The 113,991-nt window shown below is 61.4% G+C and carries 99 protein-coding genes and 3 tRNA genes (1 of these 102 only partly in view); 63 read left to right on the top strand and 39 right to left on the bottom strand.

What is annotated here, in order from left to right; all coding sequences use genetic code 11:
* Window positions 1-497, bottom strand: partial view of a valine--tRNA ligase gene (locus ABMC88_RS13355; RefSeq protein WP_349577397.1) — the start only. Its footprint begins 2,593 nt before the window's first position; only the first 497 of its 3,090 coding nucleotides appear in the window; the start codon lies at window positions 495-497; its stop codon lies off the left edge, out of view.
* A 202-nt stretch (window positions 498-699) separates the two neighbouring features.
* Between ABMC88_RS13355 and ABMC88_RS13360 the strand changes: the two genes are divergently transcribed.
* The 3 genes from ABMC88_RS13360 to ABMC88_RS13370 are packed head-to-tail and all read left to right on the top strand — an operon-like array spanning window position 700 to window position 4,486.
* Window positions 700-2,997: a xanthine dehydrogenase family protein molybdopterin-binding subunit gene (locus ABMC88_RS13360; RefSeq protein ID WP_349577398.1), complete on the top strand. Its 2,298-nt coding sequence runs from the start codon at window positions 700-702 to the stop codon at window positions 2,995-2,997.
* Window positions 2,998-3,022: 25 nt separating this feature from the next.
* Entirely contained in the window at window positions 3,023-4,054 is a 1,032-nt protein-coding gene (locus ABMC88_RS13365) for a T6SS phospholipase effector Tle1-like catalytic domain-containing protein (protein WP_439655607.1), read from the top strand.
* Between the two features lie 57 nt (window positions 4,055-4,111).
* Window positions 4,112-4,486 (top strand): hypothetical protein, encoded by a 375-nt coding sequence (locus ABMC88_RS13370; RefSeq protein ID WP_349577400.1) that lies wholly within the window; start codon window positions 4,112-4,114, stop codon window positions 4,484-4,486.
* Window positions 4,487-4,552: 66 nt separating this feature from the next.
* Here ABMC88_RS13370 and ABMC88_RS13375 read toward each other — a convergent pair whose 3' ends face one another.
* Together ABMC88_RS13375 and metF are read right to left on the bottom strand one after the other, a co-directional pair.
* Window positions 4,553-5,035, bottom strand: coding sequence for a PaaI family thioesterase (locus ABMC88_RS13375; RefSeq protein ID WP_349577401.1), 483 nt, complete (start codon window positions 5,033-5,035; stop codon window positions 4,553-4,555).
* Window positions 5,036-5,101: 66 nt separating this feature from the next.
* Entirely contained in the window at window positions 5,102-5,968 is an 867-nt protein-coding gene (metF, locus tag ABMC88_RS13380; RefSeq protein WP_349577402.1) for a methylenetetrahydrofolate reductase [NAD(P)H], read from the bottom strand.
* A 110-nt stretch (window positions 5,969-6,078) separates the two neighbouring features.
* Here metF and ABMC88_RS13385 point away from each other — a divergent pair, with 110 nt between their 5' ends.
* Entirely contained in the window at window positions 6,079-6,984 is a 906-nt protein-coding gene (locus ABMC88_RS13385) for a LysR family transcriptional regulator (protein WP_349577403.1), read from the top strand.
* Between the two features lie 60 nt (window positions 6,985-7,044).
* Here ABMC88_RS13385 and ABMC88_RS13390 read toward each other — a convergent pair whose 3' ends face one another.
* Complete coding sequence (locus ABMC88_RS13390; RefSeq protein ID WP_349577404.1) at window positions 7,045-7,908, bottom strand: LysR family transcriptional regulator; 864 nt, start codon at window positions 7,906-7,908, stop codon at window positions 7,045-7,047.
* Window positions 7,909-8,032: 124 nt separating this feature from the next.
* Here ABMC88_RS13390 and ABMC88_RS13395 point away from each other — a divergent pair, with 124 nt between their 5' ends.
* Window positions 8,033-9,028 carry a GNAT family N-acetyltransferase gene (locus tag ABMC88_RS13395; protein WP_349577405.1) on the top strand — a complete coding sequence of 332 codons (996 nt, stop codon included), beginning with the start codon at window positions 8,033-8,035 and terminating at the stop codon, window positions 9,026-9,028.
* Between the two features lie 126 nt (window positions 9,029-9,154).
* Here ABMC88_RS13395 and curA read toward each other — a convergent pair whose 3' ends face one another.
* Window positions 9,155-10,195 (bottom strand): NADPH-dependent curcumin/dihydrocurcumin reductase, encoded by a 1,041-nt coding sequence (gene curA / locus ABMC88_RS13400; protein WP_349577406.1) that lies wholly within the window; start codon window positions 10,193-10,195, stop codon window positions 9,155-9,157.
* 140 nt (window positions 10,196-10,335) lie between these two features.
* Here curA and ABMC88_RS13405 point away from each other — a divergent pair, with 140 nt between their 5' ends.
* Window positions 10,336-11,121: an inositol monophosphatase family protein gene (locus ABMC88_RS13405; protein WP_349577407.1), complete on the top strand. Its 786-nt coding sequence runs from the start codon at window positions 10,336-10,338 to the stop codon at window positions 11,119-11,121.
* 4 nt (window positions 11,122-11,125) lie between these two features.
* Here the strand turns inward: ABMC88_RS13405 and ABMC88_RS13410 are convergent, their stop codons facing one another.
* The 3 genes from ABMC88_RS13410 to putA all read right to left on the bottom strand — a co-directional run bounded on the left by ABMC88_RS13410 (window position 11,126) and on the right by putA (window position 15,789).
* Complete coding sequence (locus ABMC88_RS13410) at window positions 11,126-11,497, bottom strand: GFA family protein (protein WP_349577409.1); 372 nt, start codon at window positions 11,495-11,497, stop codon at window positions 11,126-11,128.
* Window positions 11,494-12,210 carry a rhomboid family intramembrane serine protease gene (locus ABMC88_RS13415; RefSeq protein ID WP_349577410.1) on the bottom strand — a complete coding sequence of 239 codons (717 nt, stop codon included), beginning with the start codon at window positions 12,208-12,210 and terminating at the stop codon, window positions 11,494-11,496. The genes ABMC88_RS13410 and ABMC88_RS13415 overlap by 4 nt, the downstream gene beginning before the upstream one ends.
* Window positions 12,211-12,375: 165 nt before the next feature.
* The gene (gene putA / locus ABMC88_RS13420; RefSeq protein ID WP_349577411.1) at window positions 12,376-15,789 is read right to left on the bottom strand and encodes a bifunctional proline dehydrogenase/L-glutamate gamma-semialdehyde dehydrogenase PutA; all 3,414 of its coding nucleotides are present in this window, start codon (window positions 15,787-15,789) and stop codon (window positions 12,376-12,378) included.
* A gap of 109 nt (window positions 15,790-15,898) precedes the next feature.
* Here putA and ABMC88_RS13425 point away from each other — a divergent pair, with 109 nt between their 5' ends.
* Together ABMC88_RS13425 and ABMC88_RS13430 are read left to right on the top strand one after the other, a co-directional pair.
* Window positions 15,899-16,375 carry an Lrp/AsnC family transcriptional regulator gene (locus ABMC88_RS13425; RefSeq protein ID WP_349577412.1) on the top strand — a complete coding sequence of 159 codons (477 nt, stop codon included), beginning with the start codon at window positions 15,899-15,901 and terminating at the stop codon, window positions 16,373-16,375.
* 182 nt (window positions 16,376-16,557) lie between these two features.
* Window positions 16,558-16,644 (top strand) — tRNA-Leu (locus tag ABMC88_RS13430).
* A gap of 201 nt (window positions 16,645-16,845) precedes the next feature.
* Here ABMC88_RS13430 and ABMC88_RS13435 read toward each other — a convergent pair.
* The gene (locus tag ABMC88_RS13435) at window positions 16,846-18,024 is read right to left on the bottom strand and encodes a Hint domain-containing protein (RefSeq protein WP_349577413.1); all 1,179 of its coding nucleotides are present in this window, start codon (window positions 18,022-18,024) and stop codon (window positions 16,846-16,848) included.
* A 252-nt stretch (window positions 18,025-18,276) separates the two neighbouring features.
* On the opposite strand from ABMC88_RS13435, the gene ABMC88_RS13440 reads away from it, so the two are divergent.
* Complete coding sequence (locus ABMC88_RS13440) at window positions 18,277-20,796, top strand: calcium-binding protein (protein WP_349577414.1); 2,520 nt, start codon at window positions 18,277-18,279, stop codon at window positions 20,794-20,796.
* Between the two features lie 121 nt (window positions 20,797-20,917).
* Here ABMC88_RS13440 and ABMC88_RS13445 read toward each other — a convergent pair whose 3' ends face one another.
* The 3 genes from ABMC88_RS13445 to ABMC88_RS13455 form a co-directional block, all read right to left on the bottom strand.
* Window positions 20,918-21,235 (bottom strand): DUF6280 family protein, encoded by a 318-nt coding sequence (locus tag ABMC88_RS13445; RefSeq protein ID WP_349577415.1) that lies wholly within the window; start codon window positions 21,233-21,235, stop codon window positions 20,918-20,920.
* 157 nt (window positions 21,236-21,392) lie between these two features.
* A complete protein-coding gene (gene metG, locus ABMC88_RS13450; RefSeq protein WP_349577416.1) occupies window positions 21,393-23,105 on the bottom strand; it encodes a methionine--tRNA ligase in 1,713 nt (570 codons plus the stop codon).
* A 65-nt stretch (window positions 23,106-23,170) separates the two neighbouring features.
* Window positions 23,171-24,403, bottom strand: a complete 1,233-nt coding sequence (locus ABMC88_RS13455; RefSeq protein ID WP_349577417.1) for an MFS transporter — start codon at window positions 24,401-24,403, stop codon at window positions 23,171-23,173.
* Between the two features lie 169 nt (window positions 24,404-24,572).
* On the opposite strand from ABMC88_RS13455, the gene ABMC88_RS13460 reads away from it, so the two are divergent.
* The 5 genes from ABMC88_RS13460 (at window position 24,573) to ABMC88_RS13480 (ending at window position 29,771) form a co-directional block, all read left to right on the top strand.
* Window positions 24,573-25,616: an aldo/keto reductase gene (locus tag ABMC88_RS13460; RefSeq protein WP_349577418.1), complete on the top strand. Its 1,044-nt coding sequence runs from the start codon at window positions 24,573-24,575 to the stop codon at window positions 25,614-25,616.
* 87 nt (window positions 25,617-25,703) lie between these two features.
* Entirely contained in the window at window positions 25,704-26,615 is a 912-nt protein-coding gene (gene bcoG / locus ABMC88_RS13465) for a 3-dehydrocarnitine:acetyl-CoA trimethylamine transferase BcoG (protein ID WP_349577419.1), read from the top strand.
* Window positions 26,612-27,160, top strand: a complete 549-nt coding sequence (locus ABMC88_RS13470) for a lipocalin family protein (protein WP_349577420.1) — start codon at window positions 26,612-26,614, stop codon at window positions 27,158-27,160. The genes bcoG and ABMC88_RS13470 overlap by 4 nt, the downstream gene beginning before the upstream one ends.
* A complete protein-coding gene (locus ABMC88_RS13475; protein ID WP_349577421.1) occupies window positions 27,157-28,623 on the top strand; it encodes a carnitine 3-dehydrogenase in 1,467 nt (488 codons plus the stop codon). Before ABMC88_RS13470 ends, ABMC88_RS13475 begins: the two co-directional genes overlap by 4 nt.
* Window positions 28,624-28,865: 242 nt before the next feature.
* Complete coding sequence (locus tag ABMC88_RS13480) at window positions 28,866-29,771, top strand: EamA family transporter (RefSeq protein ID WP_439655608.1); 906 nt, start codon at window positions 28,866-28,868, stop codon at window positions 29,769-29,771.
* On the opposite strand, the gene ABMC88_RS13485 is transcribed toward ABMC88_RS13480, so the two are convergent.
* On the bottom strand, window positions 29,768-30,478 hold the full coding sequence (locus ABMC88_RS13485; protein ID WP_349577423.1) for an NUDIX hydrolase: 711 nt from the start codon (window positions 30,476-30,478) through the stop codon (window positions 29,768-29,770). The genes ABMC88_RS13480 and ABMC88_RS13485 overlap by 4 nt on opposite strands.
* Window positions 30,479-30,501: 23 nt before the next feature.
* Entirely contained in the window at window positions 30,502-30,918 is a 417-nt protein-coding gene (locus ABMC88_RS13490) for a DUF983 domain-containing protein (RefSeq protein ID WP_439655602.1), read from the bottom strand.
* A 194-nt stretch (window positions 30,919-31,112) separates the two neighbouring features.
* Here ABMC88_RS13490 and ABMC88_RS13495 point away from each other — a divergent pair, with 194 nt between their 5' ends.
* The 4 genes from ABMC88_RS13495 to ABMC88_RS13510 are packed head-to-tail and all read left to right on the top strand — an operon-like array spanning window position 31,113 to window position 33,079.
* The gene (locus tag ABMC88_RS13495) at window positions 31,113-31,643 is read left to right on the top strand and encodes an EF-hand domain-containing protein (RefSeq protein WP_349577424.1); all 531 of its coding nucleotides are present in this window, start codon (window positions 31,113-31,115) and stop codon (window positions 31,641-31,643) included.
* A 59-nt stretch (window positions 31,644-31,702) separates the two neighbouring features.
* Entirely contained in the window at window positions 31,703-32,287 is a 585-nt protein-coding gene (locus ABMC88_RS13500) for an RNA polymerase sigma factor (RefSeq protein ID WP_349577425.1), read from the top strand.
* Window positions 32,284-32,622 (top strand): hypothetical protein, encoded by a 339-nt coding sequence (locus ABMC88_RS13505; RefSeq protein WP_349577426.1) that lies wholly within the window; start codon window positions 32,284-32,286, stop codon window positions 32,620-32,622. The genes ABMC88_RS13500 and ABMC88_RS13505 overlap by 4 nt, the downstream gene beginning before the upstream one ends.
* Window positions 32,623-32,626: 4 nt before the next feature.
* Window positions 32,627-33,079, top strand: coding sequence for a periplasmic heavy metal sensor (locus tag ABMC88_RS13510; protein WP_349577427.1), 453 nt, complete (start codon window positions 32,627-32,629; stop codon window positions 33,077-33,079).
* A gap of 104 nt (window positions 33,080-33,183) precedes the next feature.
* Here ABMC88_RS13510 and ABMC88_RS13515 read toward each other — a convergent pair whose 3' ends face one another.
* Entirely contained in the window at window positions 33,184-34,599 is a 1,416-nt protein-coding gene (locus ABMC88_RS13515; RefSeq protein ID WP_349577428.1) for a diguanylate cyclase, read from the bottom strand.
* Window positions 34,600-34,697: 98 nt separating this feature from the next.
* Between ABMC88_RS13515 and ABMC88_RS13520 the strand changes: the two genes are divergently transcribed.
* From ABMC88_RS13520 to ABMC88_RS13550, 7 genes are all read left to right on the top strand, one after another.
* On the top strand, window positions 34,698-34,982 hold the full coding sequence (locus ABMC88_RS13520) for a DUF3572 domain-containing protein (RefSeq protein WP_349577429.1): 285 nt from the start codon (window positions 34,698-34,700) through the stop codon (window positions 34,980-34,982).
* On the top strand, window positions 34,979-35,683 hold the full coding sequence (locus tag ABMC88_RS13525) for an HAD family hydrolase (protein WP_349577430.1): 705 nt from the start codon (window positions 34,979-34,981) through the stop codon (window positions 35,681-35,683). Before ABMC88_RS13520 ends, ABMC88_RS13525 begins: the two co-directional genes overlap by 4 nt.
* 99 nt (window positions 35,684-35,782) lie before the next feature.
* Window positions 35,783-37,342 carry a trimethylamine methyltransferase family protein gene (locus tag ABMC88_RS13530; protein ID WP_349577431.1) on the top strand — a complete coding sequence of 520 codons (1,560 nt, stop codon included), beginning with the start codon at window positions 35,783-35,785 and terminating at the stop codon, window positions 37,340-37,342.
* Window positions 37,343-37,427: 85 nt separating this feature from the next.
* Window positions 37,428-38,015 carry a heme NO-binding domain-containing protein gene (locus ABMC88_RS13535; protein ID WP_349577432.1) on the top strand — a complete coding sequence of 196 codons (588 nt, stop codon included), beginning with the start codon at window positions 37,428-37,430 and terminating at the stop codon, window positions 38,013-38,015.
* Window positions 38,012-39,040 (top strand): diguanylate cyclase domain-containing protein, encoded by a 1,029-nt coding sequence (locus ABMC88_RS13540; RefSeq protein ID WP_349577433.1) that lies wholly within the window; start codon window positions 38,012-38,014, stop codon window positions 39,038-39,040. The genes ABMC88_RS13535 and ABMC88_RS13540 overlap by 4 nt, the downstream gene beginning before the upstream one ends.
* A 112-nt stretch (window positions 39,041-39,152) precedes the next feature.
* Window positions 39,153-40,181, top strand: coding sequence for a glycosyltransferase family 2 protein (locus ABMC88_RS13545; protein ID WP_349577434.1), 1,029 nt, complete (start codon window positions 39,153-39,155; stop codon window positions 40,179-40,181).
* Window positions 40,178-41,119 carry a glycosyltransferase family 2 protein gene (locus ABMC88_RS13550; RefSeq protein ID WP_349577435.1) on the top strand — a complete coding sequence of 314 codons (942 nt, stop codon included), beginning with the start codon at window positions 40,178-40,180 and terminating at the stop codon, window positions 41,117-41,119. Before ABMC88_RS13545 ends, ABMC88_RS13550 begins: the two co-directional genes overlap by 4 nt.
* A 1-nt stretch (window position 41,120) precedes the next feature.
* On the opposite strand, the gene ABMC88_RS13555 is transcribed toward ABMC88_RS13550, so the two are convergent.
* Entirely contained in the window at window positions 41,121-41,867 is a 747-nt protein-coding gene (locus ABMC88_RS13555) for a WecB/TagA/CpsF family glycosyltransferase (protein WP_349577436.1), read from the bottom strand.
* Window positions 41,868-42,065: 198 nt separating this feature from the next.
* Here ABMC88_RS13555 and ABMC88_RS13560 point away from each other — a divergent pair, with 198 nt between their 5' ends.
* The 8 genes from ABMC88_RS13560 to ABMC88_RS13595 all read left to right on the top strand — a co-directional run bounded on the left by ABMC88_RS13560 (window position 42,066) and on the right by ABMC88_RS13595 (window position 60,716).
* Window positions 42,066-43,523, top strand: a complete 1,458-nt coding sequence (locus tag ABMC88_RS13560) for a hypothetical protein (RefSeq protein WP_349577437.1) — start codon at window positions 42,066-42,068, stop codon at window positions 43,521-43,523.
* 292 nt (window positions 43,524-43,815) lie between these two features.
* Entirely contained in the window at window positions 43,816-50,223 is a 6,408-nt protein-coding gene (locus ABMC88_RS13565) for a type I polyketide synthase (protein WP_349577438.1), read from the top strand.
* A 4-nt stretch (window positions 50,224-50,227) separates the two neighbouring features.
* Complete coding sequence (locus ABMC88_RS13570) at window positions 50,228-51,202, top strand: glycosyltransferase family 2 protein (protein ID WP_349577439.1); 975 nt, start codon at window positions 50,228-50,230, stop codon at window positions 51,200-51,202.
* Window positions 51,199-55,677, top strand: a complete 4,479-nt coding sequence (locus ABMC88_RS13575) for a MupA/Atu3671 family FMN-dependent luciferase-like monooxygenase (RefSeq protein WP_349577440.1) — start codon at window positions 51,199-51,201, stop codon at window positions 55,675-55,677. The genes ABMC88_RS13570 and ABMC88_RS13575 overlap by 4 nt, the downstream gene beginning before the upstream one ends.
* Window positions 55,674-56,390 (top strand): 4'-phosphopantetheinyl transferase family protein, encoded by a 717-nt coding sequence (locus ABMC88_RS13580; protein WP_349577441.1) that lies wholly within the window; start codon window positions 55,674-55,676, stop codon window positions 56,388-56,390. Before ABMC88_RS13575 ends, ABMC88_RS13580 begins: the two co-directional genes overlap by 4 nt.
* A 2-nt stretch (window positions 56,391-56,392) precedes the next feature.
* Window positions 56,393-57,346: a hypothetical protein gene (locus ABMC88_RS13585; RefSeq protein ID WP_349577442.1), complete on the top strand. Its 954-nt coding sequence runs from the start codon at window positions 56,393-56,395 to the stop codon at window positions 57,344-57,346.
* Window positions 57,343-59,883 (top strand): hypothetical protein, encoded by a 2,541-nt coding sequence (locus ABMC88_RS13590; RefSeq protein ID WP_349577443.1) that lies wholly within the window; start codon window positions 57,343-57,345, stop codon window positions 59,881-59,883. Before ABMC88_RS13585 ends, ABMC88_RS13590 begins: the two co-directional genes overlap by 4 nt.
* A complete protein-coding gene (locus tag ABMC88_RS13595; RefSeq protein WP_349577444.1) occupies window positions 59,880-60,716 on the top strand; it encodes a glycosyltransferase family 2 protein in 837 nt (278 codons plus the stop codon). The genes ABMC88_RS13590 and ABMC88_RS13595 overlap by 4 nt, the downstream gene beginning before the upstream one ends.
* On the opposite strand, the gene ABMC88_RS13600 is transcribed toward ABMC88_RS13595, so the two are convergent.
* Window positions 60,713-61,909: a glycosyltransferase gene (locus ABMC88_RS13600; protein WP_349577445.1), complete on the bottom strand. Its 1,197-nt coding sequence runs from the start codon at window positions 61,907-61,909 to the stop codon at window positions 60,713-60,715. The two genes, ABMC88_RS13595 and ABMC88_RS13600, sit on opposite strands and share 4 nt — an antisense overlap.
* A 112-nt stretch (window positions 61,910-62,021) precedes the next feature.
* Between ABMC88_RS13600 and ABMC88_RS13605 the strand changes: the two genes are divergently transcribed.
* Complete coding sequence (locus ABMC88_RS13605; protein ID WP_349577446.1) at window positions 62,022-63,368, top strand: oligosaccharide flippase family protein; 1,347 nt, start codon at window positions 62,022-62,024, stop codon at window positions 63,366-63,368.
* On the opposite strand, the gene ABMC88_RS13610 is transcribed toward ABMC88_RS13605, so the two are convergent.
* The 7 genes from ABMC88_RS13610 to ABMC88_RS13640 all read right to left on the bottom strand — a co-directional run bounded on the left by ABMC88_RS13610 (window position 63,365) and on the right by ABMC88_RS13640 (window position 70,443).
* The gene (locus tag ABMC88_RS13610) at window positions 63,365-64,660 is read right to left on the bottom strand and encodes a GumC domain-containing protein (RefSeq protein ID WP_349577447.1); all 1,296 of its coding nucleotides are present in this window, start codon (window positions 64,658-64,660) and stop codon (window positions 63,365-63,367) included. The genes ABMC88_RS13605 and ABMC88_RS13610 overlap by 4 nt on opposite strands.
* A 128-nt stretch (window positions 64,661-64,788) precedes the next feature.
* A complete protein-coding gene (locus ABMC88_RS13615; RefSeq protein WP_349577448.1) occupies window positions 64,789-65,703 on the bottom strand; it encodes a CpsD/CapB family tyrosine-protein kinase in 915 nt (304 codons plus the stop codon).
* A gap of 81 nt (window positions 65,704-65,784) precedes the next feature.
* Window positions 65,785-66,531 carry a sugar transferase gene (locus ABMC88_RS13620; protein WP_349577449.1) on the bottom strand — a complete coding sequence of 249 codons (747 nt, stop codon included), beginning with the start codon at window positions 66,529-66,531 and terminating at the stop codon, window positions 65,785-65,787.
* Window positions 66,532-66,877: 346 nt separating this feature from the next.
* Window positions 66,878-66,952 (bottom strand) — tRNA-Glu (locus ABMC88_RS13625).
* Between the two features lie 78 nt (window positions 66,953-67,030).
* Window positions 67,031-68,782: a single-stranded-DNA-specific exonuclease RecJ gene (gene recJ / locus ABMC88_RS13630; protein ID WP_349577450.1), complete on the bottom strand. Its 1,752-nt coding sequence runs from the start codon at window positions 68,780-68,782 to the stop codon at window positions 67,031-67,033.
* Window positions 68,779-70,065 carry a homoserine dehydrogenase gene (locus tag ABMC88_RS13635; protein WP_349577451.1) on the bottom strand — a complete coding sequence of 429 codons (1,287 nt, stop codon included), beginning with the start codon at window positions 70,063-70,065 and terminating at the stop codon, window positions 68,779-68,781. Before ABMC88_RS13635 ends, recJ begins: the two co-directional genes overlap by 4 nt.
* 87 nt (window positions 70,066-70,152) lie before the next feature.
* Window positions 70,153-70,443 (bottom strand): hypothetical protein, encoded by a 291-nt coding sequence (locus tag ABMC88_RS13640; protein WP_349577452.1) that lies wholly within the window; start codon window positions 70,441-70,443, stop codon window positions 70,153-70,155.
* 89 nt (window positions 70,444-70,532) lie between these two features.
* Between ABMC88_RS13640 and ABMC88_RS13645 the strand changes: the two genes are divergently transcribed.
* A complete protein-coding gene (locus ABMC88_RS13645; protein WP_349577453.1) occupies window positions 70,533-71,114 on the top strand; it encodes a TetR/AcrR family transcriptional regulator in 582 nt (193 codons plus the stop codon).
* A gap of 3 nt (window positions 71,115-71,117) precedes the next feature.
* On the opposite strand, the gene ABMC88_RS13650 is transcribed toward ABMC88_RS13645, so the two are convergent.
* A complete protein-coding gene (locus tag ABMC88_RS13650) occupies window positions 71,118-72,029 on the bottom strand; it encodes a pirin family protein (RefSeq protein ID WP_349577454.1) in 912 nt (303 codons plus the stop codon).
* A gap of 89 nt (window positions 72,030-72,118) precedes the next feature.
* On the bottom strand, window positions 72,119-73,273 hold the full coding sequence (locus ABMC88_RS13655; protein WP_349577455.1) for a 4Fe-4S double cluster binding domain-containing protein: 1,155 nt from the start codon (window positions 73,271-73,273) through the stop codon (window positions 72,119-72,121).
* A 105-nt stretch (window positions 73,274-73,378) separates the two neighbouring features.
* Between ABMC88_RS13655 and ABMC88_RS13660 the strand changes: the two genes are divergently transcribed.
* Window positions 73,379-74,329 carry an NAD(P)-dependent oxidoreductase gene (locus ABMC88_RS13660; RefSeq protein ID WP_349577456.1) on the top strand — a complete coding sequence of 317 codons (951 nt, stop codon included), beginning with the start codon at window positions 73,379-73,381 and terminating at the stop codon, window positions 74,327-74,329.
* 154 nt (window positions 74,330-74,483) lie between these two features.
* The gene (locus tag ABMC88_RS13665; protein WP_349577457.1) at window positions 74,484-74,996 is read left to right on the top strand and encodes a hypothetical protein; all 513 of its coding nucleotides are present in this window, start codon (window positions 74,484-74,486) and stop codon (window positions 74,994-74,996) included.
* A gap of 101 nt (window positions 74,997-75,097) precedes the next feature.
* Here ABMC88_RS13665 and ABMC88_RS13670 read toward each other — a convergent pair whose 3' ends face one another.
* From ABMC88_RS13670 to ABMC88_RS13685, 4 genes are all read right to left on the bottom strand, one after another.
* Window positions 75,098-75,658, bottom strand: a complete 561-nt coding sequence (locus tag ABMC88_RS13670) for a TadE/TadG family type IV pilus assembly protein (protein WP_349577458.1) — start codon at window positions 75,656-75,658, stop codon at window positions 75,098-75,100.
* The gene (locus ABMC88_RS13675) at window positions 75,658-76,185 is read right to left on the bottom strand and encodes a TadE/TadG family type IV pilus assembly protein (protein WP_349577459.1); all 528 of its coding nucleotides are present in this window, start codon (window positions 76,183-76,185) and stop codon (window positions 75,658-75,660) included. The genes ABMC88_RS13670 and ABMC88_RS13675 overlap by 1 nt, the downstream gene beginning before the upstream one ends.
* Before the next feature lie 8 nt (window positions 76,186-76,193).
* Complete coding sequence (locus tag ABMC88_RS13680; protein ID WP_349577460.1) at window positions 76,194-77,618, bottom strand: pilus assembly protein TadG-related protein; 1,425 nt, start codon at window positions 77,616-77,618, stop codon at window positions 76,194-76,196.
* 284 nt (window positions 77,619-77,902) lie between these two features.
* The gene (locus ABMC88_RS13685; RefSeq protein ID WP_349577461.1) at window positions 77,903-78,370 is read right to left on the bottom strand and encodes a YbaK/EbsC family protein; all 468 of its coding nucleotides are present in this window, start codon (window positions 78,368-78,370) and stop codon (window positions 77,903-77,905) included.
* Window positions 78,371-78,587: 217 nt separating this feature from the next.
* Between ABMC88_RS13685 and ABMC88_RS13690 the strand changes: the two genes are divergently transcribed.
* From ABMC88_RS13690 to ribD, 12 genes are all read left to right on the top strand, one after another.
* The gene (locus ABMC88_RS13690) at window positions 78,588-80,021 is read left to right on the top strand and encodes a Glu/Leu/Phe/Val family dehydrogenase (protein WP_349577462.1); all 1,434 of its coding nucleotides are present in this window, start codon (window positions 78,588-78,590) and stop codon (window positions 80,019-80,021) included.
* 1 nt (window position 80,022) lies between these two features.
* Window positions 80,023-80,415, top strand: a complete 393-nt coding sequence (locus ABMC88_RS13695; RefSeq protein WP_349577463.1) for an SH3 domain-containing protein — start codon at window positions 80,023-80,025, stop codon at window positions 80,413-80,415.
* Between the two features lie 129 nt (window positions 80,416-80,544).
* On the top strand, window positions 80,545-81,798 hold the full coding sequence (locus ABMC88_RS13700; RefSeq protein ID WP_349577464.1) for a sarcosine oxidase subunit beta family protein: 1,254 nt from the start codon (window positions 80,545-80,547) through the stop codon (window positions 81,796-81,798).
* A 108-nt stretch (window positions 81,799-81,906) separates the two neighbouring features.
* Window positions 81,907-82,179: a sarcosine oxidase subunit delta gene (locus ABMC88_RS13705; RefSeq protein WP_349577465.1), complete on the top strand. Its 273-nt coding sequence runs from the start codon at window positions 81,907-81,909 to the stop codon at window positions 82,177-82,179.
* Window positions 82,176-85,100, top strand: a complete 2,925-nt coding sequence (locus tag ABMC88_RS13710) for a sarcosine oxidase subunit alpha family protein (protein WP_349577466.1) — start codon at window positions 82,176-82,178, stop codon at window positions 85,098-85,100. The genes ABMC88_RS13705 and ABMC88_RS13710 overlap by 4 nt, the downstream gene beginning before the upstream one ends.
* A complete protein-coding gene (locus ABMC88_RS13715; protein WP_349577467.1) occupies window positions 85,093-85,629 on the top strand; it encodes a sarcosine oxidase subunit gamma in 537 nt (178 codons plus the stop codon). Before ABMC88_RS13710 ends, ABMC88_RS13715 begins: the two co-directional genes overlap by 8 nt.
* Before the next feature lie 37 nt (window positions 85,630-85,666).
* Window positions 85,667-85,969 carry a hypothetical protein gene (locus ABMC88_RS13720; protein WP_349577468.1) on the top strand — a complete coding sequence of 101 codons (303 nt, stop codon included), beginning with the start codon at window positions 85,667-85,669 and terminating at the stop codon, window positions 85,967-85,969.
* A gap of 77 nt (window positions 85,970-86,046) precedes the next feature.
* A complete protein-coding gene (gene dnaG / locus ABMC88_RS13725; protein WP_349577469.1) occupies window positions 86,047-88,041 on the top strand; it encodes a DNA primase in 1,995 nt (664 codons plus the stop codon).
* A gap of 167 nt (window positions 88,042-88,208) precedes the next feature.
* Window positions 88,209-90,194, top strand: a complete 1,986-nt coding sequence (rpoD, locus tag ABMC88_RS13730; protein ID WP_349577470.1) for an RNA polymerase sigma factor RpoD — start codon at window positions 88,209-88,211, stop codon at window positions 90,192-90,194.
* A gap of 162 nt (window positions 90,195-90,356) precedes the next feature.
* Window positions 90,357-90,770: a hypothetical protein gene (locus ABMC88_RS13735; RefSeq protein WP_349577471.1), complete on the top strand. Its 414-nt coding sequence runs from the start codon at window positions 90,357-90,359 to the stop codon at window positions 90,768-90,770.
* A gap of 130 nt (window positions 90,771-90,900) precedes the next feature.
* On the top strand, window positions 90,901-91,368 hold the full coding sequence (gene nrdR / locus ABMC88_RS13740; protein WP_349577472.1) for a transcriptional regulator NrdR: 468 nt from the start codon (window positions 90,901-90,903) through the stop codon (window positions 91,366-91,368).
* Between the two features lie 14 nt (window positions 91,369-91,382).
* Window positions 91,383-92,453 carry a bifunctional diaminohydroxyphosphoribosylaminopyrimidine deaminase/5-amino-6-(5-phosphoribosylamino)uracil reductase RibD gene (ribD, locus tag ABMC88_RS13745; RefSeq protein WP_349577520.1) on the top strand — a complete coding sequence of 357 codons (1,071 nt, stop codon included), beginning with the start codon at window positions 91,383-91,385 and terminating at the stop codon, window positions 92,451-92,453.
* Between the two features lie 3 nt (window positions 92,454-92,456).
* On the opposite strand, the gene ABMC88_RS13750 is transcribed toward ribD, so the two are convergent.
* The 3 genes from ABMC88_RS13750 to ABMC88_RS13760 all read right to left on the bottom strand — a co-directional run bounded on the left by ABMC88_RS13750 (window position 92,457) and on the right by ABMC88_RS13760 (window position 97,097).
* Entirely contained in the window at window positions 92,457-94,478 is a 2,022-nt protein-coding gene (locus ABMC88_RS13750; RefSeq protein ID WP_349577473.1) for a capsule polysaccharide biogenesis protein, read from the bottom strand.
* Window positions 94,479-94,482: 4 nt separating this feature from the next.
* Window positions 94,483-95,613 (bottom strand): polysaccharide biosynthesis/export family protein, encoded by a 1,131-nt coding sequence (locus ABMC88_RS13755; protein WP_349577474.1) that lies wholly within the window; start codon window positions 95,611-95,613, stop codon window positions 94,483-94,485.
* Window positions 95,614-95,804: 191 nt separating this feature from the next.
* A complete protein-coding gene (locus ABMC88_RS13760; RefSeq protein ID WP_349577475.1) occupies window positions 95,805-97,097 on the bottom strand; it encodes a capsule polysaccharide biogenesis protein in 1,293 nt (430 codons plus the stop codon).
* 101 nt (window positions 97,098-97,198) lie between these two features.
* Here ABMC88_RS13760 and ABMC88_RS13765 point away from each other — a divergent pair, with 101 nt between their 5' ends.
* From ABMC88_RS13765 to ABMC88_RS13790, 6 genes are all read left to right on the top strand, one after another.
* Window positions 97,199-97,789: a riboflavin synthase gene (locus ABMC88_RS13765; protein ID WP_349577476.1), complete on the top strand. Its 591-nt coding sequence runs from the start codon at window positions 97,199-97,201 to the stop codon at window positions 97,787-97,789.
* Window positions 97,790-97,864: 75 nt separating this feature from the next.
* Complete coding sequence (gene ribB, locus ABMC88_RS13770; RefSeq protein ID WP_349577477.1) at window positions 97,865-98,992, top strand: 3,4-dihydroxy-2-butanone-4-phosphate synthase; 1,128 nt, start codon at window positions 97,865-97,867, stop codon at window positions 98,990-98,992.
* A gap of 5 nt (window positions 98,993-98,997) precedes the next feature.
* Complete coding sequence (locus tag ABMC88_RS13775; protein ID WP_349577478.1) at window positions 98,998-99,549, top strand: 6,7-dimethyl-8-ribityllumazine synthase; 552 nt, start codon at window positions 98,998-99,000, stop codon at window positions 99,547-99,549.
* Window positions 99,550-99,581: 32 nt separating this feature from the next.
* Complete coding sequence (gene nusB, locus ABMC88_RS13780; RefSeq protein WP_439655603.1) at window positions 99,582-100,031, top strand: transcription antitermination factor NusB; 450 nt, start codon at window positions 99,582-99,584, stop codon at window positions 100,029-100,031.
* 701 nt (window positions 100,032-100,732) lie between these two features.
* Window positions 100,733-100,960, top strand: coding sequence for a hypothetical protein (locus tag ABMC88_RS13785; protein ID WP_349577480.1), 228 nt, complete (start codon window positions 100,733-100,735; stop codon window positions 100,958-100,960).
* 328 nt (window positions 100,961-101,288) lie between these two features.
* Window positions 101,289-101,741 carry an MmcB family DNA repair protein gene (locus ABMC88_RS13790; RefSeq protein ID WP_349577481.1) on the top strand — a complete coding sequence of 151 codons (453 nt, stop codon included), beginning with the start codon at window positions 101,289-101,291 and terminating at the stop codon, window positions 101,739-101,741.
* A 9-nt stretch (window positions 101,742-101,750) separates the two neighbouring features.
* On the opposite strand, the gene ABMC88_RS13795 is transcribed toward ABMC88_RS13790, so the two are convergent.
* The gene (locus ABMC88_RS13795; RefSeq protein ID WP_349577482.1) at window positions 101,751-101,951 is read right to left on the bottom strand and encodes a DUF6324 family protein; all 201 of its coding nucleotides are present in this window, start codon (window positions 101,949-101,951) and stop codon (window positions 101,751-101,753) included.
* Window positions 101,952-102,036: 85 nt separating this feature from the next.
* Here ABMC88_RS13795 and ABMC88_RS13800 point away from each other — a divergent pair, with 85 nt between their 5' ends.
* Entirely contained in the window at window positions 102,037-102,528 is a 492-nt protein-coding gene (locus tag ABMC88_RS13800) for a GNAT family N-acetyltransferase (RefSeq protein WP_349577483.1), read from the top strand.
* Between the two features lie 149 nt (window positions 102,529-102,677).
* Window positions 102,678-102,754, top strand: a tRNA-His gene (locus tag ABMC88_RS13805).
* Window positions 102,755-102,947: 193 nt separating this feature from the next.
* Here the strand turns inward: ABMC88_RS13805 and ABMC88_RS13810 are convergent.
* Window positions 102,948-103,235, bottom strand: a complete 288-nt coding sequence (locus ABMC88_RS13810) for a DUF6476 family protein (RefSeq protein ID WP_349577484.1) — start codon at window positions 103,233-103,235, stop codon at window positions 102,948-102,950.
* On the opposite strand from ABMC88_RS13810, the gene ABMC88_RS13815 reads away from it, so the two are divergent.
* Together ABMC88_RS13815 and rpoH are read left to right on the top strand one after the other, a co-directional pair.
* Window positions 103,234-104,271 carry an RluA family pseudouridine synthase gene (locus ABMC88_RS13815; RefSeq protein WP_349577485.1) on the top strand — a complete coding sequence of 346 codons (1,038 nt, stop codon included), beginning with the start codon at window positions 103,234-103,236 and terminating at the stop codon, window positions 104,269-104,271. The genes ABMC88_RS13810 and ABMC88_RS13815 overlap by 2 nt on opposite strands.
* Window positions 104,272-104,421: 150 nt before the next feature.
* Window positions 104,422-105,318, top strand: coding sequence for an RNA polymerase sigma factor RpoH (rpoH, locus tag ABMC88_RS13820; protein ID WP_349577486.1), 897 nt, complete (start codon window positions 104,422-104,424; stop codon window positions 105,316-105,318).
* Between the two features lie 242 nt (window positions 105,319-105,560).
* On the opposite strand, the gene ABMC88_RS13825 is transcribed toward rpoH, so the two are convergent.
* From ABMC88_RS13825 to ABMC88_RS13840, 4 genes are all read right to left on the bottom strand, one after another.
* Window positions 105,561-106,019 (bottom strand): hypothetical protein, encoded by a 459-nt coding sequence (locus ABMC88_RS13825; protein WP_349577487.1) that lies wholly within the window; start codon window positions 106,017-106,019, stop codon window positions 105,561-105,563.
* 166 nt (window positions 106,020-106,185) lie between these two features.
* A complete protein-coding gene (locus ABMC88_RS13830; protein WP_349577488.1) occupies window positions 106,186-108,006 on the bottom strand; it encodes a M3 family oligoendopeptidase in 1,821 nt (606 codons plus the stop codon).
* Between the two features lie 235 nt (window positions 108,007-108,241).
* On the bottom strand, window positions 108,242-109,189 hold the full coding sequence (locus ABMC88_RS13835; protein WP_349577489.1) for an alpha/beta fold hydrolase: 948 nt from the start codon (window positions 109,187-109,189) through the stop codon (window positions 108,242-108,244).
* A gap of 15 nt (window positions 109,190-109,204) precedes the next feature.
* Window positions 109,205-109,495 (bottom strand): SCP2 sterol-binding domain-containing protein, encoded by a 291-nt coding sequence (locus ABMC88_RS13840; RefSeq protein WP_349577490.1) that lies wholly within the window; start codon window positions 109,493-109,495, stop codon window positions 109,205-109,207.
* A 77-nt stretch (window positions 109,496-109,572) separates the two neighbouring features.
* Here ABMC88_RS13840 and ABMC88_RS13845 point away from each other — a divergent pair, with 77 nt between their 5' ends.
* The 4 genes from ABMC88_RS13845 to fdxA all read left to right on the top strand — a co-directional run bounded on the left by ABMC88_RS13845 (window position 109,573) and on the right by fdxA (window position 113,825).
* Complete coding sequence (locus ABMC88_RS13845) at window positions 109,573-110,136, top strand: tetratricopeptide repeat protein (RefSeq protein WP_349577491.1); 564 nt, start codon at window positions 109,573-109,575, stop codon at window positions 110,134-110,136.
* A gap of 26 nt (window positions 110,137-110,162) precedes the next feature.
* The gene (locus ABMC88_RS13850; protein ID WP_349577492.1) at window positions 110,163-112,970 is read left to right on the top strand and encodes a helicase-related protein; all 2,808 of its coding nucleotides are present in this window, start codon (window positions 110,163-110,165) and stop codon (window positions 112,968-112,970) included.
* Between the two features lie 78 nt (window positions 112,971-113,048).
* Window positions 113,049-113,435, top strand: a complete 387-nt coding sequence (locus ABMC88_RS13855; protein WP_349577493.1) for an RNA-binding S4 domain-containing protein — start codon at window positions 113,049-113,051, stop codon at window positions 113,433-113,435.
* Window positions 113,436-113,489: 54 nt separating this feature from the next.
* Entirely contained in the window at window positions 113,490-113,825 is a 336-nt protein-coding gene (gene fdxA / locus ABMC88_RS13860) for a ferredoxin FdxA (RefSeq protein WP_349577494.1), read from the top strand.
* Window positions 113,826-113,991: the final 166 nt, after the last annotated feature.

A 113,991-nucleotide genomic window follows, 5' to 3' on the forward strand; every position in this document is an offset into this window, starting at 1 on the left:
TCGTGGAAGTTGGGGGAATTCTCGTGACCCACGCGGGTGTCCCCCGGTGCGCCGGACATGGTGAAGGCGTTGCGCTCCCAATCGCACGAATTGCCCAGACGCTTCATCTGGCCGATAATCGTGCCTGCGGTTTTCTCTTTGTAGGCCCACGCATGGCTCAGGAATTCTTCGCGGCTCAGGTCTGTGCGTTTGATATTGCTCTCGGCCAGTTCGTTCTCAACGGCGAGTTGCAGGGCGATGCCCGCGTGGTCCTGACCGGGCTGCCACAGCGTGTCAAAGCCGCGCATGCGGTGCCAGCGCACCAGAATATCCTGAAGCACGTGGTTGAACGCGTGACCGATATGCAGCGAGCCGTTGACGTTGGGCGGCGGGATCATGACGCTGTATGTCTCGGCGCGGGTCGCGTTCGCGCCTGCGGTAAAGCAGCCCGCCTCTTCCCAAGCGGCGTAAAGCCTGCTTTCGGCTGTTTTTGCGTCGAAGTTTTTGTCGAGTGCCATGATCGCAGCTTTCTTTGGTGTCTTTCGGGGGTGATGTAGCGCAGCGCGGGGCCTGAGGGAAGGGTGTGCAGCGATCCGCAGCCGCCAACCACTGCCAATGGTGCGATTTGTCGGTGCAAGGCTCTGCCATCTCTGGACACTTCGGGCGGGTCGTCTAAGTTCGGGGGTGAAAAAGATTTGCGCCTTTGAAGGGATTACTGCGATGGAAAAGTTCGGGAAAAGCCAGCCTATATCACGGGTGGAGGATTTGCGGTTTTTGACCGGTGAGGGGCGCTATGTCGATGACATCGCACCTGACGGGGCGCTGGCTACCTATATCTTCCGCTCGCCCATCGGGCACGGCGTGATTTCCGAACTGGACGTGAGCGAAGCCATCGCCGCCGAGGGCGTGCATCTGGTGGTGACCTGCGCCGATCTGGAGGCCGCTGGCGTGAACATCGCCATGGCGGGGGCCACGGTCAAGAACCGCGACGGCACCCAAGGCGCGGCCCCCCTGCGTCCCATCCTTGCCAAGGACAAGGTCCGCTATGTGGGCGAGCCTGTGGCGATGGTGGTCGCCGACACCTATGACCAAGCCCGCGATGCCGCAGAGCTGATCATGTTCGACGCGGACGAGCTGCCCGCCAAAACCTCTGTTGAACGGGGCGGCGAGACGCTGCACGCCGAAGCGCCCGACAACTGCGCCTTTGACTGGGGCATGGGCGACGAGGCCGCAACCGAGGCCGCGTTCAAAGCGGCGGCCAAGACCGTGTCGCTTGAGGTGGATGACAACCGCATCATCGTAAACTCGATCGAGCCGCGGGGCTGTTTTGCGGAATGGGACGGCACGCGCCTGCATCTGGCCAACAACGGCCAAGGCGTCTGGGTGCCGAAGGGCAATCTGGTCAAAGCCTTCGCGCTGGACGAGGCAAACGTGCGCGTGACCAACCCCGACACAGGCGGGGCCTTTGGCATGAAGTCGATGGCCTATCCCGAATACTACCTTGTCTGCCACGCCGCTCGCGTGCTGGACCGCCCCGTGCATTGGATGTCCGAGCGGACCGAAGCCATGCTGAGCGATAATGGCGGGCGTGATCTGGTCTCGACCGCCGAGCTGGCGTTTGACGAGAACAACAAGATTACCGCCTACCGTGTGCGCACCAAGTGCAATCTGGGCGCGTACAACAGCCAGTTTGGCCAGCCGATCCAGACGACGCTGTTCAGCCGTGTGCTGATGGGCGTCTACGATGTGCAAACGACGTATTTGCAGGTCGAGGGCTACTATACCAACACCGTACAGGTCGATGCCTATCGCGGCGCGGGCCGCCCCGAGGCGATCTATGTGCTGGAGCGTGTCATGGACCGCGCCGCCCGCGAACTGAACGTGGACCCGTGGGAGCTGCGCCGCATCAACTTTATCAAGCCCGACCAGTTCCCCTATGCCGCCGCCACAGGCGAGACATATGACGTGGGCGATTTCGACAAGGTGCTGACACGCGGCGCGCTGGAGGCGGATGCCGCAGGCTTTGCCGCGCGGCGCGATGCGGATGCCAAACGCGGCCTGCTGCGCGGCACGGGGCTGTGTTACTATATCGAAAGCATTCTGGGCGATCCCAGTGAAGGGGCCAAGGTCAACTTCCTTGAGGATGGCACGGTCGAGATTTTGGTCGGCACGCAATCGGGCGGGCAGGGGCATGAGACAGTCTATGCCAAGTTCCTGAGCGACCAGACAGGCATTCCGATGGAGGCGATCCGCGTGATCCAAGGCGACAGTGACCTGATCGCCAAGGGTGGCGGCACGGGCGGCTCACGCTCGGTCACGACGCAGAACAACGCGACGCTGGCGACCGTGGCGGTGATTACCGACGCGTTCACCGCCTTTCTGGCGGACGAGATGGGCGTGCCCGCCTCCGAGATCAGCTTTGACGACGAGCGGTTCCGCGCAGATGGGTCAAACCTGACGCCCACCATGCTGGAGGTGGCGGATATGGCCCGCGCCAAGGGCCGCGACGATCTGGCCACGCATCATGCGCGGGCCACGCTGGAGGCGCGCAGCTTCCCCAACGGGGTGCATATCTGCGAGGTCGTGATCGACCCTGAAACAGGCATCGTGACCACCGACCGCTATACTGTGGTTGATGATTTCGGCAACCTGATCAACCCGTTGCTGGCGATTGGTCAGGTGCATGGCGGTGTTGTGCAAGGCATCGGGCAGGCGCTGCAGGAACGTGTTGTCTATGACGAGGACGGCCAATTGCTGACCGCGTCCTTCATGGACTACGCCATGCCCCGCGCCATCGACATCCCGAATATCGATTTCACAAGCGAGCCTGTCCCCTCGACTGCCAATGTCATGGGCATGAAGGGCTGCGGCGAGGCAGGCACCGTGGGCGCGTTGGCGGCAGTGGCCAATGCGGTACAGGACGCGCTGTGGGACCACGGCGTGCGGCAGGCGGATATGCCGTTCACGCCGCATAAAGTGTGGGAGCTGTTGCAAGGTGACGCAATCGCCGCAGAATAACACGGGCTTTGCGCGGCTCAGGCGGCTGTTCGGCCGCCTGTGGACGCGGCCGGACAGTGACTTTGGCCCCGTGCGCGGGCCGCAGACCCATCTGGTGATCCTTGATGGCACTATGTCCTCGCTCAATCGGGGATACGAGACGAACGCGGGGCTGACCTATCTGTTGGCGCAAGAGATGGGATCGCAGATCTCGATCTATTATGAGCCGGGTTTGCAGTGGAACGACTGGCGCTCGTTTCACGCTGTGGCGTCGGGGCGGGGGATCAACCGACAGATCAAGCGGGCGTATGGCTATCTTGCCTCGCGCTACCGTCAGGGCGACAGGATCTATCTGATCGGCTATTCCCGCGGGGCTTACGCCGTGCGCTCGCTTGCGGGGATCATCGACCGCGTTGGCCTGCTGGCCCGCGCGGACGCGACAGAACGGAACATCCGCCAAGCCTACCGTCTGTATGAGAAAGCCAGCAGCGGGCCTGCGGTGCAGGCGTTCAAGGCGCGGCACTGCCGTGGCGAGGTCCCGATCGAGATGATCGGCGTCTGGGATACGGTCAAATCACTGGGCATCAACGCTCCGATCTTCTGGCGGCTGAGCGTGGCACGCTATGCGTTTCACAATCATGAGCTTGGCAAGGGCGTAAAGCGGGGCTGCCACGCGCTGGCGCTGGACGAGACGCGGGTGATGTACCGCCCCGTGCTGTGGACCAGTGATCCTGCGCGGCCTGAACAAATCTCGCAGATGTGGTTCAGGGGCAGCCATGGTGATGTGGGCGGTCAGCTGGGCGGGCGCCACTTTGCGCGGCCTTTGTCCAACGTGCCGCTGGTGTGGATGTTAGAGCAGGCGCAGGCCGCAGGATTGCCCTTGCCCCAAGGGTGGCAGGCGCGCTTCCCTCAGGACGCAACCGCCCCCTCCATCGGGATGTGGGCCGGCTGGGCGCGGCTGGCGGTGACCCGACGCAAGCGCGTCGTGGGGGCCGACCCGTCCGAGCAGGTGCACCCGTCGGTGCAAACGCCAACAGCAGACACGCCACCGCCCGCAATCGCCACGATCCGGTCATAGAGCTGCCCTGCTTGCGCGGTATCCCCTCGCGGATACGCGTAAGCAAGGAGTCCGCCCATGCGACGAAGCCTATTGATAGCATTGCCGCTGTTGGCGGGGTTTGCAACACCTGTTCATGCACAGCCGATCAGTTGGGGCATGGCCCAATGCAGCGCATTGATGGAGGTGATGGAAAGCCATGTCTCGCGCCAGCCGCACAAAGGGTATTTGGCCGATGCTGCTGATCTGATGTATCAGGCGGCCCTGGAAAAGGGCCAAAGCGAGGGGCAGGATGCCACGCAGCTGGGCCGCGTCTATCAAAGCAAACAGGATGAATGGGTGTCGATGGGGTACTCCATGGCGTTCAAGACCGAGTTTCGCGACTGGGTCGACTATTGCAAAGCTTTGGCGCGTGGCTACGACATCGCACTCGATACAAGCATGTTGCACTAGGGATGCGGCCGGGGGGCGGAATTTTCGAAAATTCCGACCGGAAAATTCAAATTTTCCGCGCCCGCATCAGGCGACTTTCATCACGATGCAGGTGGTTGAGCCTGTGGCATAGAGCTTGCCATCCTCCACGCCTCGGATTTCGCCATGTGCCACGCCTGTTGAGCGACCGACATGATCGGTTTGCCCGACACAGTCGATCTGCATACCCAGCGGGATAGATCGCAAGATATTAATCTTATATTCCAACGTCGTATAGACAGAGCCCTTCGGCACCCCTGTCATCACGGCGCAGGCCATCGCACTGTCCAGTAGCGTGCCGTACCAGCCGCCATGCACCGTGCCCATCGGGTTGGTCACGTTGAACTGCGGCGCGCCGCGAAACACGCAGCGACCTTTCTCTACGCTATGCAGGATATAGCCCATCGTCGCCCCAATCGGCGGGCCCGGATTTGTGCCGTCCAGAATGGATTGCATGTATTCCAGACCCGACAGCTTCAGTGCCTCTTGCGGGCTAAGCAGGTCATCGGGCGAAGTGGCAAGGCGCGGCATGGGCAGGCTCCGTTTCGGGGGGTGGTTCCCCGACATTAGGTCCGCCACCCGCGCAAGTTCAAGCTGTTACGCCACGTTCGACAGGGCGGTCTGCGGTGTCACACCCAAGGCGCGGCAGATGTCGCGGGTCAGATCGGCACGGTTGAGCGTGTAGAAGTGCAGCGCATCGACGCCCTCATCCATCAGCGTGCTGCACAGCTCGGTGCACAGGGCGGTAGACAACAGCGCCGTGCGGTCGTCGCGCTGGGCTGCGCGGTAGGCTTCTTCCATCCACTCGGGGATTTTCGCGCCGCAGCGGGCCGCAAAGGCGCGGGCCGAGGTCCAGTTGGTGATCGGCAGGATGCCGGGCACGATGGGTTTGTCGATGCCCGCTGCCGCACATTGGTCGCGAAAGCGCAGGAAATCTTCTGCCTCGAAAAAGAACTGGGTGATCGCCTCATCGGCGCCCGCGTCGAATTTGCGTTTGAGGTATTGGATGTTGGCGTGCTGGCTCACCGCGTCCGGGTGGCTTTGCGGATAGGCACCGACGCGGATGGTGAATTTATCCATCAGGGCCAACGCTTCGATCAACTCGACCGAGTTGGCAAACCCCTCGGGGTGCGGGGTAAAACGTTCGGCCCCGTCTGCGGGATCGCCGCGCAGGGCGACGATGTCGGTTACGCCTGCCGCGTGGAATTTCTCGGCTGTTTCAATCGTCTCGGCGGCTGTGGCCCCGACACATGTCAGATGCGCGGAAACGGGCAGGCCGGACGTGCGGTGCAGCACATGCGCCGCATCGTGCGTCAGATCCCGCGTACTGCCGCCCGCGCCATAGGTGACCGAGAAAAAGCGTGGCGCCAGTGGGGCCAACGACTGCGCCGTGTCCCACAGCCGAAACGCCGCATCGACGGATTTGGGCGGGAAAACTTCGAACGAAACGGCGGGAGAGGTCATAGCGGCAGTCCTTTTATAACTGCGCCCTTTTTCGCACGTCACGGGTTGTGAAGCAAATTCATATCATTCACAAACAACATGAGGACAACACCATATAGAAAGCCCGCCCCATGCACATCGAATTCCGCCATCTGCGCACAATCCAAGCCATCCACGAGGCGGGCGGGCTGGCGCGGGCCGCCGAAATGATGAACATCACGCAAAGCGCGCTGAGCCATCAGGTAAAAGGGTTGGAGGATCAGGCGGGGGTCGAATTGTTTGTGCGCCGCTCCAAACCGCTGAAACTGTCGCCAGCGGGCCAACGCCTGTTGAAACTGGCGCATCAGGTCTTGCCCCAAGTGGCGGCCTTGCAGGATGAATTCAGCGGCTTGCGCGACGGCAGCACGGGGCGGATGCATATCGCCATTGAATGTCACGCCTGTTTCGAATGGTTGTTCCCCGTGCTCGAACAATTCCGCCGCAGCTTTGGCGAAGTGGACGTCGACATCCGCCCCGGTCTGGCGTTTGACGCGCTGCCCGCGCTGCTGCGCCAAGAGGTCGATCTGGTGATCTCCTCCGATCCCGAAGAGATTGCGGGCGTCGAGTTTATCGAACTCTTTGACTATAATGCGGTATTCGTGGCTTCGGCCGCGCATCCGCTGGCGCAAAAAACTTTTGTCGAGGCCGAGGACTTTCGCGGCGAGACGCTGATTACCTATCCGGTTGAGCGCACGCGGCTGGATGTGTTCAGCCAGCTTTTGATCCCCGCCAAGGTAGAGCCCGCGGCGATCCGGCAAGTGGAACTGACGGCGGTAATCTTGCTGCTGGTTGCCTCCAACCGTGGCGTCTCGGTTCTGCCCGATTGGGTGGTGCGGGAGGTGAAATATTCCTCCGACTACGTCACGCGGCCTTTGACGGCGCAGGGTGTCACCCGCAGGCTTTATGCGGCGATCCGCAGTGAAGACCGCGAAAAGCCGTTTATGCAAGAGTTGCTGGGGCTGGCGGGGATTGAGGCGCGCAAGCTGCAGGCGGTGTGAGGGGAAGGGCGGCTTTGCGGGACTTTGCCGCCGTTCGCCTTTTTGAACCAAAGGTCCGCCTCACTTGAACTCTGAAGCGATCCATTCAACGATCCGTTTCATGCGCGTCTGACCCGAGTGGCCCTTTGCCCATGAGATGTAGAGCCCATCGTCTGAGGGTTCGGGATCGACCCAAATCTCTACCAGTTTCTTTGACCGCAGATCGTTCTCCACCATGTAGGTCGGCGCGATAGCAATCCCGTGACCACCAATAGCAGCATCAAGAGCCAAGGCAGATCGGTCGAAGTTGAGCAACTTGTGCATGTTTCCATATCCGGTTTCACGGATCAGCTTCTCCCACCGTCGGTGCGCATCCTGAAGCAGCGGCATCGTCAGCAGCGTCTCCAGCCCTATCGGCCAGTCTGGTCGCAGAAAGTCAGGGCTGCACACGGCAACAAGGCGAATGTCGGCAAGGCGGCGCGATCCGTGAGCTGTATTCGTGTCGGGCGCTTTGCCTGGCCAGATCGCGATCTCATTCCGGCCCAGACTGCGTGCCAGAATTTGCTCATGAACCTGTGTGGTGAGGGATACTTTTGGAAACCTGGCAGTGAAAGCGTCCATCCGGGGCATCAGCCATTTCGTCGCTGTGGAAGACCCAAGGTGTAGCGTGACACGATCACCGTCCTCGCCGATGCTCACCAAGGCAGTGTCGAGTATCGCCAAAGCGTCTTCCATCGCCGCATGACAGCGCTCACCCTCCGGTGTTAACGAGACACCGCGTGCGCCACGCACGAGAAGAACCACCCCCAGCTCGATCTCGAGCTGCTTGATCCGCTGCGAGATCGCACCACGCGATAGGTTCAACTCTTCAGCCGCGCGTTGCAAATTCCCGTGCGATGCGACGATAGAGAAAACCCGTAGCGCGTTCAGGTTCACATTCTTCATTCAATTCCCCAGAGGCGATAGATTTTCTAAACGCTGATGGAATTATCCTGCTTTGTCAATTTGGTCGATGCGGCCGATAAAAGCGGGCAAGCAGCACCCTACAATAGGTAGATAGGACAAGGCGATGACCCAGACAATCCGACCAGTGACAGCTGACGACATACCTCGCTTGATCGAGCTCCTCATGCTGGATGCAAAGGAACGCCATGCACAGGATGGCATCCTCTGGAAGATGGCAGACGACGCGCCCGCGCAGATCAAGAAAGCACTGACATTTGCGCTGACGGCCGAGCAACAACCCTTTCAACAGTTTTGGCATGTCGCAGAGGATGGGGGTCGGATCATGGGTGTGATTCATGCGATGATGCTGCCTGTCCCCCCGATCTATGCAGGCTCGTTCGGCGCGCCGGGACTGATCCTGCCCGACTCTTTTATTGCCACCAATGCGCGAAGCGGCACGTTAGAGAGCCTGTTGACCGTAGCCGAGGAAGCCCTGCACGAAGCCGGTGCCCGGATTAAACTGGCATCCTACGTGGCGGGCGAAGTTTGGCGAAGCGCATTTGAAGTAAGCGGTTATGAGCCTCTGACGCTTTATCTATCGCGCAGTGACCTTGGCGATCACGGTACGCCCGCGGGTGTGCGACAAGCGACGGAAGCCGATATTCCGGGTATCGTCGCACGCAGCGCCGAAAACCGGCAGGTTTTGTTTGACATCGACCCTTTCTGGGAAATTCACCCGGAAGCTGACCCACGTTTTTCGGCTTGGATGACGAGGAGCCTAACGCTCCGCGATAGGGATATGATGGTTCAGGGCGAGTCAGAGGATTTGCAGGGCTATATCATCGCACAGCCCGCCTCACGGCTGCATTTCCCCCCGGCCCATGACATCACGGGCACAGGTGTGATTGATGACTACTATCACCCCGAACTGGCCAACCCGTCGGCTCTTGACCGAGGGTGCGAGGCTTCCAAGTCGTTGTTGCGCGCGGCCGAAATGGCCTTTGCCAACCGTGGTATAGGAGCCGCCTTCGTCGTCTGTCCAGCGGGATGGACTTCCAAGGTTGAGTTGCTGGAATCTGCTGGTTACGAGACCGCGATGGTATGGTCTATCAAGCGATAACAATTCGCAAAGCAGCCTTTGGGTTTTACGCAACATCGGTCAAGTTGGGCTCGAACTCGCCATTCGCTGCATCTCCGCAAGGAACTGCCCCGCGCCACCCAAAACAGGCGGCGCGGGAGGGGTGCCTTAGATCACCTTGACGATGGCCTTGCCGACATTGCCGCCTGTCAGCAACTTGATGAAGGCGTCGGGGGCGTTTTCCAGGCCCTCGGTGATGTCTTCCTGGACCTTGACCTCGCCGCTGGCGATCATCGGGCCGACCGCTTTGTGGAAGTCGCCCATGCGGTCCCAGTGGTTGGAGATGATAAAGCCGTTCACGCTCAGGAAATTCACCAAAATCGTGCGCCACAGCTTCGGCGCCGAGAGGGATTTCTCGATCGCATCTGCGCCAAGGCCGCCTTCGTTATACCATGCGATCATGCCGCAGATCGGGATGCGGCCGTGCGGGTTCATCAGGGGCAGGACAGCATCAAGGACCTTGCCGCCAACGTTTTCAAAGTAGATGTCGACGCCTTTAGGGGCCGCTTCCTTGATGGCTTTGCGCAATTCGGAGGCGGTTTCATAGGCGCGGTGGTCAAGGCAGACGTCAAAGCCGAAATGCTCGACAGCGGTTTTGCATTTGTCCGCGCCGCCTGCGATGCCCACGGTGCGCAGGCCCATGGATTTGGCGATTTGCCCGACCATTGATCCCACGGGACCGGTGGCCGCGGCGACAACCAGAGTCTCGCCTGCTTTTGGTTTGCCCAGTTCGGTCAACCCGTACCAGCCCGTCAGACCCGGCATGCCCAGCACACCAAGCGCATAGGTGAGGGGGGCGGTGTTGGGGTCAATCTTGGCCAGCCCCGCGGCAGGTGCGACCGAATGTGTGGCCCAGCCAAAGCCGCCCATCACAAACTCGCCTACTTCAAAACCCTCGGCGTTGGAGGCGATGATCTCTCCGACCGAGCCACCCTCCATCTTGCCATCTACGGGAATGTTGGCGGCATAGGATTTTGCGTCATCCATGCGGCCGCGCATATAGGGGTCGAGGGACATGTAGTGGACGCGCACCAGCACTTCGCCGTCGCCCGGTGTGGGGATCGGCAGCTCTTCGAGGCGGAAGTTTTCGGGCGTTGGCGCGCCGTCAGGGCGGCTGGCCAGCGCGATTTGTTTCATCATCTCGGACATTGGTATTCTCCTTTGAGTTTTGTGCACGGTATCGTAGTACAAACTGCATACAAGTCGCACGCTGCGTCACAGGCTATTGGCATTCGCAGGGGGACGTCCTATGAGGGCGCTGATCCCCATTAGAAAAAGGCCCGTGTGACATGGTTGGCAGTGCAAATCTTAACATCATGATCAAAGCTGCGCGCAGCGCTGGCCGCTCTTTGGTCAAGGACTTTCGCGAAGTCGAGCAGTTGCAAGTTTCGATGAAAGGGGCGGGTGATTTTGTCAGCCGTGCCGATCTGAACGCCGAAAAGCTGCTCAAGGACGAGCTGCGCGGCGCGCGGCCCACCTATGGCTGGATCGCGGAAGAGGGCGGCGAGGAAGAGGGCGAAGACCCCACACGCCGCTGGATCGTCGATCCGCTGGACGGGACCACGAATTTCCTGCACGGGTTGCCCCATTGGGCTGTGTCCATAGCGCTTGAGCATAAGGGCCAGATCGTAGCGGGCGTTGTGTTCGATGCCGCCAAGGACGAGATGTTTTATGCCGAAAAAGGCTCTGGCGCGTGGCTGAACGAGAGCCGCTTGCGGGTGTCGGGCCGTCACAGGATGATTGAATCAATCTTTGCGACGGGCATTCCTTTCGGGGGCCGTGGCGACCTGCCGCATACATTGCAGGATCTGGCGCGTCTTGCCCCCGCCTGTGCGGGTGTGCGGCGCTGGGGGGCGGCAGCGCTTGACCTCGCTTATGTGGCGGCGGGCCGGTATGACGGCTTTTGGGAGCGGCGTTTGAACGTCTGGGATCTGGCCGCAGGCGTGATTATCGCGAAAGAGGCGGGCGGCTTGGTCGAGCCGATCAACCCGCGTGGTGATGTGCTGCAAGACGGAGAGATCATCGCGGCGAACGAGGCGATCTTTAGCAGCTTTGCCAAAGTCGTACGCGGCTAAGGTATCAGGTGCGGTCCGACGGGTGATTGATCCCGTCGCGCCACGCGATCGGCTCATGTTCAAGCGGGTGTGTCGCGTCGATACAGCCCAGATTAACGCCACAGATCAACGGGTTGGACCGCGTTTGGTGATGTGTGTATATGCCGCATGTTTTGCAGAAATAGTGCTGCGCGGTATGGGTGCCAAAGCTGTAGAGCCCAAGGTTCTCCGCGCCCTTTGTGACTTTTAGCGTGGCTGATGTCACCTCGATATTGGCGGCCTGTCTGCGTTTGCAAAACGAACAATTGCACCGCGCTGCATCATCATAGCCGTTTGGCGCATGGCCGATAAGCTCGACCGCGCCGCAGTGACAGGTGGCCGTGATCGAAAGGCTCATTTACGTTTGACCTTTGGCATCTCGTAACGGGCAGGGGGATGTGGCGGGTGGCCGTCCGTGGCCTGCCAGAACCGCGGCCCGCCGCGTTTCAGCCATAGCGGCAAGGCCAGCAGCAAGCCCGCGACAAAGCCACCTGCATGCGCCCAATAGGCCACGCCGCCTGTGCCCGCTGCGGTGCCGATGCCGCCAATGAACTGCATGCCGAACCAGAGCATCAGCATGATCCACGCAGGGATGGCAAAAATCTTGATAAAGAACAGCACGTCCACCCGTGCTTTGGGGAAAAGCAGCAGATACGCGCCCATGACCCCTGCAATAGCCCCAGATGCGCCGACTGTCGGCACAAACGAAGTAGGGTCGGACAGCACGTGTGCATAGCCGGACAGCGCACCTGCGATCAGGTAAAAACCCAGATAGGGCCCATGGCCCATCTCGTCCTCGATGTTGTCGCCGAAGATCCACAGAAACAGCATATTTCCCGCGATATGGCCCCATCCTGCGTGCAGAAACTGCGAGCTGATCAGTGCGCCGTAGCCGTCACCCTCCATGATGCGGCGGGGCAGCAAGGCGTAGTCGTAGTAGAGCTGCGCCAAGGCGCGCTCGTCCCCTGCGGTGGGCAACATGCTGAGAAAGATGCCGATGTTGGCGGCCATCAGCGCGTAGGTCACGTAAGGCACACGGCCCGAGGGGTTATGATCACGGATGGGAAACATTTCAGCGCAAGGTGGGTGATTGCGCTGGGGGCGTCAAGGGGGCGTCCGGTTTGTGGGCGGATGCGCGGGGGCGAGTACGGGATTGAGTTTAAGGGCAAAATAAAGAAATACGGGTTGAGAGGGGGCCGCACATCAGCTTTCGTGTGATGTGCGGCCTCTGTTGGCTTAGGCGGAGGCGCCCAGCAGGGCTGCGTTGCCGCCCGAGGCTGTGGTGTCGACGCAGACGTGGCGCTCCTGACGCACGCGGGCAGTGTCGGGCAGGCCGCGCAGCAGGGGGATGATCGCGCCTGTGCGTTTGGCAAGCGCTTGGTCGTAGGCGCGGGCTGTGTCGGCGTCGCCCCACCACAGGACGCCGCCGAAGTCGGGGCCTGTGGTGAGGGCGTCGGGTGCGATTTTGCCTGTTGCCATGACCGCAATGCCGCCCAATGCCTCGACCGCTTGTTTCTGGGCGCGTGCGGTGTCGACACCGGGACCTGCGCACAAAAGGGCCGTGCGCGGCAGGGTAGAGAGGCGGTTGCTTTCGCCTGTGGGGCCCGGCAGCGACATTGTGTCGAGGATGTGGCGATGGGCGTCGGGCAGGGCGGGCAGGTCTGCGTCTTTGTCCCATGAAGGGGCCACAGGTGCCAGATCGGGGGCCGAGAAGCGGGGCAGGTAGTTGGGGCCGCCTGCTTTTGGGCCTGTGCCCGAGAGGCCTTCGCCGCCGAAGGGCTGGCTGCCCACAATGGCGCCGATCTGGTTGCGGTTGATGTAGATGTTGCCCGCCTCGATCCGCTCCGAGACGTGTTGCACGCGGTCGTCGATGCGGGTGTGCAGGCCGAAGGTCAGGCCGTAGCCTGTGGCATTGATGGCGTCGATCACATCGTCCAGTTCCTCGGCCTTGAAGGTTGCCATATGCAGGACGGGTCCGAAGATTTCACGCTCCAGCGTGTGGATGCCCGCGACTTTGATCAGGGTTGGGGCGATATAGGTGCCTGTGTCCGGCGTGGGCAGTTCGGCGAGGATGCGACCGTCGGCGCGAGCCGCGTCGATGTGGGCTGCGATGCCTGCGCGGGCGGTCTCGTCGATGACGGGGCCGACATCTGTGCTGAGCAGCCACGGGTTGCCGATGCGCAGCGCTTCCATCGCGCCGATGAGCATCTTTTGGAACGGCTCGGCGATGTCTTCCTGAACATAGAGGCAGCGCAGGGCGGAACACCGCTGGCCTGCGGATTGAAAGGCGCTCTCGATGATGGCTTGGACTGCTTGTTCGGGCAGGGCGGTGCTGTCGACGATCATGGCGTTTAGGCCGCCTGTCTCGGCGATCAGGGGCGTGCCGGGGGCGCAATTGTCGGCCATGGCGGCGCGGATGCGCTGGGCTGTGGCGGTGGAGCCGGTGAAGGCCACGCCACCGATGCGGGCGTCGGAGGTGAGTGCCGCACCCACAGCGCCGTCGCCTGGCAACAGTTGCAGGGCAGTGACTGGTACGCCGGCTTCGTGCAGGACCTCGATGGCCAGATGGGCGATCAGCGGGGTTTGTTCAGCGGGTTTTGCAAGCACCGCGTTGCCTGCGGCCAGCGCCGCGCTGATCTGGCCCAGGAAGATGGCAAAGGGGAAGTTCCACGGCGAGATGCAGGTGAACAGGCCTGCGGCGGGCGTGTTGGTCGCTTGCGCGGCATAGTAGCGCAAGAAGTCCACGCCTTCGCGCAATTCGGCCACGCAGTCGGGCAGTCCTTTGCCTGCCTCGCGGGTCAGCAGGGCGAAAATCTCGCCATAGCGTTCCTCGTAGATGTCGGCGGCGCGCCGCAGGGCGCAGCGGCGTTCGTCCAATGACGCGTCCCACGGGGTTGCGGCGTCCAGTGCTGCGGCGACATCCGCAGGCGTGGCGGGGTGGACCACGCCGGGGGAGGTGCCGCCGGTGGGGTCCTGGACATCTTGGGCATCGCCCCCTTTCGTTCCGCCCGCGATCAGCGGCTTGGCTGTCCATGTGGCTGCGGCAAAGGGCGTGCGGGCGCGCTCGATCGCGGTCAATGTGGGGGTGTGGGCGAGGTCAAAACCGATGGCATTTGCGCGCAGGGGGCGGAAAATTTCGGGGCCTGTAGGGATGGTCGGCACGCTGTCTTCGAGCTTGGCGAACGGGTCGGCGGCGACCTCTTCGGGGGCCACGTCCTCGTCCACGATCTGGTTGACGAAGCTGGAGTTGGCCCCGTTTTCCAGCAAGCGCCGCACCAGATAGGCGAGCAGGTCTTTGTGCGCGCCCACGGGCGCATAGATGCGACAGCGTGCCCCGTGTTTCTGGAGTGTGATGTTATGCAGCGTTTCGCCCATGCCGTGCAAGCGCTGGAATTCATAGACTTCTTTGTCTTGCCCCATGTGCAGTACGGCGGCGACAGTATGGGCGTTATGGGTGGCGAATTGCGGATAGATCCGGTCGGTCATGCCCAGCAGCTTGCGGGCATTGGCGATGTAGCTGACGTCAGTGGCCGCTTTGCGTGTGAACACCGGAAAGCCGTCCACGCCCTCGACCTGAGCCAACTTGATTTCTGTATCCCAATAGGCGCCTTTGACCAGACGCACCATGATGCGGCGGTCGTGGGTTTGCGCCATGTTATACAGCGCGTCGATCACGTGGCCTGCACGCGGGCCGTAGGCTTGTACGACGATGCCGAACCCCTCCCATCCTGCCAGCGCGGGCTCGGACATCACGGCGTTAATTACGTCGAGCGAGAGGCCAAGGCGGTCGGCCTCTTCCGCGTCGACATTCAGGCCCATGCCCGCAGATTTGGCCAGCAGGCACAGCGCACGCAACCGCGGGACCAGATCGGTCATCACCGCCTCTTCCTGCGCTACCTCATAGCGCGGGTGCAGCGCCGACAGCTTGACCGAGATACCGGGGTTTTTGCGGATGTCGTCCTCGGTGCAGCCCCGCGCAATCGACGAGATCGCGTCGGAATAGCTCAGGTGGTAGCGGCGGGCGTCGGCCTCGGTGCGGGCGGCTTCGCCGAGCATGTCGTAGGAATAGGTAAAGCCTTTGGCCTCCATCCCTGCGGCGCGTTTCATCGCGCCTTTGATGTCTTCGCCCAGCACAAACTGGCGGCCCATTTCGCGCATGGCGCGGGCCACGGCGGTGCGGATCACCGGCTCGCCCATGCGTTTGATCGCGGCGCGCAGGTGGCGCACGGGGCCGGGTTGTTCATCGTCCAGCACACGGCCCGTCAGCATCAAAGCCCACGTCGAGGCGTTCACCATGGTCGAGGTCGAATGACCCAAGTGGCGGCCCCAGTCGGAGGGCGCGATTTTGTCTTCGATCAATGCATCCATCGTCTCGGCGTCGGGCACGCGCAGCAGCGCCTCGGCCAGACACATCAGGGCCACACCTTCGTCGGTGGACAGACCGTATTCAGCCAGAAACACCTCCATCATGCCGGGTGCTGTGGTGCCGCGAATGTCGCGCACCAGATCGGCGGCAGCGGCGCAGATCGCCGCGCGGTCCTGCGCTGTCAGCGCGGCGGTATTAATCAAGGAGGCCAAAACGCTGTTCACGTCGGCATAGGTTGCTGTATCAATCGTTGTGCGCAGGGAAGGGGATGTGTCACGGGCCATTTGATCTCTCCACAAGGTGTGATTTTTCCTAGTATATCGGTTGATTTGCAGGCATGTTCACTTTTGATGTAGCTATTCACAGACGATATCACCGATGTTGGGGGGATGTATGATGCAAAACACTTCTGATCTGGACCGGTTCGATCAGGCGATTCTGGCGCGGTTGGCCGAGGACGGGCGCATCAGCATTACCGAGCTTGCCAAACGCATCGGCCTGTCGAAATCCCCGACGCAGGCGCGGCTGCGCAGGCTAGAGGAAAACGGTGTCATTCTGGGCTACCGTGCGATGTTGAACCCGATCCGTCTTGGCCTTGACCACGTCGCCTTTGTCGAGGTGCGCCTGAGTGACACGCGCGAAGCTGCTTTGCGGTCTTTTAACGCGGCGGTTGCCCGCGTGCCGCAGATTGAACAAGCCCATATGATCGCAGGCAATTTCGACTACCTGCTAAAGGTGCGCACGCGGGACATGGCCAGCTACCGCGCCTTTCTGGGCGATACGATTTCCATCCTGCCCCATGTGGCCTCTACCTCGACCTATGTTGCAATGGAGGCGGTGAAGGAAGTGATGCTGTCAGAGGGGACCTGAGGGGCGGTGCCACATCCGACAGAATATGACCACACAATCGCGGACCCACGTGCAAGAGGCAGTGGCAAACAACTCGCGGCTGCCAAAGGCCGTGCTGTCGGCCCAAGGTGCCGCGCTGGGACGGCGGGCGAAGGCATTTGAGATGTTTACACCGCGCTGTGGCTTTGTATGGTGCGCTGGCTGCGGGCGTGATGGAATGGTAGACATACCAGACTTAAAATCTGTTGGGCCTTGTGCCCGTGTGGGTTCGAGTCCCACCGCCCGCACCACATCCTATGGTTTCAAAATACAAGTCGATGCAACACTGGCCTGAAGTCCCGCTGCCACATCATCAGGTGCCGATCACGGCGGTGCGCAGCGGTGCGAAAATTCTCAGGTCCGTCTCATCTGGAAATCGCACGGACCGCAACGCAAAGCCATGCTGATCGGAGACGCCCTGAAACCTTCACACCTCTTAAAAGATCACCCCGTCACGCAGCGCTGAGGTCTTGTATGATTTGGGGGAATTCACCCTCCACCGCGCCATCACAAATTGCGATGCCGAAACGTGTGCGGATATGCGGTGGCAGCAGCCGTCTGGCCGAAATGCGCCTGTGCGTCATTTCCGGAATCATCCGCTCATAGCCATATAGATCGACATACTCCTGATAGTTGTCAAAGCTCTGCCGCCCGACATAGTCAATGAAGGTTTCTGTCGGTGCGCCATTCGCAAGGATCACGTCGTGCTGCGCGGTCTCGATATGGTAGTAGGTCATGCGGGGTGGCAATTCGGCGGCAGGCACCCATTCGATGGTCGGGCCGTTCACAAGGCTTCCCGCGTTAATGATCATGTCATCAATGACCATGCCGTGATCGGCCGTCACAATCAGATCACTGTGCGGCAGGCCACCGCCCAAGGCCCCCTTGCGCAAACGGACTGGTTCCAACGCGGCGGGCACGGCGCTATGGCCGGGTTGCACGGTCTGTCGGCCAAGCCACAAAACCTCACAAACCTGACCAGAGGCCGTCAGGATTTGCTGCCCGATTTCAAGGGTTTCTACAGCGACTTCCCCGTCCGGCCCTTGGATGAGCGTGCCTGGCGCAAAACAAAGCAAGCCGGGCGTCGCGTCGTCAGCAACGATATTGTCATCCCCGCTCGGCGCCCGTTGGATTGATTGACCATCAGGGGTGAGCGCGACATCGTCCGTCCCGATCAGATTGGTCCCGGGGAAGGAGGGGGAGCTTGCGGCCTGATCCCCGCCCACGGCATCCCCGTAATTGAGCGCAACATAATCGCCCGACGCCGTGTCGACCAATGCAAGCCCGTCACCTGAGTTCGCAAGCGACATTGTTCCACTCGCCAACACGATTGTCGCGGTGGGGTTTGCGGCCTGCGCTGCCGCGAGGTCTGCAGTATTGTCCAAAACCACCAACACTTCGCCCGCGCCCAAAGTCCCGCCCGCGAAACTGTGCACCAGCTGGTCTTCCCAGATTTGCACATTGGCAAGCGATATGGGCGCGCCCGATACATTGATGATTTCGATAAATTCATCCGAGAACGCGCTGATGGTGCCGCTGCCATCTGCGTCAAAACCCGGTGTACCAGTGGGGTCCCCGCCGACTTCGTTAAAGGCAAGGCCGCCATTGATCACATTTGTCGTTGTTGCCACGATACATTCTCCAATGGAGTTTACAGATAGGACACGCAAAATCTGTCGGAAATTGACACGGGCTTCGTTTCAGGAAAAGGCGCTTAGGTTAACTAATACTTAACAATGCTGTGTGTCGCGCTCAGCGTGTGTGAGTCGATCCGCCGTGTCAGAGGCCAAATAGCTGTCGCTTTCCAAGGGCCACGCCAAAGGTTAGCGTGACGCCATCGCCCCTTTTGTATTTTCGGGCGGATTATTTTGGAGAGACATACCATGGCGACGTTTGACTTTACTGCGGCCAATGTGCCGTTGGACCTTTCCGCGAGTATTTTCAACTACGGCTTTGCCGAAACCGTTGAAAATGGCGGCATGTTTTCGTTCTTGAACGGCGGCAGCATTACCAGCGATGACATCGAGATTTCGGGCATAGGCCTCGGCTTTGTGGGCGGGGCGAACCCCTATACGGGGACCATTACCACGCTGGAGATTGCAGCGGACAACACGGATGAGATCAATCCCGATCTGGTCATAACGGGCGTCTCTATTGACGCCAGCCTGATTGGCAGCGTGCCTGACGCGGTGGCCCACCGTGCGGTCTATGCGGCGGCGGCGATTGGCAGTGACAGCTTTTTGTTCGGGGCCACAAACGGGGTCATGCAGGTATTCGGCGATCTTGTGGCCGTTGAGGCAGGCGCCACGGTCATCAGCCTGAATGATACGATGACAGGCGGCGGCGGTGATCAGCAACGCTTGGTCGGCGATGCGGGGCAGGTGCTTGGCAGTGCGACACTGGTCGCGGGGGATGATACGTTCGTTGGCGGCTTTCGCTTTGTCTGGGGGGATGCGGGGGATGTTTTCGCGGGGGCGACCTTTACCGGAGGCGACGATGAATACACCGAGACATTGTTTGTCGGCGTGCCCGCATCCGTAGATTTTGTAGGCGATGTCGGCGTGATCAACGGGGCGGCGGCCTCCACGGGGGGCGCGGATGTGTTCACGGGGGCCGCAGGCTCTTTGCATGGCTATACGGTATCGGGGGATGCTAATTTCATCGACAATACGAGCTTTGCGGGCGGGGCTGATACTGTCCTTTTGACGGCAGGCGGCGCCACCGCGATCTATGGCGATGCTTCTGTTGCGGGGGGCAGTGGCGCGTTTAACGCGGGCAACGATTTGTTGACCACGACCAGCGCCGCAACAGGCGACAGCCGATATTTCGGCGATGCCGATATTGCGCAAAACACGATCGCCTTTAGTGGCGGCGCGGACCGCATCTATACAGGCAGCGGAAGCGACCTTTTGGTCGGTGATATCAACCGGTTGTGGACCGGTGGTGCCACATCAATGGGCGATGACACGCTGAGCGGGCGGTCGGGCGAGGACAGCATTTACGGCGATGTGAACGAGACGAACCGCAATTTCTCAGGCGGCGATGACCGTTTGTTTGGCGGGGCGGACAACGACATTGTCGTGGGGGACCTGCACATGCTGACCTCTTTCGCCGCTGTAATCGGTGGCGCGGATGTTCTGTATGGGGATGGTGGCGACGATCTGCTGGTCGGAGACATTCTCAGCAGCACAGGCAACCTGACGGGCGGTAGTGATACGCTGTATGGCGGAGCAGGCGCGGATACGTTGTATGGCGACGCGCAAACGGGATTTGTCGGTGTCGTCGGCGATGACGTGCTGTTCGGCGGTGCGGGCGATGACGTGCTTTATGGCGATGCGCTGACGGGCAGCATGAATGGCGGCAATGATGCGCTCAGCGGCGGTGACGGGGCCGATACGCTCTACGGTAGTCTGGGCAATGACACGCTAGATGGGCAAAGCGGGGCCGACCGCCTTTTGGGCGGCGACGGGGCCGATCTGTTGCGGGGCGGGACGGCCAATGATTATCTGAACGGCGGCTTTGACGATGACACGCTGATGGGCGGCACGGGGAATGATACGCTCAACGGGCGCGGCGATAACGACATGTTGTCGGGCAATGCGGGGTCGGACATGCTGATCGGGTTCTACGGCGAAGATACGCTGACGGGCAACGGCGGTTCCGACAGCCTGTTCGGGCAAGGCAACGCCGACATGCTGTACGGCGGCAATGGCACAGACAGCCTGTCAGGCGGTGCGGCAAATGACTTGCTGGACGGGGGCGCGGATAACGACATCCTTGATGGGGGCACGGGCAGCGATACGCTGATGGGCGGTGCGGGCAACAACACGCTGCGCGGAGTTTCGGGCGTTGATTTCATCAATGGCGGTGCGGGCGATGACAGCATCGCAGGCGGCGACGGTTTCGACTTTATCTCGGGCGGGGTCGGGAATGATACGATCGACGGCGGATCGGGGATTGACCAGATTGACGGTGACGCGGGCTGCGACCTGATCACGGGCGCCATCGGCAGCGATACCATCGACGGCGGCACGGGCAACGACACGCTGATGGGGCAGGGCGGAAACGACATGCTGGAGGGCGGCGCAGGGGATGACATGCTCTCGGGGAGCGTGGGCGAAGATACGCTGCAAGGCGGTGCGGGCAATGACACGCTCTCGGGCGGGAGCGGGCCCGACATCTTTGTCTTTGCCGACGGTTTCGTCACGGATCAGGTGACCGATTGGAACGGCGTTGTCGATATGCTGGACGTCAGCAGCCTTGGCGCCGTCAACAGCTTTGCGGATTGGAGCGCCAATGCGGCCGTGGTTGGGGCGGATGTCGTGCTGACCGACGGGGCGAACAGCATCACATTCGCAGGAACTGCGTTGGCTGATTTCACCGCCGGCGATTTTATCTTCTAAGGTCATGCGCCCTTTGGACGCCTTGCGGGATCCAAAGGGCGCGTTGTTTGATCTGATCGTCAATTGAAATCCCTCGGTGGCCTGAGGCAAATCACTGTTGTTGGTGGATGCGCCTTATGCGTCAGGCGTTTTGGGCGGCGCGCCCGGCGCTGCCCTTGATCTCATCCGTCACGTTTTTAACGCGTGTCAGGGCTGCGGATGTCTTGATGCCTTTGCGCACAAACGCCTGTAGCCCCTCGATCGAGCGGGCGCAGGGTTCGATCCCCGCGCAGCGCAGCACGGTGTGGCCGTCCCGCGATTGCGCCCAACTGGTGATGCTTGCCACCCCGTTACCACGCGTCTTTTCATCTATAATCGCGTCGTCCAGTGCGGCCAGCACGACAGATGCGAACAGTTGTTGGTAGGACTGCATGGATGTGAGTGTTTGATCATGACGCATAAAGGGAACCTCTTTTACTAAAACTGTAGGGAGAGCGTGTTCTCCCGACTGCAACTGAGGGTAGTCATGCGCGGAGGACTGGGAATTTCTGGGTAGATTTTGTGACGATTTCGGGGCGCTTGGTTCGATTTTTCAAGCACCCCGATTTGGTCTGGCGTCAGTCGCGTTTGCCTGCAAACCGTTCGGCCCATTCGTCGCGCTGGTCGTCGGTGATTTTTGCAAACAGAACTTCGGGCACTTCGAAGACATGGCCTGCGGGCAGCTGGGCCACAGCTGCGGGTACATCGTCGGGCCACCCTGCATCCGCGATCTTCATGCCCGCCAACATCTTGGCCGCCGCATCGGGGATGAAAGGCGCCGCAAGACTGGCGTACAGCGGGATCAGGTTGAGCGCGAGGCGCGTCTGCGCGGCGGCGCGGTCGGGGTCGGTTTTAAAGGTCGTCCACGGTGCGCAGGCTTGCAGGTATTCGTTGCCCGCCGCCCAAATGGCACGCAGCTCTGCCGCGGATTTGCGGACCTCCATCGCGTCCATATGCTCGGCGTAGCGGGCAACGCGTGTGGTGAGGTCTGCGATCAGCGCGTTCTCGGCCTCGCCGTATTCGCCCGCCTCAGGGACCGCTTCGCCGAATTTGGAGCGGCAGAACTTGGTGATCCGGCTGACAAAGTTACCCAGCACATCGGCAAGGTCCTTGTTGGCCGAGGCTTGGAAGTTCTCCCACGTGAATTCCGCATCCGATGTCTCTGGCGCATGGGACAACAGCCACCAGCGCCAGTAGTCCGCGGGCAGGATTTCCAACGCCTGATCCATGAACACACCGCGCCCGCGCGAGGTGCTGAACTGCCCGCCGTCGTAGTTAAGGTAGTTGAAAGACTTGATGTAATCGACCAGCTTCCAGGGCTCGTTACTGCCCATGATGGTGGCGGGAAAGCTCAGCGTGTGGAAGGGCACGTTGTCCTTGCCCATAAACTGGGTATAGCGCACCTCGTCGGCACCTTTGTCCGTGCGCCACCAGCGCTCCCAATCCGATCCCTTGCCCGCATCCACCCATTCCTGCGCACAGGCGATGTATTCGATGGGCGCGTCGAACCAGACATAGAAAACCTTGCCCTCCATGCCGGGCCATTCCGCGTCCCCGCGTTTCACCGGCACGCCCCATTTCAGGTCACGGGTGATGCCGCGGTCTTGTAGCCCGTCGCCGTCGTGCAGCCATTTCTTCGCAATGGAGGTGGTCAGCACGGGCCAGTCGGTCTTGCTCTCGATCCAGTCGTTCAGGCGGTCTTTCATCTGGGACTGGCGCAGGAACAAATGCTTCGTGGCGCGCATCTCCAGATCGGTGGCACCCGACACGGTCGAGCGCGGGTTGATCAGGTCTTCGGGGTCCAGCTGTTTGGTGCAGTTGTCGCATTGATCGCCGCGTGCGTCCTCGAACCCGCAGTTGGGGCAGGTGCCTTCGACATAACGGTCGGGCAGGAAACGGCCGTCGGTCTCGGAGTAGATCTGGGACTGGTCGACTTCCTCGATCAGGCCTTCATCCGCCAGTGCGCCTGCGAAATGCTGGGTCAGGCGTTTGTTCTGATCCGAAGATGAGCGGCCGAAGTGGTCAAACGAGAGGCCGAATTTTTCGGCGATGCCGCGCTGCACGGCGTACATCTCGGCGCAGTAGTCCTCGACCGGTTTGCCGGCCTTTGCGGCGGCCAGTTCGGCGGGGGTGCCGTGTTCGTCCGTGGCACAGAGAAACAACACTTCGTTGCCGCGCTGGCGCAGATAGCGGGCATACAGGTCGGCAGGCAGCTGGCTGCCCACAAGATTGCCGAGATGTTTGATGCCGTTGATATAGGGAATGGCAGAAGTGATGAGGTGACGGGTCATGGAATACGCCTTTGGCTGATGTTGCCCGCAGCTTTAGCAGGGGCAGGCGGCAGCTTCCAGCGTGTTCACTCGGACGGTGGTTTGTCGCGGAAGCGTCCCGTCAGGCGGCCCACCACAAAGCTGGTGCGCGGGGCGTTGATATAGGCGGTGCGCTTGCGCAAGGCACGGCCCGTCCGCATCCGCGAGACGCTAAAGACGATCAGCGTGGCGTGGCCCGCAGCCAGCATCACAAACATCGCCTTGGGGCCGAAGTTCTCGATCAGGACCGAAGCGGCGTAGGGCGTGGCAATTGCACCCATGGCGAACCAGAACATCAAGGCTGCCGACAGCTCGACCCGTTCCTCGGCGGTGGCAAAGTCATGGGCATGCGCCGCAGAGACCGAGAAGATGGGAAAGGTCGTAAGGCCAAACAGCCCCGAGGCCAGCAGGATGCCCATCGGTCCAAAGCTGGCGGCATACATGCTGACCACACAGCTGCCGATAGAGGCCACGGACAGCCAGATCAGCACGCGGCGGCGGTCGAATTTATCGGCGATCCAGCCGACAGGGATTTGCGACAGCGCCCCCCCGATCACAAAGGCCAGCAGAAACCACGCGATCTGGCCCGCCGACAGGCCGACCTCTTGCCCGTAGATCGGCCCCACCATCCGAAACGCGGCCGAACTGAGCGCCGCCACAAGCACCCCCGCCACCGCCAGCGGCGAGCGCGTATAAGCCAGCGCAGGCCGCAAGCGCGGTGAATTGGGCGTCGCGGGCTGGGTCGCCTTGGTCAGTGTGATGGGCAACAGCGCGGCACAGCACAATATTGCAAGGATGTTGTAGGAGATGTAATCGGCAGGGGCCAAAATCCCGATCATGCCCTGGGCGCACATGCTGCCTGTCATATCGACCATACGGTAGCTGCCCATCGCGCGGCCGCGAGTCTCGTTCGTGACTTTTGCCTGCAACCATGCTTCGACCACGGTATAGCATCCCGCCACGCACAGCCCCGACGCCACCCGCATCAGCGCCCATGCATAGGGGTTGATGACCATCATATGCGCAATCAATCCGATGCTGCCCGCCGCCGTAAAGGCGGCAAAGGCGCGGGAGTGGCCGACAGACCCCAACAGGCGCGGCGCAAACCAGCAGCCGATGAAGAACCCCACGAAGTGTGCAGACCCCAGCATCCCGATCTCTTGCCGCGTGAACCCCAGCGCCGTGCCCGACAGCACATCCAGCGGCCCCACGCCGCCCGACGACAGCTGCAACAACACAACCGAGAAAAACAGCGCCGCAAAAGAGATCATCATCCGCATGGCCCTTGCATGCGCCTGCGCGCCGCAAAAATACAGAGAAATCCGACAAGACTGTCCTGTTTACGCCAATCTCCCCTGCTGATTTTGCAAAGCCGCCATGAATATCGGTTGCGACCGCGCCCGCACCGATTACTGTGCGGACAACTCAGGACAAATAACGGAGAGTACCATGCAGATGACCAAACTGGGCCGCACGAATATCGAGGTGTCCAAATACTGTCTGGGCTCGATGCTTTGGGGCACCAAGAACACGATGGCCGAGGGCCATGCCCAGATCGACGCGGCGCTGGACGCAGGCATCAACTTTGTCGACACAGCCGAGATGTATCCCGTCCCGCCCACGGCTGACACGGTCGGCGGATCAGAGACGGTCATCGGCGAATGGTTTGCCAAAACAGGGCGGCGCAAGGCTATGGTGCTGGCCACCAAACACTCGGGCGAGGGGCTGGGCCATATCAGGGACGGGGCACCGATTACGGCGCAAACGATCCCGCAGACAGTCGAGGGATCGCTCAAGCGGTTGCAGACCGACTATATCGACCTTTACCAATTCCACTGGCCCAATCGCGGCAGCTATATGTTCCGCAAGAACTGGACCTATGACCCGACAGGCCAAGACCGCGCCGAGACAATCCAGAACATCGAAGACTGTCTGGGTGCGCTGCAAAAAGAGGTCGACGCGGGCCGCATCCGCGCCTTCGGGATGAGCAACGACAGCGCATGGGGCCTGACCCAATGGGCCAACGCGGCCGAGCGCGGGCACGGCCCCCGCGTGTGTACCGTGCAAAACGAATACTCCCTGCTGTGCCGTCTGGCCGATACCGATCTGGCCGAGGCGCTGCACCACGAGGACATCGGCATGCTGTCGTTTTCACCATTGGCCGCAGGGTTGCTGACGGGCAAGTATCAAGACGGGGCCGCCCCTGCGGATAGCCGTCTGGTTGAAGGGGGATCAAAACTGGGCGGGCGGATGACCGACCGCGCCCCGATCGCGACCCAAGCCTATCTGGACGTCGCCGCCAAACACGGGCTGGACCCTGTGCATATGGCGCTGGCATGGGCGCGGGACCGCCCGTTCATGGCCAGCGTGATCTTCGGGGCCAGCGATATGACCCAGCTGGAGCATATTCTGGCAGGCACTGATCTGGTGCTGTCCGAGGATGTCTTGGCCGATATCGACACGGCCCACCGCGCCCATCCGATGCCATACTAGGACGAACACGACATCTGACGCCGCAAACGGTCGGCAGTCCCGCGTGATCTGCTTGCACTGTGACGTCTGAACAAAAGGAAATCCCCCATGCCCCTCGCCATGAACCGCGAAGTTTTCATCACCTGTGCCGTCACAGGATCGGGTGCCACTCAAGACCGCAGCCACCATGTGCCGCGCTCGCCCGAGCAAATCGCCGACAGCGCGATTGCCGCCGCAAAGGCGGGGGCCGCCGTGGTCCATTGCCACGTGCGTGATCCCGAAACGGGCGCACCCAGCCGCGATGTGGGCATGTTCCGCGAAGTGACCGAGCGTATCCGCGACAGCGACACCGATGTCGTACTGAACCTCACGGCGGGGATGGGCGGCGATATTGTCTTTGGCGATGTGGAAAACCCCATGGACCTGAATGCCGAAGCCACAGACATGGCAGGCGCGTCCGAGCGGATGGCCCATATCAAAGAGTGCCTGCCCGAAATTTGCACGCTGGATTGCGGCACGATGAATTTCGCCGAGGCCGACTATGTGATGACAAACACCCCCGGTATGCTGGTGGCGATGGGGCAGATGATGACCGATCTGGGCGTAAAGCCCGAGATTGAGGCGTTCGACACGGGCCACCTTTGGTACGCCAAAGAGCTGGTGGCCCAAGGGGTGCTGGACAGCCCCGCATTGGTGCAGCTTTGCATGGGGGTGAAATGGGGCGCGCCCGATGATCTGAATACCTTCATGGCGATGGCGAATAACGTGCCCGATGACTGGACGTTCTCGGCCTTCGGGTTGGGGCGCAACCAGATGGCCTATGTCGCGGCTTCCGTTCTCGCGGGCGGCCACGTGCGCGTGGGGCTGGAGGATAACCTATGGCTCGACAAAGGCGTGCTGGCGGAAAACCATGAGCTGGTCACCCGCGCCCGCGGCATCATCGAAGGCATGGGGGCCAAGCTCATCGGCCCTGAACAGGTGCGCGAAAAGCTGGGCCTGCAAAAGCGAAGCCCCGTATGAAGGCCAGCGTAAAGGCGCATATTGCGGGGATGCTGCTGCTGGCGCTGGGCGCTTGTGCAGCGACGCCTCTGCCTGATCTGGTGCCTCAGGGGCCCAGCTACCGTGACAAGGACGCGCTGATCGGGGTGACGTCGCGCTTTGACGAGGCCAAGTTCGGCGGCGTCTGGTATGTGCGGGCGGGGTTTGATCCCGCACTGGGCAAAATGGCGTTCAACTACATAGACGGGCCAAAGGGTAAGGTCATGCGCCTTGGTGTCTTTGTCTGCGACGGGGCAGGGGTCTGTGGTGATTATGCCGAAGACTTGCCCGTCACGCGTTTGGGCAAAGGACGGTTCTCGGTCACGCTGCCCAACGGGAAGACCCGCGAATTCTGGGTGCTGTGGGTGGACGAAGGCTTTCGCACGGCGGTGCTGGGCAATAAAGCGGGTGACTTTGGCTGGATCGTGGACCGCAGCACCAAGGGCGGCGCGGACCGCCTGCGTGCAGCCCGCGAAATACTGGATTTCAACGGCTACGATGTGCGCCAACTGAAAGAGATACGATGACAAAGACAGCAGCGATAATTGGGGGTGGCGTGATTGGCGGCGGCTGGGCCGCGCGGTTTGTGCTGAACGGCTGGGACGTGCAGATTTTTGACCCCGACCCGCAGGCCGAGCGGAAGATTGCGGAAGTCATGGACAACGCCCGCCGCTCTTTGCCCGGTCTGACAGATGTGGCGCTGCCGCCTGAAGGGACGATCACCTTTTGCGCCACCATTGCCGAGGCCGTGACAGGGGCCGCATGGATCCAAGAAAGCGTGCCCGAGCGGATCGAGATCAAACACACGACCTTTGCCGAGATACAGGCGGCCTGTGCTGCGGACGCGGTGATCGGCTCGTCCACTTCGGGGTTCAAGCCGTCGGAATTGCAGCAAGGGGCGGCGCGGCCCGAACAGATCATGGTCGCCCACCCGTTCAACCCTGTATACCTGTTGCCGCTGATCGAATTGGTCACCACCAATGCCGATGCGACACTGGTCGAGACCGCCAAAAAGCTGCTGACATCGCTTGGGATGCACCCGCTGCACCTGAAAAAAGAGATCGACGCCCATGTGGCCGACCGTTTCCTTGAGGCCGTCTGGCGCGAGGCGCTGTGGCTGGTCAAGGACGGCATCGCCACGACTGAAGAGATCGACGACGCGATCCGCTATGGCTTTGGCATCCGCTGGGCGCAGATGGGCCTGTTCGAGACCTACCGCGTGGCGGGCGGCGAGGCGGGGATGAAGCATTTCATGGCCCAATTCGGCCCCTGCCTCACCGCGCCGTGGACCAAGCTGATGGATGTACCCGACTTCACCGAAGAGCTGGTGGACCTGATCGCGGGCCAGTCCGACGCGCAATCGGGCCACCACTCCATCCGTGAGTTGGAGCGCATTCGCGACAACAATCTTGTCACCATGATGCGCGGGCTGAAGGCGCAGGATTGGGGGGCGGGCGCGTTGCTGAACGCCCAAGAAGCGCAGATGCGCAAAGGCACGGTGCATGGCGCTGTGGCGGCTGATCTGCCTGCGGATGCGCTGGTTGAGACAGCGCACCGGACGGTCCCGCTCGATTGGACGGACTATAACGGGCACATGACGGAATCGCGTTATTTGCAGGCCTTTGCCGATGCGACTGATCGCTTTATGCAGATCATCGGCTGCGATGCAGAGTATATTAAATCGGGCGGCAGCTACTTTACCGCCGAGACGCATATCCGCCATCTGGACGAGGTCCACGCAGGGGCCACCATCACCATACGCACCCGTGTGGTCATGGGCGCGGGCAAGAAGATGCACCTCTTCCACGAGATGCAGGAAGGCGAGCGGATGCTGGCCACGGGCGAGCATTTCTTGCTGCACGTCAGCCTTAAAACCCGCAAACCCACGCCACCCGCCGCGCATATCGAAGAGGCATTGACCCGCTTTGCGACAGGGCACGCAGGCTTGCCCGTGCCGAAAGGGATCGGACGCGCCATCGGCACAAAGTAGCCCGTGTATCGGGCCTCCTCCGCTCGGGCCTGTCTGCTGTCGCGCTAAGGCGCATTGCAGCTGTTAGGTATTCGCGCCTTCTCAAAGCACCGCGCCCATATGCATACCGCCGCTCGTAAGGGCGGCTTTTCCTTTCGCCCTCATGCGCAGATTTTCCGCGTGTACCTGCAGCTGTGCCAAGACGAGATCGCGCATCCGCTCTGGCAGGTGCGGCACAAATCGGGCATGAACGCCCTATGAATATGCCCGATTTATGGATCATCGCCACTCTGATGGCCGCCGCGTTCCAGACGGTCCGCTTTATGCTGCAAAAGGTGCTGGCGACTGCAACGCTCAGCCCTGCTGGGGCGACGTTTTCGCGGTTTGTCTATTCCGCGCCCTTCATCGCAGTCCTGCTGTGGTGGTATATGGCGCAAACGGGCGCAGCACTGCCCGCGCTTGAGTGGCGCTTTTGGGCCTTTGGCCTGCTGGGCGGGGTCACGCAAATCCTCGCCACGATCTGTGTGGTCGCCCTGTTCAAAGAGCGTAACTTCTCGGTCGGGATTACTTTCAAAAAGACCGAAGTGATCCAGACCGTGCTGGTTGGCCTGCTGTTGTTGGGCGAGCGGGTGACATGGGGCGGGTTGGGCGCGATTTTGCTGGGGCTGTTGGGCGTGTTGCTGCTTTCGGGCGGCAAGGATGCCGTGGGGCTGCGTCTGTCTGATCTGCGCAACCGCGCTGTGGGGTTGGGGCTGATGTCGGGGCTGCTGTTCGGCTTTTCCGGCGTGAGCTATCGCGGGGCCTCACTGAGCTTGGCGGTGGATGATCCGCTGTTGCGGGCGGGTGTCACGCTGTTGGCGGTGGTGCTGATGCAAACGCTGATCATGGTGGTCTGGCTGTTCTGGCGCGACCGCGCCGAGGTCGGACGCGTGTGGCGGGCGCGGCGTGTGGCGGTATGGATCGGGCTGACGTCCATGGCGGGGTCGATGTGCTGGTTCACGGCGTTCACCTTGCAAACGGCCGCCTACGTCAACGCCTTGGGGCAGGTCGAGCTGATCTTTAGCCTGTTCGCCACCACTTTGTTCTTCCGCGAAAAGATCAGCGGGCGCGAAGCCTTGGGGATGGGCGTGCTGATCCTGTCGATCCTGCTGTTGATACTGGTGGTTTAATCCACATCGGGGGCGGGCACGGGGATGCCGCGCAGACGCAAAAACGCGCTTTCTTCGTCGCTGTTGCGGAAATAGGGGACAGACTCGGGCGGCGACAGATCGCGCGCGCGGGCTTCGACCTCAGCCAGAACGACCTCGGTGATGAAGGGCATGTCAAAACTGCGGGCGTCTTTCAGGTCAACCCATTGCAGGTGCGAAAGCTCGTCGCTGGCGGCGTCGAAATCATCCAGATCACTGGCGATGGCATCGGCATCCAGCAAGAAGAACCGCGCATCAAAGCGACGCGGTCGGCCCGGAGGGGTCAGGGCACGAAACACAAATTGCAGCGCCTGTGCGTGTGGCACATGGCCCGTCGCGGCAAAGGTTTGCCAGTCCTCGGGGGCATCAATCGCCCAATCGCCCTTGGTGCCAAGGATCAGGCCCGTCTCTTCCCACAGCTCGCGGATCGCGGCGACTGGAATGGCATGGGCAAGATCGGGCGTCACGTCATCCCCGATGCGGGCAGCGCATTGAGGGGGTAGGCCATTGGCCAGCGGAATATGTGCGTCGCCTGCGTCAACCGCCCCGCCGGGAAAGACGAATTTGTTCGGCATGAACACGGCCTTGGCCCCACGCTGGCCCATCAAAACCCGCGGCGCCGTCATCCGGTCACGGATCACGATCACGGTCGCGGCGTTGCGGATGGCGGTTTTATCAATGGCGGTCATGCGTGCCCTCTTGCTCGGGGCTGTCAGGAGGTGCGTGCGAAGCCGCCCATTTCCTTGGCCCATTGAAAGCCGATCATGGCCCCCTTCAATCTGGGTAGAAGGTAGAGCGACAATCCCACGGTGCCAACCGCAAAGAGTGTGAACAGCACAATCGGTTCGGGGCGGAATTTCACAAAGACGATGTGCAACAGCGGCGCCATCAGGTGCCCGACCAGCAGCAAGGTCAAATAGGCAGGCCCGTCATCGGCGCGGTGGTGGTGCAGCTCTTGGGCGCAAACGGCGCATTCGTCATGCACCTTCAGATAGCTGTACATCAGCGGTCCGGCCCCGCAGTTAGGGCATTTGCCACGCCAACCGCGCACCATTGCTGGCAGGCGCGGACGCTCATCTGCGTCTGCGTCAGATTGGTCACTAAGAGAGTTTGCGGGCGAATTGGTCATGCCACGCTCCTTTGTGTTGCTTGGGGGATAGATGCGCCAGATAAGGAAGAATGGAAAGGTGGCGATTTGTCTCAAGGTTAAGGCCGCTGAATTTTTTTGCCGTTTTTTGCGACGGAAGCGGTGCGCTGCTGCGTATGACCCCCAACTGCACGGCAACAAGGCCATATGTGCAGATCATAAAAACGGAGAACACCATGTTTAAAGCAACCCTGACAGCAGCAGCCATTATCGCAGGTCTTGTGGCGACCACTGCCACCGCAGGCAAAGACGACGGCCACCGCGCCGCGCATTTTGCGCAGATCGACACAAATAGCGATGGCGAAATCACCGCCGCCGAGCTGTCGGCACAAGCAGCTGCGCGGTTCGCCGCGGCGGATGTTAACGGCGACGGCGCGTTGACCCCTGCGGAAATGGCTGCGACGGCGACCGGCAAGCGTAAAGAAAAGATGCTTGAGCGGTTTGACGCAGATAAAAACGGCAGCCTGAGCGAGGCCGAGATCGCCACCGCGCTGGAAGGCCGGATGGGCAAACGCATCGCAAAGCGCTTTGAGAAGGCGGATGCCGACAAAAGCGGCAGCCTGACGATTGAGGAAATGCAATCGCGCCGCGATCCTGCAAAAATGATTGCCAAGCTGGACAAAGACAGCAGCGGCGGCCTGAGCCTTGAGGAGTTTTCAAAAGGTGGCGGCCATGGCAAAGACAAAAAGAAACGTAAAGCTGACTAACGCTTGACGGATCGGACAGGGCGGCCCCCGCCGGGGCCGTCCGGTTTTGAAGGGACGCTGTGAAAGACACGAGCGATCATAGTGAGGCACGCGCAGAGGATGCGCGGTTGATCGCGGCCTATGCGGCGGGCGATTTAGCGGCGGCACGGCTGCTGTCCCAACGGTTGTCGCCGCGTGCTTATGCCCATGCATACCGTGTTCTGGGTGACAGCGCCGAGGCACAGGATGTGACCCAAGACGCGCTGCTGCGGCTTTGGAAACAGGCGCCCGATTGGGACGCGGGCCGCGCACAGGCGTCAACGTGGATCTACCGCGTGGTGGCAAATTTGTGCACCGACCGCTTGCGCCGCAAGCGCGAAGAAGGGATGGAGGAGGGGTTCGAGCCAGCCGATCCAAGCCTGAGCGCTGAAGCGCGTTTGTTAGAGCTGGCGCGACACGATGCGTTGCAATCGGCGCTTCTGCGCCTGCCAGAGCGGCAGCGGCAGGCGGTTGTATTGCGGCATCTTGAAGGGTTGGCGAACCCAGAAATCGCAGAAATACTTGACGTGGGTGTCGAGGCCGTAGAGAGCCTCACCGCTCGCGGGAAACGGGCGCTTGCGGCGGATATGGCTGCTATGCGCGATGCATTGGGATATGAGACATGACCGACCCTGACAGCTTTGATCTGGAAGCGGCATTCGAGGCCGCCCGCGCCGCGCCACCCGTGATGCCGGATGGGTTGGCCGCGCGCATCGTGGCGGATGCAGCGGCACAAATGCCGCGCGCGCCTTGGTGGCAGCGGATGATGGCCTCGGTCGGGGGGCCTGCGGGGGTGGGCGGTTTGGTGACGGCGACGGTTGTCGGCTTCTGGGTGGGGGTGGCGCCGCCCGATACCTCTGTTGACCCGCTGGCGCTGATGGGTATCGAGACGGCATTGGACGATACAAGCGATGACTTGCCCGCGTTTGGCGGGTTCGTTTGGGATAGCGAAGAAGGATAGTGCGATGACAGATACCCTCTCAAAACGGCGATGGATGCCGGTTGTTCTGGCGCTGTCTTTGGCGCTTAATCTGGCTGTGGTCGCGGCTGTTGCGGGTGCTGCATGGCGGCACAAGGGCGGCGGCGGCCCGACTGGGGGCAAGGGTGGCGGACCCATCTACCTTCAGGCTTTGCCGCCAGAGGCCCGCCGTGCGGTGCGCGGCGAAATGCGCCAGCAGCCGCGGGTGAAACTGGACAGCGCCGTGATGGTAACTGCATTGCGCCAAGAGCCGTTTGACCCCGAAGCCGCAGGCCGTGCCCTCGACGCGCAACGCGACAGCGGTTTGACCCGCTTTGCAGCAGGGCGTGCCGTTTTGTTGGACTATATCAGCAGCATGAGCGCGCAGGACCGTGCCGCCTATGCCGACCGGATCGAGGAAATTGCGCAAAAGCGCAAAGACCGCAAACAGCGTAAATAGCAGTGGAACGGCGGCTTGGGGCGGGGTGGTTTCGGTCTGTGCGCCCAAGACTGCTATGGCCCGCATTTTAGCTTTGGAATTGATCAGCCGCCTGTCCCAAAGGCTCAGGCGGCGGGCCGCGAGTGAGGCATACTGAGCGTGACGCGGTTGCGGCCTTGCATTTTTGCCCGGTAAAGCGCTTTGTCCGCACGGTTCAAAAGCGTATCCACCGTCTCCAATCGGTCGCGTTCCATATGCATCGGAGGCGACCGCATCGCGAGCCCGAGACTCACCGTGATCGACACAGGGCGGGCTGCCCCCGGAATCTTGAACGGGACATTGCCAATCGCGTGGCAGAGCCTGTCGGCGATGCTGCGGGCTGTTGCAATGTCGGCGCCTGGCATGGTGATTAGGAATTCCTCGCCCCCCATGCGGGCGATCATATCAGAGTCCCGCACAGCGCGGCGAAAGCGGCGTGCGGTTTCGACCAGCACAGCATCACCCGAGGCATGGCCATATTTGTCGTTGATCTGCTTGAAGTGATCCATATCCGCAAGGATGACGCCAAAGCTGGTGTTTGTGTCCGCGCTCTGTTCGATCATCTGGGCGGTGTGAGGCATTGCGTAGCGGCGGTTATACAGCCCTGTCAGCGGGTCGTGCATCACCTCGCGCAGGCCAGTGCGTACATTGTTCAAGATATGCGCCACCTGCCGTTTGCGGTGCAACAGCACCTGCAACCGCAAGGCCACTTCGGGCCCGTCAAAGCCAGCCGTCATCACATCATCGGCCCCCATATCAAGGGCAAGCGTGGCGCGGGCGGGATCGGCTGTGTTCTGGATGACCAGCAACGCGATATCGCGCGTGTTCGCACTGGCCCGCATGGCCGAGATCAGCCGCAAACAGTCGTCGGTTTCGGCGGCGGTATGGGGCAGGGCCAGCACCACCGCGTCAGAGGGGCTGCCCTTGTGCAACCCCGCAATCGCGTCCCGCAGCATGGTCACGCTGTACCGCGCCCGCAGGTGGGGTTGTAGCCTGCGCACCCAGCCTTGCAAAGGCGAGGCATCGGTCCCGATCAGGGAAACCGAGCTGGGGCGTACAAATTCGGCGGGTGCCTCGGCGAGGCCCAGCGCACAGGTGGTGTCCTCGCGCATTTGCCAGTCGGCGTATTGATGCTGTGCACGGATCATGTTGCGCACACGACCCAGTAAAAGCGTTTCGTTAACGGGTTTGGCCATGACATCTATCGCGCCTGCACGCAGGGTGTCGATACGAGCATCCCTGTTATCGGTGTTGGCAACGGCAAGCACGGGCAACATTGCTGTCGCACGGGTGCTGCGCAGCTTTGTGCACAACATCGCGGCCGTCCCGTCGGGCAGGTTCATGGCCGTCAAGACCAGATCAGGCGCTGATGCCTCAATCAGCGCGATCGCTTCGGCAAGCGTGCCTGCCTGTTCAACCTGATAAAAAGCTGCAGCCAGTTTCACTTTTAAAACGATGCGGTTCGTGGAAATACCGTCAACAATGAGGATTCTACCCTGCATATCCGACCCTTCCCTGCCGCTTACGTTTCAACTAGGCTTAGTATTCTGACCAATTGGTTAACAAACCGTTGAGATTGTGATTCAAATGGACCCATATAATGAGCCTTACGCAACAATCCGCTGAAACGATCGCATTGCAGTCGCTGGCTTGGCTGATCGGCAACGAAGATGTTTTGCCTGTTTTCCTTGGAGCGACAGGCGTTTCCGAGGCTGATCTGCGCAATTCCACACAAGACCCCGATTTTCTGGGCTCGGTGCTGGATTTCATCTTGATGGACGATGCGTGGGTGATTGCGTGTTGTGATCTGCAATCCATCCCTTACGAGCGGCTGATGGAGGCGCGACAATCCTTGCCCGGTGGTGGTCAGGTGCATTGGACATGAGTGCGGCGGCGATCAAGGCGCTTTGTTTCGACAAAGACGGAACGCTTTTCGATTTCGCCGCCACATGGGAGGCATGGGCAGAGGCGGTTTTGCTGCGGGCTGCTCGGGGCGATACAGAGCACGCCACGCGGGCAGGGGCTGCGATCGGGTTTGATCTGGCGCGGGGCATGTTCGCGCCCGACAGCATCGTGATTGCGGGCACACCGGACGAGGTTGCCGAGGTGCTTTCGCCCCATTTCCCGGATATTTCCGAACCAGATTTCCTTGCGATGCTGAATGAGGAAGCCGCCCGCGCCCCGCAAGCGCCTGCCGTGCCCTTGCGCCCGCTTTTGGAGGCGCTTCGCACGCGTGGGTTAAAACTGGGCGTGGCCACCAATGACAGCGAGGCCCCCGCGCGGGCGCATCTGGGGCAGGCGGGTGTGACCGAGATGTTCGATTTCATCTCGGGATACGACAGCGGTTTTGGCGGCAAGCCTGCGCCGGGGCAGCTGTTGGCCTTTGCGCAGGCGGTTGGCATCGAGGCGGGCCAGATCGCGATGGTGGGCGACAGCACCCATGACCTGCACGCGGGCCGTGCGGCGGGCATGCAGACGATTGCTGTGCTGACAGGGGCGGCAGGTGCCGATGTTCTGGCTCCTTTTGCGGATGTGGTCCTGCGCGACATCGGTGAAATTCCCGCGTGGCTGGATCGTCAGTCCTAGGCGCTTTGGGTTCAAAAGCGACATAACCTGTCGTCAATGGATAGGCCGCTTGGGTTTCGGTCGGGCTTTCTGGACCTGACCCAACCGCAGGAGACCGCCATGACAGATGCCCCCAAACGCAGAACCCGAGGCGGTGGCCGCGCAGGTGCCAAGACGCGGCGCGGCACCTCCGTGATTGAACAGATGCCATGGAAGCCCCCCGTCAACATCGATCGCCCGACAGAGCCGCTGGGCCCTGAAGGGGTCGAGGCGGTGCATGACGGTGCGATGCGCATCCTAGAGGAGATCGGGATCGAGATCCTGAATGCGGAGGCCTTGGAGATTTTCCGCAAAGCGGGCTGTACCATCGACGGCGAAAACGTCCGCATGGGCCGCGAGATGGTCATGGAATACGTCAAGATGGCCCCATCGGAGTTTACGATCACGCCGCGCAACCCGGACCGTAAAATCACCATCGGCGGCAAAAATCTGGTCTTTGGCAATGTCTCGTCGCCGCCGAACTATTGGGACATGGCGCTGGGACGAAAGGTCCCCGGCACCCGCGAGATGTGCCGCGATCTGCTGAAACTCACCCAGTATTTCAATTGCATCCACTTCGCGGGCGGCTATCCGGTGGAGCCTGTGGATATTCACGCCAGCGTGCGCCATCTGGACGTGCTTTATGACAAGCTAACGCTGACGGATAAGGCGATGCACGCCTACAGCCTTGGCAAAGAGCGGGTCGAGGACGTGATGGAGATGGTGCGCATCTCGGGCGGGTGGAGCGATGCCGAGTTCGAGGCCAGCCCGAAGATGTACACCAACATCAACTCGACCTCTCCGCTGAAACACGACCACCCGATGCTGGACGGCTGGATGCGGATTGCGCGGCGCAATCAGGGGCTTGTGGTGACACCCTTCACACTGGCGGGGGCGATGGCGCCAGTGACCATGTCGGGGGCGGTGGCGCAATCGCTGGCAGAGGCGCTGATCGCGGTGGTTTTGGCACAGATCATCCGCCCGGGCGCGTCGGTGGCGATTGGCACGTTCACCTCGAACGTGGATATGAAGACAGGCGCGCCCGCCTTCGGCACGCCCGAATACATGCGCGCCACGCAGATGACGGGGCAGTTGTGCCGCTATTACGGGCTGCCGATGCGCAGCTCTGGCGTCTGTGCCGCCAATGTGCCTGACGGCCAAGCCATGTGGGAGACGTCCAATTCGCTTTGGGCTGCTGTGCAATCGGGCACCAACATGGTCTATCACGCCGCAGGCTGGCTAGAGGGCGGGCTTATCGCCTCGCCCGAGAAGTTCATCATGGATTGCGAGATTTTGCAGCAAATTCAACGCTATATGGAGCCTGAAATTTCCGCTACAGGTCCCGACGAGATTGCGCTGGATGCGATTAAATCTGTCGGCAATCAGGGCCATTTCTTTGGCATCCAACACACGCAAGACCGCTATACCACCGCCTTCTACCAACCTTTCCTGAGCGATTGGACCAACTATGAAGGCTGGGAGATCGCGGGCGGCATCTGGACCCAAGAGCGCGCGCACCACATGTTCAAAGAGATCGTCGGCAGCTTTGAGGCACCACCGATGGATGTGGCGATCCGCGACGAGCTGGCAGCCTTTGTCGCGCGGCGCAAAGCGGAAGGCGGCGCGCCAACGGACTTTTAACCAATCTTCCACTTAACCCCCCTGCGTTATCCTGTTGTTAACCTGACTACGCCCAAATGCCGGCGGGACAGGAGTGAGATGTATCATGCACGGGCTGATAAACCGCAGTATCCAGAACTATATGATCGACAACCACGGGGTCGAGGCATGGCGTACCGTAGCGGCCCGCATCCGATTGTCCCCGCCCGAATTCGAGGCGATGCTGAGCTATCCAGATGCGATCACAGGCGCGGTTCTGGATGCAATAGCCGACTATCTGCACCGTCCGCGCATAGATGTGATGGAGGATGTCGGCGCCTATCTCGTCTCGCATCCCAAAACCGAAGCGGTGCGCCGCCTGCTGCGCTTTGGTGGCGTGAATTTCGAGGATTTTCTGCATTCGCTGGATGATCTGCCCGATCGTGCCCGCATGGCCGTGGCCGAACTGCACATCCCCGCGATTGAGCTGCACCCCCACGCCGAGGGGCGCTTTAGCCTTGTGTGTCATAGCCCGATGGAAGGGTTCGGGCATTTTATGATGGGGGTCTTGCGGGTGATGGCAGATGACTATGGCGCGCTGGCGCTGCTGGAACTCGAAAGTTGCGAGCGGAACTACGAGACAGTGCGCATCCAGCTGATCGAGACTGATTTCACGGACGGGCGCGCGTTCGAGCTGGGCGTGCAGGCATCATGAGCAGGATAACGACACCAGAGGTTCTGGATATTCTGTGCCCCATGCATGTGGTGCTGAACTCGGACGGCGTGATTACCCATGTTGGTCCCACAACCAAAAAGCTGCGGCCCGATGCGCCATTTGTCGGTGAGGCATTTCTGGATACGTTTCGCCTGATGCGCCCAAGGGGCATCACCACGCTGGAGCAATTGTGGGCGGCCAAACACGTCAAACTTCACCTGCAAATGAATGGTACCATGCCTGCGCGGTTAAAGGGGGTGTTGGTGTGCAATCCCGATGGCAGCGCAGTCGTGAACCTGTCGTTCGGCATTTCGATCATTAACGGGGTGCGCGACTATGCGCTGACCAACGCCGATTTTGCGGCCACGGATCTGGCCATCGAAATGCTCTATCTGGTTGAGGCAAAGTCCGCCGCGATGGAGGCGTCGCGCAAGTTGAACCTGCGCCTACAAGGGGCCAAGGACATGGCCGAGGAGCAGGCCTATACCGATACGCTGACGGGATTGCGCAACCGCCGTGCGCTGGACCGCATGTTGGAGCAGTTGCTGGAAGCGAATATGCAGTTCGCTGTCATGCACATCGACCTTGATTACTTTAAAGCCGTGAATGACACCTTGGGCCATGCGGCGGGCGATCATGTGCTACAAGTCGTGGCGCAGGCCATGCTGGAAGAGACGCGGACCTCGGACACGGTGGCCCGTGTGGGCGGGGATGAATTCACCGTCCTGTTGCCCCAAGTCTCTGATCTGGAGGTGCTGGAACGGGTCGGCCGCCGCATTATCGACCGGATTGAGGTGCCGATCCCGTTTGCCGGCAATCTGTGCAACATCTCGGCCAGCATCGGCACTGTCTGGATCCAAAGTAGCAAGGTAGCCACCCGCGAAACCGTGATGGAGGATGCGGACATCGCGCTCTACGCCTCTAAAAACAAGGGCCGCGCCCGTCAGACGTTGTATACGCCCGACCTGCGCGAAGGCGCGAATTTCACAACACCCCCGAAAGGGCGCGGCAACGAGAAGTCCTGACAGGTGGCGCCATGCGGTAATATGGGGCCAATTTGCACTGCACCGCAGGAAACAGTTTGTCCGCATCCTGCATCTGTAGACCGTTTTGCGAAACATGCGTAAAGACGGGGGCATGACACACCGCCGCTCGCTCTTTACCCGTATCCGCAACCGCCTGTCGCAGGCGCTGCGCCGCCGCCGCTTTGCCCGTACGGTCGAGCATGTGCATGGCGCGGGATTTGACGTGCCCAAAGGCGCTGTGCTGGCGATTGTTCTGGTGCGCGATGGTGGCTACTACCTTGATGCGTTCTTTGACTATTACCGCCGCCTTGGCATCACGCATTTTGCCTTCATCGACAACGGCTCGACCGATGATACCATCGAACGGATTAAAGCGCAGGACGGTTGTGTGATCGACCGCGCCGTGCTGCCGCTGGCGCAATACGAGGACCTGATGCGCGCCTATCCTGCCCAGACCTACGGGCGCGACCGCTGGTGTCTCTACGTCGATATGGACGAACAGTTTGATTTCGTGGGCCGCGATGCCCACGGCCTGCCTGCCTTGCTGCGGTATCTGGAGGGGCAGGGCCACACTGCGCTGATGGCCCAAATGCTCGAGATGTTTCCAAACGCGCCTTTGGACGCGGTAAAAGACCTGTCCTTTGCCGCGGCGCTGAAGGCGTTCCAGCACTACGACATCAGCACCGTGGACAGCTACGATTACCACTCGGACCAGATCGAGTTTTCGGCGCTGCTGGCTGGCAACAGGCTTGCGTCGGACGCGCTCAAGTTCAAATTCGGCGGTGTGCGCGGCAAGGTCTTTGGCGAGGCGTGCTGCCTGAGTAAACATCCGCTGATTTTCAACGGCGCAGGGGTGATCCCCGCGCCACATCCACATCTGTCGCAAAACGTGGTGGTCAGCGATATGTCCGCCGTCATTCGCCACTATAAATTCGCCGGCAATATCGCCGCCCGCGATGCCGCCACGGCCGCCAGCGGTGACTTGGCCCATGGCGAAGACGCGGCGCGGTTGCAGGTGATGGGGGCGGGCGCGCCGCTGTCGCTCTATTCTGACGCGGCGCAGACGTGGCACGGGCTGGCACCGCTGCAAAAGGCGGAGTTTCTTGTGCGGTCGGAAGCCTATGAGGCGACCCTCACATGAGGATCGCCGCCGTTGTCATTGGCCGGAACGAAGGGGCGCGGCTGATCGCCTGCCTTGATGCGCTGGCGGATGTGTCGCCTGTGATCTACGTCGACAGCGGCTCTACCGACGGGTCCGTGGCGGCGGCGCAGGCGCGGGGCGCGCAAGTGGTGAGCCTTGATATGACGCAGCCGTTCACAGCAGCGCGGGCGCGCAACGCGGGTCTGGCGCAGGTGCCAGCGGATGTGGCGCTGGTGCAGCTTCTGGATGGCGATTGTGTCGTGCAGGCGGGATGGATTGCGGCTGCGACAGCGTTTCTGGAGGACCACGCGGATGTGGCCGTGGTCTGCGGACGCCGCCGCGAGATGTATCCGCAGGCCTCCGTCTATAACGCGCTGATTGATACGGAATGGGACACGCCCGTGGGCGAGGCGCTGGCCTGTGGCGGAGACGCCTTGATGCGGGTTGAGGCTTTGCGTGCTGTGGATGGCTACAACCCTCACCTCATTGCGGGGGAGGAGCCCGAGATGTGCGTGCGCCTGCGCCAAGCGGGCTGGCGCATCTGGCGTCTGGACGCCGAGATGACAGCCCATGACGCGCAAATCACGCGGTTTTCGCAATGGTGGCAGCGTAGCAAACGCGCGGGCCACGCCTTCGCCGAAGGGGCCGCCCTGCATGGCGCGGCACCCGAGCGGCACTGGGTGGCCGAGACGCGCCGTGCGCTGTTGTGGGGCGCGGCAGGGCCGCTGCTGATTGTGCTGCTAACGGTGCTGTTCGGGCCCATCGGGCTGTTTGCTGCCCTTGTCTATCCGTTGCAAATGCTGCGCCTTGCCCGCAGGGGCGGGACCGCATGGGGCGTGTTCAATGTTCTTGGCAAATTCGCCGAGGCGCAAGGCGCGTTGGGGTACTATCTGGGCCGTTTGACAGGCCGCAAGAAAGCATTGATCGAATATAAGTAGCCTAGCGTTTGCGCCATGCCTCTGCCGCCAGTCCGGGCAGGATGGCAAAGCACTTGGCATAGCGTGGCACCATGCGCACAGGGCTTTGCAGTGCGCGCCACAACCATTCAAGCGCTAGCGCCCGCATGATCTTGGGCGCACGCACCTGATGGCCCGACAGGAAATCCAACCCCGCCCCGATAGAGGCAAACCCCACAGCGGGCGCCTTGTCCCGCGCAAAGGCGGCGAACAGCTCTTGCTTGGGCGCGCCAAGGGCGATGAAGCACAGCCGCGCACCGCTGGCATTCAGCATTTCGCAAATTTCCTTGGCGGCGGCACCCGTGGGGTCGAACCCATAGGGCGGGGCATGGGCCAGCACGATGTTCACGCTCGGCACGCGGGCCTCCAGCGCGGCCTTGGCCCCTGCCAGCGCGGCGTCAGAGCTGCCCATCAGGGCCACTGGCATGGCCATCTCCGCCGCCAGTTCGGTCAACGGGATCACCAGATCAGAGCCGGGCATCAGCTCTAGCGGTTGGCGGGCAATCTGTGACAACCAGATGATCGGCCGCCCGTCCGCAACCACCAGATCCTGCGCACGGTAGGCACTGGCAAAGGCGGGCTCATGCGGTAATTTGGTCAGATGATCGAGGTTCAGCGTCGCCAGCGCGAATCCGCGGCCTTGTGCAAAACGCTCCCGCACCGCCTGAAACAATGCGCCGCGTGTGGGCATATTGACTTCGACCTCGGCATTATTCTTGCCAAATTTCATGCAGCACCTGTGCAGCAAGGCCACATGCCGTGGCGCGATCTAAGGGGGGAATTTTCCAAATTATATCTTCACTTCAACGGGTTGCGCGGTATGCGCATCGGGCGTCATATCGCTTTGCCGCAAACTACCGTGATGACATGGCGCGGCCAAGAGTGTATTTACCCGCATCCACGACCCTGTGGTCCTAAAGAGAGCGTGATGCCCAACTCGATTGCCTATCTGATGTTGCTGATCTGGCCGTTCGTCTGCCTTGTGCTGTTTCGCACTCAGAAGGTTGAGCGGGCGGTGGTCTGGTCCATCCTTGGTGGCTATTTGCTGCTGCCGCCTCTGGCCGAATTCAACCTGCCGCTGGTGCCGTCGATGGACAAGGTCTCGATCCCGAATGTGAGCGTGCTGGCGATCTTGCTGTTTGCCACTGCCCAGAAGGTGCGCCTGTGGCCCGAGGGGCGGTTGGCGCAAATTCTGGTGGTGCTTTTGGTCTTTTCGGCCATTCCTACCGTGCTGACCAACCGCGAACCGATCCTGTTCGAAGTCTTGCGCGATGCCGACCCGATCCTGTTTTTGGTTGACGCCCTTCCGGGCCAATCGGTGCGCGACATCGGCTCGGTTCTGATCGGGCAGGTGTTGACGATTGTGCCCTTCCTCGTGGCCCGCCAATTCCTCAGCTCCGAGGAAGGCCTGCGCGAAATCCTGTTGGGGCTGATGGTGGGGGCGCTGGTCTATTCGGTGCCGTCATTTACGGAAATACGTGTGTCGCCACAGATGAACATCTGGGTTTACGGGTTTTTCCAGCATAGTTTTGAGCAGACCATCAGGGCAGGCGGCTACCGCCCTATCGTGTTCTTGCCGCATGGTTTGTGGTTGGCGCTGTTTGTCTGCACGGCCGCGATGGCGGCGGCGGCACTGGCGCGTGTCACACCTCGGCTTGACCGATGGAAGGCGGTGCTGTGGACGCTGTATCTGGTGGTGTTTTTGTTGGCATGTAAAAGTGCGGCGTCAATTGTCTATGGCTTGCTGCTGGTGCCGTTCATCTACTTTGCCCCGCGCCGCTGGCTGGTACTGCTTGCCACGTTGTTCGCGCTGATTGCTGTGACCTATCCGATGCTGCGCAACCTCAATCTGGTGCCGACGGATGCGATTGTCGCCAAAGTGGCCGAGGTCAATCCCCACCGCGCCCAATCGCTTGGGTATCGGTTCAATAACGAGGCGCAATTACTTGAACGCGCGGCAGAAAAACCCGCATTCGGGTGGAGCGGGTGGGGCCGCAGCCTTGTGCGCGACAGCGAAGACGGAGAGATTTTGACCATCCCAGACGGGCGCTGGATCATCGTGTTCGGCAGCGTTGGCTGGCTGGGATATATCGCAGAATTCGGGCTGTTGGCTTTGCCGCTTTTGTTGATGGGGGCCTATGTGATCCGCAACAAACAGGTCGAGCTGTCGCCCTATATTGGGGCGGTGACGCTGATCTTGGGGATTACGCTGATAGACATGCTCTTGAACGCGACGCTGACCCCGTTTACCTGGCTCACGGCGGGCGCGGTCCTGGGCTATGCCGAGCGTTTGAACCCGCGAAAAGCGCATGTGCCCCGCCACGCGTTGCGGCAAAAACCGGTCATGGCGGGCACCACAGCCGAAGGCAAACGCACGGTTTTGTAGCGCTCCCGCCCCCGTGCCAAAGCATGCGCGACGGCGGAAATACCTGTTGTATTGTCCACATCTGCGAAACAATCATAATAAATACGGTGTTTTAAATCGTTTTTTGGGGGGGTAAACTTGTGCTATTCTCCCCTCGGTTGTGCGCTTGAAAAGCACGCGTTTTGCCATGAAATAGACAATATCGAAGGCTAGCTTATTTCCGTGGGGGCAATTGTGTCTCGGCAACGGGTCAGTTTTAGATAATTTATTCGGGCAGGCCAGCGCGGTCCCGCAGGCCAAAAGGTGAGACGGTATGACACTTCAAAGCGGCAAGATTTCAGTCGGCTCTGACGACATTGCAATCGTGGGCATGGCCGTTAACGTGCCGGGTGCTGATACGGTTGCCGCGTTCTGGGATAACCTGCGCGATGGTGTCTCCTCGATCCGCAAGCTGACCGAGGAAGAACTGCTGGCCGCAGGCGAGACGCCCGAGAACATCGCCCGCAAGAATTACGTCCGCGCCGCTGCCGACCTTCAGGGGTTCGAGACGTTCGATGCCGAGTTCTTCGGCTTTTCGCCCAAAGACGCCGCAATCCTTGACCCGCAGCACCGCAAGTTTCTTGAGGTCGCGTGGGAAGCGATGGAGCAGGCGGGTCATGTGCCTGAAACTGTCGCAGGCCCCATCGGCGTCTATGCAGGCTGCGGTATGGGCAGCTATTTCTATTTCAACATCTGCTCGAACCCCGATCTGGTGGATGACGTAGGCATGTTCCTGCTGCGCCACACGGGCAATGACAAGGATTTCCTGTCGACCCGCGTGAGCCATGTGTTCGACCTGAAAGGCCCGTCGATCAACCTGCAAACGGCCTGCTCGACCTCGCTGGTCGCGATCCACTATGCCGCCGCCGCCTTGCGCAGCGGTGAGGTGGACATGGCGCTGGCGGGTGGTGTCACGATCGAGCTGCCGCAGGGCCGCGGCTATGTCTTCAAGGAAAACGAGATCCTCTCGCCCGACGGCGAATGCCACGCGTTCGACCACCGCGCCCAAGGGACCGTGTTTGGCTCTGGCGCGGGGTGTGTCGCGCTCAAACGGCTTGCGGATGCGCAGGCGGACGGGGACCACATCTGGGCAGTGATTAAAGGCTCCGCCATCAACAACGATGGCGCGGCCAAGGCGGGCTACCTTGCGCCCTCGGTCGAGGGGCAGGCGCAGGCGATTGGCAAAGCGCTGGACGCATCGGGTGTGGCGGCGGACCAGATCGAGCTGGTCGAATGTCACGGCACCGGCACCTATCTCGGCGACCCGATCGAGGTCGCAGCCCTTACCGAAGCCTACCGCGCCCAGACCGACAAGGTCGACTACGCGCGCCTAGGCTCGGTCAAAACCAATATCGGCCATCTGGACACCGCTGCGGGTGTGGCGGGTCTGGTCAAGGCCACGCTGGCGCTGCATCACGAGGCGATGCCGCCCTCGCTGGGCTATGAAGCGCCCAATCCCGCTATCGGGTTTGAAGGCTCGCCGTTTTCGGTGAACGCGGCGCTGACGCCGTGGCCCCGCCGCGCAACGCCGCGCCATGCGGCGATCAACGCGCTGGGGGTGGGGGGCACCAACGCCCACGCCATTCTGGCCGAAGCGCCGCAGCGCCCCGCCTCCGAGGAAAGCGATTTTCCGTTCCATCCTTTGTGCATCTCGGCGCGGTCCAAATCCGCGCTGGAGGCAAACACCGCCGCACTCGCCGCGCACTTGCGCAGCAACCCTGACCTTGATCTGGCAGATGTGGCCCATACCCTCAAAAACGGGCGACGCGGGTTTGAACGCCGCCGCGTGGTTGTGGCCGAAACTGCGACCGAGGCCGCCGATCTGCTGGAGGCGGGCGACACCCGCCGCGTCTTCACGCATGAGGTGCTTGGCACCGCCCCCGAGGTTGTCTTCATGTTCCCCGGTGGCGGCGCGCAATACCCCACCATGGCCCGCGATTTATACGAGACAGAGCCGGCGTTTGCGGAAGCCATGGACCGCGGCCTTGATCACCTCGCGCCGCAGCTCGACTATGACATCCGCGCCTTGTGGTTGCCCGAAGGCGATGCGCAAGCCGCCGCAGAGGCGTTCAAAAAGCCGTCCGTGCAGCTGCCGCTGATTGCCATTGTCGAATACGCGCTGGCGCAATTGTGGATGAGCTGGGGCGTGAAGCCTGCCGCCATGGTCGGCCATTCCATGGGCGAAAACGTTGCCGCCTGCCTTGCGGGCGTGATGAGCTTTGAGAACCTGATTGATCTGGTGCTGCTGCGCGGGCGTCTGTTTGATACCGTGCCTGCGGGCGGCATGCTTAGCGTGCCTTTGTCGCTCGATGCGATCAAACCCTACCTCGGCTATGATCTGGACGTGGCCTCGGTCAACGGGCCAGAGCTGACCGCGATTTCCGGCCCCGATGCAGCACTTGTTGCCTTGACAGAACGGCTGGCAAAAGACGAGGTCGAGAGCCAGCGCATCGCCATCGACATCGCGGCCCACAGCCGCATGCTCGACCCGATCTTGGACGACTACCGCGCCTTCCTTGCCACGCTGGACCTGCAAGCGCCAAACATGCCGGTAATGAGCAACCGCACAGGCCAACAAATGACCGCCGCTCAAGCCACCGATCCCGATTACTGGGTCGGACAGCTGCGCGGCACGGTGCATTTCGCCGATTGCATCGACACGCTTGCCGCCCCGTCTGATCGCGTGTTTCTTGAAGTCGGCCCCGGCAAGGCGCTGTCGTCACTGGCGCAAATGTCAGCGGCGGTAAAGCCTGCCCAAGTGCTCAGTTCCCTGCGCCACCCCGAGCAAGAGATTGCAGATGACATTTATTTTATGGGGTTGATCGGACGGCTTTGGGCCTGCGGGGTCGAGGCTGATTGGGACCAGATCTGGGGCGAGGCGCGGCGCAACCGTGTGGTGCTGCCGACCTATCAGTTCCAGCGTAGCCCCTATTTCATCGCGCCAAGCGCGCAGGCCGCTGTGGTGGCAGCACCCGCGATTGCGCGGACCGACAATATCGCCGACTGGGGTACTGTGCCCAGCTGGCGTGCGCAATATGCCGATGTGGACGCCGACCTTGAGGCTGCCATCGCCCAAGGCGCGTCCGAGCAATGGTTGATCTTCGTGGACGAAGGCGGGCTGGGCGCGGACGCGGCCAAGCGTCTGGCGCAAAAAGGTGCGGATGTTGTGACCGTGCAAACCGGCGACAGCTTTGCCGATCTGGGCGAGGGGCGCTTTGCACTCGCGCCCGAGCAGGGGCGCGCAGGCTATGACGCGCTTTTTGCCGCGCTGTCCGAACGCGGCTTTGCCCCCACACGCATCGCCCATCTTTGGGGGCTGACAGGCGACGAATCCCACCGCCCCGGCAGCAGCTTTTATGATCGTATGCTAGAGCAGGGGTTCTACAGCCTGCTGTGGTTGGGTCAGGTTCTGGCCGAGCGGGAAGACGCGGCATCCACCCACCTCACCGTCTTCACCAACGGTGCAGCACAAGTCGCGTCCGAGCCGCTGCCCTATCCCGAAAAGGCGATGATCAGCGGCCCTGCGGGTGTGATCCCGCATGAGATTGCGGATGTGACCGTGGCGACGGTGGATGTGGTCTTGGCGCAGGCCGAGGCGCCCAAAGGCTTCTTTGGCAGCAAGGAAAAAGTCGCAGATGCGACAGGTCTGCGGGTTGATGATCTGCTGGCCGAGATGTTGGCCGTGCCTGCAAATGCCGTGACCGCGCTGCGTCCCGACAGACGCTACGTGCAAAGCTACCGCGCACAGCCGCTGCCCGTGGCCGATAATCCCGCGATCAAACGCGGCGGGACCTATTTGATAACGGGCGGTTTTGGCGGCATTGGCCAGACCATCGCGGCGGATCTATTGGCCAGCCATGACGCCCATGTTGTGCTGCTCAGCCGCAAGGCACTGCCCGCGCGGGAGGCGTGGCCGCGTGTGCTGCAAACCACCCATGCGGGCGACGCGACGGCGCGGCGTATCCGTGCTGTGCAGCAGTTGGAGGCGTTGGGCGGGACCGTCGAAGTGGCCGCTGCCGATGTGATGAACGTCGCGCAGATGCGCAAGGTGATCGACGCGCTGCGGGCACGTGGCACCATCGACGGGGTATTCCACGCCGCAGGGGTGCTGGACGATGCGCCGCTGCTGGGCAAATCCCAAACGCAGGTCGACGCGGTGCTGGCACCCAAAGTGCAGGGCTTGCGCGTTCTGGATCAGTTGCTGCCTGACGGCAGTGTCGATCTGATGGTGCTTTTCGCCTCGACCTCGACCGCCACGCGGGCGGCGGGGCAGGTGGATTACGTCGCCGCGAATGACTACCTCAACGCTTTTGCCAAGTCGCGCAAAGGCGCGCAGACCCGTGTGGTCGCGGTGAACTGGGGCGTCTGGGCCGATGTGGGCATGGCGGCCGAGGCCGTGGGCCACACGCAGGTCGAGGCCTTGCCTCCCCGCGCCTTGGACGCGCCGATGCTGGACAGCATGCAGGTGCTGGAAGGCGAGACACGCTTTGAAACCACGCTGAACGCAGCGCAGGATTGGATGTTGGACCAGCACCGCATGGCCGACGGCACCGCCGTCATGCCCGGCACGGGGATGATCGAAGCGCTGGCGCAAGCCGCGCAGGCCGCAGGGCTAAGCGCGCCTTTCGCTCTGAATGATCTCTATTTCCTACGCGCATTCGATGCGCCCGAAGGGCAAGCCCGCCAGATGCGTGTCGCGTTGAAGCCTGATGGCGCAGGCTTTGCTGCAGCACTGATGAGTGATTGCACATTGGACGGGCGCACAGGCTGGCAAACCCACGCCGAGGCGCAATTGGCCAGCGTGAAAGCCAAGCCGCAAGCAATTGATCTTGAGGCAATCTCGGGCCGGTTGAACGCGGTTGAGGAGGCGGACGGCGCGCATATGCCCAGCCCGCAAGAGGCGCATTTGCGCTTTGGCCCGCAGTGGCAGGTCGTGCGGGCGCGGCAGACGGGCGACGGCGAGGGCCTTGCCCGCCTCATGCTGAACGCGCCGCTGGACGCAGGGCAAATTCTGCACCCCGGTCTGATGGATCTGGCGACAGGTTGGGCCGTTGCATTGGCCTCTGGGTATGACAACGCCGACCTTTGGGTGCCGATGTCTTACGGCAGCATCACTGTGCACGGCCCCTTGCCGACAGAGATCTATAGCCACATGCGCCTTGCTGCGGGCAGCGCGGATGATGCGCGGTTTGATGTGACCATTTGCGATGCGACAGGCGCCGTGCTGGTCGAGGTGCGCGATTTCGCCATGACCCGTCTCAAAGGCGGGTTCGCCGCCCAAGCCGCCCCGCTGAGCGCGGCGGAGGTGAACTTTGATGACACCGCCCCCGACGAGGCCCGCGCCCTGTCAGAGGCCGAAGAGCGTCTGGCCTTTGTGGTGGCCCAAGGCATCACTGCCGCCGAGGGGCCGCAGGCGCTGGCCCGTGCTTTGGCGCTGGATGTGCCGCAAGTCTATGTCTCGTCCTTGCCGTTGCAGGCGCTGATTGATCAGGCGGACACGCCGCCGCGTGAAATGCCGACAGGCCAGAGTTTCGAGCGGACCGATCTGGAAGGCTTTGTCGCGCCCGAGGGTCCCGTGCAGGAGGCGTTGGCCGCGATGTGGTCGACCTTGCTGGGCGTTTCGCCTGTGGGGGCCGATGACAGCTTCTTTGATCTTGGTGGCCACTCGCTGATTGCCGTGCGACTCTTCGCCTCCGTAAAGCGCGAGTTCGGGGTGGAGTTCCCGATCTCGGTCTTGTTCGAAGCCCCGACGATTGCCGATATATCCGAACGGATCATTGCCCAGACGGGCGATATCGCAAGCGATGCCCCGGAAGGTGATGCCGCGCCCCAAGGCTTTGCCCATCTCGTGCCACTCAACGGGATAAAGCCCGCCCAAGCCGCACCCTTGTTCGTGGTCGCGGGTATGTTCGGCAATGTGCTGAACCTGCGCCATCTGGCGCTACAATTTGCCGACAGCCGTGCGGTTTACGGCCTACAGGCCCGCGGCCTTATCGGCGACAGTGCCCCGCATGAGACGATCGAGGACGCGGCCAAAGACTACATCGCCGAGATCCGTCAGGTGCAGGCGAGCGGTCCCTATCTTCTGTCCGGTTTCTCGGGCGGCGGCATCACCGCCTATGAAATGGCGCGCCAGCTGCGTGCTGCGGGTGAAGAGGTGGCGGTGCTGGCCTTGTTGGACACGCCTTTGCCCGTGCGGCCAAGCCTCAGCAAACCCGATAAGGCGATGATCAAACTGGCAGAACTGCGCGAGAAGGGGCCGAAGTATCTGGTGGAATGGGCGCAGAACCGCATCGCGTGGGAACGCGCCAAACGCCAAGGCACGCCTGCGCAAGCCGGGGGCGCACAGTTCAACAACACCAAAATCGAGGCCGCCTTCCTGCGGGCCGTCGGCCAATACCGCACGCCCGAATGGGACGGCGCGATGACGCTGCTGCGCCCCGTGCTGGACCGTCGTTACAAGGTGACAGGCGGCAATTGGGTGAGCGAGGCGCGTGAATACGTCTTTGCCGATAACGACTGGACCCGCTACGCGCCCCACGTCGAGGTGATCGAGGTGCCGGGCGATCACGACAGCATGGTGCTGTCGCCCAACGTGGTGGTCATGGCGGCGGAGCTGCGCGAGGTGATCGACGAAGCCCTCGCCGATACCACCCCGCGCCACGCCACGGCAGCGGAGTAACCCCATGTCCAACCCCACTGTCTTGTGCATCTTGCTCAACTTTCGCACGGCCGCCATGACCCTGCGTGCCGCCGAGGCCGCCTTGGCCGATCTTCATCCGCTAGGCGGAGAGTTGGTGATTGTCGACAATGCCTCGGGCGATGGCTCGTATGAGACGATCTGCCAAGAGGTCGCATCCCGTGGCTGGGGCGAGGGCGGTCTGGTCCGTGTCGTTGCCTCCCCCGTCAACGGCGGTTTTGGTGCGGGCAACAACATCGGCCTTGCCATGAGCCGCAGCGACGGGCGCAAGCCTGACTATTACTATATCCTGAACTCTGATGCCTTCCCCGATGCGGGCTGTACTGCCGCATTGCTGGCGCATCTGGAGGCGCATCCGCAAGCTGGCATCGCCTGTAGCCATATCCGTGGTGAAGACAACGTCGTGCACACCACTGCCTTCCGCTTTCCCACCATCGCGGGGGAGTTCGCGGGTGCGGCCCGTCTGGGCATGATCGACCGTTTGCTGCCCGAGGCACCCGTGCCCCTGCCGCAACCCACGCAGACCCAACAGGTTGATTGGAGCGCAGGTGCCAGCATGATGCTGCGGGCCACGATGCTGGAGAAGATCGGCACATTCGACGAGACGTTTTTCCTCTATTTCGAGGAAACCGACCTGTGCCTGCGTGCGGCGCGTGCGGGATGGTCGTGTTGGTATGTGCCGGACAGCCGCGTTGTGCATATCGGCTCCGTTTCGACAGGGATGAAGACCAAACAGCGGATGCCGTCCTATTGGTATGATTCCCGCCGCCATTATTTCATCAAAAACCACGGGCGCGCCTATGCGGCGATTGCCCTTTTGGCCCATGTGGCGGGCGGAGTGTTGCACCGTTTGCGCACGGGCCTTGCGGGCCGCAAACCCCAAGATCCCGCGTGGTTCCTGCGTGATCTGCTGACCCACGCCGCGACCCCATACCGTCTGTCTCCGGAGGACCGCTCATGACTGCCCCGTTCAACCCGTCCGCTTTTTCCTGTGTGATCCTTGGGGATCAGTCGCTGACCATCGCCTGCGCTGACATGATCGTCGCGGGCGGGCACCGCGTGTTGGCCGTGGTCACCACAGACGCCGATGTGCGCGGCTGGGCCGAAACGCACGGCATCGCCACCTACGCTAAACCCGCCGATCTGGCGCGGGTCGATTTGCCTGCTTTTGACTGGCTGCTGAGCATCGCCAACCTGCGGATCATTCCCGACCCCGTGCTGGCGCTGCCCGCAAAAGGGGCGGTGAACTTCCACGACGGCCCGCTGCCGCGCTACGCGGGGCTGAACACGCCCGCATGGGCGATCATCAACGGTGAAGCGCAGCACGGCGTCAGCTGGCATATGATCGAGGGCGGCGTGGACGAAGGCGATCTGCTGGCCCAAGAGTTGATCGACATCGCTCAGGACGAGACGGCCTTTAGCCTGAACTCCAAATGCTACGCCGCAGGGATGGAAAGCTTTGCCCGCGTGATGGCGCAACTGGAAAGCGGCAGCCCCCAGCGCACCGCGCAAGACCTGAGCGAGCGCAGCTATTTCGCCCGCGACCAGCGGCCTGCGGTTCTGGGGATGATTGAATTTGACCAAACGACTGCGCAGATCACCGCACTGCTGCGCGGGCTTGATTTCGCGGGCTACTGGAACCCGCTTGGCCTTGCCAAAATTGCCCATGACGGTGCGGTGTTCACCGTTACAGGGGCCGAAGCCGCCAAAGGCGCAGGCGCTGCGGGAACGGTATTGGAAAGCGCGGCGGACCGCTTGGTCGTGGCCACCTCTGACGGCGCGGTTGCGCTGACGGGCGTGACGGCGCTGGAAGGGGGAGACCTTCCTGCCGTGGGCATAGTGCTGGACACCGTTACAGATGCCATGCGCAGCGCCCATGATACGCTGTTGAAGAACGAAGCCTACTGGCGCGGTAAACTCGCGCGGATGGATGCTTTGCCCCTCCCGCTGGCGCAGGGCACGGCCTCTGGCAGCTATCGCACCCGCCAAATTGACGCTCCGCAAGGGATTGAGGCGGCAACGGCGGCCTTCCTTGCCGCTATTTCAACGGGCGCGGGGCAGGCGGGCGATGTGGGCGTGGCGATCACGCCAGCGGCCGCTGGTTTCAGCGCCGATTGGGTGCCGCTGCGCAGTGACGCGGACCTAGCAGCGCAAGCCGAGCGGATTGCGTCTTCTGCCGGCTTCGCCATTGATTTGCCCCTGCGTGATCCCGACATCTCGGCCCAAAAACCGCAGATCATGGTGGCGGATGCAGCGGTTGCGGGCAGTACGCTGACCGCGACGATCTCAGATTCCGAGATTACGCTACACGGCGACACCGGCCTGCTGACGGATGCGGCAATGGACATCCTTACTGCCCGCGTGGCCCATGCGCTTAGCGGTGGTGAAGGCCTGCCCGAGGGCGAGCGCACGGCCCTGCTGGAGACTTGGAACGCCACGAACATCGACTATGCCGCGCAACCGATCCACACAGGGTTCGAGGCGCAGGTCGCCAAAACGCCAGAGGCCACAGCGCTGGTGTTCGAGGGCGAAACCCTCAGCTATAACGCGCTGAATGCGGCGGCGAATAAACTGGCGCATCGGTTGATGGCCGAAGGCGTCACGACTGGCACGCCCGTGGGCCTTGCCACGTCGCGGGGCGTGGATTTGCTGGTTGGGGCTTTGGGTATTTTGAAGGCGGGCGGGGCCTATGTGCCGCTGGACCCTGCCTATCCTGCGGACCGTATCAAACACTATATCGCCGACAGCGGGGCGCCGGTAATCGTCACGCAATCGGCGCTGGCCGACAGTCTGCCACGTGGCGATGCGGCGCTGTTGGTGCTGGATACGGATGCGGAATTGGCAAACGCGCCCGACAGCAACCCCGACGCAGGGGCAAGCGCCGAGACGCTGGCCTATCTCATCTATACCTCAGGCTCCACCGGCACGCCCAAAGGCGTCATGGTCGGCCACGGCAATGTCGCGAACTTCTTTGCCGGCATGGACCAGCGGATCGAATATGCGGAGGGCGACGCATGGCTCGCCGTGACCAGCCTGTCGTTCGACATCTCGGTGCTTGAGCTTTTCTGGACCCTGTCGCGGGGCTTTAAACTGGTGCTGGCAGGCGATGACAGCCGCACGGAATTATCGCGTGGGCCGATCGCTGTCTCCGACCGCAAGATCGACTTTAACCTCTTTTATTGGGGCAACGATGACGGCATCGGCCCCGAGAAATACCGCCTGCTGCTGGAGGGCGCGAAGTTCGCCGATGCCAATGGCTTTAACGCCGTCTGGACGCCCGAGCGGCACTTCCACGCGTTCGGTGGCCCGTACCCCAACCCGTCGGTGACGGGGGCTGCGGTGGCGGCGGTGACGCAAAATCTAGCTGTGCGCGCAGGCTCTTGCGTGGCGCCGTTGCACCATCCCGCAAGGATCGCCGAGGAATGGGCCGTGATTGACAACCTCACCAACGGGCGCGTGGGTCTGGCGATTGCCAGCGGCTGGCAGCCCGATGACTTTGTCCTGCGCCCTGAAAATACGCCCCCCGACAACAAGCCCGCGATGTACGCGGCGATTGACCAGTTGCGTGCCCTGTGGCGCGGCGACGCGGTGGAGTTCCCGACCAAAGACGGCACGCCTTTTGCGGTCGTGACCCAACCGCGCCCTGTCTCCGAAACGCTGCCCGTCTGGGTGACGACTGCGGGCAACCCCGAGACGTGGAAAGAAGCGGGGCAGATCGGTGCCAATGTGCTGACGCACCTGCTGGGCCAATCCGTCGATGAGGTGGCAGATAAGATCAAGATTTACCACGCAGCTTTGCGCGATGCGGGCCATGATCCGGCTGATTTCAAGGTCACCGTGATGCTGCACACCTATCTGGATGAGAGCCGCGAGAAGGCAGAAGAGATCGCCCGCGAGCCGATGAAGGACTACCTGCGCTCGGCTGCGGGCCTGATTAAACAATACGCATGGGCTTTCCCAGCGTTCAAGAAACCCGAAGGGGCGACCAGCCCGTTTCAGGTTGATCTGGAAGGCTTGGATGCGGAAGAGATGGAAGCGATCCTTGAGTTCGCCTTTCAGCGTTATTTCAACGACAGCGGCCTGTTCGGCACCATTGAGGACGGCATCGCGCGGGCAGAGCAGCTTAAACGCATCGGTGTGGACGAGATCGCCTGCCTGATCGACTATGGCATCGCGGTGGACACGGTGATGGCGGGGCTGACGCCGCTGGCCGAGGTACTGACGCGCAGCAATGCCGGCTCTGCTTTGGCGGAGGACGACTTCTCGCTCGCAGCACAGCTGATGCGCCACAAGGTCAGCCATATGCAATGCACGCCGTCCATGGCGCAGATGCTGGTCATGAACGACGAGACGCGCCATGCGCTGTCGGGTCTGCGAGAGTTGATGGTGGGCGGCGAGGCGCTGCCGGGGGCGCTGGCGTCCGAGCTGATCGCGGCATGCGGGGGGCGTGTGCAAAACATGTACGGGCCGACCGAAACGACGATCTGGTCCACCACGCAAATGGTGACGCAGCCCGAGACGACGGCAGCCATCGGCACGCCCATCGCCAATACGCAGGTCTACGTGCTGGACGACACGCTGGCCCCGCGCCCTGTGGGCGTGGCGGGGGAGCTTTATATCGCAGGCGATGGCGTCACCCACGGCTATCACAACCGTGCCGAGATGACGGCAGAGCGGTTTGTCGAAAACCCCTTTGGCGCAGGGCGGATGTACCGCACCGGCGATCTGGCTGCGTGGCGCAGTGACGGCACGCTTGGCTTCATGGGTCGCGCCGATGATCAGGTGAAAATCCGCGGCCACCGGATCGAGCTGGGCGAGATTGAAAGCGCGCTGGCAGCCCAAGCAGGCATTACCCAAGCCGTCGTGGTCGCCCGCGAAGGGGCAGGTGGTGCGCAGCTGGTAGGCTATGTCACCTGCGAGGGCGTCGACGAAGACCGCCTGCGCGCAGCCCTTGGGGCCACATTGCCCGACATCATGGTGCCTGCACGCATTGTCACTGTCCCGCGTATGCCTTTGACTCCGAACAAAAAGATCGACCGAAAGGCATTGCCTGCACCGGCTGCCAAAGTCGCCACCGAGACGGCACAAACCGCCGCGCCTGTGGAGGGCACGCAGGCCGCGATTGCGCAGGTCTGGTCGGGCATTCTGGGCGTGGCGAACATTCGGCCAACGGATAACTTCTTTGCGCTGGGCGGCCATTCGTTGTTGGCCGTGCAAGCGCACCGCGACATCAAGGCGGCTTTGGGCGTCACGACTTTGGGCATCACGGATATCTTCCGCTTTCCCACGCTTGAGGGATTGGCAGCACATCTGGACAAGGGCAACGCGCCTGCCGCCGCCGCCGCGCCCGAGCCTGTGCAAGACGCACCAGCGCGGGCCGAGACGATGTCGAAACGCCGTGCCATGAGGGCAGGCCGGTCGAAGGCCTCCTCGTGAGGGCCGATCCTGCGCTGGTTCAGGCGCTGACGCAGCAGGTTGTTCCAGACGGCATGGCCGTTGTTGCCCGCGATCCGGGGTTGATCCCCGATGCCACCGACCCGACCGAGGCCAACGCCGTATCTGGGGCGGTGCCTGCGCGGGTGGCTGAATTCCATGCGGGCCGCGCTGCTGCGCGGGCGGCGATGGTCGCCCTTGGCCTGCCACCGCGCCCTGTGCCCATGGGGCCAGACCGCGCCCCCCTGTGGCCCGAGGGCGCGACGGGCAGCATCTCGCATTCTGCCACGGCTTGCGTTGCGGTGGTCGGCGATGCGCAGCGGTGGGGCGGCATCGGCGTTGACCTCGAAGAGGCCACTGCGTTGGACGATACCCTCGTCGCAGAGATTTGCACCACGGCGGAAATCGCATGGCTGGACAGGCAGCCCGAGGCAGAGCGGGGTCTGATGGCCAAGCTGATCTTTTCTGCGAAAGAGGCGGCGTATAAGGCGCAATATCCGCTCACGCGGCAGGTGTTCGGATTTGACGCGCTGGAGGTCGAGATTGACCGCGCGGCCACGACCTTTCTGGCACGGTTTGTGCAGCCACAAGGGGCAATAGCTGCTGGCAAAACCCTTGCGGGGAATTTCGCCCACGCTGCGGGGTTGATCGTCTGTGCGGTGGCGCAGGACCACAAGGATGTGGCACAGTTGCTGGAGCATGACGGAGACGGGTGAGCATGATTTCGAGACGGGGTGTGATGGGGCTTGGCGCGGCGGCGGTGGCGGGTGTTGCAGGCGCTTTTGCGCTGCGCGGTATGCGCACGGCGGCCCGCCTCGATCAGGCGCGCGCGCTTTATCGGACGGGGTTGATGCCGCCGCAGACGGCGCAAAAGGTCTATCATCTCGGCCATTCACTGGTCGGGCGCGATATGCCTGCGATGCTGGCGCAACTGGCACCTGCGGGCCATGACTTCGCCAGCCAGCTGGGCTGGGGCACACCGCTGCGCAGCCATTGGGAGCCGCAGGTCGAAATCAACGGCTATGAGACTGAAAACGCCCACCCCAAGTTTGCACCCGCCCGCGACAGCCTGCAATCGGCCGCCTTTGACGCGGTTGTGATGACCGAAATGGTCGAGTTGAAGGATGCGATCAAATACCACGACAGTGCCGCCTATCTGGCCAAATGGGCCGCCCTTGCGCGGGGGGCGCGGGCGGACGTGCGGCTGTTTTTGTATGAAACGTGGCACCACATTGACGACCCCGCCGGCTTTTATGACCGTATCCAGACTGATTTCAGCGATCTGTGGCTGGAAAAGCTGGCCTTGCCTGCTGCGTTGGACATCGGTGCGCCGATCTATGTGATCCCGGGGGGGCAGGTTCTGGCCTCGATGGGGTATGCGTTGGATATTGCGGACGGCATCGGCAATCTGAAAAACCTAGAGGCGCTGATGGCGCGCACGCCAGAGGGCGCGGTGGACACCATTCACCTAAGCGATGCGGGCAACTATTTGATAGCCTTGACGCATTATGCGACGATCTACCAACGCGATCCGCGTGGCCTGCGCTTTGCCCTGCGCCGCGCCGATGGCACGCCCGCAGATGCGCCCGACGCCGAGGCTGCCGCGATGATGCAGGGCATTGTCTGGGATACCGTGCGCAACATGCGCCCCTATAGTGGACTAACCGTATGAGCGATCTTGCCAGCACTCTCTTTTCGATCGTGATGGTCGGTCACAGCCTGTTCGGGACGACAGGGCCCGATATGTTGGATGCTGCGCTGAAGGCGACCAGCGACACGGTTCAGGTGCAGGCCCATATTACCAATGGTGCGCCGCTCAAATACAACTGGGAGCATTCCGCCGATGCCCAAGGCATTGATGCGCGGCAGGTGCTGCCGAACGGCACGACCACCGATCTGATCCTGACCGAAGCGATCCCGCTGGCCAACCACCTGCAATGGAGCGAAACAGGCGTCTATGCCCAAGCCTTTGCAGGTCTGGCGCTGAGCGGTAACCAGAACGGCCGCGTCTTTGTGCAAGAGACATGGCACAGCCTGAAAAGCGGCACAGGGCAGGCGGTGGAATTTGACGCCAACGCCGATCTGCCGTGGCGCGTGCGTTTGCAGGATGATCTGCTGGCGTGGGAAGGGATTGTCGCGAATTTGCGTGCCGGCGCCGAGGGGGCGGAAGACCGCATACAGCTGATCCCCGCAGGGCAGGCGCTGGCGCGGCTGGACGATGCGATTGCCGCCGGCGATGTGCCGGGCCTTGGCGAGATTGCGGATGTCTTCGACGATGACATCCATCTCAATGCGCTGGGGCATTACTTTGTCTCGATGGTGCAATATGCCACGCTGACGGGCGTCAGCCCCGAAGGTTTGCCGCATGTGGTAAAGGACCGTTTTGGCAAAACATTCGACGGGCCGGATGCCGAAATGGCCGCCGCAATGCAGCGTATCGCCCGCGAGGCGGTGGAGGGGTATTCGAACGGCGAGATCGCCGAAGCCCCTGCCATCGCCCCCAAACCCGCCGCCGCCGCCCCCGTCGGCAGCCGTGCGCCGCCTACAACTGAAACGGCCGCAGCGCCACAAGTCTCTTCAACCGCGACACCGCGGGCCACGCCAAAGGGCGCAATTGCCGTGGGGCTGGCCCCTGTGACGGATTGGGCGGCGCAGCAGCCGTTCCTTGATGTGATGAAAACGGCGCGGCCGTGGTTGGGGCATTTGCCAAACCAATTCGGCGGCATCGAATACGACCAACTGGTGAAAGAACGCCACATTGACGCCAACGGCTGGGTGCGCGATCTGCCGCGCACCGTAAGCTCGGTCGGGACGCTGATCCTGACCGACCTGCCGCCCGAGGCCGCGGCTTCGGTCGAGGGGCGCTATGTCTTGCAATTCGAAGGCGCGGGCGTGGTCGAGCCTGCGGGCCGTGCCACCAACATCCGCTACGGGCGCGGCGAGGTGCGGTTTGATTATACCCCCGGTCCCGGCAGTGTCGAAATCCGCATCCAGCGCACCAATACACGCAATCCTGTGCGCAATATCTCGGTCGTGCGCGAGGATCGCCTGCGACTGTGGCAACGCGGAGAGATCTTCAACCCTGACTGGACCGCCCGCCTTGCGGCCTTTGACACGCTGCGCATGATGGACTGGATGGAGACCAACAACTCGACCCAGGGGCGCTGGGACTGGCGGCCACAGCAAAGCCACGCCAGTTGGGCCCACGACGGTGTACCGCTGCCAGTGATGCTGGCGTTGGCCAACCAGCAGCGCAAGAACATCTGGGTGAACATCCCGCATCTGGCCGATGACGACTATGTCACCCGCTTTGCGCAGGCCGTGCGCGAGGGGCTGGACCCCGATCTGACCGTCTATGTCGAATACTCCAACGAGATGTGGAACTTCCAGTTCGAGCAGACGCGCTGGGCCGATGCGCAAGCCAAGGCGCGGTGGGACAAAGACGAGGTCGGCGCGCAATTCTATGCCATGCGGGCAGCCGAAGTGGCGCGCATCTGGTCGGCAGCTTTTGCCGATACCAAAGGCCGTCTGGTCAATGTCATCAGCAGCCAGACCGGCTGGCTGGGGTTGGAGGATAGCATCCTGAACGCGCCACTGGTCGTGGAAGAGGGCAAGCCCAAGCCGTCCGAGGCCTTCGATGCCTATGCCGTCACCGGATATTTCGGCGGTATCCTCGGGCTGGAGGATCGCAGCGATCAGGTTAACGGCTGGCTGGACGAAAGCCTTGCCCGCGCCAATGAGACCATCACAGCCCAAGGGTTGACAGGTGCGGCCCGCCAAGAAGGGATCGAAGCGCTGCAATATAAATACGCCACGACATTGGCGGCCCAAGAACTGATGGATGGCTCGGTCAGTGGAAAGAACGTGGACACGGTCAGCGATCTGCGCGACCGCGTCTGGCCCTATCACGCGAAGGTCGCGCAGGACGCAGGGCTGGAGTTGATCATGTACGAAGGCGGTTCTCATATCGTTGGCATCGGGGCGCAAGTTGATGATGCGCGGCTGACCGCGTTTTTCCAGCATCTGAATTACACCCCGCAGATGGGCACGCTCTATACCGCGCTGTTGGAGGGCTGGGCGCAGGCGGGGGGCACGCTGTTTAACGCCTATGCCGATGTTTATGTGCCCACCAAATGGGGCAGCTGGGGCGGGTTACGGCATCTGGATGACCGTAACCCGCGTTGGGATGCTTTGGTGGCAGGCCGATGAGCGTGTCTTGCAGTATCCTGATCCCCGCCCATAACGAGGTCGGCTATATCGAGCCGTGTCTGGAGGCGCTGCTGGCTTCTGACGCTACAGGGGCGCGGGTTGAAGTGATCGTGATGGCCAATGGCTGCACGGATGCGACCGTGCAGGTGGCCCGCAGTTTTGCGGGGCGGTTTGCAACCAAAGGCTGGCCGCTGAGCGTGCTGAACCTTGAGGCAGGCGGCAAGATGGCCGCGCTGAATGCAGGCGACCGCACGGCGGTGCATGGGGCGCGGATATATGTGGACGCGGATGTGGTTGTGACCCCGCCGCTGATCGCGCAACTGGCGCAGGTGCTGGACACGGAAGAGGTCCGCTATGCCAGCGGTTCGCCCGTTGTGCAGGCGGCGGGCAGTGCGTTTACGCGGGCCTATGCGCGGTTCTGGGCCTCATTGCCGTTTTGCACCCACGGCGTGCCGGGGTTTGGCGTGTTTGCGGTGAACCGTGCGGCGCGGCAGCGGTGGGGGGCGTTCCCCGACATCATCTCGGACGACACATTTGTACGGCTGAGTTTCACCCCGTCCGAGCGGCACCGCGTGCCTGCCACCTATAGCTGGCCGATGATCGAGGGCATGGCCGCATTAATCAAAGTGCGCCGCCGCCAAGACATCGGCGTGGCCGAGGTGAAGACAGAATTCCCCGAACTGTGGGACAACCACGACCCCGTGCCAGAAGACGCAAAGCCCGTTTGGAAACTGGCGTTGCAAGCACCCTTGGGGTTCGTAGCCTTCGCCATCGTAGCCCTTGCCGTGCGCCTGCCGCACCGCAGCCAAGAGCGTTGGGCGCGGGGGCGTTAAGCGGCGAAATGCGCGGCCAGTTTGGCGGCCTCGACGCTTGCGTCATGGCGGGCCAGCACGCGGGCGCGGGCAGCCGTTGCCATTGCGTCCCTTACGTCGGGGTCTGTCTCGGCCAACTCCTGCATCGCATCTGCCAAAGCACCCGCATCGCCCGCAGGCACGATCCAGCCTGTCTTGCCCTGCTGCACCAGCTCGGGCGTGCCAGCGATATAGGTCGCGACCACCAGACGCCCTGCGGCCATCGCCTCCATAATCACCATGGGCAGCCCTTCGGCAAAGCTGGGCATCAACAGCGCGTGGGCGGCATTCAGCTCTGACAGAATGCGGGCCTCATCCACCCAACCTGTCAGGGTAACGCTGCGGGTGAGGTTAAGGGCGGCGATGCGGGCCTCGATCTCGGGGCGCATCTCTCCGTCGCCGATGAGGGTCAGGTGCGCCTCGGGATGCGTTTCGATCAGCGCGGCCATTGCGTCGAGGGCCAACAGCTGGCCCTTTTGCTCGACAAAGCGGCCAATGGCCACAAAGCGAGGTGGGCCGTCGGGCAGGGGTGTGGGCGCGGGGAACTTCGATGGGTCAATGCCGCAATGCACGACTTTGATCTTGTCCCAATGGTCGGGGCCCGCCCAGCGGCTCAGCTGGCTTCGGCCATAGCTGGTGATTGCCACGGTGAATTTTGAGCGTGCCACTTTGGTGCCAAGGCTCAGCGCGCGGGGCGCGTCGTATTCCTCGGGGCCGTGCACGGTGAAGCTGTAGCTTGGGCCGCCAACCGCGTTCGACAGCATGGCCACGGTCGCCGCATTGGTGCCGAAATGCGCATGCACATGCTCCACACCAAGCGCATCACAGCGTTGCACGACAAAGGCGGCCTCCACCAGATAGATCAAGTGCTTGATCACCCCCACCTCCGATCTGCGCCCGCAAGATACCGCAAGCGACACACCGGCGAAGACCCGCGCAAAGCGCGTGATAAGCGCGCGCCCGAAGGCCGCGAGCAACGCCACCGCGCCGCTGCGCAACACATATTCTGTCGCTGCCGCTTCCTCGATGTCCTGGGCATCGACCAGCGGCGCATCGCCCGCCCGCATGGCGATGCGGGTGACGGTATGGCCCTGTGCCTCCAATGCGCAGATTTCGCGGCGGATAAAGCTGTGGCTGGGCTGCGGGTAGCTGTTGAGGATATAGCCGATATGCACTGGTGCGTCCTTCGTGTCTCACTCTTTGCGCCCCGTCGTAACGGCCACTGGCACAAGCAGCGGGAGGGCGCTAGCAAGGTTGTAACAGTAAATTCGGGGATGAATACGGCAAATGGATGGTCTTTTGCAGCAGTTGCGTGGCGGGCGTCTGATGGCGCGGGTAATGCGCAGCACCTCGTGGATATTGCTGGGCTATGGCGGCTCTCAAGCGCTGCGGCTCGGCTCGAACCTGATCCTGACGCGGCTTTTGTTCCCCGAGGCCTTTGGCCTGATGGCGCTGGTGGGGCTGGTGACGATGGGGTTGATGCTGTTCTCGGACGTTGGCATCGCGCCCTCGATCGCGCAAAGCAAGCGCGGCGATGATCCGGATTTCCTCAATACGGCGTGGAGCATTCAGGTCTTGCGCGGGGTGATCCTGTTCACTGTCGCCTCTGCGCTGGCCCTGCCATTGGCGGCATTTTATGACGCGCCCGAGCTTGCGACCTATTTGCCCATCGCCGCCGTGGCGCTGTTGATCACAGGGTTCAACCCCACGCGGATCGAGACGGCGCATCGGCATTTGTTGATGGGGCGGCTGACGGTGCTGGACCTGTGCGCCCAAGTGATTGGCATCACGGTGATGATCGTGCTGGCGTGGTGGACGCAATCGGTGATCGCGCTGGTGATCGGCGGCGTGGTCACGCCTTTGGCGAAGCTGGCGCTGACATGGACCTATCTGCCCGGTGCGCCCAACCGCTTTCGCTGGGAAACGGCAGCGATGCGCGAGCTGGTCACCTTTGGCAAATGGATCTTCCTCAGCACGGCGTTCTGGTTCTTTGCCTCCCAAGGGGACCGTGCGGTTTTGGGCAAATTCCTGAGCCTCGAAAGCCTTGGCATCTATAACATCGCCTTCTTCCTCGGGGCCTTTGCGCTGCAACTGGGCAGTAGCGTGACAGGGCGGGTGATGATCCCCGTCTACCGCGATGCAAAGCACGAGACGGGCAAGATCGCAAAACTGCGCTTTGGCCTCAGCGGCGTGACGCTGTCGCTGCTGCTGGTGATGGCCTTTGCGGGGCCGTGGCTGGTGGGGGTTCTTTATGATCCGCGCTATGCTGCGGGTGGCGCGATTGTGACGCTGCTGGCCGTGGCGCTGATCCCGCAGATCATCGGGATGAGCTATGATCAAGCAGCGCTTGCCGCAGGCGATTCACGCGGGTTCTTTGTGGTGTCGGCCAGCCGTGCAGTGCTGCAAATCACCTGTCTGTTGGTGGGGGTCAGCCAGTTTGGCCTGATTGGTGCGATTGTCGGCATCGGGGTCGCCCATGTGCTGACCCATCCCGTTATCATCTGGCTGGCGCGCAGCCATGACGCGTGGGACATGCGCCATGACGTGTTCTTTGCTCTGGTGGCGGGGGGATTGGGCGCAGTGGCCGTCTGGGCCCATTTCGACGCGATCGCCGCGTTAACCGCGCTGGTCTAGGCGTTGCGGGCCATCCGTGCAGCACGACCTGCCTTGCCCTTTTCGCGCCGTTTCTCACGCGCACGCCGCCACTTCGAGCTTTGGTACTTGGGCGCCAGTTCGGGGATCGAGACAACAGGCAATACGCCCGTCTCGCGCTTCATCTGACGGGCCGAGCGGATGACGGGGCGGCGCAGCTCCAACAGCCACGCGATGACAAAGGCCAGACCCGTGGCCGCAACAGCGCCCATGATCGCCCGCTTTTTCTTGCTCATCGTGATGGGATAGTCGGGGACTTGCGCTTCCTCGATGGTGGTCAGGCGTTCGCCTTGGGCGCCGACCTCGAGGTTAAAGCCCACTTGGGCCTCGTTGCGGCGGGTGGCGATTGCCTCCAGCTGGGTGCGCAACTGCTCCATGCGGCGGTCGAAATCGGCCAAGGCACGCTCGGTCTCGGGTGAGTTCTGGATTGTTTGCTGTAGCTCGGTGCGGCGACGGTCCAGCAGGGTGCGTTGTTCGGTCAGGGTTTGCAGCTGGATGTCGAGCGCGCGTTCTTCGCGCTGCACGGTCGAGGCACGCGCCGAGCGGTCGATCTGGGTGCGGGCAAGCTGCGTTGTGATAATCTCGCGGTCCAGATTAAGGATCGCCTCGTTCAGCTGTGCGACTTCGGACATGCGAAATTCGACGCCGCCCTCGACGCTCAGGTCGTTGTCGCTGCGGTAGGTCTCCAGCTCGGCTTCGAGGCTGGCGATATTATCCAGCACAACCTGCTCTTGCTGCTGGAAAAAAGCCAGCGTCTGTTCGGTTTGCTCGCGTCGCTGGGCGGTCATCAGGGCGCGGGTTTGTTCGGCAAATTCATGGGCCACGTCACGGGCCAGCTGGGCTTGCTCCATCTCGGCGGTGATGGTCAGCACCGAAATCGTGCCATCATCGGCAAAGCCTTCGCGGGCGGCGGCCACGCCTGTGATGCTGACGGCCTGGCGCAGCAATTGCACCTTTTCGCTGGGTTTGAGCGCTTCGAGATTGCCGTAAAGCCCGTATTTATCAATGATAGCCTGAAGGCTGCCCCGCGCCATCAGCTTTTGCTGAATGAGCTGCAAGCGCCGCGCCGAGGAACCCTCGACGGTTGAGCGGGCCAATTCATCGTTGATGGTGGGCTGCTCTACCTGAATAACCTCGGACGAGCGGTACAGATGCACATAGCTGAGCGCCCAGTACAGCGACCCGATGCAGCCCAGAACGATGACAAGCACGATGATCGCTATGCGCCGCCGCGTCATGTCGAGGAAATCCTGCCATGTATAAATCGGACCCATATCTGCCTCGCTTGGACCTGTTTTTTACCCTTCAAACAGGGCAAGCCACCCGTGAAGGGCAGCTGTTTTAACCGCAATAAACTTAAATTCGGGCTATTATATGACGCAACCTGTACCGTGCAAGGCGGTTAGAAACGCTCGATACTGGAGGCGCGGGCGCGGTTCAGGATCACCCCCAGCAGCGGCACCTGACCGTCAAGAACACGCTCACACTCGGCGATGTGTTTGGCCATGGTCTGCGTCCCGTCCGAGACAAGAAGGATGCCGTCAAGCTGTGGCAGGAAGGCCGATGTGTCATCATGGCTCAGCAGCGGGGGCATGTCATACAGCACGATGTCGGGGCGCAGGGCTGCGCGCATCTCTTCAAGGCTGGCGGCGGTGGCGGGGTCTTGCATAATTTCTGCGGCGTCAGCGTGCGCTTTGGCCCCAAGGCCCACGGCCAGCGTGTCAGAGGCGCGCAGGACATAGTCGCTGATCGCGACATCGCCCGCCAGAAAATCACGCAGATCGCCTGCGGCGCTTGCGTCCATGTCCAGCGTCTTTGCAACGCCGGGGTCGCGCATGTTGAAATCCATCAGCACCGTGCGCGATGACGGCACACGCGACAGGCTTGCCGCGAGGTTGGCGGCCGTAAATGTGGTGCCGCAGCCAGCAGTAGGAGAGGCGATGCCAATGTTGACCCAGCCATGCTGCGTGACCGTCTGGCGCAGGCGCGTGCGCAGCAAGTCAAACGCACGGGACACATCCGTGGCGCGGAAATCTTCGGCGGCCTGGCTGCCATCCAGAATATGCTGGTCCTTGCCCGGAGCCTGTTCGTGCAGCACACCCCACAAATCGCGGGGAGCGACAACCAGATCAGGCTCTGCATCAATCACGACGGGTGCCGCTTTGGGGGCTGCATTCTCCAACACCATATCAACATCTTCCAGAACAGGCGCATCGGCAAAGCGTCGCGGGCGGGTAAAGCTGCCCTGTGCAGGCACCATCAGGTCACCGCGCTCTGCCGATTGGTCGGCAGACGAGGAGGCGTAATTATCCTTCATCGGGGCGGGCTTTCGGGGTTTGAACATGCGTTTGATATAACGCAGATCTGGTGGGATTCAAATATGGCGTGTGTTCCGCGATCAGCAGCCGGTGCGGCGCAGCATCACGCCGACTGTTTTAAAGATAATGGCAATGTCGCCAAAGACCGACAGCGTCTTGTTATAGGTCGCGTCCACTTCGTTACGGAAGGAAAAGCGGTTCTCGTTGCGGGCAGAAATCTGCCACAGGCCGGTGATACCGGGACGCAGGGCAAAGTAATGCGCCGCGTTGCCATACATGGGCAGCTGCTCGGGCATCATCGGGCGCGGGCCAATCAGGCTCATCTCGCCTGTCATGACGTTCCACAGTTGCGGCAGCTCGTCCAGCGAGGTCGAGCGCAGCACCGCACCCACGCGGGTGACGCGGGGGTCATTGATGAGTTTCTGTTTCTCGTCCCACTCGCGGCGCATTTCGGGGTCGGCGGCCAAAGTCGCCTCCAGCACCTTATCGGCGTCACGCACCATGGTGCGCAGCTTCAGGATTGAAAAACGCTTGCCGTTCTGGCCCAGACGGACCTGACGGTAAAAGGGGTTGCCCCCTTCGATCCACAGCGCGATCGCGCACAGCGCCACGATGGGCAAAAAGAAGGGGAGGCTGAGCAAGACAAAGACAGTCTCCATCGCTCTTTTACCGCCGTCACGGTAAACCGACGCGGGGGTCGCGGCGGCGTCGGCGTCAAACGACAGATCAACCGCACGCGCCAGCATGTGCTGAACGTCGGATGTCACGGAAGTAGTCGCAAGGCGCGACAGGCCGTAACCGGGCTGATCAGAGTGAAACTTCTTCATAGTGTTAACCCCCCAGGGTCATCTGTTTGTCGTAGGTGGCGTTGCGATCCATTCGCAGCATCCGGTCGTATGAAGGTGAGGGTCTTACAGTCGGTTTCGGCAATGGCAGGTGCCGGATCAGAGTGTTGTCATCTCGTCTTCGTATGCGCGGGGCCGGTGTGGCCCGTTGCAAGGGTAAGTCGTTGGTAGAGCGCACCATGCGGCGCTGCCCGCGTCATGCCAGATAGATAACAGAATTTCGACACAATTGACGGGGAATTTTTGAAACAAACTGTTTCGTATGACACAACAGCGCGGTTTGCTGATTTTAATGACTCTTCTATCAACATGTCGGGGGAAGGTAAGGTGGCAGCCCGTAGGGGAGTCGAACCCCTCTTTTCAGGTTGAAAACCTGACGTCCTAACCGATAGACGAACGGGCCACACTTGGTGTGCGCTTCCTAAGCAATCGCGGCACAGCACGCAAGCGGAAATATGCGTGGATTGTCGTTTTTTTTACGCTAGGCGCGGGCGGCGTCTTCCAACCGCAGTTGGACGCTTTGCCGACCCTGCCATGTGTTGATGTCCAGCCGCCCTGCAAGGTGAAAATGCGCGCCTCCGTGCCCTTCAAGCGCGGGGCCAAGCGCCGAATCAAATGCGCCAAAGCAGATGGCATCCATGCGGGTGCCCAAACCGTCACCAAAACTGATCTTCAGGTGGCTTTCACCCACACGGCGCGCCGAAAACAGCCGCATGTCCGCAAAGACATAGCGCGGGGCGGGGGCGCCGGCGCCAAACGGCCCTGCTGATTCGACCTGTTGGGTCAATTCGATGCTGGCCGCAGCGGGCATCAACATTCCGTCGAGCCGCAGATCGGACGGCCCACGCAGATGTGCGCCCTGTTTCTCCAACAGCGCGTTCAGGGCTGACATCGCCTCTTCCAGTTTGCCTTCTTCCACGGTCAGGCCCACGGCCATCTTGTGACCGCCCCCTTTGAGCAGGACACCCTGCATGCTGAGCTTTTGGATACACGCGCCCAGATCAACGCCCGTGACCGACCGCCCCGAGCCTTTGCCGATTCCGTCGTCCAGCCCGATCACAACCGCAGGGCGGCCTGTGGCTTCTTTCAACCGCGAGGCAACGATGCCCACAACACCAGGGTGCCAGCCATCGCCCGCGGCCCAGACCAAAGCGCCGTCGGTGCCGCGTTCTTCGGCCTGCGCCAGCGCCTGCGCCCGTACCGCGTTTTCGACATCGCGCCGTTCGGTGTTGAGCGCGTCCAGACGCTCGGACAAAGCTGCGGCTTCGTGCGGGTCGTCGGTGGCCAGCAGGCGTGCGCCCAGATCGGCCTTGCCCACGCGCCCCCCCGCGTTGATGCGCGGCCCCAGCATAAAGCCAAGGTGATAGGCGGCAGGGGCGGTATCCATGCGCGCGACATCGGACAGGGCGGCAATGCCCACCCGCGCGCGTCGCGCCATCACGGTCAGCCCTTGGCGCACAAAGGCGCGGTTCACCCCGATCAGCGGGGCCACATCGGCCACGGTGGCAAGTGCGACCAGATCCAGCATCGACATCAGGTCAGGGCCTTTGGCACCTGCTTCGCGCAACTGGCGGCCCGCTTCGACCAGCATCAGGAACACAACGGCGGCGGCACAAAGATGCGCCAACGTGCCGTCTTCGTCCTGACGGTTGGGGTTCACGACGGCGTGGCAGTCGGGCAGGGTTTCACCGCCGAGGTGGTGGTCCAGCACGATGACATCGGCCCCTTTGGCCGCCGCGATGGGCCCATGCGAAAGCGTGCCGCAATCAACGCAGATAATCAGATCGTGATCCCGCGCCAGCGCGGACATGGCTTCATCATTGGGGCCATAGCCTTCGTCGATGCGGTCAGGGACGTAAAGTGTGGCGGCCATGCCCATGTCGCGCAGCCACACCAGCAACAGCGCGGCAGAGCTGCCACCATCCACGTCGTAATCGGCAAATACCGCAATCCGCTGCCGTGCTTTGACGGCGGCAAGGAACCGTTCAGCTGCCTTTTGCATGTCGCGCAGGCTGCGGGGGTCGGGCAGCAGGTCACGCAGGGCGGGGGCAAGGAAGGCTTGCGCCTCCTCCGATGGGACACCGCGCCGTGCCAGAACCTGCGTCACGGCCATGGGCAGGCCGGTCTGTTGGTGCAGCGCTTCGGATGCGCGGACGGCCTCGTTGCCAGGGCCAATCCAGCGCCGCCCGCTCAGCGAGGCCTCAACACCCAGAAAGGCAGGCGCTTGGGTCACACTTCCTCGATTCGCAGGGCGACAGGGTCGCCCGACACGACAGAGGTATCGGCAAAGGCCGCCAGCGCATGGTCAATGTCGGCGCGGGTGGTTTTATGGGTAACGATCAGGACGGGCGCGGCCTTGTCGGCGTGGCCGTATTGGCGCATCCGGTCGATGCTGACGCCCGAATCCCCCAGCACGGCAGCGACTTTTGCCAAAGCACCCGGTTTGTCGGTGATCGCCATGCGCAGATAATAGGCGGCGGGCCGTTGGCTGAGCGCGGGTGTGGCGGCCTTCAGGGTGGTTGCAGGCTGGCCAAAGACGGTGCCGCGATAGCCGCGGGCGATGTCACAGATATCGGACAACACGGCGCTGGCCGTCGGGCCTGCGCCCGCACCTGCACCGCGCAGCACAATCTGGCCCACGGCATCGCCTTCCAGCACGATCATATTGGTGCCGCCCTGAAGCTGACCCAAAGGCGACGTATCGGGCACAAGGCAGGGCTGCATGCGCTGTTCCAGCCCGCGACCCGTCATTTGCGCCACGCCCAGCAGCTTGATCTTGTAGCCCATGTCGGCGGCGGCGCGGATGTCCTCGATCGAGACCCGCTCGATTCCCTCCAGCTCGATCCCTGCGAAATTGACCTGTGTGCCGAAGGCCAGCGACGACAGCAGCGCCAGCTTGTGCGCCGCATCAATGCCGCCCACGTCCAGCTGCGGGTCGGCCTCCAGATAGCCAAGCCCGTCTGCCTCGGCAAAAACGTCAGCGTAGGGCAGGCCCGCGTCCTCCATCCGTGTCAGGATATAGTTGCACGATCCGTTCATCACGCCCATCACGCGGGTAATCTCATTCCCCGCAAGCCCTTCGCCCAAGGATTTGATGACGGGAATGCCGCCCGCAACGGCTGCCTCGTATTTAAGCGCGCAGCCCTTGGCCTCGGCGGTTTCGGCCAATGACTGGCCGTGCATGGCCAGCATCGCCTTGTTGGCGGTGACCACGTCTTTGCCCAGCGCCAGTGCGGCCTCGGTTGCGGCTTTGGCGGGGCCGTCTTCGCCGCCCATCAATTCAACAAACACATCCACATCGTCGCGTTTGGCCAAGGCGACGGGATCATCCTCCCATGCGTAGGACGACAGGTTTACGCCACGGTCCTTGCCCTTGCTGCGGGCACTTACGGCGGTAATCTCGAGCGTGCGTCCCGTGCGGGCGGTCAAAAGAGCGGCCTGCGTGCGCAAAATCTGCACAACGCCTGCGCCGACTGTTCCCAAACCCGCAATCCCGAGGCGAAGTGGTTTTGACATGGGGGCTGTTCCTTTGACCAATGCTGCTTTGCCCGTGATGTAGCGTGATCGCCGCGCCAGCACAACTTGTCAGATTCGCCTGCGGGGTTAGCGTAAACCCTGCGCCAGACGCTGCCGTTCGCGGCCCGTCAGGACCGAACCGCGCAAGCCCGCAGCCCGCGCGCGCAGGGCGGCAACACGCGCATCAATCGCGGCGGTGGCCTGCGCAGGCTCGACCCCCGTTTGGGCGGCGCGGGCCAGCAACGGGTCCAGCGGAACAAGGGCGGGGTAATCGCTGTTTTGCAATTCGGGCGTCAGCGTGCGGTCAAGGGCGGGAAACTGCGTGCAGCCAGTGGCCAGTCCGGCCGAGAATATCAAAATGAGGGTGCTGCGTTTCATGGCAACAGGTGTGCACCGTGTCGGGGTGTTTTTGCAAGAGCGCACTGCGACAGCTTTACTTTTTGAACATCTGTTCAGATAGTCGCCCCATGGCACGTACCGCAGGATCACATTCAGACATCACCGGCCCCCGCGTCCGCGAGGCGGCGCTGCGGCTGTTCGCGCGGGGCGGCTATGCTGCCGTATCCATGCGGGCCATTGCCGCCGAAGTGGGCGTGCAGGCGGGGGCGCTGTATAATTATACGCCCGACAAACAAAGCCTTCTGTTCGATCTGATGGAAGGTCACATGACCGAGCTGTTGGCCGCCAGCCGCGATGACGCGAACCTTGGCCCCGAAACGCGGCTGCACGACTTTGTCGCCTTTCACATCGAATTTCACCACGCCCGCGCCGATGCGGTCTTTATCGCTTATATGGAGCTGCGCAACCTCACGCCCGCGAATTTCGCCCGTATCGAGGCCCTGCGCCGCGAATACGAGGATGGGTTGGAGGCGATCCTGCGCGACGGTGTGGCGGCGGGGGACTTCAATGTGGCGGACACAAAGATCGCGACACTTGCGATCATTGCGATGCTGACGGGGGTGAACACGTGGTTCCGCGATGGCGGGCGGCTGTCGCTGCGTGAGGTCACGGCGCAGTATTGGGATATGGTGCGCCGCGCCGTGATTTGAGCGTTAGTGTGCAGGCTTGATAAACGTCCCGTTGTTCAGCTCGGTCACCGCTTGGATCAGCTCTTCGCGGGTGTTCATCACGATTGGGCCGTGCCAGGCCACAGGCTCGTCTATCGGCGCGCCCGAGATCAGGAGGAATCGCAGCCCTTGCGGTCCTGCCTGCACCGTCACCTCGTCACCCGTGCCAAACCGCACCAGCGTGCGGTCGCCCGACATGTCGCGGATGTTCAGCTCTTCGCCCGCGACCTCTTTTTCCAGCAAAACGCCAGAGGGGCGCGAGGCGTCAACAAAGGCGCCAGCACCTTGGAAAATATAGGCAAAGGCGCGGCGGTAGGTGTCGATTTTAAAGGTCTTGCGCACGCCTGCGGGGACAGTGATGTCGAGGTATTGCGGATCGGCTGCGATGCCGTCTACCGGACCGCGCTTGCCCCAGAACTCTCCTGTAATGACGCGCACATGGGTGCCGTCGTCGTCTGTCACCTCGGGGATCGCATCGGCAGTGACGTCCTGATAGCGCGGCGCGGTCATTTTCTGCGCCGAGGGCAGGTTGCCCCACAGTTGAAAGCCATGCATCTGGCCGCGTGCGTTTCCATGGGGCATTTCCTGATGCAAAATGCCTGACCCCGCGGTCATCCATTGCACATCACCCGCGCCCAGCGTGCCTGTGTTCCCAAGGCTGTCTGAGTGCTCAACCGTGCCTTCCAGCACATAAGTAATCGTTTCGATCCCGCGGTGGGGGTGCCAGGGGAAGCCCTGCTCGAAATCAATGGGCCGCTCATTACGGAAATCATCGAACAGCAAAAACGGGTCCAGCTCGCTTGGGTCCTGAAAGCCGAAGGCGCGGTGCAGTTTGACGCCGGCCCCCTCCATCGTGGGCTGGGCTGCGCGGGTCTCGAGTGTGGGTCTGAGGGACATGGGATGTTCCTTGTTGTTGCCGTGTGTATGTAGGGCGGGGGGCGGCATCGCTCAAGCTGGCGCTGTGCACGGGGGCTGTGCAAAAATGCTCAGCCGCGGGCCCACCACTGCGCGGGCTTGGCCCGCCCGCCGCGTTTGCGGTCCAACCAAAGGGCCAATTTGCGGGCAGGCGACAGGGCGAGGCGCAGCCATACCCTGTGATGGCGTTTGGAGAAATCGCGGTTGAACGGGCAGACCCGCATACAAATCGCGCAATCCGATGCCATTTTCGCCCAAAACCCGAAACACTTGCCTGCGTCTGATGTCCATTTGCGCACGCCTTTGATCTGCGAAGGATCGGCCCCGCTGATTTGTGGCGGCCCGTAGGGCAGCGCTTTGACGGGGCAGGCATCGGCGCATTTGGTGCAAATGTCGCAAAACGCACGCACGCCGGGTAGGCGCGGGGCATCATGGGCCAGCGGCAGGTTGGTGAAGATTTTCGAGAACCGCACACGCGGGCCGAACTGCGGCGTGATCACCATCTGGTTGCGCCCGTATTCGCCCAATCCCGCCTTGATCGCATAGGGAATCACCAGCCCTGTGTCATTCATCGAGGCCGTCGCCTCATACCTAAGATTGCGGATATAGGCGGCGACCTGCATGACAATCGCCGCCTCATGGCTGTATTCGCGCCCCGTTGCAGCCCCCGCCAGCGCGGAGGGGTAGGTATCAACCAGTTCGGCATCCATCGCATGGGCCATGACGATAACGGAAGTGATGCCTTCGGGCAGATCGTTTGGCGCCTCCGTCATGTCGCGGGTATCGACGCGGGTGGCATAGAGGAATCGCGGATCGGCATCGGTGATCCCGCACAGGTCCGCCCCAAAGAATGCGGCGACTTTCTTTACCTCGCGGGCCATGTCGGCGGGTGTGCCGATGTCGGCGCGGGTGGGGGCCACGGGCGTGTCATTGTGAATGGGCGCTTGGAACCCTTCGCGCGTGCCCGCATCCGCACGCCTGTCCGATATAATGTCCGACACCAGCCACGCCGCATTGCGCAGCGCGAAATCGCGGGTGGTAAAGCCGTCGCCACGGCGCGGGGCGGCCTCCATCCGGTAGGAGGCGAAAAAGGCATCAGTCTGTTTGGTTCTGACTGTCGGGTCCCAAAAGGCGCGTGTGAAGATGTCATTGCGCTGGGCAAAGCGGGCGAAGTCTGGCGTTGTCTCAATGCCTGCGGCGGCGTCTGTGTCAGGGTGTGATGTCATGGCCGCAGCATGAAAGTGCAGGGCGGGGATGTCAAAGGTCGCATTTGGGATGGACGCGGCGGCGCGGGCTGGCACAGTCGGGGCAACTGGATAGGGAATTGAGTTATGAAAATCGGATTTATCGGGCTGGGCAATGTGGGCGGCAAGCTGTCGGGTAGTTTGCTGCGCAACGGGGTGGACCTGATGGTGCATGATCTGGATGTGGAGCTGGTTGCGGGGATGGTCGCGGACGGTGCGAAGGCGGGCGGCAGCCCTGCGCAAATGATGCAGACATGCGACGCGGTGATCACCTGCTTGCCCAGCCCTGCGGCCAGTGCTGCGGTGGTCGAGCAGATGCTGCCGCAGGTCACGTCAGGCAAAATCTGGATCGAGATGTCGACCACAGACGCGAGCGAAATCAAACGCCTCGGTGCGCTTGTCCAGGCCGCGGGGGGGCAGGCTGTCGATTGCCCCGTCTCGGGCGGGTGCCACCGCGCAGACACAGGCAACATCAGCATCTACGCAGGCTGCGACCGCCCTACGTTTGAGCGTGTCTTGCCGATCCTTACCTTTATGGGGCGGCGCATTTTGCATGTGGGTGATCTGGGAAATGCCAGTGTTCTCAAGGTGATGACGAACTACCTTGCCACGGCCAACCTTCTGACGATTTGCGAGGCGCTGACAGTGATGAAGGCGCAGGGCATGGATATGGGTATGACCTATGAGGCAATCGCCATGTCCTCGGGCACCAGCTTTGTGCATGAAACCGAAAGCCAGCTGATCCTGTCAGGCTCACGCGATGTCAATTTCACGATGGACCTGATCCAGAAAGACATCGGGCTGTTTCAAAAGCTTGCCGATGACGCGGGCGTGCCGCTCGAAATCTCGCCTTTGGTCATTGATATGATGCGTGACGGGCAAAACCGATACGGCGAGCGGGCGCAATCGGACCGCATGATCGAGCGGTTGGAGGAGGAGACGGGCCTCGAGATTCTTGCCGAGGGCTTTCCGCAAGAGTTGGTGGACGATGAACCCGAAGAACGCGGATACGAGGTGCGCCCCAAGCGGTTGATGTAACGGTTTAGGGTCGGGCGTTATCTCGCTGATATGTATTCTGAAATCGTACTTGCAGGCGCGCCAATCGGGCTGTGCCTGTTTTTGTGCCTGTGCGGATTGGCTTGCTGGTCTTGTGATCTGCGGCTAGGGGTCTGCAAACCCAAGGAGAGCCGCCATGACCTCAGACACCACACCCCTCACCGATCCCAACGAAGTGCTCGCGGTGGTAAAAGCATCGACGGGGCGTCGGATATTGGGGCTGGGCTCGCTTTTGCTGTTGGGCGTTTTGCTGGTCTACATCGCGGTGGTGCAATCGCCTGAAATACAGTGGCGGTTGTTTTTGCTGGTGCTGGGTGTTGCGGTTTTGTGGCTGGCCGACCGCATGCGCCGCGCGACAGAAACCCAGCTGGAGCTGACCGAGACAGAGTTGCGCGACAGCGATGGCACCGTCATCGCCCTCGTGGACGAGATCGAAGGGATGGACCGCGGGTTCTTCGCCTTCAAACCCTCCAACGGGTTTTTGCTGCGCACAAAAGACAAAGGCGAAAACGAATGGCGGCCTGGGCTTTGGTGGCGTTTGGGGCGGCGCATTGGCGTGGGGGGCATGACGTCGGCGCATCAGACAAAGCAGATGTCGGAAATTCTGGCGATCATCATGGCCAAACGGGATATGGCCGCGTCCGAGTGATTTGGTATCGCTTGGGGGCGTAGCCCCGCCAGCAAACATAAAAAGCCCCCGAACGGTAATACCTTTCGGGGGCTTTTGATTTAGTCAGTCGCGTGCTGCGATCACAGGTCGCTCCACAACACCTGCGGGGCATAGCGGGGGCGCGTGAAGATGAAGTTATGGATCTCACGCTGGCCAAGACCGGTGTTGAAGGGGGAAGCGTAGTGGGCAAAGGTTTCCACCACGATCATCCGCTCGTTGTGCACCATGGTGGGCAGCTTTTCGGTCCAGCCGCGCACTGTCTGGTTTTCCAATGGAATGGCGTAGCCTTCGGTTTTGGACCAGTCCAGTTTGAAGATGTCGTCGCGTTCATCATAGCGTACGATGGACACGCGGATCGTGCTTTCCTGCGGGTCGCGGGTCAGCTCGTCGAACAGGGCATGCGCACCGGTCAGATAGTCACGGTCCAGCGGCAGCGTCTCGCGAGAGACCATGTCGCCCAGCGTATAGGCCGCTTTTTGGTGCATCGAATATTGACGGAATGCATCGAAGATGGTGAACATCGAGATCACGACAAAGAACATCAGCGGGATCATGATAATCGCTTCGAGTGCTGCAACGCCGCCTTCTTCTTCTTTGGCGAAGCGGCTGTTTTTGGTGCGGTTTACAAGGCGCGTAATCATTATCTTGGCTCCTGAACGAAGGTGGACATTGAGGCCATCATGGCGTTGCCGTCACCGTCTTTTAGCAATTTCTTGCCCAGACCTGCGAAGGCAAAGCCGGGTTTGAACTTGTAGCAAGCGCGCAGCAGCATGACTTCGTGCTGTTTGCCCAGCGACCAGCCGCGTTGTGGGTTCACGGGGGCGCTTTGGTCGTAGCACTGCGTCATTTCGGGCAGGCCGGTGAATTCACGCAAGTTGACAGGTGCCATTTCGAGGACCAGATTGTCGTCGCAATCCGTAATGCCACCGGCGTTGATGCAAATCGCACGCTTCAAGTCGTCGTGGCTGAATTGCATACCTGTGTTCAGGCGCACTTCGCGGGTTGTGATTTCCAGACCGCGGTCCAGTTGCATCTGGCGGATCGAATAGACGCTCAGCTCGATGCCGAAGAAGAAAGCATAGATCAGCATGGGTGTCAGGATCATGAATTCAAGCGTCAGGGTGCCACCGTCTTGGGACTTGCGAAAGCGCCGCAGGTGATTTCTCATTGAAGTAATCATTGTGTGAGCCTCAGCTGGTTGATTTGGCGCGCGATGGCTTTGAACGCGTCCTTGATTTCGACACCCTCAACCCGGAAGAAGTGGCTGGGGGAAGATGCACAGTTTTCCATCACACCGGCACTGTGGTCCGAGACTTCAAAGCCGATAGACCAGATCACGATGTTCTTTTCCTTGGCGGCGTCACAGACGTTGCCCAGCAGTGTGTCACCATAGTCAGGCCAGTATTTCAGGTACTTGAACTGGTTGTGGTAATAGCTTTGCACATAGCGGGAGAGGTACCAATCAAGGTTGTAGCGGTTCCAGTGCGCTGCATGGCTTGCGTTTGCATAGTAGTTGTCGTTGATGCGGTAGGAGTAGTGGTTTTTCCCGTCTGTCATCAGGATAACTGTTTTCAGCGTCTCGTGATCGTTAAAGCTGGCTGGACGGGCAGAGAATGCCTCATCTGCGTCGCCGCTGGCGATCAGGCTTTGTGTGATTGTGTTGAAGTCAGGATCAAGCAGGCCGGCGGCCCATTTCATACCTGCAAAGATAGACGTACTGCCGCGTGGCACCAATTGGCTGATCTTATACTTGAGCGCGGCAACGTCCTGGCTGAACGCGACGATGTCTTCGTAAGAGCCGGACGGGCACACAGGTGTGTCCAGCGTGTTGCTGTACCCGTTATAGCCCCAGTCAAAGTGCTGGACCTGTTTATAGGTCTTGTTGCGTCGCATCGTGCTGGTGTCGAAATCGCTCTCCGAGAACTCCATGCAGTGGCTGTAGGAGTTGTTCCAGTTCACGTTGAAGTGGCTCATGATTTCCGGGCCGGCGCTGACGTGTTCGGAATAGGGAATGATCGACAGGGAAACCAGATCCTCGGTAGAGGGGTTGATGACGGTGTCGACAAAGACGTTTGCCGCATCGCGCAGCTGGGACATCTTGTCGCCTTCGCTCATGGAGCCGGAGATATCCAGCACCATCGAGATTTCCACATTGTTCACACGCTCTTCGGCTTCGGCGTAGCTGCGCAGTGGCAGCTCGTCGATGCCGAGCATATTCATAAAGTTGGTGGGCGTGACGCTGTCCGAGTTCACGGAAACTGTGCGAAAGTTCAGACCCTCGTCAACCGTGACGGAGTTGGCGCGATCCGGAATGCCTGCTTTATCAAAGTAGTCCTGCACCACTTCGGTGGGGTCCAGCGTTTGATCAAGGTCGGCAGCCGCCAGCACAGCGCGGTCGGCTGTGTTCTGGATGCGCACGCGCTCCATCTCGTTGCGCTGCATGTCAAAGTAGATGCCCCCGATCAGGATCATACCACCAAGCATGGCCAGTGCAGCGAACGTCAGTGCGCCGTCTTCCTCTTGCGCAAAGCGGCGCAGGGAGGGCGGTTCCTTTCTTCCCGATATCGCTGGGATGTGCGTCGTCGAAAATAGTTTTGACATCAGTTTTACCTTTCCTGCCCCGTCCTGTCGCAGCGACAGAGTTGTGGCTGTATCAGCGTGATTTATGAGTGATGAAAGTGGCCAAAGTTGGGCAAAATGCTGCCGATAAGCCATATTTTAAAGGGGTTTTGGCTACATTCGGGGGCGCATTGGGGCGAGTGTTTCGAATGTGTAAACAGTCGGCCTTATTTCGCGCCCTGCGTGGTTAACGCAAAGGCTGAGTCGTGGTTAACGCTTGTGGCATGAGTCTGCCCTGATTCCAGTGCCTCAACGGTAGGCCGCTCTTAGGTGTTGTCAAAGAGCGTGGCACCCGTGGCCGCCAGCAGCGCGGCGGGGGTAATTTCAAAGACGGTCTCGGGGGCGCCGCCTGCACCCCACACACTGGCGTATTGCAGCAGTGCGCGGTCCATGAATGTCTCGATCTCGCACAGGTGGCCGATCGGGGCGACACCGCCAATCGCAAAACCCGTCTCGCGGCGCACCCGCTTTGGATCGGCGCGCACCAGCGCCTCGCCGAACAAGGCTTCGGCCTTATCAAGGTTAAGATCGTGGGCACCGCTGACCAACACAAGCTTAAGCGCGCCCGTCACAGCCCCCTCGAACAGAAGGGATTTGGCGATCTGTCCCACGGCGCAGTCCAGACCCTGCGCCGCCTGCGCTGCGGTGCGGGCGCTGACGGGCAGGGTGATCACGTCAATCTCAAGCCCTGCACCGCGGGCCGCTTGTTTGACACGGTTTACGCTTTTTCCCACAGGTTTTGGCCCCTCATTCCGGTATACCACGGCGTACAATGGGCCGCTCGGCCGCCAAGACACAAGGGGGGCACAACTTTCTCGGTAGAATTGTTCTTAAACCGACTAAAAAAGTGGCACTTTGCGCAGCGCGGGCATAGGGTGCCGTCAAGGCAACCGCGCGTTCGGTGCCCCCAACCCTGATGATATTCTGACTGCACAAAAGGCGTCCTCCCCCATGAGCCAATCCCAAAACGAGCCGAGCTTTCGCGAAAGCGTTGAAATGATGTTCAACCGTGCGGTTGATCTGATGGATCTCAAACCCGGTCTGGTCGAGAAAATCCGCGTATGTAATGCAACCTATACCGTCCGTTTCGGCGTGCGCCTGCGCGGGGACATCCATACCTTCACCGGCTACCGCTCGGTCCATTCGGAGCATATGGAGCCCGTCAAAGGCGGCATCCGCTTTTCCATGGGCGTCAATCAGGACGAGGTGGAGGCGCTGGCCGCCCTGATGACCTTCAAATGCGCGCTGGTCGAGGCGCCCTTTGGCGGCTCCAAGGGGGGACTGTGTGTGGATCCCAAAGAGTGGGAGGATCACGAGATGGAGCTGATCACCCGCCGCTTTGCCTACGAGCTGATCAAACGTGACCTTATCAACCCGTCGCAAAACGTGCCCGCTCCCGACATGGGCACGGGCGAGCGTGAGATGGCGTGGATCGCGGACCAGTACAAGCGGATGCACACCACCGACATAAACGGTGCTGCCTGTGTGACAGGCAAGCCGATCAACGCAGGCGGCATTCAGGGCCGCACCGAGGCGACGGGCCGCGGCGTGCAATACGCCCTGCGTGCGTTCTTCCGCGATGATGAGGGCGTCAAAAAGGCGGGCCTGTCAGGCACGCTCGACGGGAAGCGCGTGATTGTGCAGGGCTTGGGCAATGTGGGCTACCACGCCGCCAAATTCCTGAGCGAGGAAGACGGCGCACCTGTGGTTGGCGTGATCGAATATAACGGTGCGATCTGGAACAGCGATGGCATCGACATCGAAGCGCTTAAAACCCACATCACCGAGACGGGTTCTCCCAAAGGCTTTTCAGGCGGTGAGTTCATCGAGAACGGCGCAGAGCTGCTGGAGAAGGAGTGCGACATCCTGATCCCCGCAGCACTTGAAGGGGTGATTAACCTGGGCAACGCGGACAAGGTGCAGGCGCATCTGATCATCGAAGCCGCCAACGGTCCCGTCACCGCAGGCGCGGACGAGATTTTGCGCGACAAGGGCACGGTCATTATCCCTGACATGTATGCAAATGCGGGCGGCGTGACGGTGAGCTATTTTGAATGGGTCAAGAACCTCAGCCATATCCGTTTCGGCCGGATGGGACGGCGTCAGGAAGAAAGCCGCCACCAGTTGATCGTGGACGAGCTGGAGCGGATCAGCCGCGATACCTCGATCAACTGGACGCTAAGCCCTGACTTCAAGGATAAATACCTGCGCGGCGCGGGTGAGTTGGAGCTGGTCCGCTCGGGGTTGGACGACACCATGCGCATCGCCTACGATTCTATGGCGCAGGTCTGGCACAGCCGCGACGACGTGAGCGATCTGCGCACGGCGGCCTATCTTGTCGCGATCGGGAAGGTGGCAGCCAGCTATCACGCCAAGGGGTTGTGACATGAAATACGGGTTGGCGCTTGCCTGTGCGCTGCTCGGCGCACCTTTGGCGGCAGAGACGGCCGTGTATGGGGCGGTCGATCTGACAGGGTTGGCGAAAGGGAACTGGCCCCTCAACCCCGGTTTCGAGAGCCACAACACGATGGTCTGCAATGTCAACGGCCCCGACGGGTTCCTGAGCATCCGCTCGGGACCCGGATCGGATTTCAAAGCGGTGCGCAAGCTCTACCGTCTTGCGATTGTCGAAGTAGACGCGCGCGAACGCCGCGGCCCTTGGGTGCGGGTGGTCACGGCCTACCGCACCGTCTCGCCCGAGGGGCGCGATGTGCCTTACAAGCCGCTGCCGGTGCAGGGCTGGGCGCATGACGGGTATTTGTGCAGTTTCATCCACTAGGGGCCGGTTGACCCCATGAATATCTAACCCTTTTATCTACTGGACCGAATTGACCTTCAAAGGTCGCTTTTTGGATTGCGGGGCAGGGCGGGCTTCGCCAAAGTCGGGGGCAGTATTCAGGGGGATGGTATGCGGTTTTCAGGCTGGCGTATTCTGCGCGAAGGGCTAACAGGCAACAAAGGCTGGCAGCCCCATTGGCGCGATGCCGAACCCAAGGCCGAATATGACGCGATCATCATCGGCGGTGGTGGCCACGGCCTGTCGACAGCGTATTATCTGGCCAAAGAGCACGGCATGACGAATATCGCCGTGATCGAAAAAGGCTATCTGGGTGGCGGGAATGTCGGGCGGAACACGACGATTGTGCGGGCCAACTACTTCCTTGATGGCAACTCGCAGTTCTACTCCCACTCGCTGAAGTTGTGGGAGAACCTTGAACAGGACCTGAACTATAACGTGATGCTGTCGCAGCGCGGGCAGTTGATGTTGTGCCATTCCGACGGGCAGCGCGATGCTTTTGCGCGGCGCGGCAACTCGATCGTGGGACAGGGGGATGACGCCGAGCTGCTGGATGTGGAGGGCGTGCGCAAGATCGCGCCCTATCTGGATTTCGAGAATATCCGCTTCCCGATCTATGGCGGGCTATTGCAACGCCGCTCGGGCACGGCGCGGCATGATGCGGTGGCATGGGGCTATGCGCGCGGTGCGAGCGCACGTGGCGTGGACCTGATCCAGCAGTGCGAAGTCACGGGGATCGATATCGAGAACGGCGTGGTGCGCGGGGTGCAGACCACACGCGGGGCGATCCGTGCCAAGAAGGTGGGGATCGTCGTCGCGGGCCGCTCGGGGCAGGTGGCGGCGATGGCGGGGATGCGCCTGCCGATTGAAAGCCACGTCTTGCAGGCCTTCGTGACCGAGGGGCTGAAGCCGGTGATCGACAATGTGATCAGCTTTGGCATGGGCCACTTCTATATCAGCCAGTCCGACAAGGGCGGCTTGGTCTTTGGCGGCGATCTGGATTTCTACGCCTCTTATGCCGCGCGGGGCAACCTGCCCATGGCAGAGCATGTGATGGAGGCGGGCATGACCCTGATGCCGATGATCGGTAAGGCCAAGGTCTTGCGGTCATGGGGTGGGATTATGGATATGACGCCCGATGGCTCACCCATCATCGACAAGACCGAGACCGAGGGTTTGTTCATCAATTGCGGTTGGTGTTACGGCGGATTCAAGGCGGTGCCCGGGTCGGGGAACTCATTCGCGCATCTGATGGCCACGGGCACGCATCACGCACCTGCGGCGCGGTTCCGGCTGGACCGGTTCCGCACGGGGCGTGGCCTGATGGATGAGGAGGGGACCGGTGCGCAGCATAACCTTCATTAGAGATGTCGCGCCCGTAGCTGGCTGCGGGATTGAGTTTATAGGCAAAATAAAGAAGCACGGGTGCGCTGTGGATGGCGGCGTTTGGGCTGGGATTTGGGGAGTGGCACGATGAGGATACCTTGTCCTTTGTGCGGGGAGCGGGACCGGCGCGAGTTTTATTATCGCGGCGCTGCGGTGGTGCGGCCTGCGGTGGATGCGGGGCCAGCGGCGTGGGACGGTTATGTGCATTTGCGCGATAACCCTGTGGGGCGGACCCGTGATTTGTGGCATCACGAGGCGGGTTGTGGCGCGTGGTTGGTTGTCACCCGCGATACGGTGACCCATGAGGTGTTCGGCGCCGAGCTTGCGGCGGCGGCGGGTCTGCGGGAGGGCACGTCATGAGGGTCTCGACCCAAGCGCCGGGCGAGGTGGTGCGGTTTCGGTTTGACGGTGTCGGCTACACGGGGCGTGTGGGCGATACGGTGGCTTCGGCGTTGCTCGCGAACGGGGTGCGGCTGATGGGGCGGTCGTTCAAGTATCACCGTCCGCGTGGGGTGTTGTCCGCAGGCTCGGAAGAGCCGAATGCGCTGGTGACGGTCGGGCGCGGCGCGCAGGCGGAGCCTAATGTGCGGGCGACTGTGCAAGAGATCTATGAGGGGTTGGAGGTCCGCTCGCAATCGGCGTGGCCGTCGCTGCGCTTTGATGCGATGGCGGTGAATGATCTGGCCGCTCCGTTTTTGGGGGCGGGGTTTTATTACAAGACCTTCATGTGGCCCAAGGCATTTTGGGAAAAGCTGTACGAGCCTGTTATCCGCCGTGCGGCGGGCCTTGGTGCGCTGAGTGGTAAGCACAACCCCGATACCTATGACAGCGCGTTTGCGTTTTGTGATCTGTTGGTGATTGGCGCGGGGCCGTCCGGCCTGATGGCGGCGCGGGTGGCGGCCGAGGCGGGCCTTGACGTCATCTTGTGTGATGAGGACTTTGAGATGGGCGGGCGGTTGCTGGCCGAGGTTGAGGACGTCGGCGGGATACCTGCGCAAGACTGGGTAGCGGAACAGAGCGCTGCTATGGCAGCGATGCCCAATGTGCGCCTGATGTCGCGCACCACGGTGACGGGTGCCTATGATGGCGGCGTGTACGGCGCGTTGGAGCGGGTGACGCACCATCTGCCGCGCAGTGCAGCGCCGCTGGAGTGTTTCTGGAGGATTACCGCCAAGCGCATTTTGCTCTGTGCTGGTGCGTTGGAGCGCCCGATTGCTTTTGAGAACAACGACAGGCCGGGGATCATGACAGCGGGGGCCGTGCGGGCCTATGTGAACCGCTGGGGCGTGGCGCCTGCCAAAACGGTTGCGGTGTTTGGCAACAACGATGATGCGCACCGCACGGCGCGGGATTTGCATGCCGCAGGCGTGACGATTGCAGCGCTTATCGATGCGCGGGCGGATGCGGATGTGGGCGATGTGCCTTATCCTGTGCATCTGGGGGCGCAGGTCATCGGCTCCAAGGGGCGATTAGGGCTGTCGGGCATCAAGGTTCGGACTGCCAATGGCAAGGTTGAACAGATTGCGACGGAATGTCTGGCCGTCTCTGGCGGATGGAACCCCACGGTGCATCTGACCTGTCACATGAACGGGCGGCCGCAATGGCGCGAGGACATCGCGGCCTTTGTGCCGACCCCTGATGCGGTGCCGGGGCTGGAGGCCGTGGGTGCGTGCAACGGGACGTTCTCTACCGCTGGCTGTCTGGCCGAGGGGGCGCAGGCGGCGGCACGGGTTGTTGTGGCGCTGGGCGGGACGGCGGCGCAGGTCGCGGTGCCGCAGGCCGAGGATGCGCCCTACAATATCTCACCGCTTTGGGCAGTGGAGGGCAAGGGCCGTGCGTGGCTTGATTTCCAGAACGACGTCAGCGTCAAGGACATCAAACAGGCCGCCGTAGAGAACTTCCGCTCGGTCGAGCATATGAAGCGCTATACCACGCAAGGCATGGCGACGGATCAGGGCAAGAATTCGAACGTGGGCGCGCTGGCGGTGCTGGCCGATGCCACGGGGCGCGGGATACCCGAGACGGGCGTGACGACCTTCCGCCCGCCTTATTCACCGATTGCGATTGCCGCTTTGGGCGCGGGATCGCAGGGCAAGGGCTTTGCCCCGCAGCGGTTGACCACCAGCCATGCGGGATCATTGGCGCGCAACGCGCCGATGATCGAGGCGGGGCTGTGGTATCGCCCCAGCTACTTCCCCCGCGAGGGCGAGACGACGTGGCGGCAGTCTTGCGACCGCGAAGTGGGATGCGTGCGCAACAGCGTGGGCATCTGCGATGTCAGCACGCTGGGCAAGATCGACATTCAGGGCCCTGACGCGGGCAAGCTGCTAGATCTGGTCTATACCGGTATGTTTTCGACCCTGAAGGAAGGGCGCGTGCGCTATGGCCTGATGCTGCGCGAGGATGGCACGGTCATGGACGACGGCACCTGTGCGCGCATGGGGCCTGCGCATTATGTGATGACCACGACCACCGCCGCCGCTGGCGATGTGATGCGGCATCTGGAATTCGTGACCCAAGCTTTGCATCCCGAATGGGACGTGGCCTTTACCTCTGTGACCGAGCAATGGGCGCAGTTTGCCGTGGCGGGGCCGCAGTCGCGGGCGTTGCTGAATGATCTGCTGGATGCACCCGTCGACAATGACAGCTGGCCGTTCATGGCCTGCGGTGAAATCAGTGTGCTTGGCGTGGCTGGGCGGCTCTTCCGCATCTCCTTCTCGGGTGAACATGCTTACGAGATTGCAGTGCCTGCGCGGTACGGGGCGGCCTTGTTTGAGGTACTCGTCAAACGGGCCGAGGCGATGCAGGGTGGCGCCTACGGGATGGAGGCGCTCAACGTGCTGCGCATCGAGAAGGGGCACATCACCCATTCGGAAATCCACGGGCGGGTGACGGCCTTTGACGTGGGGATGGCGCGTATGATCTCGCCCAAGAAAGACTGCATCGGCAAGGTGCTGGCAGGGCGCGAAGGGTTGGTTGACCCGCTGCGTGAACGCTTGGTCGGGCTGCGGCCTGTGGGCGCGGTGAAGCAGCTGAGCGCGGGCGCGCATATCTTTGATGCAGGGGCGGCGCATGTCCATGCCAACGATCAAGGCTATGTCACCTCGGTCTGTTTTTCGCCTGATCTGGGGGTGATGATCGGACTTGGCTTTGTCAAAGGCGGGCCTGACCGCATGGGGGAGCGGATGGTCGTGCGCGACCATGTCCGCGATCTGACCGTCGAGGTCGAGCTTTGCAGTCCCGTTTTCATTGATCCCGAAGGAGGGCGCGTGCGTGGATAGCCTAACCCCAACCAGCGCCTGTGCGGGGCTGTTGCCGCTGAGCGTGGGCCGCATGACAGTCACAGAGATGGACTGTGGTCCGATCACATCGGTGACGCCGTTCAAAGCCGCGTCAATTGCCGCGTTAGAGCGGGCGCTGGGCATGCCGTTTCCTGCGCCGTTGCAGACCACCTCGGACGGCGCGGCGCGCTGTGTCTGGGTCGGGCAGGGCGAGGCGTTGTTGATAGGGGTGGCCCCTGATGCGGGGCTGGCCGCGCTGGCGGCTGTGGTGGACCAGTCGGACGCCTGGGCTGTGGTGCAATTGGACGGCCCGCATGGGGCCGAGGTGATGTCACGGCTGTCGCCTGTGGATCTGCGACAGCATGTGTTTGGCATCGGTGACACGCTCCGCACGCAGTTGGGGCATATGAACGCCAGCATCACGCGGCTGGACGACGACCGCCTGATGATAGCTGTTTTCCGCTCAATGGCGGGGACACTTGTTCACGATTTAGCGCGTGCACTGGAAGCTGTCGCCGCACGGGGGTAGTCTGCGCACAAATCAGTTGTTTTCTGGAGTTTGTGTTATGATCCGTGTGTTGAGTGTTCTTGCCTGTATGTCCCTTGCTGCCCCCGCCATCGCGGCGACGGCCAAGGCAAAGGACTGCGGCTATCAATCCGATGTGGTTGCCGCTGTGCAAGCGGCGCGCGTGGCGCGGGTGAAAGAGGCGAATGTGCCCGACCATGTGGCAGGAACGGCGCCCGAATGGCCCGAGAAATACAACAACATCCTGCCGTTGGTGACGCCCTGGGTCTACGGGATGAAAATGGCCGAGGTGAAAACCGCTGACCTAAAGGCGGCGTGGGCTGAAATGTGCAACGCGCAGTGATGCGCCTCTCGTAATAATCCACCTGCTTACGGGGGCGGGTGGCTGGACTCTGGCCACGTGCTCCCCATATTAGGTCTATGAGCCTGCCCCCTGGATTTCTTGATGAGCTTCGAACCCGCTCCAGCCTGTCACAGGTTGTGGGCCGCAAGGTCATGTGGGATGCGCGCAAGTCCAATCAGGGCAAGGGTGATATGTGGGCACCGTGCCCCTTTCATCAGGAAAAATCAGCCAGCTTTCATGTCGATGACCGCAAAGGGTTTTATTACTGCTTTGGCTGCCACGCCAAGGGGGATGCGATCTCGTTCATTCGTGAGACAGAGAATGTAGGCTTCATGGAAGCGGTCGAGATTTTGGCGGGCGAGGCGGGGATGCCCATGCCCGAACGCGACCCGCGTGCGGCGGAGAAGGCAGACAAGCGCAAAGACCTTGCCGATGTGATGGAACTGGCCGTCAAATGGTTCCGCCTGCAATTGCGCACCGGTGCGGCTACGGCTGCGCGGGAGTATCTGGATCGGCGCGGGTTGGATCAATCTGTGTGTGACCGTTGGGAGATAGGCTTTGCCCCCGACAGCTGGCAGGGCCTGTGGGATGCGCTGAAGGGCAAGGACATCGAGGACGAGATGATCCTTGGCGCAGGGCTGGCCAAACCGTCGAGCAAAGGCGGCAAGCCCTATGACACCTTCCGTGGCCGCATCATGTATCCCATCCGCGATGCGCGGGGGCGGTGCATTGCTTTCGGCGGCCGTGCGATGGACCCCGAGGATAAGGCGAAATACCTCAACTCACCCGAGACGGAGCTTTTTGACAAGGGGCGCAGCCTTTATAACGTCAAAGACGCCCGCGTGGCGGCGGGCAAGGGGCAGCCCTTGTTGGTGGCTGAAGGCTATATGGATGTGATCGCGCTGAGCGAGGCGGGGTTTGGCGCCTCTGTCGCCCCCCTTGGCACTGCGATAACTGAAAACCAGCTGGCGATGCTGTGGCGCATCAGCGACGAGCCGATTATTACGCTGGACGGCGATGCAGCGGGCCAGCGTGCCGCCCTGCGTTTGATTGATCTGGCGTTACCGTTGCTGGAGGCGGGGCGCAGCTTGCGCTTTGCCATGATGCCGGAGGGGCAGGACCCCGACGACCTGCTCAAATCCGCAGGGGCGGGGGCTGTGCAGACTTTGCTGGATGCAGCCGTGCCGATGGTGCAATTGCTCTGGAACCGTGAGGTTGAGGGCAAGAACTTTGACAGCCCCGAGCGTAAAGCGGCGCTTGATAAAGCCCTGCGCGAGAAGATCATGCTGATCAAAGACCCCAGCATCCGCAGCCATTACGGCCAGGCGATCAAGGATATGCGCTGGGATCTGTTCCGCTCTAAATCCAGCGGCCCCGCACGGGTGGACCGCGATTGGGGCAAAAGCAGGGGCAAGGGCGGGGGCAAGCCGTGGAATAGCCGCGCGCCCGAGGGGCCATCGGCGGGGGCGAAATCCTCGGTCTTGGCCACGGCATCGGATGCGGCGGCGACGGACCACCTGCGCGAGGCGGTGATCCTTGCGGCCTGCATTACCTGCCCCGAGGTGGTCGAGCCGTTCGAGAGCGGGTTGGAAAGAATGGCCTGTTTGAACGGCGATCACGCGCGCCTGCGCGATCTGGTGCTGCGCCATGCCTCCGAGGGCGGGCCAACCCTACGGGGGCGTATTGACGACGAACTTGGCCCCTACGCCCTTGAAACCCTGATGGCGCAACGCCATGTGGCCATCACGCCTTGCATCCGCAAACCCGGCAACGCCGAGATGACGACCATGACCGTGGCCGAAGAACTGGCCAAGCTGGCCGCCATGCGGGGCCTCAAGGACGAGGTGCAGGATGCTGCAGATGACCTGAGCGGCGAGGCCGACGAGGGGCTGACGTGGCGCTTGGCCGAGGCGGCAAAAGCCGCTGATTTGGCCCAACGCTCTGGTCAGGAGGACAGGGCGGAATATGTAATAGCCGACAACGGCGCACGGCTGGACCGTGAAGAGGTTGCGAAAAGCCGCAATTTCTTTGACCAGATCGACTTTTCCAAAGGCGGAAAGAAGGGCCCCTGACTGCGGGGCGGGTCATGTAACGAGGACGTTGTGGCGCGGGGGTAACCAAATCGTCGCAATTAGTACAAAAACAAGGGATGCGGGTTTAAGAATCACCTTAAACCCCGCATGATTCGGAAAACGAATCACTTGCGGGTGATTCGCTTAGGGACATAGGGGAGCTTTTCATGGCTGCTAAAGACACCAACGAAGATACCAAGCGCGACGAAGCAGACAGCGGCCATTCGCTTGATATGTCTCAGGCTGCCGTCAAAAAGATGATCGGCGAGGCCCGCGAGAAGGGCTATATCACCTACGACCAGCTCAACACCGTTCTGCCACCCGATCAGGTCAGCTCGGAGCAGATCGAGGATGTGATGAGCATGTTGTCCGAGATGGGCATCAATATCATCGAGGACGAAGAGGCCGAGGACGAGGACAAAGGCGGCACTGATGTAGCCACCACCGACGGCCCCAAAGAGATTGTTCTAGGCTCGGGCACCTCCGAGAAACTGGACCGCACCGATGATCCGGTGCGCATGTACCTGCGCGAAATGGGCAGCGTCGAGCTGTTGAGCCGCGAAGGCGAGATCGCGATTGCGAAGCGCATCGAAGCGGGCCGCAATACGATGATCGCAGGGCTGTGCGAAAGCCCGCTGACCTTTCAGGCGATCACCATCTGGCGTGACGAACTGTTGTCCGAAGACATTCTGCTGCGCGATGTGATCGACCTTGAGGCGACATTCGGCAACACGATGGGCGAGGAAGAGGAAACCACGCCCGTTGTTCCCGCTGGTGGCGCCCCCGCAGCCGATACAAAGACAGAAGGCCAGCCCGAACTGGACGCTGACGGCAACCCCATCACCACCGACGATGATGATGAGGACGAGGACGAACAGGCCAACATGTCGCTGGCCGCGATGGAAGCCGCGCTGAAGCCACAAGTTCTCGAGGCGCTGGACATCATCGCCGACGATTACGTCAAGCTGAGCCAGATGCAGGACAACCGTATTTCGGCAACCTTGAACGAGGATGGCTCGTTCAATGCGAAAAACGAGGCATCCTACCAGAAACTGCGGTCCGAGATTGTGCTGCTGGTCAACGACCTGCATCTGCACAACAACCGTATCGAGGCGCTGATTGACCAGCTCTATGGCATCAACCGCCGCATCATGCAGATCGACAGCGCGATGGTGAAGCTGGCGGATCAGGCGCGTATCAACCGCAAGGAATTTGTGGATGCCTATCGCGGCCGCGAGCTGGACCCGAACTGGATGGAGCAGATGGCCGAAAAGCCCGGTCGTGGCTGGCAGATGTTCATTGAGCGCTCCTCTGACAAAGTGACCGAGTTGCGCACAGACATGGCGCAAGTGGGCCAATATGTGGGTCTCGACATCTCTGAATTCCGCCGCATCGTGCAGCAGGTCCAGAAGGGCGAAAAAGAAGCCCGTCAGGCGAAGAAGGAAATGGTCGAGGCCAACCTGCGTCTGGTTATCTCGATTGCGAAGAAATACACGAACCGTGGTTTGCAATTCCTTGATCTTATTCAGGAAGGCAACATCGGCCTGATGAAGGCCGTGGACAAGTTCGAATACCGTCGCGGGTACAAATTCTCGACCTATGCGACGTGGTGGATCCGTCAGGCGATCACGCGCAGCATTGCCGATCAGGCGCGCACGATCCGTATTCCTGTGCACATGATCGAGACGATCAACAAACTGGTGCGCACAGGCCGCCAGATGCTGCATGAGATTGGGCGCGAGCCCACGCCGGAAGAACTGGCCGAAAAGCTGCAAATGCCGCTGGAAAAAGTCCGCAAGGTGATGAAAATCGCCAAGGAGCCGATCAGCCTCGAGACGCCCATCGGCGACGAGGAAGACAGCCAGCTGGGCGATTTCATCGAGGACAAGAATGCCGTGCTGCCGCTCGACAGCGCCATTCAGGAAAACCTGAAGGAAACCACAACCCGCGTATTGGCCAGCCTCACCCCGCGTGAAGAGCGTGTCTTGCGGATGCGCTTCGGGATCGGGATGAACACGGACCACACCCTTGAGGAAGTGGGCCAGCAGTTCAGCGTGACCCGCGAACGTATTCGCCAGATCGAGGCGAAGGCGCTGCGCAAGCTCAAGCATCCAAGCCGCTCGCGCAAGCTGCGCAGCTTTCTGGACCAGTAAGCGCACAATCCGACATTCGGCAATCAGGCGGTCCTTCGGGGCCGCCTTTTTTGTGGGGGGGCTTTGGGCGCTTTCTCGCAGGTTACAGCCATGTCACGGCGCTTTGATTTGTAAGTGAGGGCATCGCGCCTACCTATAAGCCAGATAATCAGGAGAAATCATATGCGTCCTCTCATTCTTGCCGCCGCTATTGCCACCGCCCTGCCTGCCATCGCCTCTGCGCAGACATACCGCGCCTCGAACGATTTGACGGTCGTGCCGCTCACACGCTCGACCTTCGAGGTGATCGAATCCCGCGGCGAAGGTCCAAGAGGGATGTGGTGCGCCGCTGCTGAGTATTCGGAGCGTAAGTTGGGCAAGTTTGGCCGCGTCTATATCGCCAAGGCGCGTGGGGCATCGCAGACACGTGACGGGCGCAAGGCGGTGACCTTTACCACCAATGCGGCGTCGTTGTCGCAAGGGCCCTCGACCTCCGTCTCGCTAAGCACACGACAGGTGGGCGTAGGGCTAAACACAGCCCATGCCATTCAGTTCTGCCGCGACTATGACCGCGATGTCCTGCGCCCCCTACGCTGAGGGGGCGTGACACACTTTATATAGTCGTAAATTTCTGGACTACCCAAAACCTATGGGCTGATCTATACCTGTGGATAAGTGGGGCGGTGATCCCACAATTGAGGCAGATCAGGAATAAGGGGACAGGCGTATGCGCTGCCCGTTTTGCGGAAATATAGATACCCAAGTCAAAGACAGCCGTCCGGCGGAGGATCACGTATCTATCCGCCGCCGCCGCTTTTGCCCCGCGTGTGGCGGGCGTTTCACCACTTATGAGCGCGTGCAATTGCGCGATCTGGTTGTGATTAAGACCACGGGCAAACGCGAAGATTTCGACCGTGACAAGCTTGAGCGTTCGGTGCGCATCTCCATGCAGAAGCGTCCAATCGAGCCCGAGCGGATTGACCAGATGATCAGCGGCATTGTGCGCAGGCTGGAAAGCATGGGCGAGACGGACATCGGATCGAAACAGATCGGCGAGATCGTGATGGAGGCGCTGGCCCGCATCGACACTGTCGCCTATGTGCGGTTTGCAAGTGTTTACAAGAACTTCCAAGCGGCCGATGATTTCGACAAATTCGTAGCGGAGTTGCGGCCCGACATGCCGACCGACACTTGAGCGATATTCGACATATGATGCTCGCGCTGTCCTTGGGGCGGCGCGGGTGGGGGAACACATGGCCCAACCCTGCGGTGGGCTGTGTGGTGGTGCGCGACGGTGTGATTGTAGGGCGCGGCTGGACCGCGCCATCCGGGCGCCCGCACGCAGAGCCTCGGGCATTGGCGCAAGCGGGCGATGCTGCACGCGGCGCGACCGTATACGTCACCCTTGAACCCTGCGCGCACCAAGGCCAGACACCGCCCTGTGCGCAAGCATTGATTGACGCAGGCGTGGCGCGGGTTGTTGTGGCGACACAAGACAGTGATGACCGTGTCTCTGGGCGCGGCATTGCGATGTTGCGTGCGGCGGGGATCACCGTTGATACCGGTATTTGCGAAGATCAGGCGCGTGACGATCATCTCGGCTTTTTCATGCGGATCGCAGAAGGCCGCCCGATGGTCACGCTGAAACTGGCCAATTCATTTGACGGGCGCATCGCCGCCGCCACCGGCGAAAGCCAGTGGATCACCCAAAGCCCCGCTCGTGCGGTTGTGCACGGTATGCGTGCCCGCCATGACGCGGTGATGGTGGGGGGGGGCACGGCCCGCGCAGATGACCCCACGCTGACCGTGCGCGGCATGGGGGATGTGCCGCAGCCCGCCCGCGTTGTCGTCTCTCGGCGGTTGGATATTCCGATGACGGGCAAGCTGGCGCAGACGGCGGGCGATGTGCCGCTGATCTTGTGCCACGGCGCAGGCGCACCTGACGCGCTGGTTGCCGCATGGCGGGGGATCGGTGCGCAGCTTTATCCGTGCAAGGTGCAAAACGGCCAGTTGGATATGGCCGATGTGCTGCAGCAGTTGGGCAGCCATGGCTTCACGCGGGTCTTCTCTGAGGGCGGATCCTCCATTGCGGCCAGTTTGCTACAGGCCGATCTGGTTGATCATCTGGTCGGGTTTTCCGCAGGTGTGGTGATTGGTGCCGAAGGGCTGCCGGGGATCGGCGCGATGGGTGTGACACGACTGGCGTCCGCGCCGCGCTTTGATCTGGTAGAGAGCCGCGCTGTGGGACCAGACGTCATGCACCGCTGGCTGCGCCGCTAGGCGCTATTTGCGCCACAGATGCGCCTTGCTGGCGAATAACCCCTGAAGCTTTGACAAAATGCGGTTGGCCTTTGCGGGCTTGGGCACGTCGTTCTGGGCAAGGCGTTCCACCGCAACCTCGACAGGGCAGGGCAGCCCTGTTTTTGGATCGATGTAGCGCGGGTAGTCGATCAGCGTGGCATGAACCAACCCCTCCAGCGTGGGCGTGGCACGGCGGCGGGGCGGCACGTCCGAGCGGTCGGTGGTCAGGCCCCAGCCCGCATAGAACGGCGCACCATAGGTCGTGACAGGCACGCCGCGCAGCAGCGCCTCGAACCCCATCAGCGAAGTCATGGTATGCACCGCGTCCACCTGCGCCAGCAGCGCGGCGGGGTCGGTTTTGGCGAGGATGTGGTCTGCGATTTCGGGATTGGTCAGCGCACCCTCGCGAAGGCCAGCCTCCACATCGGGGTGGGGTTTGAACAGGATCGTCGCGTCGGGATGCGCGGCGCGTACCGCGTCCAGCAGCGCCTGATTGCTGGCCACATCGCTTGTCCCGCGCAGGATCGAGGCATCATCCCCCACTTGCCCCACCACCAGAATGCGGGGGCCGTCGGGCAGAGCCTCGGGTGCGCTGCCCGTGTTGTACTTGCTCAGCCCCGCAGTGGTCAGCGCCTTGATCAGACGGTCGGCGCGCATCTGCTGGTCGGGGCGCAGCGTGGCGCGCGCCTCGATCCATTTTTCCAACCGCGAGGGGCGGGCAGGGTCGTAATATATCCCCAGATCGTCATTCACCAAAGACAGCGGCGGCGTCAGTTCCGCGCCCAGCCCGCGTGAGCGTAGAAAGCCGTCCTCGGTGCGGGTGATGTGCAATTCAGGTGCGGCTTTGGAGGCCCATATCATCTGCGGCCTGTCAGATATGTCGAGCGGCGCATCGGTGAAGGTGAGCGGCGTGTGGCTGCCATAGAATTTCTGGAGATGGGGGCGTTTCCAAAGGCTCATCCCCGCTGCGGCCCAGCCGTGGCGGTCCTCGCGCCATGCGCGGGCCTGCGCTTCCAGCGTGTCGATCACGGTTTCAAGGCTGCATAGCGCATCGCGGAAGGGGTCGTACCAGCGCGGATACAGGATCATCGCAGCGGCGAACAGTTGTGCGCGGGTCAGGCTGCGCTGGCGGCGTTGTATTTCGAACTGGTCTTGGGTCAGGCCCCAACCGGCATAGAAGGGCTGGCCAAAGACGCGGGGTTTGTGCCCTGCAAAGATCGCCTCGAACCCCAGCCCCGAGGACACGGTGTAGACGGCGATGGCCCCTTCGAACAGCGTGTAGGGGCTGATGGGATCGGTCAGGAATTCGATGCGGTCATTGAGGTCGCTGTCGCGGAAATACCCCTCGCGGTGGCCTGCGACGGTCTCGGGGTGGGTCTTGATGAGGATGCGCGCACTTGGGTGTTCTTCCTGCGCGTAATAGAGCATCTCAAGGAAACGCGCGCGGTCGGCACCCGATGCAGTGACCGAGGCGTCGCCCTTTGTTTGATCAATAACAACCACATAGCCCGGATCGGGGGCAGGGGTGTCCAGCGGGATGGCCGCGTATTTGCTCAGGTGTGCTTCGGCCAGACGGGCGATGCAGGCGCGGGCGCGGTTCAACAGGGCAGTGTCATCCAGCGGGTGTGTGGCCAGCAGCACCTCAAGGTCGGAAGGTTTTGAAGGATCGAAATGCACGGCGCGGTGGTCGATCACAAGGCCCAAGGGGGGGCCTCCGTCACGACCCGGGAACAGCGAGCGCAGCATCGCGTCTTCAACCCGTACAACAGGCGCATCGCGGCGCTGTGCCACTTCTTCGCCGCGGTGCGCAGTGGGGGAGTTGCCCCAGACCGCGACTGCATCTCCCTCTGCCGATGGCAGTCCCACGTGGATAGAATAGCCCGACAGTTGCAGGATGCGGCGGATGCGCCCTTGGGTCAGGAAACCGCCGTTATAGACAAAAAGCCGCCGGTCCTTTTCAGAACCGGCGGCATTTTCAGTGTATATTTCAGGACCAAGGCCCACGGCCCTAGCCGCCGGTCAGCGAGGTGATGGTGGCCGCGCCGCTTGCCGTGCCAGTGATCGCGCTCAGAATTTTGGTCCACTGGGTGAACGGCGCTTCGGTCACATAGAGCGTGTCGCTGTCGCGGATCACAAAGTCGCGGGCCATGAACATGCCGTTCGGCTCTGTCAGGTTAAGCACGTAAACCAGACGCTGTGCGCCTTCCAGATCGTTGCGGCCCAAGACCTGCTCGGCCACGGCCTCAGGCTCGTTACGCAGCACAAAGACGCCCGTGGGGTCGGCAGAGGCAGCCAGCAGGCCGCCCACTTGTGCAATCGCTTCAATCGCACTCAGGTTTTGCGTCTCGAAGGGGACACGTGCCTGCGATCCTGTCGCGCCAAGTGCGGTGAACGAGCGTGTGTCCTGTTCCACCAGAATTTTGTCACCACCGCGCAGGGCAATGTCGAGTTCGGGGTGCTTGTACAGGTCTTCGAACCAGATTTTGCCGCGCATTTTGCCGCGGATCACAGTGATCTGGGCAATCTCGGGCTCAATCGTGATGCCGCCCGAACGGGCCAGCATAGTCGCGAGCGAACGGGTGGGGCGCTCAATCGGGTAGACGCCTTGGCCACCCACGGCCCCAACCAGCGAGACAGTCGCGCCATCGCCTGCGGCGCGGCGGACTTCGACCTGTGGATCAGGGGTTTGATCGGCCAGTTTGTTGGTGATGATGCGGCGGATTGCTTCGGGCGAGTTGCCTGCCGCCTTGATCCGTCCCGCATATGGAATAAAGATAAAGCCTGCGCCGTCGACTTGCACTTCTTCAAGCGTGGCTGGCGCGCCTTCGGTGCCCAGCAGGCTGTCGTCTACGTTTTCATAGACGGTGATGCCCAGAACATCGCCCGCACGGATCGTGTCCGAGCCAAGCGTGCCTGCGTTTTTGAACGCATTGGAAAAGCCTAAAGCAGGGACCACAGCGGTGGCGCGGGTCACGCGGTCGTTCACGGCAACAATAAAGGCGTCGCCTTCGCGCTGGACTGAACCTGCAAAGATCTGGCGTTTGTTCGGGCCTACCTGCGGCAATCCGCAAGACGCCAGAACAGCACATGCCGCAATCGCGGCGATGGGACGCGCCCATCGTTTGTTTAGGGTTTTCACTGCCCGGTCTCCTCGACCTATTTTCTGCCTCTGATCGCCGATTAATTCGACGTATTCGCGACCACGGTACTCTGGTCGGCTGGGAAAATCTACTCGGGCGGGGTGTTTATATGGGGGGAAGGCGTAAATGTGTGGCTTTGCTGCCGCGATCGGGGGCGGTATTTCGCCCCGACCACAAGGGGTTGTGGCGCCTAAGTGACGACCCGCAACTGCTGGCGTGGGGCGGCGGTGCCTGATTCAAGTGCGGCATAGGGGTCTTCGCCCATCAGCATCATATCGACGACTTGCCGCATCAACTGGCGACGGCCGCGTGCTGAATAAAACCCGCCCGGCAGCTGGCTTGTCTCCAACAGATAGCGGCGGAAATCTTTGTAGGCTTTGTTGTCGGGGCGGGCTGGCGTGGCAAAGAATTCGGGCAGTGGCTGGTCGCTGACGAATTCGGGCTTGGCATAAACCGCGCGGCCAAACACCTTGAGCGGGATGCCCCGCCACAAGACCTGTTGGCCTGCGGTCGAGTTTACGGTGACGGCCGTGCGCGCATCATTTAGCAATTGTGCCAGCTTGCCGCCGCGCACAAAATGCACGCGGTTGGAGACGCCGTATTGTTTGGCCAGCCGTTTGATTTCCCGCCGCACGGGTACGCGGCCATCCTCCAGCGGGTGCGCTTTGACGACCAGATGATGGTGGCGCGGCGCGCCTTTGGCAAAGCCGTCGATCACCAGTTCCAGAAAGTCGGACATGGTGTTGAAAGGCGAGTGTTGCTGGAAGGAACTGTCATGCTCGAGCTGCAGCAGCGCGAGATGATAGGGAAATCCGCCCAGCCGGATGCGCAGCGTCGCCAGCATCCGTTCCACCGCTTGCACGGGCATCAGAAACAGGCGTTTCAGGTAAAGCGCGAATTCAGCCGTCACAGGCAGGTCGCGGTGCGGGCGGAAGTTGCGATAGTCGCCGTTCCTGAACATCACAAACCAATGATAAAGCGCACCGTAGAATACGTGTTGGCGCATGTCGCCCCAATGGCCGGGGGGCAGGGGCGCCTCCATATCCGATTTGGCCAGTGCGCTTTGCATCTGGGGGATCGTCATCTCCATCAGGCGCGAATTGCCGTTGGTGCCGCCGCGCTCGTAAGTGACCCAATAGGGGCGCATATAGCCTTCCTCGAAGACGTGGATGGTCAGGCCGCGGGCGCGTGCCTCGGCCACGGCGCTGGCGTGAATGGGCCGCGTGTCGCCATACAGGACAATGTCGGTGACGCGTTTGTCGTCCAGCAGGCCAGCAAAGGTTTGGGGCCAGTCCTCTGCCGTGCCGCGAAAGGGGATATAGCTGCGCGGATGGAACCAGAAGGCGCGGTCGCCCGCGTTAAAGCCCACACGCCAGACGTCTGCCCCCGCCGCCCGCAGCATTTTGCCCAGACGGTTAAAGAAGGGCCCATGCGGCCCTTGAAGAAACAGAAATACCCGATTGTCGGGTGGTGTGGTGGTCATGGTGGGCTTTCTTTGGTTGCGCACAGTTCTATTTAGCCTCAAAACTCTGACCAAATTATGGCTTTGCGTTTGTGCGGCCAGTATACTGCAAAGGATACGCGATGTTCACGGGGATTATCACCGATATCGGCACCATAGCCGCGCTGGAACAAGAAGGCGACCTGCGCGCGCGCATCACCTGCGGCTATGACACCGCAGGCATTGATATGGGCGCGTCTATCGCCAGCGATGGTGTGTGCCTGACGGTCGTGGACCTTGGTCCCGACTGGTACGAGGTGCAGGTGAGCCAAGAGACGGTGGATATGACCAACCTTGGCGCATGGCGCGTGGGCCGCCGCGTGAACCTTGAGCGGGCCTTGAAGGTCGGGGACGAGCTGGGCGGGCATATCGTGTCGGGCCATGTGGACGGCGTGGCCGAAGTCATCGCCATGAAAGACGAAGGCGACAGCACCCGCGTCACCCTGCGCGCGCCCGAGGCGCTGGCCAAGTTTGTCGCGCCCAAAGGCTCGGTCGCGCTGAACGGTACGTCGTTGACGGTAAACGAGGTCGCGGGCTGCGATTTTGGCATCAACTTCATCCCGCATACCAAGGTGGCCACCACGTGGGGCGATGTCGCGGTAGGCGATATGGTCAACCTCGAGATTGACACGCTGGCCCGCTATGTTGCCCGTCTTGCCGATATGTCAGGGTAAGGGCAGGACGTTACGCGTCACGCACCAAAGGGCACGACAGGCCCGCACCGCAATTCCGACAAGGAGCCACCTCACATGAGCTTTGAAACACCCGGTCCCGTCGAGGCAAAGCTGGCGAATGCCATCTCGCCCATCGAAGAGGTGATCGCCGCCTGCAAACGCGGCGAGATGTATATCCTTGTCGATCATGAGGACCGCGAGAACGAAGGCGATTTTATCATCGCAGCCGAGAATGCGGATGATACGGCGATCAACTTTATGGCGACCCACGGGCGCGGGCTGATCTGCCTGCCGATGACGCAGGAGCGCGTTGATACGCTGGAACTGCCGATGATGGCGACGAATAATTCGTCGCGTCATGAAACCGCCTTTACCGTCAGCATCGAGGCCCGCGAGGGCGTCACCACCGGCATTTCCGCCGCTGACCGCGCCCTGACCGTGGCTGTGGCCATCGATGAGGCAAACGGTGCCGCCGAAATCGCCACCCCGGGGCATGTCTTTCCGCTGCGGGCGCGGGATGGCGGTGTGTTGGTGCGGGCAGGCCATACCGAAGCCTCGGTCGATATCAGCCGCCTTGCGGGCAAAGCCCCCGCAGCCGTGATCTGCGAGATCATGAATGCCGACGGCACCATGGCGCGTCTGCCCGAACTGGTGGACATCGCGGCCGAGCATGGCATGAAGATCGGCACCATCAGCGACCTCATCGCCTACCGCAACAAACACGACAACATGCTGGTGCAGCGCGACGACCGCGAGGTCCCCTCGGCCTATGGTGGCACGTGGCGTATGCGCGTGTTTCAGGATCAGATCAGCGGCACGGACCATGTTCTCCTGAGCAAGGGCGATGTGAGCGATGGCGCGCCTGTATTGATGCGCACCCACGCGCTGGAGCCGTTACAGGACGTGCTGGGCCTTGGCCCTGGCGCGCCCGACGAGTTGCCCCGTGCCATGAAACTGATCGCGGAGGAGGGGCGCGGTGCGGTTCTTTTGCTGCGCGAACCTGCGGCCCGTCTACGACTGAATGGTGACGCGGACGACGAAGCGCCCCGTACGATCAAGCGCACAGGGCTGGGCGCGCAGATCCTGTCGTCCATTGGCGTGCACGAGCTGATTTTGCTCACCGATAATCCGCAAACGAAATATACAGGACTGGAGGCCTATGATCTGAAGATCGTCGGCACCCGTCCGATCACTGAGGAGTAGAGCGCATGGCCGCATCCGAAAACCACACCGTTCTGCCCGCGCCGGAGTTTGACCGCCCCGTGAAGGTACTGATCGTCGTGTCGCCCTATTACAGCGATATTGCCAACGGGTTGCTGACGGGCGCAAAAGCAGCACTTGAGGACGCAGGCGCGACTTATGACGTGGTCGAGATGCCCGGCGCGCTGGAAATCCCCACCGCGATTGGCATCAGTGACCGCCGCAGCAACTTTGACGGCTATGTCGCCCTTGGCTGCGTGATACGCGGCGAGACAACCCATTACGAGACCGTGTGCAACGACAGCAGCCGTGCGTTGCAACTGCTGGGCCTGCAAGGGCTGTGCATCGGCAACGGCATCCTCACGGTTGAAAACAAGGGGCAGGCGGACGTGCGCGCCGACCCTGACGGGCAGAACAAAGGTGGCGGCGCGGCGCTCGCGGCCTTGCATCTGATCGCACTGGCCCGTAAGTGGTCCTCCAACCCAACAGGTATCGGGTTCAAGCCGCAAGGCGAAGACACCCTGATGGCCGGCGACACGGACGGAAACACAACCGCATGACTGCTCCACGCTCCGATAATATGACTGGCAACATGAAACGCAAAATGCGTTCAGCGGCGCGGCTGTATGCCGTGCAGGCGTTGTTCCAGATGGAGCATTCGAACCTGACCATCGACAAGGTGCGGCTCGAGTTTCTGGACTATCGCTTTGGCGATGTGATTGACGGCGACGAGATGCTGGACGGCGACGAGGGCCATTTCACCCGCGTTCTGGAGGATGCGGTGAACTATCAGGCCGCGATTGACCAGTTGACCGACCGTGCATTGGTGGCGAAATGGCCCATCGGGCGCATCGACCCGACCCTGCGCGGCCTGTTCCGCGCCGCGGGCGCAGAGCTGCGCGACCAAAGCACGCCGCCCAAAGTTGTGATTTCCGAATACCTTGATCTGGCCGCCGCTTTTTTCCCTGACGGGAAAGAGGCGCGTTTTGTGAACGCCGTGCTGGACCACATGGCCCGTGAGGCCCGCCCCGAGGCGTTCTAGCCTCAACCTTCCGAATTCTCATCGCTGACGGCTCTGTGCCGCGACCAAATCACGGTACGTGGCGCGCGCTGCGTTTTGGGGCTATCCTTAGGTGCGTTAATCTTTTGGTAATGAATTCTGTGCAGTTCTGCACAGCCGTGAAGTTAGAGATTGCCGAATAGACGCAAGAAATCGGTGGAAATCGCCAGATTTTTGGATTTGATACTCGTATAAGGGGAGGCGCGGAGCCGCGCACCATATACTTTTTCGGCACGATATGACGATTTATGATATTAGAAATGTCATTTTCAGTGTGAACTTGCAAATTCGCCCACTCCTTCCAAAGATTTTGCATGGTAGAGGGTAACGCAACTATTTCTCCGATGCATTTCTGCAACGACAACTGTGCGGCGGAGGAATGGCAATTTTAGCGCGACCAGTATTTGGCTGATGTGCGTATTTGCAAGTTTTCGCGTTAACTTATTGAAATATAAAGGTTGCCGTTCTTCGAGATTGGGATTACCGCTTTTGCGGGCAAAGCGGCCTGTTGCTTCCCGTATTGCGAGCAGATTTCCCTTTCTGCGAAAAAAATTATCGCAGAAAGGGAAATTAGTTGCGCTTCCCCATGTGGAAACTACCTTGAGTGGTATCGCAGAAGCCCAGAGTGACTGTGAATTGAGAGGTGCGGTGGTTTGTTTTTTGTACGAGTAATGTTGTTTTTCATGTCGCGTCGGGCAGACGATGACGGTTTTCCCGATGTGGCGAGGCCGTCAAAGCCCCCCCGCGTGCGCCACCGTGCCTCGTCCTCTGCGCCAACCGCAGTGCCGACTGACATTGTGGAGGCTCAGGCCGACCCAGAGCTGGAGCAGATCCATATCTCCAAGAATGGAAAAACAGTGACACGCGATGAGATGATGCAGCTTTTCGGCAGTGCATTGCGCGTCCGCTAGCCCGAACTCTCTATTGGTTCCAACGTATTAAGTGTGGCGGGACCGCCGTTGCCGGGTCGGTTGTATTCCCGAGGACCTGTATGTACAGGTGGGCGCCGGTTAACGTAACCAGGGCTATGACAGAGCCAGCTCCCTCGGATTTGCTTAAGGCCACTGGAATGTAACGTCAGTCGCGCAGGGCAGAACCCGCCACAGCCCTTAGGTAGGGTGGTGGGGCGCTCAGGACAAGGGGGACGCGGCACGCTTTGTGATAAACTTCGCATTTTGACGCGGCGGGCTGTCTGGGGCAGGGGTTGCATTTGTTCACGATATGTTCATATACCGAAGCATGACCCAAACGCTCCCTCTACTGCCTGGCCAATTGCTACAACGTGGCGTATCGCGGCATCTGGCCAGCCACGGCTTTGCCTGTCTGGAGGAGGTTGTGCCCACCCGCGGGCTGCGCGTTGATGTGATGGCGCTTGGTCCTAAGGGTGAGATTTGGGTGGTTGAGTGTAAATCAAGCCGCGTTGATTTCACCTCTGACAGTAAATGGCAGGGGTATCTGGAGTGGGCGGACAGGTTCTTTTTCGCCGTCGACGAAGACTTCCCGACCGAAATACTGCCCGATGATCAGGGGCTTATCATTGCCGACAGCTATCACGCGGAAATCATCCGCATGGCGCCAGAGGCCAAGCTGGCGCCTGCGCGGCGCAAGGTGTTGGTGCAAAAGTTCGCCACCACGGCGGCAAGACGGCTACAGGTATTGCGCGATCCCGATATGCATCCCGACTGGGGATGACGGCGCGGGTTAACGGCGCTTTTTACCGCCCATCTGGCTGGCGGCTTTTGCTGCGGCGACCAGTTCGTCGGCGATTTCGCGGGCTTCATCTGGCGTGAAATCCATCGGGATTTCCACGCCGGCCCCTTCAACAAACAATCGGACCATGCCCAGATCGGTTGGCGCAATTTGCAGGTCTGCTTCGATGTCACGTTCGTCGTTAATGCCCACGACCATATCCTTTGTCTTTTGAGGTGCGTATGGCTACCGCCTAAGGGGTTGAATGGCAAGTGGTTCCAAGGATAGCCTCGCGCGGATGAGCAGCATTCAAATCAAGCCGTTTACCCCCGCTGATCGCGACTGGATCGTTGGCGTGCATATCGAGACCTACCAAAAAGGCGAAGGCTTTGACGATAGCTTTGGCGTGCTGGTCGCCGAGATTGTTGATGATTTTATCGCCACCCATGACCCTTCGGATGCGCAGGGGTGGATCGCGTGGGCTGGCGACACGCGGGTGGGGTCAATATTTTGCGTGCGGCTGGGGCCGCAAACCGCGCAGCTGCGCCTGTTTCAGGTGCTCCCACAAGTGCGTGGCACGGGGTTGGGTCGCAAGTTGTTGGAGACATGCACGCAGTTCGCCCGCGATACTGGCTACCGCCACATGAAACTGTGGACCCACAAAAGCCACACGGCCGCTTGTGCACTGTATGCGCGTAATGGCTGGCGGATATTGGAGGAAACGCAGGTGGTCCACTATGGTCAATCCCTGACCGAGCAGGTAATGGGCCTGCCGCTGGACGCGGATTGAACGGCGGATCGCGTCACGGGCCATGCCCGTTCGTCTGAGCGCGCGTTCTTGGGCGGAAGGCAGCCTTCTGGCTGAAACTCTCATTGGAGTGAAAATTTCCAAGAACGGGCGTTGACCTTGCATCGCTGCAAGATTATGACGCCCTTAGTGCCGGGGTAGCTCAATTGGTTAGAGCGCGTGGTTGTGGTCCACGAGGCAGTTGGTTCGAAACCATCCCCCGGTACCACTCTCAATACATCATAGAGTTTTGTGAGAGCGCGAGGCAGGGTATTTTGCGAAAATGCCCGTTCGCGCCCCCTCTCAAATTGAGCGCATTTCTACCTGCAACAAATTCGTGCAATTTTTATCAGGCGCCGGAGACAGCGATTTTCTGCAAGAAAGCTGCGTTCCTGCTCCCCATCTTTTGCCGAGCTAGGTCACTACTCCACCACGACAGTCTGCCGCAGCGCCCCTGTCATCCGGTCGAACACCAAAATCTCATCCGCATCGGTCACCACGGCATACCAATCCGCCGCTTGCGTAAACGCCACAGCCTTTGCGCCATCCGGCAGCGTTATCTCGCTTGGTAAAACAGGGGTATCACGGCTGAGACGCGTGACAAGCAGGCCGATAACGACTACCACGCCCACAATCATCACCGTTGTCAGCACCGTAACCATGCGACGCAAGAATCGCAGGTTCGAGGGCTCAGAAAGATCATCGTCCATGTCGCACCGCCGTATTTCGTTTCTATTGGGGGAAACCCCGCCTGCGCGTCTTGATAAGGCGCTTGCCCGCGATGTGCCAGAGGAGGCGGCGCTGTCGCGCACAAGGCTGGCCAAATTGATAGATCAGGGCGCGGTCATGGTGGACCAGCAGGTGCAACGCGACCCGCGTGCTGTGGCAGGGGCGGGGGCGCGCATTGATATTGATGTAGAAGAAGCAGCCGAGAGCCACATCCTGCCCGAAGACATCCCGCTGGACGTGATATTTGAAGATGATGACCTGATCGTGATCAACAAACCTGCGGGGATGGTGGTGCATCCGGCACCCGGCTCGCCCTCGGGGACGTTGGTGAATGCGCTGCTGGCGCACTGCGGGGATGATTTGTCGGGTGTGGGCGGGATGAAACGCCCCGGCATTGTGCACCGCATTGATAAAGAGACAAGCGGGTTGTTGGTCGTCGCCAAATCCGACACGGCGCACCACGGGCTTGCCAAACAGTTCGAGGCGCACACGGTCGAACGGTACTACCGCTGTCTGGTCTACGGCGTGCCCGATGCCAACGATCCGCGCCTGCGCGGCGTGAAAGGCGCGAATTTCGAGAGCGGGAATATCCTCAAGCTGACCACGCAGCTGGCGCGGCACAAGACGGACCGCCAGCGTCAGGCCGTGCTGTTTCACGGCGGGCGACATGCGGTGACGCGGGCGCGGACCGTGGCGCGGTTTGGAACGCCGCCCGTGCTGGCGCTGATGGAGTGTTGGCTGGAGACGGGCCGCACGCACCAAATTCGCGTGCATATGGCCCATGCGGGCCACGGGCTGGTGGGTGATCCGACCTATGGCGGCAAACGCAAACTGGCCCGCGCGGCACTGGCCGAGCCACTGGCCGAGGCGGTGAAAGCCTTTGACCGTCAGGCGTTGCACGCCGCTGTTTTGGGCTTTGTGCATCCTGTGACAGGCGACAGCATCCGGTTCGAGGCGCCACTTCCCGCTGATATGGCTGATCTACTTGCGCTGTTGGAACCAACCCGCGCGGCGTGATGTTGGTATGTGGCGGGGGTGTTCACATTTCGTTATGCATTGTGTGCGATGCGTTAACGAAATGGTGGCGCGCGGTCTTGTATCAGGCGCGACAGCCCCCATATGGATGTTAAGCTCTGTTACATAGGGCGTCAGGGAAAGGACCGATCGATGGCCAATTACGCAAATCTACCAGCCCCGACACCGGAAGGTGGCTTGAACCGCTATATGCAGGAAATCCGCAAGTTCCCGCTGTTGGAGCCTGAAGAGGAATACATGCTGGGCAAGGCATGGGTTGAGAAAGAAGACACAGCGGCGGCGCATAAGATGGTGACATCGCACTTACGTCTCGCCGCGAAGATTGCTATGGGCTACCGTGGCTACGGCTTGCCGCAGGCCGAGGTGATTTCGGAGGCGAATGTGGGTCTGATGCAGGCCGTCAAACGCTTTGACCCCGAAAAGGGCTTCCGTCTTGCGACCTATGCCATGTGGTGGATCCGTGCGAGCATTCAGGAATATATCCTGCGCTCGTGGTCATTGGTAAAGCTGGGCACAACGTCCGGTCAGAAGAAGCTGTTCTTCAACCTGCGCAAAGCCAAAAACAAGATTGGCGCGCTGGAAGAGGGCGACTTGCGCCCCGAGAACGTCAAGACGATTGCGACCCAATTGGGCGTGACCGAGGCCGAGGTGGTCTCGATGAACCGTCGGATGTCGGGTGGGGATGCGTCTTTGAACGCGACTGTCGGTTCCGAAGGTGAAGGCACCATGCAGTGGCAGGACTGGTTGGAAGACGAGGACGCGGATCAGGCCAGCGATTACGAGGCCCGTGACGAGCTCGAGACCCGCCGTGAGATGCTTTCGGAGGCGATGGACGTGTTGAATGATCGTGAGAAGGACATTTTGGTCCAGCGGCGTCTGTCAGACGAGACGATTACGTTGGAAGATCTGAGTGGTCAATATGACGTGAGCCGCGAGCGGATCCGCCAGATTGAAGTGCGTGCGTTTGAAAAGCTGCAGGCGCGGATGCGTGAGCTGGCAGCCGAAAAGGGGATGGCTGCGGCGCATTGATCTTTGATGATTGTGAATTCGGGGCGCTCCTTTTGTCGGGGGCGCCTTTTTTCGTTTAGGGTGTTGGGGGCCAGCCCCCTTGGCCCTATGGGCCAATTCCTCCGGAGGATTGAAGGCCAGAAAAATAGGAGCCCTTTTCGGGAAGGCTGTTGTTTTTTGGTGCGGGAACGCGTTGCGTTAGGGCAGGCACGCGGCGGGGGTAAGCCGCCGCGGCCGGTTAGTGTGGTCGTCTGGCGTGCGGTCTAGCGCTTTGTGCAGGTGACGTTCATGCGGCCGCTGCTCATTTTCACTTTGGTGCTTGAGAGGAATTTCACCTTTGTGTTGCTGACCCCGTTGCTGCCTTTCATTTGCTTGGGCAGGGCGCGGACGATCTGGCGGCCGTAGGGGGTTTTCGAGAAATCGCGACCGTTGGCCGTGAGCGTGCGCACGCGGGCGTGGTTGACGGTTTCTTTGAGATTGCTGTGGTTGCGGAACCATTTACCTTTCAGCGCTACAGCCGCGTCGAGGCGGCCACGGCGGTCGCCGACAGCGACGTTTGCAAGGTGATAGAAGTGGCCGCTTTGGCGGTAGTCCAGCAGCATGCGGATCGCGAGGTTTGCGCCATCGCGGCCGTCGCAGTCCCATTTGCCGACAAGAGTACGCGCCGAGGCGGCGCTTGTGCTGGTGGCCAAGAGACCGACGATCAGGAGGGTGCGTATCATGTGAGGGATGCCTTTACTGAGGTGTTAATCTCTATAGTGTGGCCGTTACACGGATAGCGTGTCAAAGGCTTTGTCGGCAACAGTCTGTTTTTACGCCATTTTGGTCGGTGCAGGTAGGCCAGTTTGATTTGGCCTACCTGGCTGGTTTGGTTAAAGCCGCGCGGGGTTAGTCCTCCATCGCTTCCAGTTCGTCGATCATGCCCGAGATCATCGACAGGCCCTTGTCCCAGAAGGCGGGGTCGGAGGCGTCGAGGCCAAAGGGGGCCAACAGCTCTTTGTGGTGTTTGGAACCGCCTGCTTTCAGCATGTCGAAGTATTTGTCCTCGAACCCTTCGTTGCCCTCGGCATAGACGGCGTAGAGCGCGTTTACGAGGCCGTCGCCAAAGGCATAGGCGTAGACGTAGAAGGGCGAGTGGATGAAGTGGGGGATATAGGCCCAGAAGGTCTCGTACCCGTCCATGAATTCAAATTCCGGCCCGAGGCTTTCGGCCTGTACGGACATCCATAGGGCGTTGATGTCGTCCGGGGTCAACTCTCCACCACGACGGGCGGCGTGGAGCTTACACTCGAAATCATAAAACGCGATCTGGCGCACGACAGTGTTGATCATATCCTCGACCTTGCCTGCCAGCAGCACGCGGCGCTCTGACTTGGTCTTGGCGTTGTCCAGCATCGTGCGGAAAGTGAGCATTTCGCCGAAGACGGAGGCGGTCTCTGCCAGCGTCAGCGGGGTGGAAGAGAGCATTTCGCCCTGACCAGCGGCGAGAACCTGATGCACGCCGTGGCCCAGCTCATGCGCGAGGGTCATCACGTCACGCGGTTTGCCCAGGTAATTGAGCATGACGTAGGGGTGCACATCGGTGACAGTAGGGTGGGCAAAGGCGCCGGGCGCTTTTCCGGGTTTCACACCCGCGTCGATCCAGCCTTCGGTAAAGAAGGGTTTGGCCAGCTCGCCCATGCGCGGATCAAAGGCGGTATAGGCGTCCATCACCATCTTTTCGGCCGTTGGCCAATCGACGATGCGCGGGTCTTCCATGGGCAGGGGCGCGTTGCGGTCCCAGACCTGCATCGTGTCCACGCCCAGCCATTTCTTTTTCAGCGCGTAATAGCGGTGGCTGAGTTTGGGGTAGGCCTCGACCACGGCATTGCGCAGGGCCTCGACCACTTCCGGTTCGACCTGATTGCTAAGGTGACGACCGGTTTGCGCCGTCTCCATCCCGCGCCAGCGGTCGATGATCTCTTTTTCCTTGGCTTGGGTGTTATGCACGCGGGCAAAGGTTTTCACGTTCTCGGTAAACACCTCGGCCAGTTCGCGTGCGCCCGCCTCGCGGGTGTCGCGGTCAGGGTCAGTCAGCAGGTTGAGTGTGCCTTCAATGCCAAGCGTCTCACCGTTTACATCAAATTGCAGGCCCGCGATTGTCTCGTCGAACAGCCGCTCCCACGCGTCGCCGACCACGCCCATGTCGTGCAGGAACTTCTCCATCTCATCGCTGAGCTGGTAAGGTTTCATGGCGCGGATGCGGTCGAGGATGGGTTTATAGCGGGCAAGGTCTGCGTTCTTCGCCAGCAGACCGTCTAGATGGGCATCATCGAGCGTGTTGAGCTCAAGCGTGAAGAAGACCAGTGGCGTGGTGAAGTTGGTGATCTTTTCCTGCGCGTCCGACATGAATTTGGCGCGGTCTGCGTCTGTGGTCAGTTGGTAATAGCGCAAGCCCGCGTAGGACATGATGCGTCCTGCGATCTGGTTGATCTTCTCATTGCGCAGCACACAATCGAGCAAGCCTGCCGCGTCCAGCGTGGCCAGTTTGCCCTCGTAATCGGCGGCGAAACTGGCGCAGGCGCTTTCCAGCCAGTCCAGATCACGCTTCAGCTCGGGCGCGTCCTCGCCTGCGTATAGATCATCAAGGTTCCATTCGGGCAGATCGCCAAAGGCGTTGTCACCGTGGGAGGCATTGGCGTCGCGGACGGGAAAGGGAAGGTGAAACATGAAATATCCTTTGGGTCGTTTGCGCCATAGGTAGGCAGCTTGGGCGCGAGGGACAAGGCGTTAGCCCTATATCCTTAGCAACTGGTTGAGATCATTGCGGGTGTTGGCCTGCGCCGTGGGGCGCTCGGCCTCGATCAGCGCGTGCCGTGTGGTGGTGTTGGTCTGCTGGTTGCACATCAGGCGGGGGCGGCGAGCTGAAAACAGTGCGATGACGGATGGCGGGCAGGGCCCGCGGCTAGCCGGTGGTGGTGTTCAGAAACAGGCCTGTGATGTCGTCGTAGACAGGGTTGCGAATGTCGGGCCGCTCCATCAGGATTTCGTGCTCTGCGCCCTCGACCTCGCGCAATTGCCCGCCTTTCCAGCCGTCCATCCGTGCGTGGATGCGGGGCACGTCCACAATACGTTCGTTCGTGCCGACGTAGGTGATGGTGGGCAGGCTGGGGGCGGCGCGTTGGGCCAGATGCATTGTCTCGGCCAGTGCTTCGCGCAGCCAGATGTAGCTGGGGCCGCCAAGGCGCAATTCGGGGTGTGCTTTCAGCTGATCGCGCATCATGTCGTACATGACGGGATCGGTGGTAAGCATATTGTTTTCAAACGGCTCTGACAGCACATAAGGGTTGGTTGTGCTGCCTATAGGCAGACGGTGGCCTTGATTGAACTTGGGCATCAGCGTGCTGAGAATACGCGCAGGCAGGCGCATGTGCGGGCTGATGTTGATCCCCCACATCGGGCCGGTAAAGGCCGCAGCCTGCACTGCCAGCCCTTCGATCACGGCCCGCAAGCCGATGCAGCCCCCCATCGAGTGGGCCACCAGAAAATAGGGGCGTGGCAGGTTCAGGGTGCGGGCCGCCCGCATCAGGGCGGCAACATCTTTTTGGTAATCGGTAAAGTGGTCCACGTGACCGACAAGCCCGTCTTCAAGCATCCGGTCGGCCATGCCCTGACCGCGCCAGTCAATCGCCACGGAGGCGAGGCCGCGGGCTGCGAATTCACCCGCCACGACCCCGTATTTTTCGATATATTCGGTGCGTCCCGGAAAGATCAGCACCGTCCCCCGTGCGCCTGCCGTTGACCAGACACCCAGCCGGATCTGCTTGCCATCGGGGGTTTCGGCCCAAAAGGCCGCCGACGGGTCAGGCCCGGGATGGATGTCTGTATGAAGTGGCGCAGGCGTCAAAGACATGGGGGTGGGTTGACCTTAGGCCAGTGCAGAGGCGAGCTTCATCGCCATGCCCATGTCACCGTCGACCTTCAGTTTGCCGGTCATGAAGGCAGAGGTCGGGTTGGTGTCGCCGCTCATGATGCCTGCAAATGTGTCAGGGTCCGCGCTCAGCGTCACATCGGCCTCTTCGTCGCCTGCACGCACGCCTGAATCGTCAACCATCACAGCACCTTCGCCGTCGATGTCGAACTTGACAGTGCCGCCGATCTCGACGCCGTCCATTTTCGCGGAGAGTACTTTTACCGCTTCGTTAATTACATCACTCATGTTTTTCGGCCCTTTTTGGCATTTGGTGGCTTTGGCGACTGGAAATTGGTCTACCACCTGTTACATTCACTGTTGTTATGCGTATCAACCTCGTCAACCTCAAACATACCGTTGCGGCACTTGGTGCGGTTGTGTTGCTTTGCGGCCCTGCCCAGGCGCAAGATCCGGCCAGGATCGGCTCGCTTTTGGAGACGCTGCGCACTGCCACACCGGAACAAGCCAAAACCGCCGAGCGTGATTTGATGCGCGAGTGGTCGCGCTCTGGCTCTGCTGCGATGGACGTGCTGCTGAAACGCGGGCGCGATGCGATGGCAGTGGGGGAGTTCACCAAGGCGATTGAGCATTTTACCGCCCTGACAGATCACGCGCCCGATTTTGCTGAAGGTTTTCACGCCCGTGCCACGGCGTTTTACCGTGCTGATATGTACGGTCCTGCGCTGGATGATCTGGAGGTGGCACTGGCGCTGAACCCCTCCAACTACAATGCCATCTTCGGGCTTGCGGTTTTGTTTGAGCAGTTGGGCGACAGCCGCCGCGCAGCCGCCCTGTACCGCCGGGTTTTGGCCTTGCATCCGCACCATGAGAACGCCGATAAAGCGCTGAAGGGTTTGAAATCCGAAGGCATAGGGCGCACGCTCTAACCTCTTAGTATAGTTAGGAATTTGCGGTGAATACGCAAGGCAGGGTTGTGGCTGTTCTGGGGCCGACCAACACCGGCAAAACCACCTACGCGATCGAGCGGATGCTGGGCCACCGCACGGGCATCATCGGGCTGCCGCTGCGTCTTTTGGCGCGCGAGGTCTATGACCGGATCGTCGCCGCACGCGGGCCCTCTGTGGTGGCGCTGGTCACCGGTGAGGAACGCATCGTGCCGCCGCGCACGCAATACTGGGTCTGCACCGTCGAGGCGATGCCGGAGGGGATGGGCGCCGATTTCGTCGCCGTGGACGAAATCCAGCTCTGCGCCGATCCAGAGCGTGGGCACGTCTTTACCGACCGCCTGATGCGGGCGCGGGGCCAGCACGAGACGCTGTTCATGGGCGCGGACACCATGCGCGGCACCATCGCAGCCTTGGTCCCGCAGGCAGATTTTGTGCACCGCGAACGGATGTCGCAACTAACCTATGCAGGTCAGAAAAAGATAAGCCGAATGCGCCCGCGCAGCGCGATTGTCGGGTTTTCGGTCGAAAATGTATATGCCATCGCCGAGCTGATCCGCCGTCAAAAGGGCGGGGCGGCCGTGGTTATGGGCGCGCTTTCCCCGCGCACGCGCAACGCGCAGGTTGATATGTACCAGAATGGCGAGGTCGACTATCTGGTGGCTACCGATGCGATTGGCATGGGGCTGAACCTCGACGTGGATCACGTCGCCTTTAGTTCGCTCAGCAAATTTGACGGGCGGCGGATGCGTCCGCTGGCTCCGAACGAGCTGGCGCAGATCGCGGGCCGTGCGGGGCGGGGAATGAAGAACGGCACCTTCGGCGTGACGGGCGATGTGCGCCCGATGGACGAAGGCGTGGCCCGCGCCATCATGGACCACCAGTTCACCCCGCAGAACAAGATCAACTGGCGCAATCCGCATTTGAAATTCGGCTCGATTGACTGGCTGGTCAAATCGCTGGAAGAGGGGCCCGACCACGAACGGCTGGTCAAAGCTCGCGAGGCCGATGACCTTCGGGCGCTGAAAACCCTTGGCACCGACGCCGAGATTGCGGCACGCTGCACCGATGGCAATTCGGTCAAGCTGTTGTGGGATGTCTGCCGCATCCCCGATTTTCGCGGCATCTCCAACGCCGAACACGCAAGCCTGCTGGAGGTGATCTTTAACCACCTGCACCAGCGCGGCAGCCTGCCTGACGACTGGCTGGCCCGCCAGATCAAGCGGATCGACCGCACCGATGGTGACATCGACGCACTGTCCAAAAGGCTCGCGTTTATCCGCACTTGGACATACGTTACCCAGCGCAAAGGATGGACAAATGACGAAACCCATTGGCGCGGGCAGGCACGTGTCGTAGAAGACAGACTGTCGGATGCGTTACACGAACGCCTGACCCAAAGATTTGTAGATCGGCGTACCTCTGTATTGTTGCGCCGGCTAGGACAGAAGGAAGCCATGGTGGCCGAAGTTAATGATACCGGTGAAGTAACCGTCGAAGGCGAATTTGTAGGCAAGCTGGACGGGTTCCGTTTCCGCGCAGACAAGGGCGCCGGCACGGCAGAGACGAAAACGATCAAGACGGCAGCGTTGCAAGCGCTTGCGCCGCAGTTCCATCTGCGGGCCGATCGCTTTTACAATGCGCCGGACACAGAGATTGATTTTACCGAACAAGGCGGCCTGATGTGGGGCTCTGCTGCGGTGGGTAAACTGGTGGCGGGATCTGATGGTCTCAAGCCGCAAGTCGAGGTTTTTGTTGACGATGTTGCCGGTCCCGAGGTCGCGCAAAAGGTGCAGCGCCGCCTGCAACACTTCATCGACCGCAAGGTAGCGGCCCTGTTCGAGCCGCTGATCGCACTGCAAAAAGACGAGGCGCTCACAGGGCTCGCCCGTGGCTTTGCCTTCCGCATGGTCGAGAATTTCGGCGTGCTGCCGCGTGCCGAGGTTGGCGACGAGGTGAAGTCGCTGGATCAGGACGCCCGCGGTGCACTGCGCAAGCATGGCATCCGCTTTGGCCAGTTCACGATCTTCATGCCGCTGCTGCTCAAACCCGCGCCGACGCGTTTGCGTCTGGTGCTGTGGTCACTGACCAAAGGCCTGTCCGAATTTCCCGAATCGCCCCCGCCCGGATTGGTGACAATCCCCGTCGAGGCAGGCGCGCCCGCAGGCTCCGACACCATGTCGGGTTACCGCAACGCGGGCACCCGTGCCATCCGCATCGACATGCTGGAGCGTCTGGCCGACATGCTGCGCGCCGAGGATTCGCGCGGCGGCTTTGAGGCGAAGGCCGACATGCTCTCGATCTCGGGCACCACGCTGGAGCAGTTTGCCGATCTGATGCAGGGCCTTGGCTACAAAGCCGAAGGCGGTGAGCGTCCCAAGGTCAAAGCGGTCACCGAAGTGATTCCGCCCGCAACCACGGCAGACGCAGACACCCCCATTATGGATGTGGCCGAGACACCCGCCGCAGGCGCCATCACCGATGAGGGGTCGCAGCCGACCGAAGAGGCCCCCGTGGCCGACGTCTCCGAGACCGAAACACCCGTGGGCGAGGCCGCAGATGCTGCCGTGGCCGAGGTCGAGATGGAAACCTTCTATACCTTCACCTGGGCCCGACCTGCGCGCCGCCAACCCCAAGGCGATGCCCGCCCGAAGGGCAAGGGCAAGCCAAACCCGCGTGGCAAAAAGGGCCAGCGCGATGCAGGCAAAGGGGGCAAGAGCCAGAACTTCTCGGCCCGCCCGCCCAAGCAGGAAAAGAAGATTGATCCTGACAACCCCTTTGCGGCCGCTCTTATGGGCCTGAACAAGGATAGATGAGCGGGGCGGCAGACAAGCTGCGCCACGCGGCTTTGCCATGAGCGATGCGGCAGACAAGCTGCGCCAAGTGACCTCGCCATGAGCGAGGCGGCAGACAAGCTGCGCCTCGACAAATGGCTGTGGTTCGCACGGTTCTTCAAAACACGCTCGCTGGCGGCCACAGTGGTGGCCAGCGGGGCAGTGCGTATCAACGGCACGCCGACCTCCAAACGCAGCACAACCGTCACCGCCGGTGATGTGCTGACCTTTCCAAAAGACGATCATATTCGTGTGATCCGCGTTGAGGCTTGCGGCACACGGCGGGGTCCCGCTCCCGAAGCACAGGCGCTTTATACCGACATGGCCCCGCCCGAGCGCGCGCCAAAGGAAAAAATCCCGCATAATCCCGCATATGAGGGAAAGGGACGTCCCAGCAAACGCGACCGCCGCCAGTTTGATCTTTCTAAGGCGCGCCATCTTGAATGATTGCACGACCTGAACTAGCTGTCTGATCAAGCAAACCTGACAGAGACCAGACACATGACATATATCGTGAACGACGCCTGCATCGCCTGCAAATACACCGACTGTGTCGAAGTCTGTCCGGTGGACTGCTTCTATGAAGGCGAAAACATGCTGGTCATCCATCCGGACGAATGCATCGATTGCGGCGTCTGCGAACCTGAATGCCCCGCCGACGCGATCCGCCCCGATACAGAGCCGGATATGGAAAAGTGGGTCGAGTTTAACCGCAAGTATTCCGAACTCTGGCCCGTTATCATCACCAAAAAAGACCCGCTGCCCTCGGCAGAGGAAATGGATGGCAAAGAAGGCAAGATCGAGATGTTTTCGGAAGTCGCGGGCGAGGGCGGCTAGACCCGCCACGTGCGATTCGCCGCAGGCAGGATGCTATGCGGTTTCTCTATATAATACAGAGATTTGGGCGCCCTTTCGCGGGCGCCTTTTTTGTGGTATACTAGGTCCAATGATACGTTGTTCCACACCCTCACCCATCCCGCTGCTACAGCGCATTTGACCCACC

It is taken from the genome of Sulfitobacter aquimarinus (assembly GCF_040149565.1).
GTDB lineage: Bacteria > Pseudomonadota > Alphaproteobacteria > Rhodobacterales > Rhodobacteraceae > Sulfitobacter > Sulfitobacter aquimarinus.

Excerpts from the sequence above, each read along its gene's own strand:
- ABMC88_RS13360 (WP_349577398.1), top strand. The coding sequence starts at position 700 with ATGGAAAAGTTCGGGAAAAGCCAGCCTATATCACGGGTGGAGGATTTG.
- ABMC88_RS13370 (WP_349577400.1), top strand. The coding sequence starts at position 4,112 with ATGCGACGAAGCCTATTGATAGCATTGCCGCTGTTGGCGGGGTTTGCA.
- ABMC88_RS13375 (WP_349577401.1), bottom strand. The coding sequence starts at position 5,035 with ATGCCGCGCCTTGCCACTTCGCCCGATGACCTGCTTAGCCCGCAAGAG.
- metF (WP_349577402.1), bottom strand. The coding sequence starts at position 5,968 with ATGACCTCTCCCGCCGTTTCGTTCGAAGTTTTCCCGCCCAAATCCGTC.
- ABMC88_RS13385 (WP_349577403.1), top strand. The coding sequence starts at position 6,079 with ATGCACATCGAATTCCGCCATCTGCGCACAATCCAAGCCATCCACGAG.
- ABMC88_RS13390 (WP_349577404.1), bottom strand. The coding sequence starts at position 7,908 with ATGAAGAATGTGAACCTGAACGCGCTACGGGTTTTCTCTATCGTCGCA.
- ABMC88_RS13395 (WP_349577405.1), top strand. The coding sequence starts at position 8,033 with ATGACCCAGACAATCCGACCAGTGACAGCTGACGACATACCTCGCTTG.
- curA (WP_349577406.1), bottom strand. The coding sequence starts at position 10,195 with ATGTCCGAGATGATGAAACAAATCGCGCTGGCCAGCCGCCCTGACGGC.
- ABMC88_RS13405 (WP_349577407.1), top strand. The coding sequence starts at position 10,336 with ATGGTTGGCAGTGCAAATCTTAACATCATGATCAAAGCTGCGCGCAGC.
- ABMC88_RS13410 (WP_349577409.1), bottom strand. The coding sequence starts at position 11,497 with ATGAGCCTTTCGATCACGGCCACCTGTCACTGCGGCGCGGTCGAGCTT.
- ABMC88_RS13415 (WP_349577410.1), bottom strand. The coding sequence starts at position 12,210 with ATGTTTCCCATCCGTGATCATAACCCCTCGGGCCGTGTGCCTTACGTG.
- putA (WP_349577411.1), bottom strand. The coding sequence starts at position 15,789 with ATGGCCCGTGACACATCCCCTTCCCTGCGCACAACGATTGATACAGCA.
- ABMC88_RS13425 (WP_349577412.1), top strand. The coding sequence starts at position 15,899 with ATGATGCAAAACACTTCTGATCTGGACCGGTTCGATCAGGCGATTCTG.
- ABMC88_RS13440 (WP_349577414.1), top strand. The coding sequence starts at position 18,277 with ATGGCGACGTTTGACTTTACTGCGGCCAATGTGCCGTTGGACCTTTCC.
- ABMC88_RS13445 (WP_349577415.1), bottom strand. The coding sequence starts at position 21,235 with ATGCGTCATGATCAAACACTCACATCCATGCAGTCCTACCAACAACTG.
- metG (WP_349577416.1), bottom strand. The coding sequence starts at position 23,105 with ATGACCCGTCACCTCATCACTTCTGCCATTCCCTATATCAACGGCATC.
- ABMC88_RS13455 (WP_349577417.1), bottom strand. The coding sequence starts at position 24,403 with ATGCGGATGATGATCTCTTTTGCGGCGCTGTTTTTCTCGGTTGTGTTG.
- ABMC88_RS13460 (WP_349577418.1), top strand. The coding sequence starts at position 24,573 with ATGCAGATGACCAAACTGGGCCGCACGAATATCGAGGTGTCCAAATAC.
- bcoG (WP_349577419.1), top strand. The coding sequence starts at position 25,704 with ATGCCCCTCGCCATGAACCGCGAAGTTTTCATCACCTGTGCCGTCACA.
- ABMC88_RS13470 (WP_349577420.1), top strand. The coding sequence starts at position 26,612 with ATGAAGGCCAGCGTAAAGGCGCATATTGCGGGGATGCTGCTGCTGGCG.
- ABMC88_RS13475 (WP_349577421.1), top strand. The coding sequence starts at position 27,157 with ATGACAAAGACAGCAGCGATAATTGGGGGTGGCGTGATTGGCGGCGGC.
- ABMC88_RS13480 (WP_439655608.1), top strand. The coding sequence starts at position 28,866 with ATGCCCGATTTATGGATCATCGCCACTCTGATGGCCGCCGCGTTCCAG.
- ABMC88_RS13485 (WP_349577423.1), bottom strand. The coding sequence starts at position 30,478 with ATGACCGCCATTGATAAAACCGCCATCCGCAACGCCGCGACCGTGATC.
- ABMC88_RS13490 (WP_439655602.1), bottom strand. The coding sequence starts at position 30,918 with ATGACCAATTCGCCCGCAAACTCTCTTAGTGACCAATCTGACGCAGAC.
- ABMC88_RS13495 (WP_349577424.1), top strand. The coding sequence starts at position 31,113 with ATGTTTAAAGCAACCCTGACAGCAGCAGCCATTATCGCAGGTCTTGTG.
- ABMC88_RS13505 (WP_349577426.1), top strand. The coding sequence starts at position 32,284 with ATGACCGACCCTGACAGCTTTGATCTGGAAGCGGCATTCGAGGCCGCC.
- ABMC88_RS13510 (WP_349577427.1), top strand. The coding sequence starts at position 32,627 with ATGACAGATACCCTCTCAAAACGGCGATGGATGCCGGTTGTTCTGGCG.
- ABMC88_RS13515 (WP_349577428.1), bottom strand. The coding sequence starts at position 34,599 with ATGCAGGGTAGAATCCTCATTGTTGACGGTATTTCCACGAACCGCATC.
- ABMC88_RS13520 (WP_349577429.1), top strand. The coding sequence starts at position 34,698 with ATGAGCCTTACGCAACAATCCGCTGAAACGATCGCATTGCAGTCGCTG.
- ABMC88_RS13525 (WP_349577430.1), top strand. The coding sequence starts at position 34,979 with ATGAGTGCGGCGGCGATCAAGGCGCTTTGTTTCGACAAAGACGGAACG.
- ABMC88_RS13530 (WP_349577431.1), top strand. The coding sequence starts at position 35,783 with ATGACAGATGCCCCCAAACGCAGAACCCGAGGCGGTGGCCGCGCAGGT.
- ABMC88_RS13535 (WP_349577432.1), top strand. The coding sequence starts at position 37,428 with ATGCACGGGCTGATAAACCGCAGTATCCAGAACTATATGATCGACAAC.
- ABMC88_RS13540 (WP_349577433.1), top strand. The coding sequence starts at position 38,012 with ATGAGCAGGATAACGACACCAGAGGTTCTGGATATTCTGTGCCCCATG.
- ABMC88_RS13545 (WP_349577434.1), top strand. The coding sequence starts at position 39,153 with ATGACACACCGCCGCTCGCTCTTTACCCGTATCCGCAACCGCCTGTCG.
- ABMC88_RS13550 (WP_349577435.1), top strand. The coding sequence starts at position 40,178 with ATGAGGATCGCCGCCGTTGTCATTGGCCGGAACGAAGGGGCGCGGCTG.
- ABMC88_RS13555 (WP_349577436.1), bottom strand. The coding sequence starts at position 41,867 with ATGAAATTTGGCAAGAATAATGCCGAGGTCGAAGTCAATATGCCCACA.
- ABMC88_RS13560 (WP_349577437.1), top strand. The coding sequence starts at position 42,066 with ATGCCCAACTCGATTGCCTATCTGATGTTGCTGATCTGGCCGTTCGTC.
- ABMC88_RS13565 (WP_349577438.1), top strand. The coding sequence starts at position 43,816 with ATGACACTTCAAAGCGGCAAGATTTCAGTCGGCTCTGACGACATTGCA.
- ABMC88_RS13570 (WP_349577439.1), top strand. The coding sequence starts at position 50,228 with ATGTCCAACCCCACTGTCTTGTGCATCTTGCTCAACTTTCGCACGGCC.
- ABMC88_RS13575 (WP_349577440.1), top strand. The coding sequence starts at position 51,199 with ATGACTGCCCCGTTCAACCCGTCCGCTTTTTCCTGTGTGATCCTTGGG.
- ABMC88_RS13585 (WP_349577442.1), top strand. The coding sequence starts at position 56,393 with ATGATTTCGAGACGGGGTGTGATGGGGCTTGGCGCGGCGGCGGTGGCG.
- ABMC88_RS13590 (WP_349577443.1), top strand. The coding sequence starts at position 57,343 with ATGAGCGATCTTGCCAGCACTCTCTTTTCGATCGTGATGGTCGGTCAC.
- ABMC88_RS13595 (WP_349577444.1), top strand. The coding sequence starts at position 59,880 with ATGAGCGTGTCTTGCAGTATCCTGATCCCCGCCCATAACGAGGTCGGC.
- ABMC88_RS13605 (WP_349577446.1), top strand. The coding sequence starts at position 62,022 with ATGGATGGTCTTTTGCAGCAGTTGCGTGGCGGGCGTCTGATGGCGCGG.
- ABMC88_RS13610 (WP_349577447.1), bottom strand. The coding sequence starts at position 64,660 with ATGGGTCCGATTTATACATGGCAGGATTTCCTCGACATGACGCGGCGG.
- ABMC88_RS13615 (WP_349577448.1), bottom strand. The coding sequence starts at position 65,703 with ATGAAGGATAATTACGCCTCCTCGTCTGCCGACCAATCGGCAGAGCGC.
- ABMC88_RS13620 (WP_349577449.1), bottom strand. The coding sequence starts at position 66,531 with ATGAAGAAGTTTCACTCTGATCAGCCCGGTTACGGCCTGTCGCGCCTT.
- ABMC88_RS13635 (WP_349577451.1), bottom strand. The coding sequence starts at position 70,065 with ATGTCAAAACCACTTCGCCTCGGGATTGCGGGTTTGGGAACAGTCGGC.
- ABMC88_RS13640 (WP_349577452.1), bottom strand. The coding sequence starts at position 70,443 with ATGAAACGCAGCACCCTCATTTTGATATTCTCGGCCGGACTGGCCACT.
- ABMC88_RS13645 (WP_349577453.1), top strand. The coding sequence starts at position 70,533 with ATGGCACGTACCGCAGGATCACATTCAGACATCACCGGCCCCCGCGTC.
- ABMC88_RS13650 (WP_349577454.1), bottom strand. The coding sequence starts at position 72,029 with ATGTCCCTCAGACCCACACTCGAGACCCGCGCAGCCCAGCCCACGATG.
- ABMC88_RS13655 (WP_349577455.1), bottom strand. The coding sequence starts at position 73,273 with ATGACATCACACCCTGACACAGACGCCGCCGCAGGCATTGAGACAACG.
- ABMC88_RS13660 (WP_349577456.1), top strand. The coding sequence starts at position 73,379 with ATGAAAATCGGATTTATCGGGCTGGGCAATGTGGGCGGCAAGCTGTCG.
- ABMC88_RS13665 (WP_349577457.1), top strand. The coding sequence starts at position 74,484 with ATGACCTCAGACACCACACCCCTCACCGATCCCAACGAAGTGCTCGCG.
- ABMC88_RS13670 (WP_349577458.1), bottom strand. The coding sequence starts at position 75,658 with ATGATTACGCGCCTTGTAAACCGCACCAAAAACAGCCGCTTCGCCAAA.
- ABMC88_RS13675 (WP_349577459.1), bottom strand. The coding sequence starts at position 76,185 with ATGAGAAATCACCTGCGGCGCTTTCGCAAGTCCCAAGACGGTGGCACC.
- ABMC88_RS13680 (WP_349577460.1), bottom strand. The coding sequence starts at position 77,618 with ATGTCAAAACTATTTTCGACGACGCACATCCCAGCGATATCGGGAAGA.
- ABMC88_RS13690 (WP_349577462.1), top strand. The coding sequence starts at position 78,588 with ATGAGCCAATCCCAAAACGAGCCGAGCTTTCGCGAAAGCGTTGAAATG.
- ABMC88_RS13695 (WP_349577463.1), top strand. The coding sequence starts at position 80,023 with ATGAAATACGGGTTGGCGCTTGCCTGTGCGCTGCTCGGCGCACCTTTG.
- ABMC88_RS13700 (WP_349577464.1), top strand. The coding sequence starts at position 80,545 with ATGCGGTTTTCAGGCTGGCGTATTCTGCGCGAAGGGCTAACAGGCAAC.
- ABMC88_RS13705 (WP_349577465.1), top strand. The coding sequence starts at position 81,907 with ATGAGGATACCTTGTCCTTTGTGCGGGGAGCGGGACCGGCGCGAGTTT.
- ABMC88_RS13710 (WP_349577466.1), top strand. The coding sequence starts at position 82,176 with ATGAGGGTCTCGACCCAAGCGCCGGGCGAGGTGGTGCGGTTTCGGTTT.
- ABMC88_RS13720 (WP_349577468.1), top strand. The coding sequence starts at position 85,667 with ATGATCCGTGTGTTGAGTGTTCTTGCCTGTATGTCCCTTGCTGCCCCC.
- dnaG (WP_349577469.1), top strand. The coding sequence starts at position 86,047 with ATGAGCCTGCCCCCTGGATTTCTTGATGAGCTTCGAACCCGCTCCAGC.
- rpoD (WP_349577470.1), top strand. The coding sequence starts at position 88,209 with ATGGCTGCTAAAGACACCAACGAAGATACCAAGCGCGACGAAGCAGAC.
- ABMC88_RS13735 (WP_349577471.1), top strand. The coding sequence starts at position 90,357 with ATGCGTCCTCTCATTCTTGCCGCCGCTATTGCCACCGCCCTGCCTGCC.
- nrdR (WP_349577472.1), top strand. The coding sequence starts at position 90,901 with ATGCGCTGCCCGTTTTGCGGAAATATAGATACCCAAGTCAAAGACAGC.
- ribD (WP_349577520.1), top strand. The coding sequence starts at position 91,383 with ATGATGCTCGCGCTGTCCTTGGGGCGGCGCGGGTGGGGGAACACATGG.
- ABMC88_RS13760 (WP_349577475.1), bottom strand. The coding sequence starts at position 97,097 with ATGACCACCACACCACCCGACAATCGGGTATTTCTGTTTCTTCAAGGG.
- ABMC88_RS13765 (WP_349577476.1), top strand. The coding sequence starts at position 97,199 with ATGTTCACGGGGATTATCACCGATATCGGCACCATAGCCGCGCTGGAA.
- ribB (WP_349577477.1), top strand. The coding sequence starts at position 97,865 with ATGAGCTTTGAAACACCCGGTCCCGTCGAGGCAAAGCTGGCGAATGCC.
- ABMC88_RS13775 (WP_349577478.1), top strand. The coding sequence starts at position 98,998 with ATGGCCGCATCCGAAAACCACACCGTTCTGCCCGCGCCGGAGTTTGAC.
- nusB (WP_439655603.1), top strand. The coding sequence starts at position 99,582 with ATGAAACGCAAAATGCGTTCAGCGGCGCGGCTGTATGCCGTGCAGGCG.
- ABMC88_RS13785 (WP_349577480.1), top strand. The coding sequence starts at position 100,733 with ATGTCGCGTCGGGCAGACGATGACGGTTTTCCCGATGTGGCGAGGCCG.
- ABMC88_RS13790 (WP_349577481.1), top strand. The coding sequence starts at position 101,289 with ATGACCCAAACGCTCCCTCTACTGCCTGGCCAATTGCTACAACGTGGC.
- ABMC88_RS13800 (WP_349577483.1), top strand. The coding sequence starts at position 102,037 with ATGAGCAGCATTCAAATCAAGCCGTTTACCCCCGCTGATCGCGACTGG.
- ABMC88_RS13815 (WP_349577485.1), top strand. The coding sequence starts at position 103,234 with ATGTCGCACCGCCGTATTTCGTTTCTATTGGGGGAAACCCCGCCTGCG.
- ABMC88_RS13810 (WP_349577484.1), bottom strand. The coding sequence starts at position 103,235 with ATGGACGATGATCTTTCTGAGCCCTCGAACCTGCGATTCTTGCGTCGC.
- rpoH (WP_349577486.1), top strand. The coding sequence starts at position 104,422 with ATGGCCAATTACGCAAATCTACCAGCCCCGACACCGGAAGGTGGCTTG.
- ABMC88_RS13825 (WP_349577487.1), bottom strand. The coding sequence starts at position 106,019 with ATGATACGCACCCTCCTGATCGTCGGTCTCTTGGCCACCAGCACAAGC.
- ABMC88_RS13830 (WP_349577488.1), bottom strand. The coding sequence starts at position 108,006 with ATGTTTCACCTTCCCTTTCCCGTCCGCGACGCCAATGCCTCCCACGGT.
- ABMC88_RS13835 (WP_349577489.1), bottom strand. The coding sequence starts at position 109,189 with ATGTCTTTGACGCCTGCGCCACTTCATACAGACATCCATCCCGGGCCT.
- ABMC88_RS13840 (WP_349577490.1), bottom strand. The coding sequence starts at position 109,495 with ATGAGTGATGTAATTAACGAAGCGGTAAAAGTACTCTCCGCGAAAATG.
- ABMC88_RS13845 (WP_349577491.1), top strand. The coding sequence starts at position 109,573 with ATGCGTATCAACCTCGTCAACCTCAAACATACCGTTGCGGCACTTGGT.
- ABMC88_RS13855 (WP_349577493.1), top strand. The coding sequence starts at position 113,049 with ATGAGCGAGGCGGCAGACAAGCTGCGCCTCGACAAATGGCTGTGGTTC.
- fdxA (WP_349577494.1), top strand. The coding sequence starts at position 113,490 with ATGACATATATCGTGAACGACGCCTGCATCGCCTGCAAATACACCGAC.